We start from the raw sequence: 115,343 nt of genomic DNA, 5'->3' as shown, positions 1-115,343 counted from the left end.
TTACCATCAATACCGGCAAACCAGGTATCTACCTGATTGTTGGTGGTGCCGGTTTTTCCGGCCAGGTGCAATTTAGGAAACTTAGCGCCCAGCGCGCGGCCCGTACCGCGCTGCATAACCTGCTGCATGGTAAATAGCGTCATATAAGCCGCCTGTGCCGCAACCGCGCGTTCAGCCTGCGGGTAGCTCTGATAAAGCACGGCGCCATCTTCGGCAATCACTGAGCGCAACGCCGACATCGGCGCACGGTTGCCGCCGCTGGCAATGGTCTGGAACGCCTGCGCGACTTCCACCGGCGTCAGGTTCAACGCGCCAAGCAACATAGCCGGTACCGGTTTCAGTTGCTCTCTCGGCACCCCAAGCTTAACCCAGGTATCGGTAACCGCCGCCAGCCCCAGCGACAGACCAAGGTTTACCGTCGGCACGTTCATCGAGCGGGTCAGGGCGTCCACCAGCATGACCTGGCCGCTGAAGCGACGATCGTCATTTTGCGGCGACCAGGTTTTGCCGCCCGGCTGCGCAATGGAGAGCGGCGCGTCAGCAATCCAGGTGTTCAGGCGATACTTATCCGGCTGGCTCAGGGCCGTCAGGTAGGTTGCGGGCTTGGCCAGCGAACCGATAGAGCGGCGCGCCTGCATGGCGCGGTTGTAGCCTGCAAACTCGGGTTTGGCGCTGCCTACCATAGCGCGTACCTCGCCGCTAAAGCGATCGACTACCACCATCGCGCTTTCAAGATCGCTGAGTTTACGCTGCTTCATCAACGCCGGAATACCCTCGGTGACGGCTTTTTCCGCCGCATCCTGCGCTAACGGGTCAAACGTGGTGAAGATTTTCACGCCGGAGAGATCTTTTACTTTGTCGCCCAGTCTGTCGTGCAACTGCTGGCGCACCATCTGCATAAACGCCGGCTGCGGCGAAATCACGCCGCCGCGCGGCTGCACGCCCAGCGGGCGGGCGCTCAGCATATCATACAGCTCCTGATCGATTATCTTTTGCTGTTGCAGCAAACGCAGCACCAGGTTACGACGCTCCAGCGCCAGCTTCGGGTTACGCCACGGATTATACAAAGAAGCGCCCTTTACCATCCCCACCAACAGCGCCTGCTGATCGAGGCTCAGCTCTTCCACCGGGCGGCCGAAATAGTAGAGGCTGGCGAGCGGAAAGCCGCGAATCTGATCGTCGCCGCTCTGGCCGAGATAAACCTCATTCAGATACAGTTCCAGAATGCGATCTTTGCCGTAGCGCGCGTCCATAATCAGCGCCATATACGCTTCGTTGGCCTTACGCCACAGCGTGCGCTTGTTGGTCAGAAACAGGTTTTTAACCAACTGCTGGGTTAGCGTACTCCCGCCCTGCACCGCGCGTCCGGCGGTCATATTGGCAAGAAACGCGCGGCCGATAGAATAAAGGCTGATGCCGTCATGTTCATAAAAATGGCGGTCTTCGGTAGCGACCAGCGTATCCACCAGCAGATCCGGGAAGCCGGCGCGCGGCACGAACAGGCGCTGTTCGCCGTTAGGCGATGACAACATGGTGATAAGCCGCGGATCGAGGCGGAAGAAACCAAATTCACGGCCGGTATCGAGGTTTTTAATCGACTCCAGACGATCGCTGCTGAACGTCAGGCGCGCGCGAATCTGCCCTTCTTTACTGTCCGGGAAATCAAACGGTCGGCGCAGTATATCGATGCTGTTGCCCTGCACTGTGAACTCGCCCGGGCGCGTTATGCGCGCTACCCGCCGATACTGAGTGGCTTCGAGCAGTTTTACCATCTCGTTTTTGCTGTACGGCATGTCCGGTTCAAGGTTTACCATACGGCCGAAAACCGCCGCCGGCAGTTGCCAGACTTTACCGTCAATACGGCTGCGGATTTTCTGATCGAGATAAACGCCGTAGGCAATAAAGACCACCACCAGCACAATCAGCAGTTTTATTAAAAACCACAGCCAGCTACGCTTTTTACGCGGCGGGCGTCCTTTCTTTACCTTGCGTGGCATATTCCCCTCGTCGTCATAATGGTCATACTCATCGTTATCGTGTTCTTCCCTGAGGCGACGACGGGCCGTCTTCGCTTTTGCAGGACGTTCGGGCCTTCCTTTACGTCCAATCGGTTCGCGGTCATTCCCCGCCATGCTCTTTCTCCACACAAGTTCGTGTCGCAGGGACCTGATTGTCATGTCCTGCGCGTCTTATGAAAGTAGAAACGTCTCAAATGCTCCGCTCGCGCTACTGATATTTTTTAGTGCGTCGGGTAGGCGCAGCAGAAGACGGATCGTCGGGCCATACGTGTTTCGGATAACGCCCTTTCATTTCTTTTTGCACATCGCGGTAAGCGCCGCGCCAGAAGGCCGCAAGATCGCGGGTTATCTGTAACGGACGCCGCGCAGGCGAGAGCAGTTCCAGCACCAATGGCACGCGGCCGCTGGCGATAGCGGGCGTTCGGGCCTCGCCGAACATTTCCTGCATTCGCACCGCCAGCGCAGGCGGGTTTTGCGCATCATAGCGAATGGCAATACGGCTGCCGGTCGGCACAGTGTAATGCTCAGGCAGCTCTCTATCCAGCCGTTGACGCTGCGGCCAGTCAAGCAGGCTATACAGCGCCTGAGTCAGATCGACGCGCTTAAGCGCCTGCAATGAACGCACGCCGCCCAACTGCGGCAGCAGCCAGCGCTCCAGCGAGGCCAGCAGCGCGGCATCATCGACCTCAGGCCACGGATGCTCCGGCAGCCAGCGCGCGGCGCACATTAGCCGCAGGCGAAGCTGCGATACCGATTCACTCCAGTCAAGCACGCCCAGCCCTTTATCGCGGATACCGTTAAGCATAGCCTGGTGTAACTCAGACTCTGTGGGCTGGTTCAGCGGCTGACGCTTTATCGTTAACTGGCCAATACGCCAGCGTCGCCAGGCCCTGAGCGTGCCTTTATCGTCGTCCCACTCTACGCTGTCGCTCTGTACAAGCAAATGCGGATAGTGCGCCATCAGCGCGTCAATATCCAGCGGCAGCGCCTGCAGAATGCGGGCGTCCGGCGAACGGTCCCCCTGCAGCAGCAGCGGTGCGATAAGCCACTCATAACGCGTGAGCGCATCATCGCGCTCAAGCATTGCGCCCATACCGTTCGCCAACTGGTAGCGCCCTTCCTGACCGCGACGGCGGGCGATACGGTCAGCAAAGCCGGCCGCCAGCAATCCGGCGGCTAACGCGGCATCGCACTCACCGCCCTGGTTTTCCAGACGCCGGCTAAGCTGGCGCGCGCGCTGTCGCCAGTGGTTCTGGCCACGCGCCAGCGCATTACGCAGATCGCTGTCGCCAGCGCGCGGCGGTTCTTCAAGGATAGCCGCCAGGCGCGCCGCTGTGGCCTGCTCGTCACGGCTTTGCGCCGAAGTCAGCATCGCCGCCAGCCGCGGATCTATACCCATTTGCGCCATCTGCCGACCACGGGCTGTCAGACGCCCGGCATCGTCCAGCGCGCCGAGCGAGGCAAGCAGGCGGCGCGCGGCAGCCAGGTTCGCCGCTGGCGGCGCGTCCAGCCAACACATTTGCGTGACGTCGCAGCAGCCCCACTGGCACAGCTCCAGCAGCAGCCCCGATAAATCGCTTTGCAGTATTTCCGGCTCAGCCTGGGCCGCCGCGCGCGCCGCCTGCTCAGCCCCGATCAGGTGCAGACAGACGCCCGGCTCAAGCCGCCCGGCGCGGCCCGCGCGCTGGATCATTGAAGCCTGGCTGACGCGCTGAGTCGCCAGCCGCGTCAGGCCGCTGCGCGGCTCAAACTTCGCCACGCGCTCCAGCGCGGCGTCCACCACCAGCCGAATACCTTCAATCGTCAAACTGGTTTCCGCAATATTCGTCGCCAGCACCACTTTGCGCTGACCGCGCGCGGCGGGAAGAATCGCGCGACGCTGCGCCTCCAGCGGCAGCGCGCCGTAAAGCGGACACAGTATAACATCCGCCGCCACCCGCTCGCGCAATAGCGCCTGCACACGCTCAATCTCCCCTACGCCGGGCAGAAACAATAGCAATGACCCCGGCTCCTCGCGCATAAGTTGCGCCGTAGCGATGGCTACCGCCTCATCAAAGCGCTGATGCGCAGGCAGCGCCTGGAAACGGCGCGTTACCGGCCAGGCGCGGCCTTCAGAAACAATCACCGGCGCCTGCGGCAACAGCGCGCTCAGCCGCGTGCTGTCGAGCGTGGCCGACATGATTAGCAGTTGTAAGTCATCACGCAGCCCCTGTTGCACCTCCAGCAGCAGCGCCAGCGCCAAATCCGCCTGGAGGCTGCGCTCGTGGAACTCATCGAGCAACACCAGCGACACGCCGCTAAGCGCCGGGTCGCGCTGGATCATGCGTGTGAGTATGCCTTCGGTCACGACCTCCAGCCGGGTTTGCGGCCCCACGCAACTTTCGGCTCGCATACGATACCCCACGGTTTCACCCGGCTGCTCGCCAAGCTGTTCTGCAAGCCGCTGCGCCACGTTGCGCGCGGCCAGCCGCCGCGGTTCCAGCATAATAATACGGCCTGTGGGCTTGCGCTCGCGCAGCAGCGCCAGCGGCAGCCAGGTCGATTTGCCTGCGCCAGTGGGCGCGTTAAGCAACACCTGCGGCGCGCGCTCCAGCGCCGACAACAGCTCAGGCAGCACGGCCTCAACGGGTAAAGTAGTCACAAAAAACACCCCGGGGTTAACAAATAAACGGCGACATTGTAGCATCGACGCCGTTCACCGCACGCTGCGCCATTGTGGCATTGCCGATTTAAAACGCAGCCCGCCGGAAATACCCCGGCCCGCATGAGAGAGAGCTATGTCCACGACCCGCCGCCTGTTTTTCGCCCTTGAAATACCTGACGAACTTCAGCAACAGATAGTCTACTGGCGCGCGCAATGCTTTCCTGCGCACGCAGGCCGCCCGGTCGCCGCAGCTAATTTGCACATGACGCTGGCGTTTCTCGGCGAAATCGGCGCGCAAAAACAGCAGGCGCTCTGCACGTTAGCCGGGCGTATCCGTCAGCCAGGTTTTACCCTGACGCTAAACGACGCCGGCCACTGGCCGCGCCCGCGCGTTGTATGGCTCGGGCCGCGCCGCACGCCGCGCGGGCTGTTGCAACTTGCCTCAATACTGCGCTCGCAGGCTGCCCGCAGCGGCTGCGCTCAGAATCCTCAGCCGTTTCACCCCCACGTTACGCTCTATCGACAGGCAAGCGATAGCGTATCGTTGCCGCCCCCCGGCTTCGCCTGGCAATGGCCGGTCAATGCATTTGCGCTTTATGCGTCGGTGTTCGAACGCGGCCGTACGCACTATCGCTTACTATCGCGCTGGCCGCTAGGCAATGCCCCTTAATAAAAGGAAAAGTATGGAATTCACCTCCCCGCTTGAGCCCGCTACGCTGATTAAACGCTATAAGCGTTTTCTTGCCGATGTGATCACGCCCGACGGTCGGTTACTCACGCTACACTGCCCGAATACCGGTGCGATGACCGGCTGCGCCACGCCAGGCGACACCGTATGGTATTCCACCTCCCCCAGCGCTACGCGTAAATACCCCCATACCTGGGAGCTCACGCAAACGCAAAATGGCGCAATAATTTGTGTCAATACGTTACGGGCCAACGCCGTTGTAAAAGAAGCAATAAGTGAAGGACGAATTCCGGACTTACGCGGCTATAAGAATATACTTAGCGAAGTTAAATATGGCGCCGAGCGAAGCCGGATAGATTTTAAGCTACAGGCGGATAATCGGGTTGACTGCTATATTGAAGTGAAATCAGTCACGCTGGCTGAACAAAACAATGGCTTTTTTCCTGATGCCGTAACGCTGCGTGGACAAAAGCATTTACGGGAACTCATGAGCGTCGCTCATGATGGAAAACGCGCGGTATTGCTGTTTGCCGTGCTCCATTCCGCTATCGACAGCGTGGCGGCAGCGCAACATATTGATGATAAATACGCCCGTCTGTTATACGAAGCAGCTCAATGCGGCGTAGACATTCTGGCCTGGAAAGCGGAAATGAACCCGGCGGCAATAACGCTTGTTTCCCCTGTTCCTGTCAGTGTATGAAAATACATTAGGCTTACTTACGCGTCCGGACCGCAAACCAATACGCTTTTCTTCACAGGCTTGTCAAGAGGAGGATTTAATACAATTGCCATACGGAAAAGCTTCTGTTATTTATAGCGGCCTGTTTTTTCCCCCTCCAATGGGGATCGATAGTGCGTGTTAAGGAGAAGCAACATGCAAGAAGGGCAAAACCGTAAAACATCGTCCCTGAGTATTCTCGCCATCGCTGGGGTGGAGCCATATCAGGAGAAACCGGGCGAAGAGTATATGAACGAAGCCCAGCTAGCGCATTTCAGGCGTATCCTTGAAGCGTGGCGTAACCAGCTTCGGGATGAAGTTGACCGTACTGTTACCCATATGCAGGATGAAGCTGCTAACTTCCCTGATCCGGTTGACCGCGCCGCCCAGGAAGAGGAATTCAGCCTTGAACTGCGCAACCGTGACCGTGAACGCAAACTGATCAAGAAGATCGAAAAAACGCTTAAGAAAGTGGAAGAAGAAGATTTCGGCTACTGCGAATCCTGCGGCGTCGAAATCGGTATCCGCCGTCTTGAGGCCCGGCCAACTGCCGATTTGTGCATTGACTGCAAAACGCTGGCGGAAATCCGCGAAAAACAGATGGCCGGTTAACTTCACGCGCCACGCATATAAAAAGGCGGGCGCCTGCCCCGCCTTATTTTCTGCCTATGCATCAGCAAAACTATACCGGGCGTTTTGCCCCTTCTCCATCAGGCGAGCTACATTTTGGCTCGCTGATTGCCGCCCTTGGTAGCTGGCTTCAGGCGCGTTCCTGTCGCGGACGGTGGCTGGTGCGCATTGAAGATATCGATCCTCCCCGCGAAGCGCCCGGCGCCGCCGATACCATACTCCATCAGCTTGAACGCTACGGCCTGCGCTGGGACGGCGAGGTACTGTGGCAGTCGCGCCGCCACGACGCCTACCGCGAAGCGCTGGCCTGGCTGCACGCGCGGCAGCTTAGCTATTACTGCGACTGCTCCCGCCGCCGCATTCAGCAACACGGCGGCGTTTATGACGGCCGCTGCCGCGAGCGCCATCTCGGCCCGGCGCATGCCGCCGCGCGTCTGCGCCAGACGGCGCCGGTGTTCGCTTTTCAGGATGGGCTACGCGGCGAGATTCACGCCGACAACGCGCTGGCGTGCGAAGACTTTATTATTCACCGCCGCGATGGTTTATTTGCTTACAACCTTGCCGTGGTGGTTGACGACCACTTTCAGGGCGTGACCGAAATTGTGCGCGGCGCGGATTTAATTGCGCCAACGGTGCGCCAGATTGCGCTTTATCGCACGTTCGGCTGGGAAACGCCAGGATATGTCCATTTGCCGCTGGCGCTCAATGAACAAGGCAACAAGCTGTCCAAGCAAAACCATGCGCCAGCGTTACCCGCAGGCGACCCGCGCCCAACGCTTGTGCAGGCGCTGCGTTTCCTTAACCAGCCGATCAACCCGGGCTGGCGCGATATGTCAGCCGAAGCGCTGTTAAACGAAGCGGCAACGCGCTGGACGCTCGCCGACGTGCCGTTGAATCCGGCATTCTCAAACGCGTCATAACAAGCTATGATGAGCCGCAGTTTTTTTGTCTGAATATTGATTGACACATCCGAGGTGCATTATTTTTACCCGAGTCGCTAATTTTTGCCGCAAAGTGCTGAACCGCGAAGAGAGCGTGGCCACAGAACAAACCACCCAGCCGCATATAACGGTTGTCCCGCGCGATCGGCATACTATTTCCCGCAAAGATATCAGCGAAAACGCCCTCAAAGTACTTTATCGTCTTAACAAGGCGGGCTATGAGGCCTACCTGGTTGGCGGCGGCGTTCGCGATCTGCTGCTGGGCAAAAAACCAAAAGATTTCGACGTTACGACTAACGCCACGCCGGATCAGGTACGCAAGCTGTTTCGTAACTGCCGTCTGGTGGGCCGTCGTTTCCGCCTGGCCCATATTATGTTCGGTCCCGAAATTATCGAAGTCGCCACATTCCGCGGCCACCATGAAGAGCAGGCGGACCGCCAGCTTTCCCAACGCGGCCAGAACGGTATGCTGCTGCGTGATAATATTTTCGGCTCCATTGAAGAAGACGCCCAGCGCCGCGATTTCACTATCAACAGCCTCTATTACAGCGCCGCGGATTTTACCGTGCGCGATTACACCGGCGGCCTGAACGATTTACATAACGGCGTTATTCGCCTGATTGGCGACCCGGAAACCCGCTATCGCGAAGATCCCGTGCGGATGCTGCGCGCGGTACGTTTCGCCGCCAAACTGGGCATGTCCATTTGCCCGGCAACCGGCGAGCCCATTGCGCGCCTGGCGACGCTGATTAATGATGTACCGCCCGCACGCCTGTTTGAAGAGTCCCTGAAGCTGCTTCAGGCCGGTTACGGTTATGAAACCTGGCGCCGGCTTAGTGAGTACAACCTGTTACAACCGCTGTTTCCGGTTATTACCCGCTATCTGACCAGCAACGGCGACAGCAATATGGAGCGCATCATCGCGCAGGTGCTGAAAAACACGGATAACCGCATTCATAACAATATGCGCGTGAATCCGGCGTTTCTGTTTGCCGCGCTGTTCTGGTACCCGCAGCTTGAGATGGCGCAAAAGCTGGCTCAGGAAAGCGGGCTGGCCTACTATGACGCTTTTGCGCTGGCGATGAATGAAATACTGGATGAAGCCTGTCGCTCACTCGCCATTCCCAGGCGCATCACTTCGCTGATTCGCGATATCTGGCAGTTGCAGTTACGCCTGTCCAAACGCCAGGGTAAACGCGCCTGGAAGCTCATGGAGCACCCTAAATTCCGCGCCGCTTATGACCTGCTGGAGCTGCGCGCAGAAGCGGAAAACAACCCGGAGCTACAGCGCCTGGCCCAGTGGTGGGGTGAATTTCAGTCTGCGCCGCCGCCGCGTCAGAAAGAGTTGATTGGGCAACTGGGCGAAGACCCGGCTGGCCGACGCCGTCAACGCCGCCCGCGACGCCGCGCGCCAAAGCGTGAGGGCAGCGCGTGACGCTGTGCTACATCGCTATCGGCAGTAACCTGGCCGCGCCGCTGGCGCAGGCCACGGCCGCCATCCAGGCGCTGGGCAATATTCCTGAAAGCCGCCTGTTGGCGGTTTCTTCGTTTTACCGCACCCCGCCGCTTGGTCCACCGGATCAGCCCGATTACCTTAATGCCGTAGCCGCGCTCGATACGGCGCTTAATGCCCACCAACTGCTGGAGCACACCCAACATATTGAGCAGCGGCAGGGCCGCGAACGTAAAAACGAACGCTGGGGGCCGCGTACGCTGGATCTCGATATACTGCTATTTGGCAACGAAACGCACCGCACCAGCCGCCTTACCGTACCGCATTACGACATGAAAAATCGGATGTTTATGCTCTATCCGCTCGCAGAAATCGCCCCACAGCTTACGTTTCCGGATGGCGACACGCTGCAAAACTGTCTGGCGCGCCTGCACGAAACGCCGCCGCCGCGCTGGTAACCCGCAGCCGGTTTCATAAGTTACGCCGCGGCGTTAACGTAGCGCGCCCGCTCATGAAAATGGAATAATCTCAAAATACTGGCATTCAGCTTTCGAATCTTCCAGAATGCGCTATCCACGGGTGCAGGCGCGTTGCTGAAATACCGCCTGCACATTATCAGACAGGGGATAGTATGAAGCCAACCACCCTTACCCACCTTCGCCAGTTTAAGCAGCAGCAGAAAAAATTCGCCACGCTCACCGCCTACGACTTCAGCTTCGCGAAACTGTTCGCTGACGAAGGCATAGGCGTTATGCTGGTGGGCGATTCGCTGGGCATGACCATGCTGGGCCATGACTCCACGCTGCCGGTCACCGTTGAGGATATCGTCTGGTGTACCCGCGCCGTGCGACGCGGCGCGCCTGCCAGCCTGCTGCTGGCCGACCTGCCGTTTATGGCTTACGCTACGCCGACGCAGGCCTGCGAAAGCGCCGCTGCAGTCATGCGCGCCGGGGCCAATATGGTGAAGCTTGAAGGCGGACGCTGGCTGGCCGATACAATCGATATGCTGACCAAACGCGCCGTTCCTGTATGCGGCCATCTTGGTCTGACGCCGCAGTCGGTCAATATTTTTGGCGGTTATAAAATCCAGGGCCGTGGTGATAACGCGGCGCAAACGCTGCTCGACGACGCGCTGGCGCTGGAAGCCGCAGGCGCCCAACTAATGGTGCTGGAATGCGTGCCCGCAGAGCTGGCAACGCGGGTTAGCGAAGCGCTGAGCATTCCAACAATCGGCATCGGCGCCGGAAACGGCACCGATGGACAGATCCTGGTCATGCACGATGCGCTGGGCATTACCGGCGGTCACGTTCCTAAATTTGCCAAAAACTTTCTTGCCGAAGCCGGAGACATTCGCAGCGCCGTGCGCCAGTATATTGCCGAAGTTGAATCCGGCATCTATCCGGGCAAAGAACACAGTTTTCACTGACAGGAGAAAAGTTGTGCTGATTATTGAAACCTTACCGCTGCTGCGTCAACAGATCCGCCGCTGGCGCCTTGAAGGTAAACGTATCGCGCTTGTGCCCACTATGGGCAATCTGCACGACGGCCATATGAAACTGGTGGAAACCGCAAAGGCGAGCGCCGATATTGTGGTCATCAGCATCTTCGTTAATCCCATGCAGTTTGACAGGCCAGACGATCTGGCGCGCTACCCGCGCACCCTTCAGGAAGACTGTGAAAAACTTAACCGCCGCAACGTGGACGTAGTATTTACCCCCACAGCGCACGAATTTTACCCGCATGGCATGGCGGATCAGACGTTTGTCGAGGTGCCGACGCTTTCAAATATCCTGGAGGGCGTCAGCCGCCCCGGCCATTTTCGCGGCGTCGCAACCGTGGTCAGCAAGCTCTTTAATCTCGTACAGCCAAACGTAGCCTGCTTTGGCGAGAAAGATTTTCAACAACTGGCGCTGATTCGCAAAATGACGGCCGATATGGGCTACGACGTTGATATTATCGGCGTTCCCACCGTGCGCGCCAAAGACGGCCTGGCGCTCAGCTCGCGCAACGGCTACCTGACCGGCGAGCAGCGCAAAATCGCACCGGGACTGTACAGAGTAATGCAGGACATGGCGCAGAAGCTGCGCGACGGCCAGCGTGATACCAGCGAGATTATCGCCATCGCGGAGCAGGCCCTTAACGAGAAAGGCTTTCGCGCCGATGATCTGCAAATCCGCGATGCAGACACCCTACAGGCGCTCAACGCCAGCAGCCAGCGCGCGGTAATTTTGCTGGCGGCCTGGCTCGGCCAGGCCCGCCTTATCGATAATATGCAGGTAGAGTTCGGCGCGTAGACGCCGAATAAAAATACGGCAACACTGCCGACGACGGTTCCTCTGACGCGAGCCTGCGCCCGCTTTATGTCTACTGAAAGTAAGGTTTTGTTATGATTCGTACCATGCTGCAAGGCAAGCTTCACCGGGTAAAAGTGACTCAGGCCGATCTCCACTATGAAGGCTCCTGCGCTATCGATCGCGATTTTCTCGATGCAGCCGGCATTCTGGAATACGAAGCGATTGATATTTACAACGTGACTAACGGCAAGCGCTTCTCCACCTACGCGATTTCCGGCGAGCGCGGCTCGAAGGTCATTTCAGTAAACGGCGCCGCCGCGCACTGCGCCAGCGTCGGCGATATACTGATTATCGCCAGCTATGTCGCCATGCCGGACAACGAAGCCCAAAGCTGGCAGCCGAAAGTCGCCTATTTCGAGGGCGAGAATGAAATGAAGCGCCTCGCCAAAGCCATCCCTGTTCAGTTTGCCTGAGCGCCCGCCCCGCAGCCGCAAGCTGTGGGGGAAGGCCCCCCTTGCCGCTTCACAGCGCCGCCAGTTAACGCCGTCGCGCAAGTTATACGGCGGGCCTGGGCGGCGTTATTGTCCCTGAAGCGGTTTACGCTGCTGGCACCGCAGGCTGGTAACGCAACCTCCGCCGCGCCCGACTATCGTATCGCGAAACGCAGCGAATTACGCAGCGCCAGCATCTATCTGTGCCAGCAGCGCGGCGCTACAGCCGGCAATCGCTTCACAGTGCGGGTGCTTATGGCTAAGCAACGCCGCCGCCCCCACAATAGCGGTGATAAAAATAACGTCGTCTCCGCCGTCGGTATCGTGCAGCGCATCACTCATAACGCGACTGAGCATATCAGGCTATGCCAGTATTTCACGGGCAAGGTAATCATGCCCGACAATCACCCATCCCGGCATCAAGTTACGGCCTCCATTCATTGGGAAAGGAACCCGTTTATGCGTGCCGGAATAAGCCATGCTGACTTACAACAACCCGAACGACTTGCGTCCGTATCGCCTAGGTGCGCAGCCCGCGCCCACGCTGAATTAACGTCCAGCACAGCAGGTAAAACACAGCAATAAACGCGACCAGCACGCCAACCGTTAACGCCAGCGGCACGTCGGATATGCCGAGAAAACCATAGCGAAATCCGCTTATCATATAAACGATTGGGTTTAGCTTCGACAGCCCCTGCCAGAACGGCGGCAGCAGCGTGAGCGAATAAAAGACGCCGCCCAGGTAAGTAAGCGGGGTAAGCACAAAAGTCGGGATTAGACTGATATCGTCAAAGGTTTTGGCGAATACAGCGTTAAGCAGGCCTGCCAGCGAGAACAGCACCGCCGTTAGCAGCAGCGTAAGCGCGACAAAAAGCCATGAGTGAACGTGAAACGGTACAAACAGCAGCGAAATAATGGTCACCAGGACCCCAACGCAGATACCGCGCGTCACGCCGCCGCCGACGTAACCGGCGATAATCACATGCGTGGGCACAGGGGCAACCAGCAACTCTTCGATATTACGTTGAAATTTAGCGCTGAAGAACGACGAAGCGACATTAGCATAGGCGTTAGTAATGACCGCCATCATGATTAAGCCCGGCACGATAAACTGCATATAGCTAAAACCGTGCATTTCTCCGATTCGCGAGCCGATAAGGTTACCGAAAATAATAAAGTACAACGTCATGGTGATGACCGGCGGAACCAGCGTTTGCACCCATATGCGCATAAAGCGATGGATTTCCCGGGTCCAGATACTTTTCAGCGCTACCCAGTAAAGCTGCATCATGCTGATTCTCCTTTTTTTTCATGCACCAGCGTGACAAACAGCTCTTCCAGACGGTTTGCTTTGTTACGCATACTCAATACCTGCACGCCCTGCGCGCTCAACTGGCTAAACAGGCTATTTATCCCCTGTTCACGCAGCACCTCCACCTCCAGCGTCGAGGTATCAAGCAGCCGATACTGATACCCTTCCAGCTTTGGCAACGGACTTTTCGCTGCCAGATCGAGAATAAACGTTTCCGATTTAAGCTTTGACAACAGCGCCTTCATCGAGGTGTTTTCCACCAGCACGCCGTGCTGAATGATGCCGATATTGCGACACAGCATCTCCGCTTCTTCCAGGTAGTGCGTGGTGAGAATGATGGTGGTGCCGCTGTCGTTCAGCGCTTTCAGGAAAGTCCACATCGAGCGGCGTAGCTCAATATCCACGCCCGCGGTGGGTTCGTCGAGGATCAACAGTTTTGGCTCATGCATCAGCGCGCGGGCAATCATCAGGCGACGCTTCATCCCGCCGGACAACATGCGCGCGCGTTCATTGCGCTTTCCCCACAGGTCGAGCTGATTAAGGTATTTTTCGCTGCGCTCAAACGCATCGCGGCGCGGTACGCCGTAGTAGCCAGCCTGATTAACAACGATCTGCTGTACCGTTTCAAACGGGTTAAAGTTGAACTCCTGCGGCACCAACCCAAGTTGACGCTTGGCGTTAACGATATCGTTAACCAGATCGTAGCCAAATACCTTCACCCTACCCGCGCTTTTGTTTACCAGCGAACTGATAATACCAATAGTGGTCGATTTCCCTGCGCCATTAGGCCCCAGCAGGGCATAAAAATCTCCAGCCTCAACCTGCAAATCAATCCCGCGCAGCGCCTGAACGCCGCCGGGGTAGGTTTTGGTTAATTGCTCCAGTTCCAGTGCGTAAGTCATAGATGTTGTAGTGCCTTTAGTGGATTCTCTGTGCCCTGAATATTTCCGGCGTAATAATACACCGCGTTGAACATCTGCGGCGCTAACGCATTTTACCGCCTCAATCCGGGCGCTATTACAGTGAAGAATAGTTAAACTGTGTCCCTTAATTCTCATGATGCGGGTTTAAGGGACACAGCCTGGTAGGTTTAAAAAAAAGTTGAGTTGCCCTATATTACCCCAACGCATTTATTCGGTTACAGGTTGTTAACCACTCATGAAAGACATTGAAACACTCATCAGCAATAATAAAATTTGGTCCAAACTGCTGGTGGAGGAGGATCCCGGCTTCTTTGAACAGCTAGCGCACGCGCAAAAGCCGCGCTTCTTATGGATTGGCTGTTCCGACAGCCGCGTTCCCGCAGAGCGCCTGACGGGCCTCGAACCTGGCGAACTTTTCGTTCACCGCAATGTTGCTAACCTGGTTATCCATACCGATCTTAACTGCCTGTCGGTCGTGCAGTATGCGGTAGATGTGCTGGAAGTGGAGCACATAATTATCTGCGGCCACTACGGCTGCGGCGGGGTACAGGCAGCGGTCGCCAACCCGGAGCTGGGCCTTATCAATAACTGGCTGCTGCACATCCGTGATATTTGGTACAAACACAGCACGCTGCTGGGCGAACTGCCGCAGGAGCAACGTATGGATACGCTGTGCGAACTGAACGTGATGGAGCAGGTCTATAATCTCGGTCATTCAACGATTATGCAATCGGCCTGGAAGCGCAGCCAGAAAGTCAGCGTTCACGGCTGGGTTTACGGCATTCACGACGGCCTGCTGCGCGATTTGAACGTTACCGCCACCAGCCGCGAAACGCTGGAGCAGCAGTATCGCAACGGCATGTCGAACCTCAAACGCATGCACCACAATCACAGATAAGGACAAACGCCGGTACGTGCGGCTCAGCTCAGGACGCCGCAAAAATAAATAAAATCAACAGATTGATTTGAGACTGCTGACAAACCCCATCCTGTCGCAGACAGGATGGATGAAATACAAAAAAATAAGGAAAATCAATGCATTGATTTTCGCCTGCTTACCACAAAGAAGGAAAAAAACCGTTTTTTCCTTCTTTGTCAACAATCTGAAATCAACAGATTGATTTTCGGCTATTCGCCACAAAAAGGGCAAAAACGTTTTTGCCCTTTTTGCCATCAATCCGAAGGGGCCTTCGCTTATTCGTCCAGTAACACCACTTTGCCAATATAGGGTAGATGGCGGTAGCGCTGCGCATAGTCTATCCCGTAACCTACCACGAACTCATCCGGTATGGCGAAACCGACAAACTCGACTTCAACGTTTACTTCACGGCGTTCCGGTTTATCCAGCAGCGTGCAAATAGCCAGCGACTTCGGCTCACGCAGACGCAGAATTTCACGCACGCGGCTAAGCGTATTGCCGGAATCAATGATATCTTCCACAATCAGCACATCCTTACCGCGAATATCCTCATCCAGGTCCTTGAGAATTTTTACATCTCTTGTGCTCGACATACCGCTGCCGTAGCTGGAGGCCGTCATAAAATCAACTTCGTGACTCACCTGCACTTCACGGCACAGATCCGCCATAAACATAAACGATCCGCGTAGCAGCCCAACCAGCACCATTTCACTCCCGCTGTCACGATAGCGTTCGGTGATCTCTTTGCCCAGTTCTGCAATGCGTGCTTTGATGTCCGCTTGCGGGATCATCACTTCAACAGTATGTTTCATAATTTATTCCACTGATTTTAATCAGTTAATTCTGCACTCACGCCACGCGGTTTAGCGGAAATAATACGTTGATTATCACACAAACGCCCCATTGCGCGAAAGCATGAGCGCGGTAGAAAGGCCGCGAGTATACAGCATCAACGCCTGGATTAGAAAAACCGCCGATCCGGCTATTACGCAGCGATGCTTACCGGGCGGAAATATGACTCACCTATTGCAGGTCAAAAAACGTCTACAATAAGCGGCGCGCTGGAAAGCCGCCAGCCAGCCGCAAAGAAGTCATGCCCTGTTTATACGTCCGGTAATTTGAAACAGAGACATCTGGCGCGTACCGGCTACCGCTTACGTTTTCCCGGCCCCTGTTTTCGGGTTCGTTTCGCGGGCATGCGCCGCTAAACGGCTCGACCCGTTGATTCTGTCTGCGGCAATTTATTAAACAGGGCTTATTTTTCGGATAAAGTTAGCCCTCAGGGTTAACGTGCTGAAATTTATTTACCCTCCTGATTTCAGCATAAAATAAAATGAACAGGCAATAACCACCAAACAGGTATGAAATTAATAAATTGATTTAAAAAATAATTTTTTATTTACCTTGCTTGTTGGCGCTCTCGTTAACCGATAATTATTTTGCCGCTTACGTTATTTACCTTTACTTCTTCCATTGCGCCTTTTCCGTGACGCATAACCTTCCCATTAATCACTATAATCAATTGCTAACAAAAACTAACGAGCGAGAGGGATCATGGAAAGTAAAAAACAGCAATCACGCGCAACCCTGTTGCTGTCAGCGCTTTTTGCGCTGTTAACAGGGCTTTATCTGCTGGTGGGCGGCATCTGGCTGGCGGCTGTCGGCGGCTCGTGGTACTACCCCATAGCCGGGGTTGTCATGCTGATGGTCGCCGGGCAACTGTACCGCAAGCGCGCCGCCGCGCTGTGGCTCTATGCCGCGCTCCTGCTGTGTACCATGCTGTGGGGCATTGCGGAGGTCGGCTTTGATTTCTGGGCGCTGGCGCCACGCTGCGATGTGCTGGTGCTCTTCGGCATCTGGCTACTGCTGCCGTTCGTCTGGCGCAGGCTGACGCCTTCCCGCCCCGCCGTTCCTTCTCTGCTGGTTTCGCTGCTGATTAGCGCCGCCATGCTCATATGGGCAGGCTTTAACGATCCGCAGGAAATCAACGGCACGCTGCCTACCGACACAGTGGCCCCGGCTCGTGACGCCGCGCCGCAGGTGGCCGACGGCGACTGGCCCGCCTATGGCCGCACGCAGGAAGGCCAGCGCTACTCGCCGCTCAGGCAAATCAACGCCGACAACGTGCATAAACTAAAAGAGGCCTGGGTGTTTCGCACCGGCGATCTCCGTCTGCCGAGCGATCCGGGAGAAATTACGAACGAAGTGACGCCCATAAAAGTCGGCGACACGCTTTATCTTTGCACCGCGCACCAGCGTCTGTTCGCGCTTGATGCCGCCAGCGGCAAAGAGAAATGGCATTTCGACCCGGCGCTGAAGACCGATCCCTCCTTTCAACACGTGACATGCCGTGGCGTTTCGTATCATGAAGCCAACGCGCAAAACGCCGCGCCTGAAGTGCTGGCCGACTGCCCGCGCCGCATCCTTTTGCCGGTGAACGACGGCAGGCTGTTCGCCCTTAACGCGGATAACGGCAAGCCGTGCGAAACCTTCGCCAACAAAGGCGTGCTTAATCTGCAAACCAACATGCCCGTGACCACGCCGGGTATGTACGAACCCACCTCCCCGCCGGTTGTCACCGGAACGACCATCGTTATTGCGGGCGCCGTGACCGATAACTTTTCCACCCGCGAACCGTCTGGCGTCATCCGGGGTTTTGACGTTAACAGCGGCAAACTTTTGTGGGTTTTCGATCCGGGGGCGAAAGATCCTAATGCGATACCGGCAGATGAACACCATTTCACACCCAACTCGCCTAATTCCTGGGCGCCGGCGGCGTATGACGCAAAGCTGGATCTGGTCTATCTGCCTATGGGCGTCAGTACGCCGGATATCTGGGGCGGTCACCGCACGCCAGAGCAGGAGCGCTACGCCAGTTCCGTGCTTGCGCTGAACGCGACTACCGGCAAGCTTGCCTGGTCCTGGCAGACGGTACATCACGATCTGTGGGATATGGACCTGCCGTCACAGCCGACGCTCGCTGACATTACCGATAAAGACGGCAATACCGTGCCGGTGATTTACGCGCCGGCAAAAACCGGTAATCTGTTTGTGCTGGATCGCCGCAACGGTCAACCCGTTGTTCCCGCGCCGGAGCGCCCGGTTCCGCAGGGCGCGGCCAAAGGCGACTGGCTGTCGCCAACCCAGCCCTTCTCCGCCCTTTCGTTCCGCCCGCAGAAAAAGCTGACGGGCGCAGATATGTGGGGCGCGACAATGTATGACCAGCTCGTATGCCGTATCATTTTTCAGGGTCTTCGCTATGAAGGCACCTTCACGCCGCCGTCGGAACAGGGCACGCTGGTCTTTCCCGGCAATCTCGGCATGTTTGAATGGGGCGGTATTTCCGTCGCGCCAAACCGCCAGATAGCCATTGCCAACCCAATGGCGCTGCCGTTTGTCTCAAAACTGATACCCCGTGGCCCGGGCAACCCAATGCAACCGCCGAAGGATGCGAAAGGCTCCGGCGCCGAAACCGGCATTCAGCCGCAGTACGGCGTGCCGTATGGCGTAAAGCTTAACCCGTTCCTGTCGCCGTTCGGGCTGCCGTGTAAGCAACCGGCGTGGGGGTATATCTCCGGTATCGATCTTAAACGCCACCAGATTGTATGGAAAAAACGCATCGGCACGCCGCGCGACAGCATGCCATTCCCTGTGCCGTTCCCTGTACCGTTTAACATGGGTATGCCAATGCTGGGCGGCCCCATAACTACCGCAGGTAACGTGCTGTTTATTGGCGCAACGGCTGACAACTATATCCGTGCCTATAACATAACCAACGGTGAAAAACTATGGCAGGCGCGTTTGCCCGCCGGAGGCCAGGCGACGCCTATGACCTACGAAGCTAACGGTAAACAGTACGTCGTCATTGCCGCAGGCGGCCACGGTTCATTTGGCACAAAGATGGGCGACTACATTGTCGCTTACGCGCTGCCTGACGAGAAATAACCCGTACTGGAACGCGCTTCGGGCCGACGCTTTTCGGCCCGAAACAGCGCAACCGTTTAAATTTTTCTGGTATTTACCCGCAGCGCAAACATACGCTTTACCCGCCAGGCCCCCCAGGCCGTTGCAGGCTAAGGGCTGCGGGGCCGTGAGAATGGTTAAAGCAGGCATGAGCGCCTTAACCCGCTCGCCACAGAGACGCGCCGTTTTACTGACTCAGCCTTAAGCGACGCTATAGTTAACCCGCCAGCACGCGCTCGCAGCTCCGATGCCGGTCAGTTAAGCCTGTTTATGAATAACGATTCCTGTTAATGCAAAAATCATGACGCATTAAAGCCAGGCGTAAGTCTCCATTCTTTTTATTTACTGCCAGCATCCTCGGTTCGCTTTTAACGCGTACAGGCTTACAGCCTGGGGCGGGCGCTGAACCCGGCAAACCACAGGCGAAGACAAACTAAAGCGGCCCGCAAGGGCGGGCTGAGGCGAACCGAGACGGCCGCGCGGCGTGAAGTATTGATGCCTTTGCGAAGTCGCACGTTTGCAAAGCAGGCCGCTTTGCCCGTTCGCCTGAGGCCCTTTATCATCGGGCTTCAGGCGAACGGAACATTCACTTAGCCTTAAGCGACCAGCGTTACGCTCACGCTCTCCCTCAGCTTACGGTAAACCCAAGCATCATACCGGTATCTTCATGTTCCAGAAGGTGGCAGTGGGCCATATAGGCCTGCTGCGGCGATGCCGTGTGGTCAAAACGCACCAGCACTTCGCTGCGGGCGCCGTCAACAGAGACGGTATCCTTCCAGCCGCTGCGATGCGGCGCAGGCGGTTTTCCGTTTTCCGAGAGTATTCGAAACTGCGTGCCGTGAATATGAAATGGATGCAGCATCATGTCGCCCTCGCCGGAAATAACCCAGCGTTCATACCGCCCGCGCGCTACGTTAAACGCCGGTGTATTCATATCAAATGCTTTGCCATTGATCTTATTGGCATTCATGATATCAAACGCCGTTTTTCCATCGCCTGCGGCTAATGAGCCATGCCCCATTGCGCCGTGATGCATACCGGATGCGCCCTGCGCGCCGTGATGCATTTGCGAATGATCCATTGCAGGCATCGGCCGCTGTCCGTGCCCCATCGCGCCGTGATCCATACCCGCCGTCGCCTGCTTGCCGTATTTCTTTTCCAGCGCCTGCATCCCCAGCATATCCAGCATCGGGTCCATTGTTAGCTCAAGCCGGCGTTCAAAAACGCCGTCGGTCGCGGGAACGACCGGCATCGCCGCCAGCGCGTCAGGCAATGTACCGGTGCTAAAAACATTAACCGGCTGTATGCGCACCACAGGCTGTGGTTTATCAAAGGGTGCGACGTTCATCCCTATTTGCGTTACCGGCAGCGCAATAATATCAAACGGTTTGTTATCGCTAATTTGTACCAGTACCTCGAAACGTTCGCCCATTAGCATCGGCAGTTCGGTAAGCTTCACCGGTTCGCCCAGCAGACCGCCGTCGCTGCCAATCACATATAGCGGCCGGTTATCGCTGGCGGCGAGAGTGAGCGAGCGGGCGTTGCATCCATTGAGCAGCCGCAGACGCAGCCAACCGCGCGGCGCCGTATGCTGCGGATAGCGCGCGCCGTTGCAAAGCAGCGTATCGCCAAACCACCCCACCGCAGCGCTCATCACGTCAAGCCGGTAGTCTATTTCACCGTCCGCGCCGAAACGTTTATCCTGAATGATCAGCGGCACATCATCCACTCCCCACTTCTGCGGCAGCATAAGGGCGCGCAGTTCGTTATCTTCAATCATCACCAGCCCGGCCAGGCCTTTTGCCACCTGCGCGCCGGTTTTACCGTGCTCATGTGGATGAAACCAGCAGGTGGCGGCGCGCTGCTGCGGCGTAAACGATACGCGGCGCTTCGCACCCGGCGCGATAACGCCATGCGGCCCCCCGTCTACCTCGCCGGGAATTTCCAGACCGTGCCAGTGCACGGTCGTCGCTTCCGGCAGGGCGTTGTGGATATCAACCGTGACGTTTTTACCCTGTTGCAGTCTCAACGCTGGCCCCAACAGCGCGCCGTTATATCCCCACGTTGTGACCGGCTTGCCGGCAAACGCTGTTTTCCCGGCCTGCGCGGCCAGGCGAATACGACCTTCGGCATCCGGTTCAATCAGCGTCGGGATTGGCAACACAGGGCGCGCGGCGGCAAATGCGGCGCGGTTAATTAAAGGAAAAGCGCTAAGCGCGCCCAGCGCGGCGGAATATTTAAGAAAATCGCGGCGATGCATGGGTAGTTCCTCAGGCAACAGATGATTAAGCGAGCATAAACCCTGCCCCAACGGTAAGGTCAAGCCCGCCGGTGCGGAATTAATGGTCGTCCCCGGCTTACGAAATATGCTAACGTGCGTTAACTGTTTAATAGTGGTAGTCGTGATGAAGAAGTTTGTCAGGATGTTAGTATTTGGTGGATTACTGGGGTTCTCCTGCGCAAGCCAGGCGCTGAGTGAATCAGAAGCGGAAGATATCGCCGATCTCACCGCGGTATTCGTTTTCCTTAAAAACGACTGCGGCTACCAGAATATGCCTAACTATCAAATCCGCCGTGCGCTGGTATTTTTCGCCCAGCAAAACCAGTGGGATCTGAGCAACTATGACAGTTTTGATATGAAAGCGCTGGGCGAAGACAGTTACCGCGATCTCAGCGGCATTGCCGTACCCATCGCAAAAAAATGTCGGGCGCTCGCTCGCGATTCGCTTAGCCTGTTGGCGATGGTGAAATAACCGGTAACCGCGCACAGGCGGCCGGGGTAATTATTTTGTCGCGCCCCTTTTTAGGGGCATTGAGCAAGGAGTCATTACCATGACTGACGATCGCCAGTGGCAGGAGACGCTGCATGACGGCTTTGGCCAGTATTTCAGCGTCGATAATGTGCTCTATCATGAAAAGACCGCTCATCAGGAGCTGATTATCTTCGAAAACGCGGCGTTCGGCCGCATCATGGCGCTCGACGGCGTGGTGCAAACGACCGAGCGCGATGAGTTTATCTATCACGAAATGTTGACCCATGTCCCGCTGATGGCCCACGGCCAGGCAAAACGCGTGCTCATTATCGGCGGCGGAGACGGCGGCATGCTGCGGGAAGTTGCCCGTCATAGCGGCGTGGAAAGCATCACAATGGTGGAAATCGATGCCAGCGTAGTTTCTTTTTGCCGCCAGTACCTGCCCAACCACAGCGCAGGCGCGTATGAGGACCCACGCTTTAATCTGGTCATTGACGATGGCGTAAACTTCGTCAGCCAAACGACACAGACGTTTGACATTATTATTTCTGACTGCACCGATCCTGTCGGCCCCGGCGAAAGCCTTTTCACCAGCGCTTTTTACGAAGGATGTAAGCGCATACTTAATCCGGGCGGCGTGTTCGTGGCGCAAAATGGCGTATGCTTTCTTCAGCAGGATGAGGCGCTCAGCAGCCACCGCAGGCTTGGCCAGTATTTTACCGACGTCAGCTTCTACCAGGCCGCCATTCCGACCTACTATGGCGGCATAATGACATTCGCCTGGGCGACCGACAACGAAACGCTGCGCTACCTTCGCCCGGCAACCATTCAGGCCCGTTTTCATCACGCGGGATTACGCTGCCGCTACTACAACCCGGCAGTTCACTGCGCAGCCTTCGCGCTGCCGCAATATCTTCAGGATGCGCTGGCGACCTGAAATCCCGCCCAACTTATTCCAAACCCGGGAGGTGAACCAAATTGAAAAAGCTAAAACTGCATGGCTTTAACAACCTGACCAAAAGCCTGAGTTTTTGTATTTACGATATCTGTTACGCCAAAACGGCGGAAGAACGCGATGGCTATATTGCGTACATTGACGAACTTTATAACGCGAACCGTTTAACGGAAATTCTCGCTGAAACCTGCTCAATTATCGGCGCTAATATTCTTAATATCGCGCGCCAGGATTATGAACCGCAGGGCGCCAGCGTCACCATTCTGGTGAGCGAAGAACCGGTCGATCCTAAGCTTATCGACAACACGGAACATCCCGGCCCGCTGCCGGAAACCGTGGTTGCGCATCTCGATAAAAGCCATATCTGCGTACATACCTACCCGGAAAGCCACCCGCAAGGCGGGCTATGCACCTTCCGTGCCGATATTGAAGTCTCCACCTGCGGCGTGATTTCGCCGCTCAAGGCGCTGAACTACCTGATACACCAGCTTGAATCGGATATTGTTACCGTAGACTATCGCGTGCGCGGCTTCACCCGCGACGTAAACGGCATGAAGCACTTTATCGATCACGACATTACATCCATTCAGAATTTTATGTCAGACGATATGAAGGCGCTGTATGACATGGTGGATGTTAATGTCTATCAGGAAAATATATTTCACACCAAAATGCTGCTTAAAGCATTCGACCTCAGGCACTATATGTTCCACACCCGGCCAGAAGAGTTAAGTCCCCGGGAGCGTCGCCACATTACCGATTTGCTGTGGAAGGAAATGCGCGAGATCTATTACGGCCGCAATATTCCGGGGTTATGAGCATCAAAAGCTCGCCTGACGAAAATATTTCTTACCGGGCGCTGACCAGCGACAGTTGAAAGGGTTGCGGCATCAGCGCCTGTTGCGCCGCCCCCGGCAGGCCGTCGTCGGTTATCACCTCATCAAACGCCTGTAACGCCACCACGTTAAACAGCGAACAGGCGCCATATTTGCTGCTGTCGGCCAGCAGCGCTTTACGGCGCGCGGTACCGATAATATCCTGCTTCAGCCCGGATTTTTCCTCCGTCGGCGTCGTTACCCCCGCTTCAAGGCTCCATGAGTTGCAACTCATAAACGCAATATCCGGCCAGACGCTGCGCAGCATCCGCCGCCCGTGCTCGCCAATACAGGACTGGCTGCTGTCGTCGATGCGCCCACCGACGATAGTCACCTCTATTTGCTTAAATGCCGACAGAAACAAAGCGATATGCAGATCGACCGTGATAACGCGCAGCGGCAGGTGGGTAAGGCAGCGCGCCAGTTCCAGCATCGTAGTTCCGGCATCCAGCACGACGGCATTACCGGGCTGGACCAGGCTTGCCGCATGGCGGGCAATCGCCTGTTTTTCCAGACGATTGCGCAGTTGTTTTTCGCTGGTGGTAGGCTGTACCGGCACAAAGCGCCTGAGCGCCACCCCGCCGTGGCTGCGGCTGATAACGCCCTGCTCATCAAGCTTAATCAGATCTCTGCGGATGGTGGCAGGCGAGGCGTCAACGGCCTCGACCAGTTGCTCAACGGTTGCCAGAGGATAGCTTTTCAGGAAAGCGATTATCTGGTCGAGACGGTATTGACCTTTCATTTCACCCGGTTAAGCCAGTTGCATTGCCAGTTTAATGGAAGTGGACATGCTCTCAGGTTTTGCTTTCCCCGTCCAGGCAATATCAAACGCCGTACCGTGATCGGCAGACGTACGAATAAACGGCAGCCCGGCGGTAATATTCACGCCATCATAGAAGCCCAGCAGCTTGAGCGGAATGTGCCCCTGATCGTGGTACATCGCCACTACCATATCGTAATGGCCTTCATGGGCCTGGAGGAATACAGTATCCGGCGGGCACGGGCCAGTTATCTGTATGCCGCGCTCGCGACAGGCCTCAACGGCTGGAGTAACAAAACGCGCCTCTTCATCGCCAAACAAGCCATTCTCGCCGGCATGGGGATTCACCCCCGCTACGGCAATACGCGGTTTGGCAAATCCAACACGTTTAAGGAAGGAATCCGCCAGCGTAATAACCGTTTCAATACGCGGCTGGTTAAGCGTATCAAGAAACTTACGCAGCGCAATATGGGTGGATACGTGTATCACCTTCAGCTTATCGGTAAACAACACCATCGCATAATCGCGGCTGTGGGTAAGCGTCGCCAGTAGCTCGGTATGACCGGGGTAGAGATGCCCGGCCAGATGCAGCGCCTCTTTATTCAGCGGCGCGGTGGCGATAGCCTGGACATCGCCCGCCATTGCCAGCGCCGTAGCCCGCTTCACGCAGCGGTAGGCCAGATCCCCGGCCTGCGCCTGCACTTCTCCCGGCGCCAGTTCGTCGGGTTCAGCCAGCGGCTCATCAATAATGTGAAGCGTGCCGGGCGCAAAGCGGGCGTCTGAAACTTGCTCAATCGCCACAAGCTCTACGGGGGGCGTAATTCCTTTTTCCTGCAAACGTTGCAACGTGCGCAAACACCCCACCACGACAACCGGCGCGCCCGCCAGCGCCTGCTCATTGAGCGCTTTGATGATAATTTCCGGACCAATCCCGGCCGGATCGCCCATCGTTACAGCTACAGTTTTAGTGCCCACTGTACATCTCCTCAATAAAATACAGCGCGTCGCAAAGCGTGCTGTCAGTACCAAATCCACCGGCTTTGGTGATGACCGGTAAATCGTCGATTTCGCTATTGACGAAAGTGCCGCAGGGTATACACGGCGCAACCTCGCTTCGGATACGGTAGCCTTCCGCGCCAAGCGCGTTAGCGACTGAAATAGCGATATCGCCGCCGGTGAGGAACAGTCCGCCGGTACGGGCGCGATCGAGTATAGCGAGCGTTATTTCGCCAATGCGCCGGCTCAGGGTTTCCCCCAGCGCCTGCCGGGTTAATCCATTGCTCGCAGCCAGCGCATCCACGCGCTCGCGATCGTCCGCGCTGCTGCTGGTGCGAAGCACGCAATGGCGCTGCCTTCCCAGCGCATCGCAGGCCTGCTGCACCACGAGATCGACCGCGGCTTCTCCCGTATTCGAGAGCAGCGCTTCTACATTAATATCCACTACATCCGCGCGCCCCTGGCGCTGCGCCTGCGTAACCTGACGACGCGTCATCTCGCTCATAGAGCCAGCGACGACCAGCACCGGCAGCGCCTGACGCGCGCTCATATAGCTTTCCGCCGGCAGCGCGTTGGCCAGCCCCGCCGCGCCAACCAGCAGCGGGCGTTTTTGCAGGCCGCAGGCCGCCTGCGCAATAAGCGTCAGGTCGTTATCGCTTTCAGCGTCCAGCACCACAATACCGCCGCCTTTGCTCTCCAGCGCCTCAAGGTGCGCGGGCAGCTCGCCGCCGCGCACCTGATCGAGAGTAATTTCGTATACCGGGAGCGTCGTTTGCAGGCCTATTATTGTACTGATACGCGAAGAGGTTATGGGGGTACGCGGATCGCTGGCAAACTCCGTTTCCAGCAACGGTTGTTGGTATACCAGGCATTCGCCGTTGCGCGTAGTGCGCCCCGCAGACGGTATCGCTCCTGCAACCAGCGCAAGCGTTGCGCCGCTTGACGCCATTGCAGCAGCCACTTCCGCGCCAGGATTGCCACGGAAGGTGGAATCAATTTTTTTATAGATCAGCACATTGCTCTGCGCTGAATCGCACCACGGCGCCAGCGCCCGGGACACTGCGGCGCCGGCCTGTTCTGCGCTCATCGCACGGCTTTCGGTATTAATAACCAACACGTCGGCGCGCCGGGACGGCTTCTGCTGCGCCGTAAGCATGACTTCCGTTCTTGCGCCGCGCTTTGCCAACTGTACGCCGGTGTCGTTCGCGCCGGTAAAATCGTCGGCGACAACAATCATTTTCATTATGCTTACTCCCCGGCTACGGCCTGTGTCTGCTGATTACGTTTTGCGACCCATGAGGTCAATACAGGCGTGAGTATCGCCGTTACAATGACCGATGTGGCAACCAGCGGCGTAGCTGCCGCGACAACCTGCCCCAGCGTCGGATCGGCCTGAGCAATAGCCATCGGCGTTGCCACGGCGTTGCCTGCAGTGCTGGACGCCGCCGCGCCTGCAATGCCTGTGCCCCCCAGCAGGCGATCGACTTTAATGTTAAAGAAACCGCCAAACAGCGTGGTCAGAACGCCCAGTAAAATGCCTGCCAGGCCGCCTTTGATAAGCATGCCCAGGTCGATACTGGCGCCAAGCGCGAAAGCGAAAAACGGAATCAGCAGCGGGCCGCCTTTGGATAAGAAGTCGCGCATCTGCGGGTCAAGATTCCCCAGCAGCATACCGATGAGCATAGGAATGATCACAACGACAATAGACATAACCGGGATATTGGCCATCCCGGCGGCCCCCAGCGCGATCATCGTCAGGATCGGCCCATCGCTCAGCGACATCAGCGGCGTAGCGCCCACTTCGTTGTCCCGGCCAAACTCCCCGGCCAGCGCGGCATACAGGCCGCCGTTGGTATTACTCATCGCGGCAATAATGGCCACCGACGACAGCCCCCAGATACCCTCGGCGCCGAAGAGTTTCTCAACGGCATAGCCCAGCGCCACCGCCACGACAAATTTAGTAAAGGTGATACCGCCGCCAATCAGCAGCGACTTTGGCGCCGCCTTGATGTGAATACCGGCCCCCATGCAAAGCAGGAAAGCGCCAATCAGCGCTGGCGCGCCGTTTTTAAACAGTGCTGTAGTAAACCCCCCAACCTGCAGGGCCTGCGGCGCAAACGTATTGACCAGCGCCCCAAGCACCAGCGGAACAACCATCATCCCGCCGGGGATTTTTTCAATTGCGGCTTTTATATTCATTTTTCCCTCGCCCAATGATTTATTTCAATCAAAATGATTGTAATAAATCACAAACAGAAAAAATAACGCCGGGATCGCAAAAAATACACGTTAATAGTGCGTGGAAATAATCATAAAGAGTGAAAAAAAATCAAAAAAGCAGAGCGCGCGGCCTTTAACGCCGCTGCGATAAGAAACTAGTGGTTCTGGATAAAGCGGCGGTAGGCGCGCAGAACCTGAAGGAAATCTTCCGTACCGCACAGGCATAAACTTTCTTCATCGTAATAGCGCATGCCTTCTTCTATTTCGTCTGCGGTAAATTCAAGCTGATTGGCGCGCACCATCACCTCCTCACCATCGAGCCAGAGGGTATATTCATGCCCGGCGCGCTGCCAGGTGCGCTCAGTGCCTTTCACCGATTGGGCGGCCTGCTCCACCACATCGAGTAACGCGAGGTTATCTTTGACTTCCTCGTTAAACCAGTGGCCAAGAGCCTCATGGCCCATCGACATTCGGACCTTTACGCGCCCGGTGACATCGCTTAAAAATTCGTATTCCATATAAACCTCTCTTTTCTCTCCATCATAGCTGAGGAAGCATTTGAGGATACAGGGAAACCATCAAAATATTCTCCCGGTTAAATGGACTATTACAGACGCGTCCCGGCCTTAATTTTTTGCTTTCAGGATGACTACAACAATTATGTCTTTCTTTTTTTAAGGAAATACTTATTCTGTCAGGCATGAAATAAGGAAATCCTAATCCAATTCAGACAAACCATTATACATTCTCAGTCCGTTTCAGCCGTGTTGACAAAGGGTGTCATAGATTATTTTCAAGGATGTAGCTTAATGAAACTGAGCAAAAAACCCCTGGCCGCCATTATTTTTCTGCTGCTCGCGCAGATGCCCGCCCGGGGAGGCGTTATGCGTTACGACATTGCCATTCAGGATTACAGAGACTTTGCTGAAAACAGAGGGAAATACGCGCCTGGCGCAGAAAATATTCCCGTCTACCGTCGCACTGATGGTGGGCTTGAAGGTTACCTGAACGCACCCATGCCCGATTTAGGGATGGTCGCAAGCCTGGGCTATGCCACTATCGTGGCTCCCTCACACGTTATTGGCGTGCGTCACAACGGCGGTTATAAAAACATCGCGTTTGGCAACAACGCTAAATTTGCCCCCACTTATAAACTCATCAATCGCAATAACGCCCCAACGGGGGACTTTCACGCGCCCCGGCTTAATAAAGTCATGGTGGACGCAGCGGCAATTCCTGTTGTGACCCGTGCCGAACTAAAACAGGGCGGAACAGCCCGCTATACGGCTTTTGCGCGGGCGGGCGGCGGCACCCAACAGCAGGAAGCCGCTACGGGCAATACTGCCGTCCCTGTGGCCAGCGCCTATAAATGGAAATCCGGCGGTATGATACTGAGCAGCGCCGTGTCGCTGGATACCATGATTCGCTGGAAAAACTATGGCGCAGGTTCGCCTCACGCTTCCCCCCTGTCATTGTCAGGTCTGGGTGGCGACAGCGGTAGCCCTGTGCTTGCATGGGACAGCGTGGATAAAGAATGGAAAGTGGCTGGCGTTCTTTTTGCTACCGCAGGCGGCAGCGCAAACAATCGTCAGACCATCGCTCACTATGTCGACAGCGAATTTCTTCAGCAAGTGCTGGCCAACGCCCGTGATGAAAACGTAACAGACAGCGCGACCGCCGGCGATATCCACTGGCAGGACGATGCGATTAAGCAGGGTGCGAAAAACTGGAGCTGGCACGGGCTTACGGGAAGCCAGGCTACCTTAGCCCCCTCGCAGGCGACGCTCGATCAACTCGACGCCACAAAAGATCTTCGCTTCAACGGTGAAGGGGGCAATATTGTACTTGAGCAGGCTGTCAATATGGGCGCCGGAAAACTCCAGTTCTCCAGCGATTATACTGTTCGCTCCACCACGCAGGCGAATGCCACCTGGGCAGGCGGCGGCGTTGAAGTGGATAAAAACAAAACTGTTTTATGGCAGGTTAACGGCCTCAAAGGCGATGCGCTGCATAAAATTGGCGCAGGTACGCTGTATGTCAATGCAAGCGGGGTGAATGACGGCGCGCTTAACGCAGGCGATGGCACCGTAGTCCTGGCTCAACAGGCCGGCGACGGGAACAAGAAGCAGGCCTTCTCCCAGGTTACGCTAATCAGCGGGCGCCCCACGGTTGTGCTCAAAGACAGCGAGCAGATAGCGCCTGACAATATCCGCTTCGGCTATCGCGGCGGTACGCTGGACGTGAACGGCAACTCGCTCACGTTTAAGGATATTCAGCATAACGATAGCGGGGCGCGTATCGTCAATCGAAATAGCGAAGCGGCGGCAAAAATCACACTCGCGGGGAGTGATAAAACATTCCTCGGCACATTTGGCGACAAAAACACGGCCCGGAACCTGTCGCTGACGTATGCCCCACAGGCAACGAACGGCAACTGGACGCTGCGCGGCGGAGCATCGCTGAACACGCTGGCTATTGAGCAGGGCGAATTTATCGTGGGGGGCGAGCAGGTAAAACACGCCGGTATGGCTTACTTCAGCGATGACTGGCTGGAGAAAACCTACGACATCGCCACGGTGGACGTTGCCGGGAGCGCAACGCTGACGCTCAAAGAACACGCCGCCCTGACCGGCAATACCCGAATCGGTAAAGCCGCAACGCTCACGCTCTGGGATCGCACAGCGCTGGCTGGCGAAGTCGCGCTACAGGACAGCGACAGCCGGCTTATCGCTGATATCCAGGAGCACAACAGCACAATGGGCGAGACAGCATCGCATATAACGGCCAATATCTATGGCGACGGCAAAGTTGAAAAAACCGGTTCAGGCCTGTTGACGCTTTCGGGCAACGTTGATAACGCCCAGGGCATCGACGTTGCCGCCGGTTCCCTGCGGATGGATGGCAGGATGAGTTCAGCCATGACGCTGGGTAAAGAAACCGTGCTTTCAGGCAATGGGCGCATTGCCAGCGTAACGTTAGCAGACAGCGCAACGATTGCCCCCGGCGCCCGGGCATCCGATTCCAGCGGCGCATCGACGTTGCGCATCGGCACGCTTAATGCGGTTAACTCCGCCACCGTCGCATTAAATTCAGGCTTTACTCAGGCTACGACCGACCGGCTGCTGATTGACGGCGATCTGAACAGCGCCGAAGACAATCCCATCACGCTGCTTATCAACGCAACCGGCGTCTGGCAGGACAGCGACGCCAATCAGAATAGTACCGCCGATAACATGGAGGGGCTTTCTCTCATTCAGGTAGGCGGGAAAGCCAGCGCAAACAGCATAAAATTGGCAAACGGCTATGTCGCCCGCGGCGCATGGGCCTACGGTCTGTATGCTTTCGCGCCGGGACACGCCTCAGCAAAGGCGCGTGACGTGCAGGGAGAGGGCGATCAATACTGGGATTACCGGTTGCAGAATATCATGCTGAACGCAGAGGGCATCAGTACGCCTGTCGCCCCAACGCCTGAACCCGCGCCTGAGCCGACACCGTCTCCTGCGCCCGCGCCGGAGCACAAACCCGAACCAACGCCTGCGCCCGCGCCGGAGCACAAACCCGAACCAACGCCTGCGCCCACGCCGGAGCACAAGCCCGAACCGTCGCCTGCGCCCGCGCCGGAGCACAAGCCCGAACCGTCGCCTGCGCCCGCGCCGGAGCACAAACCCGAACCAACGCCTGCGCCAAAGCCAGAACCCGCGCCGATTCGCAAAGCGGTGATCCCACAGGTGCCGGCCTATATCTCATTGCCCGCGATGATGCTTAATGTCGACCAGAGCATTGCCTCCCTGCTGACAGATAGCGCCCGCGACAGTCGTTCACACTTCTTTATGAGCGGCTATGGCGGCGGTGACAGTTATCATGCCAGCGGCAGTTTCACTAATTACGGGTACGATTTTAAAACCCGCTATCAGGGCTGGGTAATGGGAGGACGCTGGCAAACGGATGATGAGAGCGCCAATCGTTACGCACTCAGCCTTGGCGTACATAAAGGCAGCCTCTCGCTAAAACCTGACGCCGCAGATGGTGCAAGCAACGGCTCATTTAAAACGCGAGGTCTCATCGGCATACTGAGCTGGCAGCATGATAACGGCCTGATGGCGGATATCACTCTCGGCTATACTCGCTTCAAAGGTGATGTGGCAACGGATCTGAGAGGCCATGTCGCCAGCCCGCAGGCTGCCGTCTGGCGCGCTGGCGCTGAAACAGGTAAGTCCTGGCGCTGGGCCAACCACCGGTTTACGCCTCTGGCGGGCATCGAATTCCAGCATCTGGAAATCGATCGCTTTACAGACAAAGATAAGGCGAGCGTACGTTACGCGATATCTCACTCCCCTACCTTTAGCGTCGGCATACGTCACGAATGGCAATCGGCGCCTGAACGTATTGCCGGTATTACCCTCAATAACGCGCTTCGCTTACGGGCGGTAACCGGCAATGCACCTGAGACTATCGTCGGCAGCGGCGCGCAACGGGCTACCTTCCAGTCAGGAAAAGGCGGCAACCAGCTAACAGTAAAAAGCGGACTGGATTTTGCCGCGACCGAAAATGTCTCTTTCAACACGCATGTAAAATACCAGCAGCGCCTGGAGCATGAGGGCATCAGCGACTGGAGCGTTTTTGGCGGCATCAACATTCGCTACTGACGCCGCGCGCTATAAAAAAATGGCCTGCCGGCCATTGCAGGTTGTTGACAAAGAAGGAAAAAACGGGGTTTTCCTTCTTTGTAGTAAGCAGGAGAAAATCAATGCATTGATTTTCCTTATTTTTATTGACCTTCATCCATCCTGTCTGCGACAGAATGGGGGTTTGTCAGCAGCCGCAAATAAATGGCCTGCGGGCCATTTCAGATTAAAGAGGACAAACGCGCAGGTTTGTCCTCTTTGTCGTTATCAGCCAACAATCAATGCCTTGATTATACTGACGTATTATTCTGGCGTTACAGGCCAAAACCCTTCAACCCGGCGTTTGTCAGCAGTTTCAGAAGGCCTGCCGGCCTTCTTTGCGCTTTCCGGCAGGTTTACACAACGGTCTGGAAAATTACGCCATCCGCTTTCTCCGTATATTGAGAGAGCTGGTCGAAATTCAGATAGCGGTAGGTATCGCCCGCCGTCTTATCCACCTGCGCCATAAACGTCAGGTATTCATCCGGCGTCGGCAATTTTCCCAGCAGCGCCGCTACCGCCGCCAGCTCTGCGGATGCCAGATAAACATTCGCGCCATTGCCAAGACGGTTCGGGAAGTTACGGGTTGAGGTGGAGACCACTGTCGCGCCGTCCGCCACGCGCGCCTGGTTGCCCATGCACAGCGAACAACCCGGAATTTCAATACGCGCGCCGCTCTTGCCAAAGACGCTGTAGTAACCCTCTTCGGTAAGCTGCGCGGCATCCATCCGGGTCGGCGGCGCTACCCACAGGCGGGTCGGCAACTGGCCTTTATGGCTATCGAGCAACTTGCCTGCCGCGCGGAAGTGGCCGATGTTGGTCATACAGGAGCCAATAAATACTTCATCAATCCTGTCCCCCTGCACGGTGGAAAGCAGACGCGCGTCGTCCGGATCGTTCGGCGCGCACAGGATAGGTTCTTTCACTTCATTAAGGTCGATGTCGATAACGGCCGCGTACTGCGCATCGGCGTCAGCTTCCAGCAACTGCGGATCGGCCAGCCATTTTTCCATGCCCTGGATGCGGCGCTCCAGCGTGCGGCGTTCGCCGTAGCCTTCAGCAATCATCCACTTCAGCAAAATAATGTTGGAGTTGAGGTATTCGATAATCGGCGCTTTATCCAGCTTAATGGTACAGCCCGCAGCCGATCGCTCGGCAGAGGCATCCGCCAGTTCAAACGCCTGCTCCACTTTTAAATCCGGCAACCCTTCTATTTCAAGTATGCGGCCAGAAAAGACGTTTTTCTTGCCCTTCTTCTCAACGGTCAGCAGGCCCTGCCGAATGGCATAGTAGGGAATGGCGTGTACCAGATCGCGCAGGGTGATGCCCGGCTGCATTTTTCCCTTAAAGCGCACCAGCACCGATTCCGGCATATCCAGCGGCATTACGCCGGTCGCGGCGGCGAACGCCACCAGACCGGACCCCGCCGGGAAAGATATCCCAATAGGGAAACGGGTATGAGAATCGCCGCCGGTGCCGACGGTATCCGGCAACAGCATGCGGTTTAACCAGGAGTGGATGATCCCATCGCCCGGGCGCAGCGATACGCCGCCGCGATTCATGATAAAGTCCGGCAGGCTGTGGTGCGTTTGCACATCAACCGGTTTCGGGTAAGCGGCGGTATGGCAGAACGACTGCATGACCAGATCGGCGGAGAACCCCAGGCACGCCAGATCCTTGAGCTCATCGCGGGTCATCGGCCCGGTGGTATCCTGCGAACCGACAGACGCCATTTTTGGCTCGCAGTATGCGCCCGGGCGAATGCCGTCAACGCCGCAGGCGCGGCCCACCATTTTTTGCGCCAGCGAGAAGCCACGGCTGCTTTGCGCCACGTCCTTTGCTTTGCGAAATACATCGCTGGGCGCAAGGTTCAGCGCCTCGCGCGCCTTCGCCGTCAGCCCACGGCCAATGATGAGCGGAATACGCCCGCCGGCGCGTACTTCATCCGCCAGCACATCGGTTTTCAGCGTAAAGCTCGCCAGCAGCTCGCCCGTTTCATGTTTGCGCACTTCGCCTTTATGGGGATAGATATCGATAATATCGCCCATATTCAGGTTGCTCACATCAACCTCAATCGGCAGCGCGCCGGCGTCTTCCATAGTATTAAAGAAGATTGGCGCAATTTTGCCGCCCAGCACTACGCCGCCGCCGCGCTTGTTGGGGACATACGCAATATCATCGCCCATAAACCACAGCACGGAGTTGGTGGCGGATTTACGCGAGGAGCCTGTGCCGACAACGTCCCCCACATAGGCCAGCGGGAAGCCTTTTTTCTTTAAGGTTTCTATTTGCTTAATCGGGCCGACCACGCCCGGCTTATCGGGCTGAATGCCTTCACGCTCGTTTTTCAGCATCGCCAGGGCGTGCAGGGGAATATCCGGGCGTGACCACGCATCGGGCGCCGGTGAGAGATCGTCGGTATTGGTTTCGCCGGTGACCTTAAAGACGGTCACGGTCAGTTTATCGGCCAGCGGCGGGCGGGAAAGGAACCATTCTGCGTCCGCCCAGGACTGAAGAATCTGCCTGGCCCAGGAGTTGCCCGCATTGGCCTTTTCCTGCACATCGTAGAAGCTGTCGAACATCAGTAGCGTATGGGACAGCGCTTTTGCAGCGACAGGGGCCAGCTTATCGTTATCCAGCGCGTCAATCAGCGGATGTATGTTATACCCGCCCTGCATAGTGCCCAGCAGTTCGACCGCCTTTTCAGGGGAAATTAGCGGAGAGACGGCCTCGCCTTTAGCCAGCGCGGCCAGGAACCCGGCTTTGACATAGGCGGCTTCATCAACGCCCGGCGGAACACGGTTAGTAATAAGATCTAATAAAAATGCGTCTTCACCCTCAGGCGGCGTCTTTAGCAGCTCAACCAGCGCGGCCATCTGGGTTGCATCTAAAGGTTTTGCAACAATCCCTTCTGCGGCACGTTCAGCTACGTGCTTACGGTATTCTTCTAGCACGACGGTTCTCCTCGCTCTCATTGTCAAAACGGCGCCAGGCGATGCTCCTCTTCACGCTTGAGTGAAACAGCAGGTCTGTAGGGTAATAAGGCCCGGTACCGCAGCGGGCAGCATATCAGGAATTTAGGGGGGTGTTAATCTGTTTACAAAAAAGCAACATTAAATCACAGGCTGAATCGTTAAAGTTGGAAGAGATAATTTACGCTGGGATTTCAAAAACAAAACACTGTCGCAAAAGGAGCGCGTCGCTGGCGGTTTCAGGCTGCGGGCAAGCATATAATAATAAACGACGCATAAGGTCGTTGACGCATTCCAGGCAGCACAATCCCAGCCCGAACACTCAGAAAAATAAAACAGTCAAGCCCGCGCGTTGATTTTCATCTGTTAACTATAAAGCGGGAAAATCACAGACTTGCCCGCTGTAGTATCACGATGACATGCCGCTGTTTAAGAATACCATATCCTGTTGAGTTCCCTGGCGATGAACTCACGCCGGGCGATATCCCTTTCCTGCCGACGCTGCTTAACAAGGGGGATTATCTGCGCGATAAACTCATGGGTCGGCGCGGGCAGGCTGCTTTCATCAACGGCAATCTCCTGCCCGGTTTCACGGTGAAAAACCTTTACGCCATATGTCGGAACATGGGCGAAAACGGCCTTATCCTGAAGAGCTTCGCTGATGCCCGGCATGGTTTGCCCGTCAAAGCGCAGTTGAACGGCTTTATTCCATTTATCCCCGAAGTAAATCATGCGGGATAAAAAGTAGCTGCCGAAAGGCTCCCTGACGCCGCTTTCCGAATGCATAAACCAGGCTCTGGAATCATGAACATAGTTATCGTACAGGTTTATCAGCCCGGCGATTTTATCGTTCTGCTCTCTCTTTAGCAGACAAGGCTCAATATACTGGCGAAACCGGTACTCGCCCGCCGATTTAAAGCGCAGATATTCATAGGATTCAACCTGATGGGTATAAATGTAGGCGCTACGGGAGAGTTGAGGATCCAGTTTCTGTAATACCGTCGCCAATCCACTAACGTACCAGGAAAAGCCGCTTTCTACGTTCGCTGCAATGGTACAGGTCGCCGGGTCGATAGCCCCCCGTTTTTTTAGATTCATAACAGGCTTAAACAGGGGTTCAGGGCGAAGCTTACGCGCATAATCCGCCGCAAACTCTGTTGCGGCTTCCCAGAGCTGGCAGCGAGCGTTATTGGCATCGAACAAGGGCTCTCCCGTGAGGTTGCTGCCGGGAAACCAGTCCGGATCGTGATTAATTAAGCGTTCTGCCACTTCTTTTTTCCGCAACGCCTCTAACGCCCCCGTCTTACACTTCTGAAGCGCCCACTCGCGGGCCAGCGCGCGCTGCGCCTGCTGGCTAAAGCCTGCTTCATAGGGCTGCGCGGTTATCTCCGGGTTCTGGGAGGCATGCTGGAAAAAGGGCTGCGAGGTGATATTCATCGCCGATGTCCTGGGCGACGCAAAGCGCGCAATGCGCCAGCCGGTCAGCCAGATCATTTCCGCTTCCACCATCTCTTCCAGGCAGGCCGATTCAAAGCGAAACGGCACATAGATTGCGTCGTCCGCCAGCGGATCTTCCTGCTGATTATCGAGTCTGAGCATGGAACGCCAGTTGTTAAAGGTGGCGACCATTTGGGGGGAGAGTATAAATTCATCGGCAACATCACCATCCATCTCTCTGAATGCGTAAATGCTTCTTAGCTCCCGATGTAACAACGCAAATACCTGGGGGGCTAATGTCAACGGCGCCCCGGCGTCAATCGCCGCCGCGTACATATCATGCAGGGTAATTTGCGATAACAACTCTCCCGCGCCGCCGCGGCTTTTGCCCTGGTCACCAGGCGGGTAGCCGCCGCCAACGTCGGAGTGCATACCGGGGTAGACCACCTCCCGGGTGTGGGGCAAATAGCCGCCTGCGGCGGTGCGGATGGAATCCAGCGAAAACGCCTGGCGCTGCTCGTGGGCCGCCACAAAGTGGCAACAGCGCTTGATTAACCCGGCCTGCGGCAGCGGCTGCGTCTGCCCCGCCCAGCCGTTGTGGCCGGTAAACCCCGGCACTACGTTGGCCACCCCTACCGCCGGCACGGTATCAAACAGCCCTAAAAACTCTACCGAAACCTTTACCCCCAGCAGCGTTCCTGCCGGGAAGCCGAGCAGCCCCGCCGCCAGCGCCTCATCCAGCCAACTGGTAAAAGCGCGGGCTTCCGCCGCGCCGCGGGAAAAGCCGTACACAAACAGCTTTATCGCCACAGTCTTGCATTGCGCCCGCACAAACTTTTCGCGCACCGGCGTTAACAGTTGCTCCATAGTGCGAATGCGCAGCCGCTTCAGGTCGTTCAGTTCATTACGCGAAGCGAAATACGCCTGGTTTACTTCTTCACGGTTATAAGCGCCGCTGTAGCGGGTTTCGGCAAGCCGGCGCAGCTCTTCTGAACGACGCGTGCTTTCCTGGCCATTCATCTCCTGAATCGCCAATTTCATCCTGCCGTTACCCAGAAAACCTTTTGTAACGGTGTGGTTCAGGGCATTGCACAGTTGCACCAGCCCCCAGTTGATCCGGTCTTCTCCCCCCACCGCAAACTGCAGGCCGGTTGAGTAATAGTCATAGGTGCCAATCTGCGGGAAGGGCGTGCCGACGCCGGGAATATAGAACGCGTAGAAGCCATACTCATTTGCCCTGCGGTTTTCAGGAGCGCAGGCGTGGTACAGCTTTGCCACGTTGGAGGGGTGCGGCGGGGTGCTGGCGGTATCTTTTGGCTCATTATTGTTGGTGCCGTCAAAAAACAGGCTGATATGCAGGCTCTTGCAGCAGGGGTTGCCCTTCTCCCGGCGGGCCTGCTGGCGATATTGCGTTTCTTCCCGTTCTATTTTTTTTATATTGGCGATAACCTGCTTATGGGTTAAAGGCAATCGCCCCCGTTCCGGAAACGCTGGCGGCACCCAGCACGGTTCGCCGGTGGTGGTAAACTGGTTATTACCAAAACGTTCTTTTAGCGAATCTATTATTGAGGGCATTGGGCAGGCTCCGGCAAATCGAAAGGCTCCTTAATCGGGTGGTCGGGGTGCTCCACACCGTGACAGGTGGCGGTCACCTTCACCTGCCGGCAGGGTAGAAAATGCACCTGCAGGCCGCAGGATTCCTCATATTCAGGGATAGTAGCGACCGCTTTATATTGACGGTAGTTAGCCTTATATTTTTTCATATAAGCGTCATACTTCGGGTCATTAAATTCGGGTAAGTCCCTGGGAAACGGATTTGGGTTAACCTCCCATTCAACCGCCACCTTCATATGGGGCTGCCATTTTTCCGGCAGCGACACGCAGCAGGTAAATCCCCCGGTGCGCCCCCGGTAGCCGTTTACCGAAAACCAGTTAATTTTGGTGCCTGCCATATGGTTATAGCCCAGCAGATTGGCCGCCACGTAGCTAACCGGCTCGCCGCCAGGCTTATCGGTTTTTTCAACCGGCCCACAGCCTGATAATAAAAAAGCTAACAGCAGTGTTGTTTTCCACCTTCCCTGCATATTGCGCATCCTCTGTTTTAGCGGTTATGGCCCTGATTATCGGCCACGGTGATAAAATATACTCGTTATTAAGTCGTTTTTAAGGGGTTTTCAGTTAAGCAGCGGGCAGGCTCTGGCAAATCAAAAGGCTCCTTAATCGGGTGGTCGGGGTGCTCCACACCGTGGCAGGTGGCGGTCACCTTCACCTGCCGGCAGGGTAAAAAATGCACCTGCAGGCCGCAGGATTCCTTATATTCAGGGATAGTGGCGACCGCTTTATATTGACGGAAGTTAGCCTTATATTTTTTCATATAAGCGTCATACTTCGGGTCACTGTATCTGGGGATATCCTTAGGAAACGGATTTGGGTTAACCTCCCATTCAACCGCCACCTTCATATGGGGCTGCCATTTTTCCGGCAGCGACACGCAGCAGGTAAATCCCCCGGTACGCCCCCGGTAGCCGTTTACCGAAAACCAGTTGATATTAGTGCCTGCCATAGGGTTATAGCCCAGCAGATTGGCCGCCACGTAGCTAACCGGCTCGCCGCCAGGCTTATCGGTTATTTCAACCGGCCCACAGCCTGATAATAAAAAAGCTAACAGCAGTATTGTTTTCCACCTTCCCTGCATATTGCACGCTCCCTGCGCCAATTTTATATCATGCTCAGTAACTACCGCGAATATACCCTACGCAATTTAACTTTATGCGTTTAACTGAATTTTGTGAGAATATAACCGTCTGGAAATGAACGTTTGAGCGTAATGCCGACAAGGTAAATAAAACAACAGGTAAACGAAGCACGCATTCAGGGATGGTGAAATGGTATTTATATTATTACCCGCAGCTTTTATTTTCTTTATATTACTTATATTAATTATCATAATGCTTTTTAAATTAGAGACCGAAGGGTTGCCGGGATTCATCACGTTAATCATTATGGCCATTATTGCCGGGCTGATATACTTTTTTGTTTTATCGCCTTTTTTAGGCGCCCTTTGAGCAGAAGCCTGGTTTACGGTGCGCGTCTGCAAGCGCCCGCATGCGCAACGCACTCAAACTAAACGTTGTTAATCCCATAAAAAACGGCCCCGCAGGGCCGCTTATGACGTAAAGCGAAGATTACTTTTTCTTTGCTTTCGGGTTTGGCAGATCGGTAATGCTGCCCTCATACACTTCGGCTGCCAGGCCGACTGACTCGTGCAGCGTCGGGTGCGCATGGATGGTCAGCGCAATATCTTCCGCATCACAGCCCATTTCAATCGCCAGGCCGATTTCACCCAGCAGCTCGCCGCCGTTGGTGCCGACAATCGCGCCACCGATCACGCGGTGGGTTTCTTTGTCAAAAATCAGCTTGGTCATGCCGTCTGCGCAGTCAGAAGCGATAGCCCGGCCGGAGGCCGCCCAGGGGAAAGTAGACGTCTCAAAACTGATACCCTTCTCTTTCGCTTCTTTTTCAGTCATGCCCACCCACGCCACTTCCGGCTCGGTGTAGGCGATGGACGGAATAACTTTCGGGTCGAAGTAGTGCTTCATGCCGGCAATAACTTCAGCCGCGACGTGGCCTTCATGCACGCCTTTATGCGCCAGCATCGGCTGGCCGACGATATCGCCGATAGCGAAAATATGCGGCACGTTAGTACGCATCTGCTTGTCAACGTGGATAAAGCCGCGTTCGTCCACTTCCACGCCCGCTTTGCCCGCATCCAGGTTTTTGCCGTTCGGCACACGGCCAATCGCTACCAGCACTGCGTCATAACGCTGTGGTTCAGCCGGCGCTTTCTTGCCTTCCATAGAGACGTAAATACCGTCTTCTTTGGCTTCAACGGCTGTGACTTTGGTTTCCAGCATCAGGTTGAACTTCTTGCTGATACGCTTAGTAAAGACTTTTACCACGTCTTTGTCAGCCGCCGGGATCACCTGGTCGAACATTTCAACCACGTCAATTTCCGAACCCAGCGCGTGATACACCGTTCCCATTTCCAGGCCGATAATCCCACCGCCCATAACCAGCAGGCGTTTCGGTACGGATTTCAGCTCCAGCGCATCGGTAGAATCCCAAACGCGCGGGTCTTCATGCGGGATAAACGGCAGTTGAATCGGGCGGGAACCGGCGGCGATGATCGCGTTGTCAAAGTTGACGACGGTTTTGCCATTTTCACCGTCCACCTCCAGCGTATTCGCACCGGTGAATTTACCCAGGCCGTTGACCACTTTGACCTTACGGCCTTTTGCCATGCCCGCCAGACCGCCGGTTAGCTGGGTGATGACTTTCTCTTTCCAGGTACGAATTTTGTCGATATCGGTTTTCGGCTCGCCGAAAACAATACCGTGATCGGCCAGCGCCTTAGCTTCTTCGATAACTTTAGCAACATGCAGCAGAGCTTTAGAAGGGATACAGCCCACGTTCAGACAAACGCCGCCGAGGGTGCTGTAGCGTTCTACCAGTACGGTTTCCAGACCTAAGTCAGCGCAACGGAAGGCGGCGGAATATCCCGCCGGGCCTGCCCCAAGTACCACGACCTGAGTTTTGATTTCAGTACTCATCATGACCTCTTAATTGGTTTCCGGCGGGTCTGACGTTATTTTCCAGGCAACCAGGAAGAAGAACCGGGCCGCAGGGATTGTTTTTATTAACGCCCTGTTCCACCGGGACGTGTCTTGCCGCAACAGTTTACAAAATTGTTAAAATCTTTAAAACAATAAGCGACAATCGATTTATCCGTAATCACGGCAGTCTGTGATAAAACCACAGCTTACCAGAAAAAAGCCGGCCGAAAGGCCGGCTTTTTTATTACATCACCAGACGGCGGATGTCTGACAGCATGTTATTGATGATAGTGATAAAACGCGCACCATCAGCACCGTCAATCACGCGGTGGTCGAAGGACAGTGAAATCGGCAACATCAGACGCGGAACGAACTCTTTACCATTCCACACAGGCTCCATCGCCGATTTAGACACGCCAAGGATAGCCACTTCCGGCGCGTTCACGATCGGCGCAAAATGAGTGGTGCCCAGGCCGCCGATACTGGAGATAGTAAAGCAGCCGCCCTGCATTTCGCCAGCGGTCAGCTTACCATCACGCGCTTTTTTAGAGATAGCGATCAGCTCACGGGAGAGTTCGGTCACGCTCTTCTTGTTCACATCTTTAAAGACCGGAACCACCAGCCCGTTCGGGGTATCCACCGCCACGCCGATGTTAATGTATTTCTTTAACGTCAGCTTCTGGCCATCTTCAGACAGCGAACTGTTAAAGCGCGGCATCTGCTCAAGGGCCGCAGCAACGGCTTTCATAATGAAGACAACCGGGGTGTATTTCACATCCAGCTTACGCTTCTCAGCTTCGGCGTTCTGCTGCTTACGGAACGCTTCCAGATCGGTGATATCCGTTTTGTCGAAATGGGTAACATGCGGGATCATCACCCAGTTACGGCTCAGGTTAGCGCCAGAAATTTTCTGGATACGGCCAAGTTCCACTTCTTCAATTTCACCAAACTTGCTGAAGTCCACTTTCGGCCACGGCAGCATACCCGGCAGGCCGCCGCCGGCCGCGCCTGCTGGGGCGGACTCGGCGCGTTTCACCGCGTCTTTCACATAGGCCTGAACGTCTTCACGCAGAATACGGCCTTTACGACCGGTGCCTTTAACCTTCGCCAGGTTAACGCCAAATTCGCGCGCCAGGCGACGAATCACCGGCGTGGCGTGCACATATGCGTCATTTTCAGTAAATTCAGATTTGCTTTGCGCTTTCTCAGCAGGCGCAGCCGGGGCTTGCGCTTTCGGCGCAGGCGCCACAGTCTCCTGTTTAGCCGGCGCCGCGGCAGGCGCCGCGCCTTCCACATCGAAGACCATAATCAGCGAGCCGGTTTTCACTTTGTCGCCAGTGCTGATTTTGATCTCTTTCACCGTGCCGGCGAACGGCGCCGGGACTTCCATAGAGGCCTTGTCGCCTTCAACCGTAATCAGCGACTGTTCAGCGGCAACTTTATCGCCCACTTTCACCATCACTTCGGTCACTTCGACTTCATCGCCGCCGATATCCGGCACGTTAACATCTTTCGCGCCGGAGGCCGCCGGCGCAGGCGCAGGCGCGGCCGCTTCTGCTTTAGCCTGCGGCGCGCCAGAAGCTGCCTCTTCCACGTCAAAGACCATAATCAGCGAGCCGGTAGAGACTTTATCGCCGGTTTTCACTTTGATCTCTTTTACGGTGCCGGCAAACGGCGCCGGCACTTCCATAGAGGCTTTATCGCCTTCTACGGTGATAAGCGACTGCTCGGCGTCAACTTTATCGCCAACCTTCACCATCACTTCAGTGACTTCGACTTCATCGCCGCCGATATCCGGCACGTTGACATCTTTTGCCGCCGCTGCCGCAGGCGCCGCTGCCGGGGCCGCTTCTTTCTTCTCTTCTGCCTTAGCAGGCGCGGCATCAGCCGCACCGTCAGCGGAATCGAAAATCATGATAAGCTTGCCCGTCTCGGTTTTGTCGCCAACGGAAACTTTGATTTCCTTCACGATACCCGCCTGCGGCGACGGCACTTCCATAGACGCCTTGTCACCTTCCACAGTGATAAGCGACTGTTCCGCTTCTACTTTATCGCCCACTTTAACCAGAATCTCGGTGATTTCGACTTCATCAGACCCGATATCCGGCACGTTGATTTCGATAGCCATTGTTCTTATCCCTCTTACGCCAGACGCGGGTTAACTTTTTCTGCATCGATATTGAATTTAGCGATTGCGTCCGCCACCACGTTCTTATCGATTTCACCACGTTTCGCCAGTTCGCCCAGAGCGGCGACCACGACATAGGAAGCATCCACTTCAAAGTGGTGACGCAGGTTTTCACGGCTGTCAGAGCGGCCAAAGCCGTCGGTGCCCAGCACGCGATAGTCATCTGCCGGAACATAGGTACGAACCTGTTCGGCGAACAGCTTCATATAGTCCGTGGAGGCGACCGCCGGCGCATCGTTCATCACCTGAGCGATATACGGTACGCGCGGGGTTTCCAGCGGGTGCAGCATGTTCCAGCGCTCGCAGTCCTGGCCATCGCGAGCCAGTTCGGTAAAGGACGTAACGCTATAGACATCTGAACCTACGCCATAATCTTTCGCCAGAATCTGAGCCGCTTCACGCACGTGACGCAGAATGGAGCCAGAGCCCAGTAGCTGAACTTTACCTTTGCTACCCTCAAGCGTTTCGAGCCTGTAGATACCTTTACGGATACCTTCTTCAGCCCCTTGCGGCATCGCCGGCATGTGATAGTTTTCATTCAGCGTAGTGATGTAGTAGTAAACGTTCTCCTGCTTCTCACCATACATACGCTCCAGGCCGTCGTGCATGATCACGGCAACTTCGTACGCGTAAGCCGGATCGTAGGAGATACAGTTCGGGATAGTCAGCGACTGGATATGGCTGTGACCGTCTTCGTGCTGCAGGCCTTCGCCATTGAGCGTCGTGCGCCCGGAGGTGCCGCCAATCAGGAAGCCGCGCGCCTGCTGGTCGCCCGCCTGCCAGCACAGATCGCCGATACGCTGGAACCCGAACATAGAGTAGTAAATATAAAACGGAATCATCGGCAGGTTGTTGGTGCTGTAAGAGGTCGCCGCAGCAAGCCACGATGCGCCTGCGCCCAACTCGTTGATTCCTTCCTGCAGAATCTGGCCTTTCTCGTCTTCTTTGTAGTAAGCCACCTGCTCACGGTCCTGCGGGGTATACTGCTGGCCGTTCGGGCTGTAAATACCAATCTGGCGGAACAAACCTTCCATACCGAAGGTACGCGCTTCATCGGCGATGATCGGAACCAGTCGGTCTTTGATTGATTTGTTCTTGAGCATTACGTTCAGAGCGCGCACGAAAGCGATAGTGGTGGAGATCTCTTTGCTCTGCTCTTCCAGTAGCTGACCGAAATCCTGCAGCGCGGGCAACTCCAGCGTCTCGGTGAATTGAGTCTGGCGAGACGGCAGGTAGCCCTTCAGCGCCTGGCGGCGTTCATGCAGGTATTTGTATTCATCAGAACCTTCCGGGAAGGTAATGTACGGCAGTTTTTCCAGTTCGGCATCGGCAACCGGCACGCTGAAGCGGTCACGCACATAGCGCACGCCGTCCATGTTCATCTTCTTCACCTGATGCGCGATGTTCTTGCCTTCTGCGGAGTCGCCCATGCCGTAACCTTTAATGGTATGGGCCAGGATAACGGTAGCTTTGCCTTTGGTTTCCTGCGCTTTTTTCAGCGCGGCGTAAACTTTCTTCGGATCGTGGCCGCCGCGGTTTAGCGCCCAAATCTGCTCGTCCGTCCAGTCCGCCACCAGGGCCGCGGTTTCCGGGTATTTGCCGAAGAAGTGCTCGCGCACGTAAGCGCCGTCTTTGGATTTGAAGGTCTGGTAGTCGCCGTCAACGGTTTCGTTCATCAGTTGAATCAGTTTGCCGCTGGTGTCTTTGCGCAGCAGCTCATCCCAACGGCCGCCCCACATCACCTTGATAACGTTCCAGCCAGCGCCGGCGAAGATACCTTCCAGTTCGTTGACTATCTTGCCGTTACCGGTTACCGGTCCATCAAGCCGCTGCAGGTTACAGTTGATAATAAAGCACAGGTTATCCAGCTTCTCGCGGGTGGCGATGGTGATAGCGCCTTTGGATTCCGGCTCATCCATTTCGCCGTCGCCGAGGAAGGCGTAAACGGTTTGTTCAGAGGTATCTTTTAGTCCACGGTGCTCCAGATACTTCAGGAACTTCGCCTGGTAGATAGCGCCGATCGGGCCAAGCCCCATAGAAACGGTCGGGAACTGCCAGAACTCCGGCAACAGTTTTGGATGCGGATAAGAAGGCAGCCCTTTACCGTGAACTTCCTGACGGAAGTTATTCATTTGTTCTTCAGTCAAACGCCCTTCCAGGAACGCACGCGCGTAAATGCCTGGAGAGATATGGCCCTGGAAATACACCAGATCGCCGCCGTCTTTGTCGTTGCGCGCGCGGAAGAAGTGGTTAAAGCACACTTCGTAAATGGTGGCGGAAGACTGGAAGGACGCCATATGGCCGCCCAGCTCCAGATCTTTTTTGGATGCCCGCAGCACGGTCATGATGGCGTTCCAGCGAATAGCGGAACGAATGCGGCGCTCCAGGTCCAGGTTCCCTGGATATTCAGGCTCGTCTTCAACGGGAATCGTGTTCACGTAGTTGCTTACACCCGTGCCGGCCGCGACTTTAACGCCGCCTTTACGGGCTTCGCTCAGTACCTGATCAATCAGAAACTGCGCGCGTTCAACACCTTCTTCACGGATGACCGATTCGATCGCCTGTAGCCAGTCGCGAGTTTCGATCGGATCCACGTCATTCTGGACACGTTCTGACATGGGGGATTCCTTATCTGTCTAATATGTTGATTGTAGTCTGGAACCTGCCCCATTGCGCTCTGTACAAAAGCGCAATAAGACAGGTTCTAAGTTTAGTTGCCGCGCACTGATACGGGCGCTTTGAGGTTAATACCGGCAACGCTAAATTTAATCCTTGCGTTGCTGAAGGCGGCGCAGCGAGCGTTCACGGCGGGACTGCTCACGGCTGCGCTCCAGCAGTATTTCTTCAATAAACGCCAGGTGGCGGTGCGAAGCTTCACGCGCCCGCTCCGGTTCCCTGGCCACAATCGCCTCGAAAATTCGGGCGCGGTGACCGCTCACGAGAGGCAGCATTTCCCGCCTCGCGTAGAGCAATTCAAAATTCTGACGAACGTTCTGCGCCAGCATGGGCTCCATGCAGCGCAATAAATGTAGCAGAACCACATTATGCGCAGCTTCTGTTACAGCAATTTGGTACTTCAGCACCGCTTCGGACTCCGCATCAAGGTCGCCGGCCTGTTGCGCCTTTTCGATATCGCGCTGGCAATCGCGCAGCCGCGCCATGTCTTCATCGGTCCCGCGCAGCGCGGCGTAGTAGGCCGCGATGCCTTCCAGCGCGTGGCGCGTTTCCAGTAAATCGAACTGAGATTCGGGATGATCGTTCAACAACGCCGCCAGCGGGTCGCTAAAGCTCTTCCACAGGCTGTTCTGCACAAACGTTCCGCCGCCCTGGCGGCGTAGCAGCAAGCCTTTAGCTTCAAGTCGTTGAATAGCTTCGCGCAGCGAGGGGCGCGAGACATCAAACTGCCTGGCCAGTTCGCGCTCAGGTGGGAGTTTTTCGCCGGGGCGTAGCGTCCCCTCAAGAATCAGGAACTCCAACTGCTGCTCAATCACATCGGATAGTTTTGGTTGGCGGATTTTGCTGTAGGCCATGATTCTCTGTCTTCTGCCATTAGCATGGAGTTAATTGGTATGACCAATTTCACGTTCGTGCCGTTAAAGTAACAAAGTATTCACCAACTGTCTATCGCGGTTTGATTCAAATCATGAAACATGCCATTTTTTAACAAATTTACACTTGTTTACTATCAATAAGTTAACGTTTTAATATGACTACGTTTACGAAAACCGTTAAAATTCCTTATCAATAATTATAAAAAAATGATAACTGAAGCGTTTCAATTCCGGAATCACTTCTTTAGGTCTTACCAATTTACGACACCATAAGCATGCCAGCCCGTCCCCCGCGTAAATATAATGCTGGCTTTTTGAGCAACCAACCCAACCATTACAGAAAGCAGGTGCATTCGGCGGCGCTTACCACTATTCTTTGCCAGGCGGTAGTAAGCGCCGAAAAATAACGCCGCTGTCCCCGTAAAGAAAATAATACACAACACGGCATAACAAACTGACACTGCGCCCGAACCAGGGGGGCATTTTCCACATAACGAGGTTTTCACAATGGAAGGTCAAGAGCAGAGCGATTTGCTAAAGCGCGGCCTTAAAAACCGCCATATCCAGCTTATTGCGCTGGGTGGCGCGATTGGCACCGGACTATTTTTAGGCATTGCCGACACCATCAAAATGGCAGGACCATCGGTCATTCTGGGATACGGAATCGGGGGCTTTATCGCCTTCCTCATCATGCGCCAGCTTGGAGAAATGGTCGTTGAAGAACCGGTCGCCGGTTCATTCAGCCATTTCGCCTATAAATACTGGGGCAACTTTGCCGGATTTGCCTCCGGCTGGAACTACTGGGTGCTCTATGTGCTTGTCGCTATGGCGGAACTTACCGCCGTGGGCAAATATATTCAGTACTGGTGGCCGGATATACCAACCTGGATAACGGCGCTGAGCTTCTTCGTGCTTATCAACCTGATCAATCTTTCAAACGTAAAAATCTACGGTGAGATGGAGTTTTGGTTCGCCATTATCAAAGTGGTAGCCATCATTGGCATGATCGTGTTCGGCGGCTATCTGCTGCTGAGCGGTAAAGGCGGCCCGGACGCAACAGTAACCAACCTCTGGCAACAGGGAGGCTTCTTTCCTTACGGCGTGAGCGGATTGGTCATGGCGATGGCGGTCATTATGTTCTCCTTCGGCGGCCTTGAACTGGTTGGGATTACCGCAGCCGAAGCCGATAATCCGCAAAAAACGATCCCAAAGGCGACAAACCAGGTCATCTGGCGCGTGCTGATTTTCTATATCGGCTCGCTGACCGTACTTCTGTCCCTCTACCCGTGGGGCAAAGTGGTTGAAGGCGCCAGCCCGTTTGTAATGATTTTCCACGATCTGGACAGCAACCTGATTGCCAACGTGCTCAACGTCGTCGTGCTAACGGCCGCGCTGTCGGTATACAACAGTTGTGTTTACTGCAACAGCCGCATGCTGTTTGGCCTGGCGCAGCAGGGTAATGGCCCGAAATCGTTGCTGAAGGTAGACCGCCGCGGCGTCCCGTACGTGGCGCTGGCTGTTTCGGCCGCCGCCACCGCCCTGTGCGTGCTGATTAATTACCTGATGCCGGGTAAAGCCTTCGGCTTTTTAATGACGCTGGTCGTCGCAGCGCTTGTCATTAACTGGGCCATGATTAGCTACTCGCACCTCAGGTTCCGCCGCAAAAAAGCGCAGCAGGGCGTGGAAACTCGCTTTAAGGCGCTGTGGTACCCGTTCGGCAACTGGCTATGCCTGGCTTTTCTGGCCGGTATCCTGATCATCATGAGCATCCATCAGGGGATGCGTGAATCCGTTATTATGATTCCGCTCTGGCTGGTTGTGCTGGGCATCGGTTACTTCATTAAACAACGCGCGCGGAAAGCCTGATGCGGCCGGACAACGCCCGGCAACGGGCGTTGTGAGACGGCTGACAACCCCCATCCTGTCGCAGACAGGTTGGATGAAATTCAATAAAAAATAAAGAAAATCAACGCATTGATTTTCGCCTGCTTACCACAACGAAGGAAATCCCCCATTTCTTCCTTCTTTGTCAACAATCTGGAAAAACCCCGTTTTTTCTTCTTTGTCAACAATCTGACTGCGCCCGACAACGGGCGCAGTCTTAACGCGCGCCTTCGCCTCTCCTGCGCATGCGGCAAAAAACTGCGGCAGCCGGAAAACTATCGCGCACGCTCGCGGGAGAAAGCAGGCGACAAAACAGACCGTGGCAGACGCTAAGCGGCTTAACCTGTAAATAAAGCGCCAGTAATTAAGCCGCGCCGCCGCCTTCGCAACGCCGGTACGCCTGGTTCCCCCTTTGCTTAAACTAAACGCGCAAAAGTGACGAACCGGGGTTATACCAGCGCGCCGTAAATCGTCAGCAGCGCCACGACCACTACAATGGCAAACGTTGTTTTCTTCGCCATCGAGACAGCGGCTTTCGGCGTCTTTATCTTATCAACGTGCTCATCGCGCGCCAGAGAATACTGCGCCAGTTGCGTCAGCACCTGATACTGCGAGGTATGAATATCACCCAGCGAGGCCAACCACGCGGGAAGCGCCTTTTCACCATGCCCAAGCAGCGCATAAGCCACGCCCGCCAGACGCGCCGGCACCCAGTCCAGCACGTGTAGGATGGCATCAATACCCGACTGAAGGCGCTGATGCGGCGTATATCGACGCGCCAGCCAGCTCTGCCAGGCGCGCAGGAAAGCGTAACCGCCCAGCGTAACCGGCCCCCACATCCCGCCAACGATAAGCCAGAACAAAGGGGCCAGATAGAACCGAAAATTAATCCACAGCAGGGCGTTTTGCAGCTCGCGCAAAAACGCCGCCTCGCTGCTGCCGGGCGGTATGCCGTGAATCAGCGTCAGCTCGTTGGCCATCGCCTCCCGCGCATGGCTGTCGTCATGACTGGCAGCCAGCAGATACTGATGATAATGCAGGCGCGCCTGCCCTGCGCCAATACACAGCACGCCGAGTAAAACCCAAAATACCAGCAGCGGCACATTGAAGAAAAACCCGTGCAGCGCTCTGATGCAAAGAAATACCGCCAGCATGGCAACAGCCGTCATCAAAAGTGTGCGCATCATCGAAAAATGGCGGGTACGACAAAACAGCGCTTCAAGCCGGTTGTCCAGTTGCCAGCGCTCGCCGAGTTTAAACAGACGCTCCCAGAGCAGCACCAACAGCAGCGTAAACAGCGTCATGACGTCTCCTTATCCATAAAAGGGGCGCAGGCGGCGCGAAAGCGCGCCCAGTCAAAGGCCGGCCCGGGATCGGTCTTGCGCTGCGGCGCAATATGACAGTGCCCGGTCATATGGTGAGCGATAGCGGGATACGTCGCGATAAGCGCCTGCGTTACTGCAACCAGTTGGGCATACTGCGCATCGGTATAGGGCAGCGTATCAGTGCCTTCAAGCTCGATGCCAATCGAAAAGTCGTTGCACTTTTCACGCCCCTGATAGCAGGAAACGCCTGCGTGCCAGGCGCGTTTATCAAACGGAACATACTGCACTATCTCCCCATCCCGGCGTATCAAACAGTGTGCAGATACGCGCAACTGCGCAATGTCGGAAAAATACGGGTGTGCGTCAGGGCTCAGCGTGCCAAGAAACAGATAGTCAATCCACGGCCCGCCAAATACGCCGGGCGGCAGACTAATATTGTGTACGACCAGCAGCGAAGGCGTTTCCCCTTCAGGCCGCTCATCAAAATGGGGTGAAGGCTGTCTGCGCGCGCCTTCCAGCCACCCCGCTTGCAACTGCATGCAACCTCTCCTTACTATGGAACCTGGCGTCGCTTCAGAGTAGCATGTTTCACTCTCAACCCAACTATTTCGGAGTTTTATATATGCCAGCCCGCCGTTATAGCCCCGACCGCCGACGGGAAGCGCTTCTGGAACGCATCAGCATCGATATCCCCGACGCCGTAGCACGGGCGCTGAGCGAAGATCTGGGCGGGGAGGTTAACCCGCGCAATGATATTACCGCACAACTTTTGTCGGCCGAAAGCCAGTCTCATGCCACTATTATTACCCGCGAAAACGGCGTTTTCTGCGGCCAGCGCTGGGTTGAAGAAGTCTTTATACAATTAGACAACGATGTCAAAATTACCTGGCATGTTAAAGACGGGGAGACCATTAGCGCGGATCAAACCCTGTTTGAACTACGCGGCTCGTCACGTATTCTGCTAACCGGCGAACGTACCGCGCTTAATTTTGTGCAAACGCTTTCCGGCGTCGCCAGTGAGGTTCGCGCCTGCGTCAACCTGCTTGCCGGCACGCACACACAGTTGCTTGATACCCGCAAAACCATACCGGGGCTGCGCTCGGCGCTCAAATACGCTGTGCTTTGCGGCGGCGGCGCCAACCATCGCCTGGGGCTTTGCGACGCATTCTTGATTAAAGAAAACCATATCATTGCCTCAGGCTCTGTGCGCAAGGCCGTGGAGAAAGCATTCTGGCTGCATCCCGACGTCCCGGTCGAGGTGGAAGTGGAGTCGCTAAAAGAGCTGGATGAGGCGCTAAGCTCCGGCGCAGATATCATTATGCTCGACAACTTTACCCTTGACGATATGCGCGAAGCGGTTAAACGCGCGCACGGCAAAGCGCGGCTTGAGGTTTCTGGTAACGTCACTCGTGAAACCCTTAAATGTTATGCGCAAACTGGCGTTGACTATATCTCTGTAGGGGCGCTAACCAAGCATATCCGCGCGCTCGATCTCTCCATGCGTTTCGTCACACCGTAACCCCCCGCTGCGCGCCTTTACAACTGTACAGGCGCGCTCTGTAATTTGCGATCGCGCTTCCCGCCGTCTTCCTTATTCCTGCAACGCAAATAATTTCTGCTGAACGCAGCCTGCGAATGCGTTTTTTCATCATCGCGGCACAGCCTGTTCTGGCGCACAGTAGCCTCACCACAACAAGGAGAATAATCATGGACAGGCAGCACGGATTTACTTTGATAGAACTGATGATCGTTATCGCTATCGTCGCCATTCTCAGTGCGATTGGGATCCCGGCGTGGCAAAACTACCTTCGCAAAGCCGCCCTGACGGATATGTTGCAAACATTTCTTCCTTACCGCACCGCCGTTGAACTATGCGCGCTTGAACATGGCGGAACAAGCGGCTGCTCTGCAGGAACAAACGGCATACCAGCCCCCAAAACCAGCCGCTATGTTTCCGCGCTGACCGTTTCTGCGGGCGTTATTAGCCTTACCGGCCAGGAAAGTTTGAGCGGGCTTGGCGTCACGCTTACGCCGCAATGGAGCGATGCTGAAGGCATCCGCGGATGGAAACGTGTGTGCGAGGTTCAGGATAACGGCGCGCTGAAACAGGCCTGTGACGATATCTTCCGGTTTGATGCGGAGTGACGTTATGGAAACAGAACAGATTAAAAAAATCTGCCAGCAGCACCATGCGGCGCTTCTGAGCGTAAACGGCGAGACAATACGGGTCGCCGTTGCGAACGCGCCCTCAACTGAATTTGCCCAGGCGCTGGCGTTCGCCAGCAGCAAACGCGCGGATATTGAATGCTGGAGCCCGGAGCGGCTGGAAAAATATCTACAGGACAGCCAGCAAAACCCCCTATTTAATGGCGATCGGCACTCTGTTGTTGAGCTAATAAACCAGGCGCTGGAGCGCGCCGTGGCGCGGCGCGCATCCGATATCCACATTGAACCCGGCGAAAACGGCGCCCGGGTCCGTTTACGCGTTGACGGCGTTTTACAACCGCTGAGCGAATTTTCCAGCGATATTTGCGCTCCGGTTATCGCTCGCCTGAAAATACTTGGCAACCTGGACATTGCCGAACGTCGTTTACCTCAGGATGGCCAGTTTGACACAGAAATTCAGGGTGAAAAGCTCTCACTACGGCTATCAACCCTGCCCTGCCGCGGCGGCGAAAAAGCGGTGCTGCGGCTGTTACGCCAGGAATCGCGTCCACTCACGCCGCAGGCGCTTGGCATGGCGCCTGCCGCGCTTGCCGCCTTTCTGGATGCGCTGGCTAAACCACAGGGGCTAATACTTGTTACCGGCCCGACCGGCAGCGGTAAAACGCTTACGTTATACAGCGCGCTCAGCACGTTAAACCACCCCGGCGTGAATATTGCCTGCGTGGAAGATCCTGTGGAGATACCGCTTGAGGGACTCACGCAAACGCAGATCCACCCTAAAGCGGGTCTCACCTTCCAGAAGGTGCTGCGTGCGCTACTGCGTCAGGACCCCGATATCATTATGATTGGTGAAATACGGGATGGGGAAACAGCAGAAATCGCCCTGAAAGCCGCCCAGACCGGCCATCTTGTCCTCTCAACGCTGCACACTCAGTCGACGGCGCAAACGCTGACGCGGCTTGAGCAAATGGGTACGGCGCGCTGGCAGATCGCTTCGGCGCTGGCGCTTATCATCGCTCAACGCCTGGTGCGCCGCCTGTGCCCGCACTGCCGCAAGCCGGCATCGGCACAAATATTACCTGATACGCTATCGCCAGAACCGGTCGCGCACTGGCTGCCGGTGGGCTGCGAACGCTGCTATAGCGGTTATTACGGCAGAGTAGCGTTGTTTGAGTTAATGCCCATAGACAGCAGCCTGCAAAACGCGATTATTGCGGGTGAATCCGTTCCCGCACTGGAGCAGATTTGTCGTGAGCGCGGAATGATAACGCTGTTTGAAGACGGCGTTCGCGCTGTACAACAAGGATTAACCACTTTCGATGAATTGTGGCGCGTGTTGGGTATACCCGATGAAAAATAATAATCCCCGTCTCTGGCGCTGGCGTGCGCTGGAACCCGGCGGCGCGCTAAGCCAGGGCTATGCGTTAGCCATAAACAGGGCCGACGCGCTGGCCGGCCTGCTCGCCCGCCAGCTTGCGCCCATCGCGCTACGACAGGCGTTTTTTTCGCCGCGACGTAGCTGGCGTCTGCGTAACAAAATTGATTTCCTGCGCCAGTTGGCCGCGCTGCTTCACGCAGGCGTTGCGCTCGATAACGGGTGTCGGCTGCTCGCCAGACAGCACCCCGTTCCCGCATGGCAGGCATTGCTTGAACAAACGGCAGATCGGCTTGCGCAGGGGCAAACGCTCTCCAGCATCCTCGGCCAGTGGCCGGCTATCTTCCCGCCGCTGTTTATCGCTTTACTGCACACCGGCGAGATGACCGGCAAGCTGGACACATGCTGTCAACAGTTGGCCACTCAGCAAGAGCAACACTATCGGCTGAAGAAAAAAGTCCATAAAGCATTACGTTACCCGTTTTTCACACTGCTTATTGCGTTGCTGGTAAGCGGCGGGATGCTGGGATTTGTTTTGCCCGAATTCGCCAGTATTTACCAAAGTTTTAATGCTCCGCTGCCAGGGCTGACCCAAAACCTGATTACGCTGTCAGAGTGGTTAAGGCACAACGTTCTCTGGTGCTTTACGCTATTTATAATTCCTGTTGCTGGCTGGATAACCGTGCGGCGAAAACCCCGCTGGCAGAACGCGCAACAGCGGCTGCTGCTAAAAATACCGCTGTTGTCAGACATGTTGCGTGGACAACGGTTGTGCCAGATACACACCACGCTGGCGCTAACGCAGCAGGCAGGCATTGCGCTGCTTCAGGGTATTGAAGCGGCTGAAATGGCATTAACTCACCCGTGGTGGCAACAAAAATTGCGTGCTATGCGCGAGCGCATTCGTAACGGCGACACGTTTTCACACGCGTTAAGTCAGGCAGAGATTTTCACACCACTTTGTATACAACTGGCGCGCACCGGTGAAGAGAGCGGTAGCCTGGATATTATGCTGAGCAAGCTGGCTGACTGGCATACCGGGCGAACGCAAGAACGCGCAGACGGCCTTGCCGCCGCGCTGGAACCTGTCATGATGCTCGTTATGGGGGGAGTTACGGGCACACTTGTCATAGCAATGTATCTACCTATTTTTCAGCTTGGCGAAGCAATGAGTATGGGCTGATGATTTAGGGAAAACGCGCAACCGGCCACGAAGTGTTTTCCCCCGCCTGCGCGTAAATCGGAGGGTTAAGTTAAAACACAGACTACAGTTACTGGCTATGCGGATAAAAAACAAAGTGAAAGATACGGTAACAGGCAGATTGTGTCAGGGAATAAAAGCGGCGCGCCTGCCGCGCGCCGCTCTGGAAAGGTATAATCATAGCCTGCGTCAGAGGCCGTTAAATACCCGATTTTCCTGCTCCTGAACGCGGATAAACGTCGTGCGTTTGGTCAACTCTTTCAGGCGTGATGCGCCAACATAGGTACAGGCTGAACGCAAACCGCCAAGAATATCGCGGGCGGTGTTCTCCACCGGTCCACGCAGCGGCAGGCGAACCGTTTTGCCTTCAGCCGCACGGTAGTCCGCAACGCCGCCAACGTGGCGATTCATTGCTGATTCGGAACTCATTCCATAAAACAGCATGAATTTTTCACCGTTTTCTTCCACAACCTTACCACCGCTTTCATCATGACCGGCCAGCATACCGCCAAGCATCACAAAGTCTGCGCCGCCGCCAAAGGCCTTAGCCACATCACCAGGCATAGTGCAGCCGCCATCGCTGACAATCTGGCCGCCGAGGCCATGCGCTGCATCAGCGCATTCAATAACGGCGGAAAGCTGCGGATAACCCACGCCGGTTTTAACGCGCGTGGTGCATACCGAGCCAGGGCCAATGCCAACCTTAACAATATCCGCACCGGAAAGGATCAGCTCTTCACACATCTCCCCCGTCACTACATTACCTGCGCAGATAACCTTATCCGGCCACGCCTCACGTGCTTTGCTGACAAACTGCACGAAATGCTCGGAATAGCCATTGGCAACATCAATACAAATGAATTTCAGCGCAGGCGAAAGCGCGAGAATCGCTTTGGTTTTGGAGAAATCCGCATCGGACGTGCCGGTAGAAACCATGACATGCTGTAAAACATCCTGCGTAACAGACTGAATAAAACCCTGCCAGTCCTCCACGCTATAGTGCTTATGCACCGCTGTCAGAATGCCAAAGCCAGCCAGCGCCTGCGCCATACGGAAAGTCCCCACCGTATCCATATTGGCTGCAATAATCGGTACGCCGGCCCACGAGACGCCAGCATGTTTAAAAACGAACTCGCGCTCAAGCTCAACTTCAGAGCGGCTTTTCAGCGTAGAACGTTTGGGGCGGATAAGAACATCTTTGAAGCCTAACTTTAAATCTTCTTCGATACGCATGTGAGGATTCCTGGATTTAGTGGCGACAATCGCATTAACAATATCGGCGGCATAGGGGCCAACTCCAGTGACGCTATCATACGCACTAATATTGCAGCCGCAAGACTGCGAAAAGCAGCTTTTTTACGCTACAATCCCGAAAATTTACCTCAACAATGCCAGACCGGGCCGCCTGATGCTGCGCAGCAACCACAGAGCGCGCGATAACGGCGCTATGCGCGTAACATTCGGCTGGCAGAATTCAGGATAATAACATTATGGTCTATACGGTCGCTTTAACGGGCGGTATCGGCAGCGGAAAAAGCACCATTGCCGACGCCTTTGCCCGTTCAGGGATCGCCGTTATTGATGCGGATATCATTGCGCGTCAGGTCGTTGAGCCGGGTAAACCGGCGCTGCGCGCCATTGTTGAACATTTTGGCGCTGATATGCTTTTACCTGACGGCAGCCTTAATCGCCGCCGTCTGCGGGAATTGATTTTCATCCAGACAGCCGAAAAAGCGTGGCTTAACGCACTGCTTCACCCACTGATACAGCAGCAAACACAGGAATATATCGCCTCTGCGTCGTCGCCTTACGTTATATGGGTAGTGCCGTTGCTGGTAGAAAACAACCTGAGCGCTAAAGCCGATCGCATACTGGTCGTGGATGTGTCTGTGGCAACCCAACTGGCGCGAACAATAAAGCGCGACGGCGTTTCACTTGAGCAGGCACAAAAAATTATTGCGGCTCAGGCTACCCGAGAGGAACGCCTGGCCGCGGCAGACGATATCATTAATAATGACGGTGAGCCGCAGTCTGCCATTGCGGAAGTCGCCAGCCTGCACCAGCGCTATCTGACGCTGGCCGCGCAGGCCGCAGCACAGGAAAAAAATTAATGCACCCTTACGTTCTTTTTGAGCATCCTCTTAATGAAAAAATGCGTACCTGGCTACGCATGGAATTTTTATTAACGCAGATGGAAGCCCAGCTACCGGTTCGCGACCACGCCAGCGCACTGAACTTTTTCCGCAGCGTCAGCGACTTGCTCGACGTATTCGAGCGCGGAGAAATACGAACTGAAATCCTGAAAGAACTTGAGCGCCAACAGCGTAAACTTAACAGTTGGGCCGATGTACCCGGCGCAGATACGCAGCGCATTCAGCAATTAGCGACACAATTGCGTGAACTGGGCAGCAGGTTGATGTCAGCGCCGCGCCCGGGCCAGATCCTGCGTGAAGACAAGATGATTGCGCTGGTACGCCAACGCCTGAGTATTCCCGGCGGGTGTTGCAGCTTTGATCTGCCTACCCTGCATATCTGGCTTGCCCTCGCGCAGCACCTGCGCGATGAGCAGGTCGCGCAGTGGCGAAATTCGCTTGACCCCATCAGGCAACCGCTGAACATGCTGCTGGATTTGATTCGTAACGCTTCACCGCTGCGCAAGCACACCAGCCTTAACGGTTTTTATCAGGATAACGGCGAAGACGCCGATCTGCTGCGGCTACAGATGTCCGCAGATGACGCGCTTTATCCGCAGATTTCCGGGCATAAAAGCCGCTTCGCTATACGCTTTTTACCGCTGGATAGCGAAAATGGCGCAGTGCCCGAACGCCTCGATTTTGAACTCGCCTGCTGTTAAGGAGGGATAATGTCTGATATCACCACAGTCAACTGCCCTTGCTGCGGTAAAACCGTTATCTGGGATAAAAACAGCCCGTTTCGCCCGTTTTGCAGCAAGCGCTGCCAGCTCATCGATCTCGGTGAATGGGCGGCGGAAGAAAAACGCATCCCCAGTCAGGGCGATTTATCAGACAGCGACGGCTGGAGCGAGTCGGATAATCCGCAATAAAGCAGAACGCGCGCGCCTGCCAGACTGATGAAAAACGCCAGGCCGAATGTTTTCGTCCGGTATGGCAGGAAAATCAACGCATTGATGTCCAGTAAAGCCAGCAAAGAGGGGAAAACTGCGTTTTTCCCGCTTTGTTATTAACGTGGCAGGCACGCTCACATTGCTTCAGCCAGTAACCGTTCAATCACGCTAAGGTTAGCGGGGGGGAAAGCATCCGCCTGTAGCGCGTGCTGCGCAACCCACATTCCCGGTTGTCCTTCTTTTCCCCAGGGCTCGCCCTGCCACTGCTCAACTATAAAAAACCACAGGTTAATGTGACGATCGGAAAATGCATGCGCGCACGCCTCATAGAGCGAATACCCCGTTGCGATAATCCCCGTTTCTTCCTGTAGCTCGCGCACCAGCGCCTGCTCTGGCGTCTCCCCGGCTTCAATCTTTCCACCCGGAAACTCAAGTTTATTGGCCATATGGGCATCAGCAGCGCGACGGGTCAGAAAAATTTCGCCCTGAGTATTGCGAATAATGCCCGCTGCGATATTCAGTTTTTTCATTGTTTCTGTCCCGGAAAAAGGGGCGCTGCGCGCTGAGACGGTTAACAAACGCCGATACGCGCGGCTTCGCCCCCAAAAAATCAGAAAAATACACGACTAAAATCAAGGCCTTGATTTTCACCTGAAAAAAAAGAGGACAAAACCCCGCTTTTATCCTCTTTGATGACAATCTGCGGGCGCAGCGCGCTGCGCCCTGATCTCGCTTTTCTTCTTAGCTTAAGCGGCCGTGACACTGCTTGTATTTTTTACCGGAACCGCAAGGACACGGATCGTTACGCCCCACTTTACGATCGCCGGTACGAGCGGCAAGCTCTTGCGCCGCCAGCGCATCATCTTCCTGATGGCTAAACTGCTGCATCTGCGCCAGGCGCTCCGCCTCTTCGCGACGCTGCTGTTCCATTACTTCAACTTCTTCCGGCATACGCACCTGAACCTTGCTCAGCGTGCTTATCACTTCATATTTCAGGGATTCCAGCATTGCGGCAAACATTGCGAAAGATTCACGCTTATATTCCTGCTTCGGATCTTTTTGCGCATAACCGCGCAGATGTATCCCCTGACGCAGGTAGTCCATCGCCGCCAGATGTTCTTTCCAGAGCGAATCGAGCGTTTGCAGCATCACCCCTTTTTCAAAATGGCGCATGGCTTCAGCGCCCACCATTTCTTCTTTGTTCCGGTATACCTCATTCGCCTGTTCCAGAATACGCTCACGCAGCGTTTCTTCATGCAGTTCAGGTTCCTTGTCCAGCCACTGTGCAATCGGCAACGCCAAATCAAAATCGTTTTCCAGACGCGCCTGTAGGCCCGGGATATCCCACATCTCTTCAAGCGACTGCGGCGGGATATAGCTATCGATGGTCGCTTTGAACACATCTTCACGAATGCTGTTAATGGTTTCGCTCACATCGGCAACGTCCAGCAGTTCGTTACGCTGGGTGTAAATAGCGCGGCGCTGATCGTTCGCCACGTCGTCATACTCCAGCAACTGCTTACGGATATCAAAGTTACGGCTTTCAACTTTACGCTGCGCGTTGGCGATAGCTTTGGTGACCCAGGGATGCTCAATTGCCTCACCCGGTTTCATACCCAACTTACGCATCATATTAGACACACGATCGGAGGCGAAAATACGCATCAGGGCATCTTCCATCGACAGATAGAAGCGTGAAGAGCCCGTATCGCCCTGACGGCCAGAACGGCCGCGTAGCTGGTTATCAATACGGCGCGACTCATGACGCTCAGTGCCGATAATGTGTAAACCCCCGGCTTTCAGCACCGCATCATGACGTTTTTGCCATTGCGCTTTAATCTCTGCAATCTGTTCTTCACCTGGATTTTCAAGCTGCGCAATTTCAGCCTGCCAGCTACCGCCCAATACGATATCGGTACCACGACCGGCCATATTAGTGGCGATCGTTACCGTTGACGGGTAACCTGCCTGAGCAACAATTTCAGCCTCATGGGCATGAAATTTAGCATTCAGCACATTATGCCTGATACCCGCCTGCTCAAGCGCGCCAGACACCAGTTCAGATTTCTCAATAGAAATCGTCCCCACCAACACCGGCTGGCCCCTAGCAGTACGCTCCTTGATGTCTTCAATAATCGCCGCAAATTTTTCAGCCTCGGTCATATAGACAAGGTCGGCAAGATCTTTACGGACCATCGGGCGGTTAGTCGGCACAACGATTGTATCGAGCTTGTAGATAGAGCTAAATTCGAAGGCTTCGGTATCCGCCGTACCGGTCATGCCGGCAAGCTTCTCATAAAGACGAAAGTAGTTCTGAAAGGTAATGGACGCCAGCGTCTGGTTTTCATTCTGGATTTGTACGCCTTCTTTCGCTTCCACTGCCTGGTGCAAACCATCAGACCAACGGCGGCCCTGCATGGTTCGGCCCGTATGTTCGTCTACAATGATGACCTCGCCGTCTTTAACGATATAGTCAACGTCACGAGTAAACAGCGCATGCGCGCGCAACGCAGCGGTCACATGGTGCATCAGCATGATATTGTTCGGCGAATAGAGCGATTCGCCTTCTTCCATAATGCCTTCCTGCACCAATAGCTCTTCAACCAACACCAGACCACGTTCAGTCAGGTTCACCTGGCGGGATTTTTCGTCTACGGAGAAGTGGCCCTCCCCCTGGAAAGTGTCGGAGTCTTCTTTTTCCTGACGCACCAGACGGGGGATAATTTTGTCCACCTGACGGTACAGGTCGGAGCTATCCTCCGCCGGGCCGGAAATGATGAGCGGCGTACGGGCTTCATCAATCAGGATGGAGTCAACTTCATCCACCAGCGCGTAATGCAGCTTACGCTGTACGCGCTCTTCCGGGCTAAATGCCATGTTATCGCGCAAATAATCAAAACCGTATTCGTTGTTGGTGCCATAGGTTATATCCGCGGCATAGGCTTCACGTTTAGCCGGCGCAGGCATACCCGGCAGGTTGATGCCAACCGTCATGCCCAAAAACTCAAACAACGGGCGATTGTTTTCAGCGTCACGCTGCGCAAGATAATCGTTAACGGTAACGACATGCACCCCTTTACCGCTCAGCGCATTCAGGTAGGCGGGCAGCGTTGCGGTCAGGGTTTTACCTTCACCCGTGCGCATTTCCGCAATACAGCGATCGTTAAGCACCATGCCGCCCATCAACTGTACGTCGAAGTGACGCATACCAAAAACGCGCTTACTTGCTTCACGTACAACGGCGAACGCTTCAGGCAGCAGGCTTTCAACCGTATCGCCTTTTGCCAGGCGCGCGCGGAACTCTGCCGTTTTCGCTTTTAGTTCGTCGTCAGACAGCTTTTCCAGCTCTGACTCCATAGCGTTTATTTTTGAAACAATTTTACGCATACGGCGCAGAGTGCGATCGTTGCGGCTGCCGAACACTTTAGTTAACATTTTGATAAGCATAATAAAATCTCAAACGCCTCAGCTTTTTGAGGTCATGAAAAAAGAAATAAAAAGACCAGAAGTATAATTAGCTGAGGTCTGCAGGCCCGGCGCGGATGCCCTGAGTCTGGTTGAGCCAGTGAATGACGCTGTAGCCGTGGCCGCCGGATTCAGGCGCAGCATCAGTCTGCAACGAAGACGTTAGCGGGAGCTTACGCGGCTGCGTTAACAACGCGCTGAGCGTATCCAGCAGCGCAAGGTGCTGTTCCTGAAGCGAAGAAGACGCTTTAGCTGCAGGCAGCGTTTGGGGCGTTAACGCGAAAGAAAGGTGGCGGATAACCGTACGGATAGCATGTTGATGCCAGTAATCCACGCTGAACGAAGCACGCCGGCTATTTTCCTGTTGCAACAGCGCCAGGCTATCGAACCGGACAGCAATACGACGTTCGGCGTTACTGGCCGCGGTTTCTGAAGGGGTGGAATGGCCGGAATTATTGCTAAGCGCAGGCAAACCAAAACTGGCCGCAACCATCCCCAACAGGAGATGTGGCCAGAAATAGCGAATACCGAGTTGTCGCCAGCGAGTAAAAATTCCTGTCACAGCTTCACCAGAAGTCAGAAACACCGTAGTCCATAACGATAAATTCGCCTGATATTACCATCAATCCCGACAGGCGGCATCAGGAATCATCAAACGCAGAAGTTAACTCGCAAAATCAACCGCCAGCGCGCGCAGAGCCGCAGTCAGGAGAAAAGATTTTCGGTATAAAAATAAAAAAAGGCCAGTCAACCCGGACGGAGAGAACGCCAGGCTAACCAGCCATTTTATGCGCGGCGGCGTAATGGATACGCCAGTCACGCCATTACGATAGAAGGCGCTTTGAAAGCAACCGGAAGTTCGGCTTCGTCTTCAAAGGTCGCAAACTCCCAGGCTTCCTGTTTCGCCAGGACAGCCTGAAGCAGTTTATTATTAAGCGCATGACCCGATTTATAAGCGGTAAACGCGCCAATAATATTGTGACCGCACATGAACAAATCGCCGATGGCATCCAGCATTTTATGACGAACGAATTCATCTTCAAAACGCAGGCCATCTTCGTTCAGCACACGATAATCGTCCACCACGATAGCGCAGTCAAAACTACCGCCCAGGCACAGGCCGCGTGACTGCAGGTATTCGATATCGCGCATAAAACCGAAGGTGCGCGCACGGCTGATCTGGCGCATAAAGGCGTCTGCGGAGAAGTTCATGCGATAGCGCTGGCTGCTGGAATCAATCGCCGGATGGTTAAAGTCGATAGTAAAATCGAGCGTAAAACCATTATACGGCCTGAACTCAGCCCACTTGTCGCCGTCCTCTACGCGAACCGCTTCCTTAATGCGCACGAATTTCTTCGCAACGTTCAGTTCATCAACGCCGGCATCCAGCAGCAGATAAACAAACGGCGCAGCGCTGCCGTCCATAATGGGAATTTCTGGCGCATCAACTTCAACGATGATGTTGTCGATCCCCAGCCCTGCGAGGGCGGCATTAAGATGCTCTACGGTAGAAATCCGTACATCATGCTCGTTAACCAGGCAAGTACAGAGCATTGTATCCCGCACTGATTTTGCATCTGCCGGAAAATCGACCGGTGGATTCAAGTCTGTGCGACGATAGATGACCCCGGTATTCGCCGGCGCAGGGCGTAACGTCAGCGTGACCTTTTTGCCGGTATGAAGCCCGACGCCAGTCGCCTGAACGATACGTTTTAATGTCCTTTGTTTGATCATCGTATAATCTCGCCAAATTACTCATCCAACCGACAGTCTATATTACCGCCGGCGGGGCAGTTTAGCACAAAGAGCGAGAAACCCCAACTTCCAGTTTATTCTTAATCCGCCTGCTTACGCAAAAACGCCGGAATATCCAGGTAATCAGGCTCTTTCGCCGTTTGCGCACTGCTATCGTTCACCACTTTCGCCACGGATTTCTGCTCCTGGCTTAATGGCGCCATGCCGTGCGGCTGGAACCTGTCTATACCCTGCGGCTGAACCTGCTGCTTATTTGTCACCAGCGTGATTTCCGGGCGCTTATCCATACCGATACCGGTAGCAACAACGGTCACGCGCAGTTCGTCATTCATTTCCGGATCGAGGGAGGTACCAATAACCACGGTTGCGTTATCAGAGGCAAAGGCGCGAATAGTGTTCCCCACCGTTTCGAATTCATCCAGACGCAGGTCAAAGCCCGCAGTAATGTTGACCAGCACGCCGCGCGCGCCGGAAAGATCGATATCCTCCAACAGCGGGCTGGAAATCGCCATTTCAGCCGCTTCCTCCGCGCGGTCTTCACCCTGCGCCACGCCGGACCCCATCATGGCGTAACCCATTTCCGACATAACCGTGCGCACATCGGCGAAGTCGACATTCATCAACCCCGGGCGGGTTATCAGTTCGGCAATCCCCTGCACTGCGCCCTTGAGCACGTCGTTTGCCGCGCCGAACGCATCGAGCAGCGAAATGCCGCGGCCCAGCACCTTGAGCAGCTTATCGTTAGGGATGGTAATCAGAGAATCCACATGTTTGGATAATTCGCTGATGCCCTGTTCTGCGAAGGCCATGCGCTTTTTGCCTTCGAAGTTAAACGGTTTGGTTACCACAGCAACGGTCAGAATGCCCAGATCTTTGGCCACTTCAGCCACAACAGGCGCCGCGCCGGTACCGGTACCGCCGCCCATACCTGCGGCGATAAATACCATATCGGCCCCTTCAAGCGCCGCGCGCAGCGCTTCACGGTCTTCGTCTGCCGCATTGCGCCCTACTTCCGGGTTTGCGCCGGCGCCCAGACCTTTAGTAATACCGTTGCCAATCTGAATCGTCTGGCCAACCGCTGTCTTACGCAGCGCCTGAGCGTCTGTATTCACCGCAAAGAACTCTACACCTTCAATGCGCTCGCGCACCATGTGCTCTACGGCGTTGCCGCCGCCGCCGCCGACGCCGATGACTTTAATCACCGCGTCGTTGGTCAGTTCCATAGGTTCAAACATAGTTTCTCTCCGTTTTGTGCCTGTTGCATGAGATCGCCAAATTTCAGGATCTCTTAAATAATTAAAATTCTTTTCTCAACCAACTATTAACTCGCTTTACCCACGAGCCGACAGAGGCCCGTTTTTCCACTTCCGCTTCACCGCTGAGGTGGGTTTCTTTCCCGTAGTGCAGCAAACCTACCGCAGTGGAGTAGTACGGCTCCTGGGCATAATCCGTCAGCCCGGTAATATTCAACGGCTGCCCAATACGAACCTGCGTATGGAACACGCGCTGCGCGCAGGCCGCCAGGCCTTCAATCTGCGCTGCGCCGCCGGTAAGAACAATTCCTGCCGCCAGATGGTGCTTCACGCCCTGCTGGCGCAGTTGCTCCTGAAGCTGCAAAATCTCCTCATTCACAAGATTAAGCAGCTCGGTATAGCGCGGCTCTATCACCTCGGCCAGCGTCTGACGCTGCAGACTGCGCGGAGGGCGGCCGCCCACACTTGGCACTTCCACGCTTTCGTCCTTGCCGACCAGCGAGCCCAGCGCGCATCCGTGGCGTACTTTAATGGCTTCAGCGTCGCTTGGCGGCGTACCGAAAGCATAGGCGATATCGCTGGTCACCACGTTACCCGCATAAGGGATAACTTTAGTATGGCGCAACGCGCCGCCGGTATAGACGGCGATATCCATTGTACCACCGCCGATATCAACAACGCAGACGCCCAGCTCGCGCTCATCTTCGGTCAGAACGGAATAACTCGACGCAAGCCCTGCGAAAATGAGTTGGTCAACTTTTAGACCACATCGTTCAACGGCTTTAACAATGTTTTTCGCCATATCGTTATGACATGTGATCAGGTGCACTTTTGCCTGCATACGAACACCGGAAAGCCCTACCGGATTTTTAATACCTTCCTGATAATCGATCGCATATTCCTGCGGTATAACGTGAAGGACGCGATGTTCATCGCGCACGCGGACTGATTTCGCCGTGTGGACGACATTCTCAACGTCCTCCTGCGTCACTTCCTCTTCAGAGATAGGCACCATGCCTATCTCATTCTGGCAGCTAATATGCTTACCCGAGAGCGCCAGATACACTGAAGATATCTGGCAGTCGGCCATCAGCTCAGCCTGATCGATGGCGCGCTGTACGCATTTCACCACCGATTCCAGATCGTTAACGCCGCCTTTGTCCATACCGCGCGACGGGCAACTGCCCACGCCAATAATATTAACGATACCGTCGGGCAGAATTTCCCCTACCAAAGCGGCCACTTTCGCTGTGCCGATCTCCAGTCCTACTACCAGTTTTCTGTCCGTCGATTTGATCATCGTTACTCTGCCTGTACCTGATTCTGTTGCTGATTAAGATCCTCAACGGGGGCTGGAGCCCAACCTACCGCAGCGCCTGAATCATAGCGTAGGTCAACGTAGCGAATAATTTTACCGTCAACCCGCGCCTGCTGTTGCAAAACCGGATAGAGCTCTATAAACCGATTCAGACGTTTCATCGTATCGCCGCGCCCAAGGTTGAGCTTAATATTGTTATTAAGCGTTAACATCCAGGAGCGACGCGCGGTCATTGCCGCCTCTGTAAGCGTGAACCGCCCCTTCGCCAGCGCTTCGCTCATCGTCCGATATCCTTCCAGCACCTCTTTTTCGCTGCCTTCCGGGCCATACAGCATTGGCAAAAGCTGCCTGCGGGTTCGCGCAGCGGGCACGCTGAAAGCATTTCCATCGACATCCACCATGTGCTGGTCATTCCAGCGCGCCAAAGGGACATATTCAACCAGATGAATCTTCAATTCGTCCGGCCACTGTTTTCTGACGCTCGCCTGCTTAATCCAGGGCAGGCGCTCAATCTGCTGCTGTATGACGTTCACATCCTGGGTCATGAATGTACCGGGCGCGCCCAGCGCCAGTATCGACTGGCGGATATCGTCATTACGCGTGTAGTGACGCTCGCCGGTCAGCACCAGCCTCGACAGAGGAAGACGCTGCGCGTCATTCATCCAGTTTATGACCATCAATGCGCCCACCAGCATGGTTACAACCACCGCCAGCAAAAAAATAATCCCCGCCAGGCGCGTACCGTTACTGCGGCGCGAGAAGTTATCGTCCTCGCGGGTACGCACGTTAAGGGCCGCCTGAGACATATCAGCCCGCCAGCGCCAGAATACGTACAACCAGTTGCGAGAAGCTCATTCCCGCCTGGCGTGCCGCCATCGGCACCAGACTGTGGCTGGTCATTCCCGGCGCGGTATTCACTTCAAGCAAGTAAAACTCGCCGTTACTGTCCATCATTACATCCACGCGCCCCCAGCCGCTGCACCCCAGAACCTGCCAGGCTTTGCGCGCCAGCGCCTGTAAGGCCGCTTCCTGCGCTTCGCTCAGGCCAGCCGGACAGAAATACTGTGTGTCGTCGGAGAGATACTTCGCCTCATAATCGTAAAACACGCCTGCCGGCTGAATCCGGACAGAGGGCAAAATCTCATCGCCCAGCACCGCGACGGTAAACTCCGGGCCGCTCAGCCATTTTTCGACCAGGACTTCATCATCATGCTGAAACGCCAGTTCAAGCGCCTCGGCCAGCCTGTCCGCCGTATCGACTTTAGACATCCCGACGCTTGACCCCTCGCGGCTCGGTTTAACGATAACCGGCATCCCCAATGCCGCAATCTCAAGCGCCGCATCTGCGCTAAAGCCATCGCGGCGATTAAGCGCAACGGCATTCGCAACCGGCAACCCCGCGCCCTGCCATAAAAGCTTGGTGCGCAACTTATCCATCGTCACCGCCGACGCCATCACGCCGCTGCCGGTATAAGGCAAATTCTGATATTCCAGAATCGCCTGCAAAGTACCGTCTTCGCCGCCGCGGCCGTGCAGCGCGATGAAAACTTTATCGTACCCCTCATCTTTTAGCGCCGTGACCGGCACCTCGCGCGGATCGACGGCATAAGCGTCTACACCCGCCTCTTTAAGCCCTGCCAGCACCGCGCTGCCGGACTGTAAAGACACCTCGCGCTCAGCGGAAGTACCGCCCAGCAGGACCGCAACTTTATCAGCCATTCCGGTCTTCCCCCTGAGTTTGCGTTTGCAGTTTAGTTTCAGCTAATTTTTTTGCAATTTTACCGACGTTCCCCGCACCCTGAACCAAAATCAAATCATTTCCCGTCAAAACAGGCGCAAGCATTTCAGCAACCGTTTCCGCGTCGGGAACCAGTATCGGATCGACTTTTCCACGCCCGCGAATCGTCCGGCACAGCGAACGGCTGTCGGCGCCTGGGATGGGAGTTTCGCCTGCCGCATACACGTCCAGCATCAGCAGCGCGTCAACCTGAGTCAGCACGTTGGCGAAGTCGTCATAAAGATCGCGCGTGCGCGTATAACGATGCGGCTGGAAGATCATGACCAGATTTTTTTCCGGCCAGCCTGCCCGCGCCGCCTTGATGGTGGCGTCGACTTCGGTCGGATGATGGCCGTAATCATCCACCAGCATCGCGCTCCCGCTTTTGCCGTTAACCGGCTCCAGCGGATACTCGCCAAGGAAATCAAAGCGACGACCGGTCCCCTGGAAACTTTCCAGCGCGCGCAAAATTGCGGCATCATCGATATTTTCTTCCGTCGCCACCGCCACTGCCGCTGCGGCATTCAGCGCATTATGACGGCCGGGCGCGTTCAGCCGAACGCGCAGTTGCGGCTTATCGTGACGCGCCAGCGTAAAGAAGCTCTGCGCCCCCGTCTGGCGGTAATCTTCAATTCGCACGTCCGCATCATCGCTGAAGCCGTAGGTCGTTATCTGACGACCTACACGCGCCAACAGTTCACGGATGACATTATCATCCACGCACATTACCGCACGGCCATAGAACGGCAGGTTGTGCAGGAAATTGATAAACGTCTGCTTGAGGTTTTCGAAGTCGCCCTGGTAGGTATCCATGTGATCGGCTTCAATATTGGTCACAACGGCCACCATCGGCTGAAGGTGCAAAAAAGACGCGTCGCTTTCATCCGCTTCGGCTATCAGATAGCGGCTATGACCGAGGCGTGCGTGCGTGCCGGCGGACTTCACCAGCCCGCCGTTGACGAAGGTGGGATCCAGCCCGGCCTCAGCATAAATGCTGGATACCATCGCAGTCGTCGTGGTTTTACCGTGGGTGCCGGCAATGGCGATGCCATAGCGATAGCGCATCAGCTCAGCCAGCATTTCGGCACGGCGGATAACCGGAATACGCAGCTCATGAGCGGCGACAATCTCCGGGTTATCCTGCGATATTGCGCTGGAGGCCACCACAACGCTGGCATCACGCACATTTTCCGGACGATGATTGAAATAAATAGTGGCGCCGAGCTGCGACAACTGTTGCGTAACCGGGTTCGGCGCCAGATCGGAACCGCTAATCAGATACCCTTCGTTTGCGAGCACCTCAGCGATACCGCCCATTCCGGCTCCGCCTATGCCCACAAAGTGTATATGCCGGACGCGGCGCATCTCGGGCACGATTGAACGCAATTTCGCCAGTTGTTGAGTATTCATCTTTAATCTGCAGCGTATCGCTGCCTTACCCTCTGATAGCTAAGAGCGCAAAAAAGGGCGCTCAGAAAAAAATTATGCTTTCGCCGCTTCGCTAACCGCGTTAGCGACACGCTCGGTCGCATCCAAACATGCCGCCGCGCGCGCGCCGCGCCATCGCCAGCAGTGCGGGGCGATCCCAGTTTTCCAGCGTTTGCGCTACAACATCCGCATTAAACTGCGGCTGCTCAAAAATCTTCGCGGCGCCAGCTTTTTCCAGCGGTAGCGCATTCCAGTACTGCTGGCGATCTTTGTGCTGGAATGGAACAAAAATCGCGGGCAGTCCTGCTGCGGCGATTTCGCTTACCGTCAGCGCGCCCGAGCGGCAAACGACAACATCCGCCCAGCCCCAGGCTGCGGCCATATCATCAATAAATTCGGTAAGCTTATGCTGCGGCTGACCGGCGGCGGCATAGGCATCCTGAACAACCGACAACGCGCCTTTACCCGTCTGATGCCACACGCTAATACGCGCGCCTAATCGCCCGGCCACCTGCGGCATTGTCTGGTTCAAAACGCGCGCGCCCTGAGAGCCGCCAATCACCAGCACCCGTATCGGGCCTTCGCGATTGGCGTAGCGCACCTGCGGTTCAGGCAGCGCCAGCACATCAGCGCGCACCGGATTTCCCACCACTTCCGCGTCCGCAAAGGCGCCAGGAAACGCCTGCATCACTTTGGTGGCGATTTTCGCCAGCCATTTATTGGTTAATCCGGCGATACCGTTTTGTTCATGCAAGACCACCGGAATGCCCAGCGATCGCGCCGCCAGCCCGCCCGGTCCGGATACGTATCCTCCCATGCCCAGCACCACGTCCGGCTGGAAACGCTTCATAATGGCGCGGGCCTGTCGCCAGGCGTTAAATATACGCACCGGCGCCAACAACAGCGCTTTCACGCCTTTGCCGCGCAGGCCGGAAATACGAATAAAATCAATATCAATTCCATGTTCTGGAACCAAATCCGCTTCCATACGGTCGGCAGTGCCCAGCCAACGGACCTGCCACCCCTGCGCCATTAAATGGTGAGCAACGGCCAGGCCGGGAAATACGTGCCCGCCTGTTCCGCCAGCCATCACCATTAATCGCTTCGTCATCTTACGCCCCTCGTAAACGCCTGCGCTTTCGCCAGACGCGTTTCATAATCAATGCGCAGCAGCATCATAATCGCCGTAGACATGATAAGCAGGCTTGAACCGCCGTAGCTGATTAACGGCAGCGTCAGCCCCTTGGTAGGCAGCATGCCTGCGGCGGCGCCAACATTCACCAGCGCCTGGAAGCTAAACCAGATACCGATAGAGCAGGACAAAAAGCCGGCGAAACGCTGATCCATCTCCAGCGCCCGCCGCCCTATCGTCATTGCGCGAAAAGCGACGAAGAATACCATCAAAAGCGCCAGTACCACACCGATATATCCCAGTTCTTCCCCAATAATGGAGAAGATAAAATCAGTATGCGCTTCCGGCAGATATTCCAGCTTTTGCACCGAATTACCCAGCCCCTGGCCCCATAATTCGCCTCGGCCAAACGCCATCAGCGACTGCGTTAACTGATAACCGCTGCCAAACGGATCATTCCACGGGTTCCAGAAAGAGGTAACACGACGCATACGATAGGGTTCAGCGAGGATAAGCAGCACAACTGCCGCAATGCCCATACCAATAATTGCCAAAAACTGCCAAAGCTTAGCCCCGGCCAGAAACAGCATGGCCAGCGTTGTGACAAACAGCACCACGACAGTGCCGAGATCCGGCTGCGCCAGCAGCAGCACAGCCAGCATCAAAATCACGCCCATCGGCTTTAAAAAGCCGCGGATGTTATTACGCACTTCATCCACCTTGCGCACCAGGTAGTTCGCCAGGTAGCAAAACAGCGCAAGCTTAGTAAATTCCGCAGGCTGAATACGTAGCGGCCCCAGCGAGATCCAGCGCGACGCGCCGTTTACTGAGTTGCCAACCACCAGAACGACAACCAGCATGCCAATCGCCGCAATCAACATCGGCGCGCTGTAACGCTGCCAGAAATCCATTGGCAAACGCAGCGTGATAACCGCCAGCGCAAACGCCAGCAAAATGTAAAATCCGTCACGCCTGGCGAACAAAAAAGGATCGTTTGCCAGACGCTGGCCGACCGGCATCGACGCCGAGGTCACCATGATAAAACCGATAGCCGCCAGCCCGAACGTCAACCACAGCAGGGTGCGATCGTAGAGCACCATGCTGTCATCGGCGTCACGCGATTGCGTCGCCCACCCCTTAAGGCGCGTAAACAGCCAGGCCAGGATCGCGCGTCCTGGTATATGCGGCAGTCTCAGGCGTGGGAGGGTTAAGCGCATTAGCCAAGCTCCCTGGCCAGTTGAGCGAATCGCTCGCCACGCTGTTCAAAGTTTTTAAACTGATCGAGACTGGCGCAGGCCGGTGACAGCAGCACCATATCCCCCGCGGATACGCGCTGTGCAATAAGGCGCATAGCCTGCTCCAGCGTCTCTGTTTGTTCTGCGCTATCCGGGCGCAGCGCCGCAAGTTCGGCTCTGTCGCGACCGAAACAGTACAGGCGAACGTTATTGCCCTGTACATATCGGCTCAGCGGAGAAAAATCTGCGGCTTTTCCATCTCCCCCCAGCAACAGATGTAGCGTACCGTCAACCTTAAGCCCGTTCAGCGCAGCGACGGTGCTGCCCACGTTAGTGGCTTTAGAATCATTAATCCAGCGCACGCCGTTTCTGTCCAGCGCTAGCTGAAAGCGATGCGCCAGGCCGTTAAAGGTCGTTAGCGCCTTAAGGCTACTGGCGCGCGGCAGGCCAGCGGCATCCGCCAGCGCCAGCGCCGCCAGCGCATTGGTGTAGTTGTGCTGGCCGGTCAACTTCATTTCTTTAACATTCAGCACCTTTTCCCCTTTCACCCGCAGCCAGGTTTCGCCCTGCTGGTGATTGAGGTGGTAATCGCCAACATCAACGCCAAAACTAATACAGCGCGCATCAGCGCCGCGTACCGGCATCGTCAATGCATCATCGGCGTTGACCACGCAAGCCTGCGCATTTTCATAGATTCTCAGCTTGGCGTCCCGGTACTGTTGAAGGCCGGACGGGTAGCGATCCATATGATCTTCCGTCACGTTCAACACCGTGGCCGCAACCGCTTTCAGGCTGTAGGTCGTCTCCAACTGGAAGCTGGACAGTTCCAGCACATAAAGCTCACATGACGAATCCAACAGCATCAACGCCGGGAGGCCGATATTGCCGCCCACGCCCACGCTTACGCCCGCCGCTTCCGCCATTTCGCCTACCAGTTTCGTCACGGTGCTTTTGCCATTCGACCCTGTGATCGCAACGATCGGCGCATGCGCTTCACGGCAGAACAGTTCAATATCGCCAACAATCTCCACGCCGGCCTCAGCGGCCTCGCTCAGCGCGGGCGTTGCCAGCGCAACACCAGGGCTTGCAACGATCAGATCCGCATCCATTAGCCAGGCATCGTTCAGGCTACCGGTATGGTATTCAACCTCCTGCGGCAGCTTATCAAGCCCCGGCGGCGACAGACGGGTATCCATGACGCGCGGCGTTACGCCGCGCGCCATAAAGAATGCCACACAGGACAACCCCGTCAGGCCCAGCCCGATAATGACAACTTTCTTACCCTGATAATCTGCCATGATTAACGCACCTTCAGCGTCGCCAGGCCAATCAGCACCAGCATCAGCGAAATAATCCAGAAGCGCACGATAACGCGCGGCTCCGGCCACCCTTTGAGTTCATAGTGATGGTGAATCGGCGCCATGCGGAAAATACGCTGGCCGCGTAGCTTAAACGACCCAACCTGGAGAATGACCGACAGCGTTTCCACAACGAACACGCCGCCCATAATCACCAGCAGGAATTCCTGGCGTAGCAATACGGCAATAATCCCGAGCGCGCCGCCAAGCGCCAGGGAGCCGACATCCCCCATAAAAACCTGGGCCGGGTAGGTGTTAAACCACAGAAAACCCAGACCGGCCCCGACAATGGCGGTGCAGACAATGACCAGTTCGCCTGCGTGGCGCAGGTAGGGAATATGCAGATAGCTGGCAAAATTCATATTGCCGGTCGCCCAGGCTACCAGCGCGAAACCCGCGGCCACCAGCACAGTCGGCATAATCGCCAGGCCATCCAGGCCATCCGTCAGGTTTACCGCGTTGCCGGTACCGACAATGACGAAATAAGCCAGCAGAATGTAGAAGATGCCAAGTTGCGGCATAACGTCTTTAAAAAACGGCACGACCAGTTCAGTAGCGGGCGTATCCTTGCCGGTGATGTAGAGCGCAAAGGCGACAATCAGCGCGATAAGCGACATCCAGAAATATTTCCAGCGGGCAATCAAGCCTTTCGTATCTTTGCGCACAACCTTACGGTAATCGTCCACAAACCCTACAATGCCATAGCCTACCAACACAAACAGCACGCACCAGACATAAGGATTGGACGGATAGGCCCACATCAGCACCGACACCACGATAGCGGTAAGGATCATTATTCCGCCCATTGTTGGCGTACCGCGCTTGCTGAAGTGCGATTCGGGACCATCGTTGCGCACAACCTGGCCGAAAGACAGCTCCTGAAGACGGGCTATCAGACGCGGCCCCATCCACAGTGAAATTCCCAGAGCCGTCAGCAGACTCACAATGGCGCGAAACGTCAGATACGAAAAAACGTTAAAGCCGGAGTAATATTTGACCAGGTGTTCGGCCAGCCAGACTAACATGTAACCTTCTCCTTTAGTGCGCAAACAACCTCTTCCATGGCGGCGCTACGTGAACCTTTCACTAAAATTGTCATAATAGCGTGCTCATCAAGCAGCGCTTTCAGGCGCGCGATGAGCGCTTGTTTATCATTGAAATGCTCACCTACGCCGCTTGCGCGACTCAGGTTTTCACTTAACGTTCCCACGCTCAACACACGGTTGATGCCTGCTGCACGCGCCGCCTCGCCGACCTCGCGATGACACGCCCGCGCCTGTGCGCCCAGTTCAGCCATATCGCCCACCACCATGACGCGGTAGCCCGGCATTTGTGAAAGCACCTGCACGGCAGCCGTCATGGAGCCCACGTTCGCGTTATAGCTGTCGTCAAGCAGCAACCGGTTTTCCGCCAGTTGAACAGGGTAAAGGCGCCCCGGCACAGCCTGTAGCCCGGCAAGCCCTTTTTGCACCGCGTCATGAGGCGCGCCTACCGCCATTGCCAGCGCCGCTGCCGCCAGCGCGTTTGCAATATTGTGACGCCCCGGCAGCGGCAGCGTAACCGCGATATCCCCGGAGGGCGTGCGCAAAGTAAAATGTGTACCCTGCGTGGTAATACGAATATCGGTAGCGGTGAAATCGCTGTCGGCGGCGTTTGGCGAGAAACGCCAGGTTTTACGGTTGCCGATAATCGTTTTCCAGTTCAGCCAGTCATTATTGTCGGCATTAATAATCGCGATACCGTCTTCCGGCAGGCCGGTAAAAATTTCGCCTTTCGCCTTCGCAACGCCTGCCAACGAACCGAAACCTTCCAGGTGCGCGGCAGCGAGATTGTTAACCAGCGCGGCTTGCGGGCGCGTCAGGCCCACAGTCCAGGCAATTTCTCCCTGATGGTTAGCGCCAAGCTCAATAACGGCAAATTCATATTCCGGCGTCAGGCGCAGCAGCGTCAACGGAACGCCAATATCATTGTTCAGGTTACCTGCGGTATAGAGCGTATTACCGCACTGACGCAAAATGGCTGCGGTCATTTCCTTTACCGACGTCTTACCGGAAGATCCGGTTAACGCCACCACGCGGGTTGGCACCTGCTGGCGCACCCATGCGGCCAGGCGACCGAACGCCAGGCGCGTGTCGTCAACTAAAACCTGCGGCGCGTCAATGTCCAGCAGCCGGCTTACCAGTAACGCGCCCGCGCCGCCCTGTATGGCCTGCCCGGCAAATTCATGGGCATCAAAACGCTCGCCTTTAAGCGCAACAAACAGACAGCCCGGCGTAAGTTTGCGCGTATCGGTCGCCACGGCCTCAATATCATTCCCGGCGCCGTGCAGCCGGCCCTCAACCACGCGGGCAAGCTGCGTCAGAGAAAGGCGAATCATGCCGTCACCCCCAGCAGGCGCGCAGCGGTGATGCGATCGGAGTAATCAAGGCGGCGGTTGCCAACAATTTGATAATCTTCGTGTCCCTTACCGGCAATCAGCACAACGTCATCTTCTTTCGCCTGCATAATGGCATTGGTCACCGCTTCAGCGCGGCCGGCAACCACATGGGCGCGACCGGCATCAAGCATACCGGCCAGAATATCTTTTACGATAGCGCCCGGCTCTTCGGTGCGCGGGTTATCATCTGTTACAACGATAATATCGGCGCACTCTTCAGCAATGGCGCCCATCAGCGGGCGTTTGCCCTTATCGCGATCCCCGCCGCAGCCAAACACGCACCACAGTTTCCCTTTACAATGCAAACGCGCGGCCTCCAGCGCTTTTTGCAGCGCATCCGGCGTATGGGCATAGTCCACCACTACCGTGGGTTTGCCGGGCGCGCTAAAGACTTCCATACGCCCGCAGACCGGTTGCAGCCGCGCGGCGGTTTGCGTGAGCTGCGCCAGCGGATAATCCAGCGCCAGCAGCGCCGCCAGCGCCAGCAACAGATTACTGACGTTAAACGCCCCCATCAAACGGCTATCGATCTCGCCATCGCCCCAGCTTGAGCTAAAGCGCACGGTTGCGCCGCGATCGTGATAGTCAATGGCGGTCGCTTTCAGCCAGCGTTTATGCGCAACACAAGCGTGAGCATTCTCTACAGACACGGCTACAGCATCCGGCAGTTTCGCCAGCCAGCGACGCCCCACATCGTCATCGGCGTTGATAATGGCCTGACCGCAGTGGTGTTCTGAAAAAAGCCGCCATTTGGCGTCTTCGTAGCGCGCCATATCGCCATGATAGTCAAGGTGATCGCGGCTAAGGTTTGTAAATACGCAGGCTGCGAATTGCAGCGCCGCCACGCGGTGCTGCGCCAGGCCATGCGAAGAGACTTCCATCGCGGCAAACGTCGCGCCTTGCCCTGCCAGGTTAGCGAGCGCTTGCTGAACATCAACAGCAGAACCGGTGGTATTTTCTGTAGGCGCGACGTTGCCCAATAGCCCGTTGCCTACCGTACCCATGACCGCGCTCGTCTCTCCCAGCCGCTGCGCCCACTGTGCTATTAACTGTGTGGCTGTGGTTTTACCGTTGGTTCCGGTTACGCCGACCAGACGCAAACGCTGCGACGGCTGCTGGTAAAAACGGCCCGCCAACGCAGACAAACGCTGCTGCAGTCGCGCCAGATAAATCACCGGCACGCCATGCATTTCACGAATTTCACCATCGTTAGCTTCACCTTCCGCTTGCGCCACCACGGCAGCCACGCCCTGCGCTATCGCCTGCGGGATATACCGACGCCCGTCCGCCTGATGTCCCTTAACAGCGACAAAGAGATCGCCCGACGCCGCCACGCGGCTGTCGAGCGCCATTTCACGCAGAGCCCGCTCCGGCGCAGAGGGCGCCCACGGAGCGAGGAGGTTATGCAAATTACGATCTGCCACCTGTTCTCTCACCTTGATTAATCACAAATTCACTCTTCTCACCCGACGTCAGCGCATCGGGTTGAATGTTCATTGTGCGCAGGACGCCACCCATAATGGCGCCAAAGACCGGCGCGGAAACCGCGCCGCCGTAGTACTTACCCGCCTGCGGATCGTTGATAACCACCACCAGCGCAAAACGCGGGTTACTGGCGGGCGCAACGCCTGCGGTGTAGGCAATGTATTTATTAATGTATTTACCGTCCGGCCCCACTTTTTTCGCCGTGCCGGTTTTAATAGCAATGCGGTAGCCCTTGATGGCGGCTTTTACGCCGCCGCCGCCCGGCAGCGCCACGCTTTCCATCATATGCACTACCGTGCGCACAATTGATTCAGGGAAGACGCGTTCACCGGGCACCGGCGGGTCAACTCTGGTAATAGAGAGCGGCCGGTAAATGCCATAGCTGCCTATCGTTGCGTAGACGCGCGCTAGCTGTAATGGCGTGACCATTAGCCCGTAACCGAAAGAAAAGGTGGCCCTCTCTATGTCAGACCACCGTTGTTTATGAGGATATAAGCCACTGCGTTCACCAACCAACCCTAAATTGGTTGATTTTCCCAATCCAAAACGTTGGTAAGTATCCACTAATGCCGAGGATGGCATCGCTAACGCCAGCTTAGAAACGCCAACGTTACTCGACTTCTGTAGAATCCCGGTCAGGGTTAATTCACTATAACGTGCCACGTCTTTGATTTCATGGCCGTTGATTCGATAAGGCACGGTATTCAGCACGCTATTTTCGCGCACTACGCCACGCTGCAAAGCCGTCATGACGACCATAGGTTTTACCGTCGAACCCGGTTCAAACACGTCGGTAATCGTGCGGTTGCGCATCACCTCTTTCGGCGTACCGGCAAGGTTGTTCGGGTTATATGACGGGCTGTTGGCCATCGCCAGCACCTCACCCGTGTTAACGTCCACCAGCACGGCGCTGCCAGACTCCGCCTTATTGAACGCCACGGCGTTGTTCAATTCACGGTAAACCAGCGCCTGCAGGCGTTCATCAATACTCAGGGCAAGGTTGTGCGCGGCCTGGCTGTCTTTTGAGGAAATATCTTCAATAACGCGTCCATAGCGGTCTTTACGCACGATGCGTTCGCCAGGCTGGCCGGTTAGCCACTTATCAAAGCTCTTTTCAACCCCTTCGATACCCTGGCTGTCAACGTTGGTAAAACCGATGAGGTGAGCGGTCACTTCTCCGGAAGGGTAATAGCGACGAGACTCCTGCCGCAGATGAATACCCGGCAATTTAAGCTTTTTAATGTAATCGCCAATGTCAGGATTTACCTGACGCGCCAGATAAATAAAGCGCCCTTTCGGATTCGCATTCACGCGCGCAGCCAGTTGATCCAGCGGCAGCTTAAGCGTATCAGACAGCGCTTTCCAGCGATTATCAAGGGTGATGCCGCCTGCGTCGTGCAGCTCTTTCGGATCGGCCCACACGGCGTTAACCGGCACCGATACCGCCAGCGGCCGCCCGGCGCGGTCGGTTAACATCCCGCGTGATGTCGTCACTTCCTGTACGCGCAAAGAACGCATATCGCCCTGGCGCACCAGCATATCGGGGTTGATGATTTGCAACCAGGCCGTGCGCCCGAGCAGGAACAACAGCGCCAGCAAAATGCAGCCGCACAGCAACGCAAACCGCCAACTAACAAAGTTGGCCTGTTCCTCCTGTCGCTTGTGTTTGAGCGTTTTCGCCGCTGCTGCTTTCATCGTTCGCTTTGTTCCTTATTGCCGAAACGGTATTACTTCTGCACTACAATATTTTCCTGCGACGGATCGACATGCTGCATCTGCAGTTTATCTGTCGCAACGCGTTCTACCCGGCTGTGGTCAGCCAGCGCGTTTTCTTCAAGAATCAGGTTACGCCATTCAATATCCAGCGCGTCGCGCTCCAGCATGAGCTGCTCGCGCTGCGCGGTCAGCAGGCGGGTATGGTGCGCGGTTGTAACGACAAAAATGGCGGTAATGATAATGGCAACAAAAAGGCAGAGCGGCATTTTCCCGTGTCGCAACAAATCGCTGCCGATAACGCCAGGCAAAGCATGACGTTCGTTACTGCCAATAGTCCCTGTCACTTTGCTCAGGGTTTGCGCCACCCGGCTAATCATGCCGCATCTGTCCTTTCTGCAATACGCAGCACTGAACTACGGGCGCGAGGGTTTTCGCCAACCTCCGCTTCACCCGGCATCATTTTGGTAATAATTTTCAGTTGGCGGCCGCCCAACTGGCTGAGCTGCGCTTCTGTCATCGGCAACCCCGCCGGTACCTGTGGGCCACGGCTGCATTCACGCATAAAGCGCTTCACCAGCCGATCTTCCAGCGAGTGAAAGCTGATAATCGAAAGCCGCCCGCCGGGGGCCAGTACATCCAGCGCGCTTTTTAGCGCAAGCTCTATCTCTTCCAGTTCGCTGTTAACCCAGATGCGTATCGCCTGGAATGTTCGGGTTGCGGGGTGCTTATGTTTATCTTTCACCGGCGTTGCCGCAGCCACAACTTCCGCCAGCTCACGCGTGCGCGTCATTGGCGCTTCACGATTACGCTCAACGATGGCGCGCGCGATACGCTTTGCGAAACGTTCTTCTCCATAAGTCTTCAGTACCCAGGCAATATCGGCCTCTTCCGCCGTTTGCAGCCACTGGGCCGCGGACTGCCCGCGGCCTGGGTCCATACGCATATCCAGCGGGCCGTCACGCATAAACGAGAAACCGCGCTCAGGATCGTCAAGCTGCGGTGATGAGACGCCAAGATCCAACAAAATGCCGTCGATCTTGCCAGTGAGGCCGCGCTCGCCAGCGTATTGCGCAAGCGCTGAAAAAGGACCATGCACGATAGAAAAACGTGGATCGTTTATTTCCTGCGCGGCAGCCACCGCCTGCGGATCGCGATCGATAGCCAATAGCCGCCCGTTCTCTCCCATCCGGGAAAGAATCAGACGCGAATGCCCGCCGCGGCCAAAGGTGCCGTCAATATAGTTACCATCCTGGCGTATATTCAGGCCAATAACAGCCTCATCAAGCAACACCGTAGTGTGTTTAAAATTTTCTATCGTCATTACAATGACAAATCCTGCAGTCGCTCAGAAAGCCCAAAGGCTGAGGACTGCTCAGCGTCGATATCTTCCGTAACCTGTTGATGCCAGGTCGCTTCATCCCACAGTTCAAATTTATTGAACTGCCCAACCAGCATCACTTCTTTTGTCAGCCTGGCATGCTGCCTTAATACCGGCGCCAGCAACAGGCGGCCTGCGCTGTCCATCTGGCATTCGCAGGCATGCCCCAGGAGCAGCCGCTGTACCCGCCGTTCTGCGGGATTCATGCTGGACAGCCGCGCAAGTTTTTGTTCTATCACTTCCCACTCAGGAAGCGGATAAAGCAACAGGCATGGGTGATGGATGTCAATGGTGCAAACCATTTGACCCGATGCATTCTCAACAAGCTTGTCCCGATAACGGGTTGGCACGGCTAACCGTCCCTTGCTGTCGAGATTGACTAACGTCGCCCCACGGAACATGTCCGCTTCATCCTCTCATGCCCCTTTTCTCCACTTTACCCCACAAATTCCCACGCAAAGAAGTTTACGGAGCGGAGGAAAACCTTGTCAAGCCAGCATCCGAATTAAGTCGCGGTAAAAAAGGTTTGTAGCCGATAAAAAAGAGCCAAAAAGAAATCCATCATTTCATTGCGGCAAAATTAACACGCTGAATAGTTATAAGAAAAAGGTAAGCAGATATCAGGTTTATAAATAAAATGGCGAATAAAAGAGGAGTGAAAAACATGCCCACTTTGCGACGCAGGCTGCATTTTAAGGCAATTGCCCGGAGAAGAACAGCGCCGCAAAGCCCCGTGTGGCGGCAAAAGCGAAATGTCCAGAGGAGAATACTGTTTTAAATGTCAACTTTATGTCAGGAGATGTAATAAAATAATTTTTTAGTATGTCAGGATTTTTAAATCCAGATTTTTGAATAAAATTTTCGCGTACTTAGATTTAGCTGAGTATTTTAAATTCATCGTAAAAAGAATAGTCTTAAATATCAGGCGACTTGTGTCGCCCTGATAATTAGGCGCGGCTTAAATTACCGCGCCGCCACAGATTACGTTTGATGCGCGTTAAACCCGGCTTTGGTTTACGCGGTTCATCAAGGCTTGCCAACACCAGCTCCAGCACGCGCTCTGCCACGTCACGGTGGCGCTGGGCAACAGCCAGCACCGGGCACTGGAGAAAATCAAGCAGTTCATGATCGCCAAACGTCGCAATAGCCAGATCCGGCGGTAAGGCTCCCTCACGGCGTAGCGTAACGTCCATTACGCCCTGCAACAGCGCAAACGAGGTTGTAAAAAGCGCCTGCGGCATCGGATTATCTTTCAGCCAGCGCTCAAACAGAGCGCTCGCAGCCTCACGCTCGTAACTGTCTGCATATAAAAATTGAATCTCCCGCGGATCGTCTTTCCAGGCGGCACGAAAACCCTGCTCGCGTAAAAAGCTCACCGACAACTCCGGCAACGCGCCCAGGTACAGCACCCGCTGCGCCGGGAATTTACGCAGCTCTGCGGCCAGCATTTCAGCATCCTCCCGATCGGCGCCGACTACGCTGATAAAATGTTCGCGATCCAGCGCGCGATCCAGCGCGATGACAGGAAACGCGCCGTTGGCCCAGCGCTGATAAAAGGGGTGTTCAGGCGGCAGCGAAGTCGAGACAATAATAGCGTCTACCTGGCGCTGCAACAGATGTTCCACGCAACGCATTTCATTATCCGGCTGATCTTCTGAACACGCGATGAGCAACTGGTAGCCGCGCTGACGCGCCTGACGCTCAAGGTAATTGGCAATACGGGTATAGCTGGTGTTTTCAAGGTCGGGGATAACAAGGCCAATCGAGCGAGTGCGCCCCGCACGCAAACCTGCCGCTACAGCGTTGGGATGATAGTTATGCTCTCGCACGACCGCCATCACCTTTTCAACCGTTTTATCGCTAACACGATACTGCCGGGCTTTGCCATTAATGACATAACTCGCCGTTGTGCGGGAAACGCCGGCCAGACGCGCAATTTCATCCAGTTTCACAGGTGCCTCTTCCAGAATCTGATATACGGTAACCTTAACCATGTAAAAATACAGGTTATAACTTTTAACAATCTAAACGCAGAATAATGGGCAGAGCAACCGCTTTCAAATCTACCGCTCCACGTTTCCAAAAAAAACCGGCATTATTGCCGGGCCTGGGGTGATGGCAGGGGGGGGGACAGGAACGGGATTTTATCTTCCTTATCGCTATCGGATACAAATCAACGCGTTGATTTCACAAATTTATTCCCTTTTCTGACCAAAGCCGCGCGTATCGGCGTTTGCCGACAGCCTCAGCCCGGCGCTATTGCCGGGCCTGTGGGCTGGCGCAAATGCTGCGCTAGCGCATGATTTTATCGCCTCGCGCAAGGCCAACAACGCCAGAGCGCGCCGCTTCAACGATTTTTGCCACATCGCGGATCGCAGTAAGGAAGGCGTCCAGTTTTTCGCTGGTACCGGCAAGCTGAACAGTGTAATGGCTGGGCGTAACGTCGATTATCTGCCCACGGAATATTTCCACGCTACGTTTTACCTCTTCGCGGCCATAGCCGCTGACCTGCACCTTCACCAGCATGATTTCACGCTCAACGTACGCCCCCTGGCCAAGCTCGCTCACCCGTAAAACATCCACCAGTTTGTGCAGTTGCTTTTCTATCTGCTCAATCGTTTTCTCATCGCCCACAGTTTGAATGGTCATACGCGAGAGCGTGGGGTCCTCAGTTGGCGCAACCGTCAGGCTTTCAATATTGTAACCACGCTGGGAGAACAGGCCCACCACGCGCGACAGCGCGCCTGATTCATTTTCCAGTAAGACAGATAATATCCGGCGCATAATCAGGTTCTCTCCGTTTTGCTCAGCCACATTTCATCCATTCCCCCGCCGCGTACCTGCATGGGGTAGACATGTTCCGTACCATCCACGGTTACATCCACAAAAACCAGCCGCCCGGCGCGAACCTGCTCCAGCGCTTCACTGAGCTTGCTTTCCAGCTCCTGCGGTTTAGCGATATTAATGCCTACATGCCCATAGGCCTGCGCCAGGCGTACAAAGTCCGGCAGCGACTCCATGTAAGACTGGGAATGGCGTCCTGAATAGATCATATCCTGCCACTGCTTTACCATGCCGAGATAGCGGTTGTTGAGATTAAGCACCAGCACAGGCAGCCCATACTGCAGCGCGGTAGATAACTCCTGAATATTCATCTGGATACTGCCGTCGCCCGTTACGCACACGACCATCTCGTCCGGCAGCGCCAGCTTGACCCCAAGCGCTGCGGGCAAACCAAAGCCCATAGTGCCAAGCCCGCCCGAGTTAATCCAACGGCGCGGCTTATCAAATGCATAATGCAGCGCCGCGAACATTTGATGCTGACCCACGTCGGAAGTGACATAGGCATCGCCGCCGGTCAGACGATAAAGCGTCTCAATAGCCGCCTGGGGCTTAATCGTTCCACTATTGCGTTCAAATTTAAGACAATTGCGCGCACGCCACTGTTCAATATGCCGCCACCAGTCGCAGATATCATCTGCAGGCTGCGTCTGCGCTTCCAGTTCAAGCAGCTCCAGCATCTGTTGCAGTACCTGACGGGCATCGCCGACGATAGGCACATCGGCGGTAACGGTTTTGGAAATAGAGGCGGGATCGACATCAATATGCAGCACCGTCGCATTCGGGCAATACTTCGCCAGATTATTGGTCGTGCGGTCATCAAAGCGAACGCCGATCGCAAAAATCACATCGGCGTTATGCATTGCCATATTCGCTTCGTAAGTTCCATGCATCCCCAGCATGCCAAGCGCCTGTTTATGCGTACCGGGAAACGCGCCAAGCCCCATAAGCGACGAAACAACCGGCGCATTCAGGCGTTCTGCCAGCGTTTTCAACTCATTGTGGCAACCCGCGCTTATCGCCCCGCCGCCTACGTACATAAGCGGTTTTTTTGCCGCCGCCAGCGTATGCAGCGCGCGTTTAATCTGCCCTTTATGGCCCTGCGTCGTCGGGTTATAAGAGCGCATACTGACGGTTTGCGGCCACAGATAAGGCAATTTATTGGCCGGATTGAGGATATCTTTCGGCAGATCCACCACAACAGGACCGGGGCGGCCGCTTGCAGCCAGCCAGAAAGCCTTTTTCAGTACGGTGGGGATATCTTCTGTTTGTTTGACAAGAAAGCTATGCTTCACCACAGGGCGGGAAATTCCCACCATATCGCACTCCTGGAATGCATCATAGCCAATCAGCGATGTGGCGACCTGGCCGGACAGCACCACCAGCGGGATAGAGTCCATATACGCCGTGGCAATGCCGGTAATGGCGTTGGTCGCGCCCGGGCCGGACGTCACCAGTACGACCCCCACTTCGCCGGTCGCACGCGCAAGCCCATCTGCCATATGTACCGCCGCCTGTTCATGACGAACCAGCACATGATCGATACCGCCAATGGTATGTAGCGCATCGTAAATATCCAGCACCGCGCCCCCCGGGTAGCCAAATATTTGCTTCACGCCCTGATCAATGAGAGATCGCACGACCATCTCGGCTCCTGACAACATCTCCATGCTTTGCCTCCAGGCTCTGTTATTGACTGGCGACAGAGACTCTGTACGCCGTCCGGCTTGGCCCCGCGCCAGCCCGTTTGTCCCCCTAACATAACCGCTGAAAATGAGGCAGGCAATGCGCTGTGTCGGCCTCATACACACCATTTATGGCGGTTGATGGCCCGTCATCCCCCTTTCCGCCAGGTAATAACCCGACATCAAGCAAATTTTATGAATTTTAATTCCATAAAATAAGGAAAAATCAGCACGATATATAAATATTCATGATATTTATTACGACATAGCGAAATACACACTTAGCGACAGCATAATCGTTCACAATAAAAGGCATATAGCAGGTAATTATCCTGCGTTAATGTTAACGGCGGCAGGCGCTGATGAGCATTTCCTGCATCCAGCGGTGCCCCTTATCGCGTCCTGCCGCTGCATGCCAGCATAAATAACTACGTCGATGCGCCAGTTTTAGCGGTAGCGGCAATACGGTAAGATCGAGGCTTAGCGCAAATTCCTCCCCGAGCCAACGCGGCGCAATCGCAACAAGATTAGTCTGTGAAACCACATTTAATACACTGGTCATCGCCATACCTTCATAGGCGGCGACGCTGCGTTTTTCCGGCGTGTCATACCAGGGAGCGCTAAATGAAGCGAAGCGATCCAAAGACACAACGGCATGCTGCTCTTTATAAATATCACGCTCACGATTAAGATTATTCAGCCTTGGATGAGAATTCCCAACAATCAACGCCATTTCATCATAAAACAGCGGAACATAGGTAAACTCTGCGCCCGAAAGCTCATCATAGGAAATAACAAAACCCGCCTCCTGCTGGCGTATCTGCTGTTCAATATTTTGATTGAATGAAGTGGTAAACTGTAAATGTATATTAGGCGCAACATTCTTTACAGAATTATAAATAATCGACATCAGCAAATTAACAAGCGGGCTACAAATACAAAGATGAAATACGCGTTCGCTGGTCTGGGGCTGGAAAGTGGCAGCCGGCAATTCATTCTGTATGAGCTGCAGCGCCTGGCGCGTTGATTCAAACAAGCGCCACGCCCGCGGCGTAGGCTGTATTCCGCGCCCAAAACGGACAAACAGTTCATCTTCAAATATGACCTTCAGGCGGGCAATAGCATTGCTCACGGCTGGTTGAGACATTCCCAGCATCTGCGCTGCGCGCGTGATATTTTGCAGTTGCATCACCGCGTCAAACACAGTTAAAAGGTTAAGATCCACCGCTCGCAAGTGCGATTTTAATCCCCCGGCAACATCCAAAACGTCTGGTTGATTGTCAGACATAGGTTCCCCACTTACCTTAAGCTGCCATTCCTTTTAATATGGTAAAACGTTGCCACACGCATAATTACATAAACAAAAACTGACTGGCGTATTAGGCCTGAGGCCTTGTTATAAAGTATATTGCCGTGCCATATGTTCGTTAGGGCGTTACTTACCGCTTTGCTGTAACGTTGCCGCACAGAAGCGCAATGCGATAAGAGCATAAATTTCTTACGTGTACAATTCATTCAGCTTATAAATATTGTCCTGCGCCACATAATACAAATAAATAGTTATTCTGCTAACAGGAAAATGCAACCTGCTTAAATATTGCCCGCCCCGCCAACACCCGCTTCGCTATTGCTAATAAACGCAGATATGCGTTTATTACGACAATAAAAAATGTGATAAACATCATAAACAGTAAGTCACGCTATTATTCTCCCGTTATACGGTATTTTCATCGAGATTAAATTTCCTTTCGCAGACGCTGCCGGACCGTAAGTTTTTATAAAGAGGTTGACAGGACACGGGGAATTCAAGTACCACTAGTGTTATCGCTGAGTTTGATTCGAGGTTTTCTCATGTTCAATATTGTTCGCCTGGCTGGCCTACTACTACTAAACGCCTTTACTGTGCGCGGTAGTCTGGTGGGCAAAGCCGAACGTTGAGAACGCCTTCCGGAATGATAAAAACCCGCGCCGCTGCGCGGGTTTTTTTATGCTCGATGCAGGGCGCTTAAGCAGAACAAGGACCCAAACCATGAGCCAACAAGTCATTATTTTCGATACGACATTACGTGACGGCGAGCAAGCCTTGCAGGCCAGCCTGAGCGTTAAAGAGAAACTGCAAATTGCAATAGCGCTGGAGCGCATGGGTATTGATGTTATGGAAGTCGGCTTTCCGGTTTCATCGCCAGGTGATTTCGAATCGGTGCAATCCATCGCCCGGCAGATCAAAAACAGCCGCGTGTGCGCGCTCGCGCGCTGTGTGGAAAAAGATATTGACGTCGCCGCCGAAGCGCTGCGCGTTGCCGGGGCATTCCGCATTCATACTTTTATCGCCACCTCGCCCATGCACATCGCCACTAAATTGCGCAGCACGCTGGATGAAGTGATTGAGCGCGCAGCGTATATGATTACGCGCGCGCGCAATTATACTGACGATGTTGAATTTTCCTGTGAAGACGCAGGACGCACGCCGATTGAAGACTTAGCCCGCGTGGTTGAAGCGGCCATTAACGCCGGCGCGACTACCGTCAACATCCCTGATACCGTCGGCTACACGACCCCTGGCGAATACGCCAATATCATCTCCTCGTTGTATCAGCGCGTTCCCAACATTGATAAGGCCATTATCTCCGTTCATACCCATGACGATCTGGGCATGGCTGTGGGCAACGCCATCGCCGCCGTGCAGGCAGGCGCCCGCCAGGTTGAGGGGACGCTCAACGGCATAGGCGAACGTGCCGGCAACTGCGCGCTGGAAGAAGTTATCATGGCGATTAAAGTGCGCAGCAAGATGATGAATCTGCATACGAATATCCACCATAATGAAATCTGGCGCACCAGCCAGACCGTCAGCCACATCTGTAATATGCCCGTTCCGGCCAACAAAGCCGTAATCGGCGCCAATGCCTTCGCTCATTCATCCGGCATCCATCAGGACGGCGTGCTGAAAAACCGCGAAAACTATGAAATCATGACCCCGGAGTCTATCGGTCTGAATCAGGTGCAACTGAACCTGACGTCCCGCTCCGGCCGCGCCGCCGTTAAGCATCGTATGGAAGAGATGGGCTACAAAGACAGTGAATACAATATGGACGACCTGTACGACGCCTTCCTGAAGCTGGCGGATAAAAAAGGCCAGGTGTTTGATTACGACCTGGAAGCGCTGGCCTTTATCAACAAACAGCAGGAGGAGCCTGAATTTTTTCGCCTGGATTACTTTACCGTACAGTCCAGCTCCAGCGAAATGGCTACCGCTTCGGTGAAACTCGCCTGCGGCGACGATATTAAAACCGAAGCCGCGACAGGCAATGGCCCGGTTGACGCGGTATACCAGGCCATTAACCGTATTAGCGATTACAACATTGAACTGGTTGACTACAAGCTGGGGTCGAAGGGCCACGGGAAAAATGCGCTGGGCCAGGTAGACATCGTCGTCAATTACCACGATCGCCGTTTCCACGGCGTGGGTCTGGCAACCGATATTGTCGAATCCTCAGCCAAGGCGCTGGTGCATGTGTTGAACAATATCTGGCGCGCCAACGAAGTTGAAAAAGAATTACAACGCAAACACATCAAAGTACAAAATCAGGAAACCGTGTGAGATGTCCAGAAACTATCATATAGCAGTACTGCCGGGTGACGGCATTGGCCCGGAAGTCATGGCGCAGGCCATGAAGGTGCTGGATGCCGTTCGTCAGCGTTTTACGATGCGTATTACCACCAGCGAATATGACGTAGGCGGCGCCGCCATCGACAAGCACGGTATGCCGCTGCCTGCGGCGACCGTGGAAGGCTGCGAACAGGCCGACGCCATTCTGTTCGGCTCCGTCGGCGGCCCCAGGTGGGAGCATCTGCCCCCAGCCGAACAGCCAGAGCGCGGCGCGCTGCTGCCATTGCGTAAGCACTTCAAATTGTTCAGCAACCTTCGCCCTGCCCGCCTGTATCAGGGGTTGGATGCGTTCTGCCCGCTGCGTGCCGATATTGCGGCCAATGGCTTCGACATTCTGTGCGTGCGCGAGCTGACCGGCGGTATTTACTTCGGGCAACCAAAGGGGCGTGAAGGCAGCGGCATGTACGAAAAAGCGTACGATACCGAGGTCTATCACCGTTTTGAAATTGAGCGCATTGCGCGTATCGCCTTCGAATCCGCGCGTAAACGCGGCAAAAAAGTCACCTCCATCGATAAAGCCAACGTACTGCAATCCTCCCTGCTGTGGCGTGAAATCGTCAGTGAAATCGGTAAAGCATATCCGGACGTTGAGCTGACGCACATGTACATTGATAACGCCACCATGCAACTGATTAAAAATCCGGCCCAGTTTGACGTGCTGCTGTGCTCTAACCTGTTTGGCGATATCCTGTCTGACGAGTGCGCTATGATAACCGGCTCTATGGGCATGCTGCCTTCCGCCAGCCTCAATGAGCAGGGTTTCGGCCTCTATGAGCCGGCTGGCGGCTCCGCGCCGGATATTGCGGGCCAAAACATAGCCAACCCAATCGCGCAAATTCTGTCGCTGTCGCTGCTGTTGCGCTACAGCCTGGACGCCGACGACGCGGCGCAGGCCATTGAGCGCGCAATTAATAAAGCGCTGGAAGAAGGCGTGCGCACCCGCGATCTGGCGCGCGACGGCAATACGACCAGTACCGCAGAAATGGGCGATATTATTGCCCGCTACGTAGCTCAGGGGGTGTAATCATGGCGAAGACATTATATCAAAAATTATTTGACGCCCACGTAGTCTACGAGGCGGAGAATGAAACGCCGCTGTTGTACATCGATCGCCATCTGGTGCATGAAGTTACCTCGCCGCAGGCGTTTGACGGCCTGCGCGCCCACGGGCGCCGGCTGCGCCAGCCAGGCAAGACCTTCGCGACAATGGATCACAACGTCTCCACGCAAACCAAAGATATCAACGCCTGCGGCGAAATGGCGCGCATCCAGATGCAGGAACTGATGAGGAACTGCAAAGAATTCGGCGTTGAACTCTACGATCTCAATCACCCCTGGCAGGGCATCGTACACGTCATGGGGCCGGAGCAGGGCATTACGCTGCCGGGCATGACCATCGTCTGTGGTGACTCCCACACGGCGACCCACGGCGCGTTCGGCGCGCTGGCTTTCGGCATCGGCACCTCTGAAGTTGAGCATGTGTTGGCGACCCAAACCCTGAAGCAGGGACGCGCCAGAACCATGAAAATTGAAGTGACGGGAACAGCGGCGCCAGGGATCACCGCTAAAGACATCGTACTGGCCATTATCGGTAAAACCGGCAGCGCCGGCGGCACGGGCCACGTGGTTGAATTCTGCGGTCCGGCAATTGAAGCGTTGAGCATGGAAGGCCGCATGACGTTATGCAACATGGCTATTGAGATGGGCGCAAAAGCGGGCCTGGTGGCGCCGGACGATACCACGTTTAACTACGTGAAAGGCCGCCGTCACGCCCCGAAGGGCCAGGCGTGGGACGATGCCGTCGCTTACTGGAAAACATTAAAAACCGACGAGGGCGCAACCTTTGATACGGTTGTGCGCTTACGCGCCGAAGATATCGCTCCGCAGGTCACCTGGGGCACTAATCCCGGGCAGGTCATTTCCGTTACCGACCGCGTACCGCATCCGGCATCATTTAGCGACCCGGTTGAGCGCGCTTCGGCAGAAAAAGCGCTGGCTTATATGGGCCTTGAAGCAGGCGTCTCACTGCAGGATGTTGCTATTGATAAAGTATTCATCGGCTCCTGTACCAATTCACGCATTGAAGATCTGCGCGCCGCCGCCGCCATCGCCCGAGGCCGCAAAGTGGCGCCGGGCGTGCTGGCAATGGTTGTACCAGGCTCAGGCCCGGTAAAAGCGCAGGCTGAAGAAGAAGGCCTGGATAAAATTTTTATCGACGCCGGATTTGAATGGCGCTTGCCTGGCTGCTCTATGTGTCTTGCGATGAACAACGATCGCCTCAATCCCGGTGAACGCTGCGCCTCCACCAGCAACCGCAACTTCGAAGGCCGCCAGGGGCGCGGTGGGCGCACCCACCTGGTTAGCCCGGCGATGGCGGCGGCGGCGGCAGTCACCGGCCGTTTTACCGACATCCGCGACATAAAATAAGGAGCGCCTCATGGCAGAAAAATTTATTCAGCACACCGGCCTGGTTGTCCCGCTGGATGCCGCAAACGTCGATACCGACGCCATTATCCCAAAGCAGTTTTTGCAGAAGGTCACGCGCACCGGCTTTGGCGCGCACCTGTTCCATGACTGGCGCTTTCTGGATGATAAAGGCGAACAACCGAATCCGGAATTTGTACTTAACCTCCCGCAATACAAAGGCGCCTCCATCCTGCTGGCGCGGGAAAACTTCGGCTGCGGCTCCTCGCGCGAGCACGCGCCGTGGGCGCTGACGGATTACGGCTTTAAGGTCGTTATCGCGCCGGGCTTCGCGGATATCTTCTACGGCAACAGCTTTAACAACCAACTGCTGCCGGTCACGCTAAGCGAAGCGGAAGTGGACGAACTGTTTAAGCTGGCGCAGACCAGGCCCGGCTTCCGCCTTGTCGTGGATCTGGCGTCGCAAACGGTGCAGGCCGGCGAGAAAAGCTATAGCTTCAGCATTGATGCCTTCCGCCGGCACTGCATGATGAACGGGCTGGACAGCATTGGCCTGACGTTACAGCATGAAGACGCCATTGCGGCCTACGAACAAAATCAACCTTCCTTTATGCATTAAACGCCTTCTCTCCTCTCAGCCTGCAGAGGAGGGGGCTTTAAACCTTCTTCCTGCGCGCCGCCAGCCGCAAATTACCCTGTTCATTACGCCCGTAGCGCCCCGCAGACGACGCCGGGCATTATCAGCAACGGTAAAGCGACTTAGCCAAATGACGGCGCATAACGCGTTAACCAAAACGCACGGCGCGCCGGGCATGACGAAAAAAACCAGCAGTAATTTACTGCTGGCGGGTGAGAAGCACCAATACTCAGTCACATACGATGTCTGTTTCAGCCACGCTAAATGGAGATAGTATTTACGCGCCTTCACTTTCATCAGTCGTTGATTGTTGCATAATACAGGGATAGAAAAATTGATGACTTCAGGCACAGGAATTCCCCATTTATGCCATCTAATCGCCTGCAACAACAGTTTATTCGCCTGTGGCAGTGCTGCAACGGGCAGCCGCAGAGCACCACGCTTCACGAGCTGTCAGAAATGCTTAACTGCTCGCGTCGCCACATGCGCACACTGCTTAACGCTATGCAGGAAAAGGGCTGGCTCAACTGGCAGGCGCAGGCCGGACGCGGCAAGCGCTCGCGGCTGGAGTTTCTCTACACCGGTTTGACGCTGCAACAGGAACGCGCCGAAGATCTGCTGGAACAGGACAGGATCGATCAACTGGTGCAGTTAGTGGGCGACAAAGACGCTGTGCGGCAGATGATCGTTTCGCAACTTGGGCGCAGCTTTCGCCAGGGGCGGCATATTCTACGCGTCCTCTACTATCGTCCGTTACAAAATCTGCTCCCCGGCTCGCCGCTACGCCGCTCTGAAACGCACATCGCGCGCCAGATTTTTAGCGGCCTGACGAGAATAAATGAGGAAAATGGGGAACCAGAAGCCGACGTGGCCCACCACTGGCAGCAGTTGAGCGAACGCCACTGGCGCTTTTTTGTGCGCCCGGGCATTCGTTTTCACCACGGGCGCGAACTGGACATGCTCGACGTTATCGCCACATTGCAACGCATTATTACCCTACCGCTGTATGCCCATATTGAACGTGTAGACTCCCCCACCGACTGGACGCTGGATCTGCACCTCACCCAGCCCGATCGCTGGCTGCCGTGGTTAATGGGCAACGTTACGGCCATGATCCTGCCTCGCGAGTGGCGCACTATTCCCAACTTTGCCAGCAAACCGGTAGGCACAGGCCCTTATGCCGTTGTGCGCAACAGCAGCAGCCAGTTACGCATCCATGCTTTTGACGATTATTTCGGTTACCGCGCGCTTATCGACGAAGTGAATTTCTGGGTTCTGCCGGAAATAGACGACGATATCGGCCCTGGCGTTCAGCTTGAAGGCAGCCGTGAAAGTGAAACGGCGATAGAAAGCCGTCTTGAAGAAGGTTGCTACTACATGCTGTTCGACGCCCGCTCGCCGCGCGGCAGAAACCCGCAGCTTCGCGGCTGGCTAAGTCAAATACTTTCTCCGGTCAATGTGATTTATCGTGCCGGCGCAAGCTACCAGCGTTACTGGTTTCCCGCCAACGGCCTGCTGCCGCGATGGCACCACGCAAACCGGGCGCAAAGCCTGGAAAAGCCCGCCGGCCTGGAAAGCCTGACGCTTGCTTACTACCGCGATCACGTAGAGCACCGGGTGCTTGGCGACATCTTCGCGCAACTGCTGGCGGAACAGGGCGTAAAGCTCACTATTGAGGAGATAGATTACGACGAATGGCACCGTGGCGACGCGGTAAGCGACGTCTGGCTTAACAGCGCCAACTTTACGCTGCCTCTGGCGTTCTCGCTGTTTGCACATCTCTACGAAATCCCGCTGCTGCAACACTGCATCCCCGGCGCCTGGCAAAACGATGCCGAAAGCTGGCGCGCCGGAGAGCTGGCGCTGCCGGAATGGTGCCAGCGCTTATTGGCCGACCAAATGATTGTGCCGCTTATCCACCACTGGCTGATGATCCAGGGTCAGCGCAGTATGCGGGGGCTGCGCATGAATACGCTGGGGTGGTTTGATTTCAAATCGGCATGGTTTGCCCCGCCTGAGCCATAGCGGGGGGAGTCGGCGCGCCTCTCCCCTTCGCTGGCAGACCGCAGCGCATAAACGCGATTATCTTTGGCAGGTTGCTTATCGATTGAACGCCGCCGCAGAAAACGTCTCCGCCACAGAAGAAAAACCGGCCCCTTTGACATAACGGAACCTACACACCTTTCTCCTTACGGTTAAACGCTCTACAATACCTCTGTTCTCAACGGGGTGCCGCATGACGCGCGCTGAGATAATACCCGTCGAACCTGATCCGGATAATACCGGCGAAGGGATTTGAGGTCGTTGCTCAGTCGCCTTTGCCTTCTTTTTTTATATCGCCGTGGAGCGCAATGTGCTGAAAAAACTCCTCCCCCTGCTGGCGCTGATTGCCCTGCCAGCCTTCGCCAGGCCGCAATTAACCGTTTACACCTATGATTCTTTCGCTGCTCAATGGGGTCCCGGCCCGGCGGTAAAAAAAGCCTTTGAAGCCCGGTGCGGCTGCGAGCTGAAATTTGTCGCGCTGGAAGATGGCGTTTCACTGCTTAACCGCCTGCGTATGGAAGGTAAAAACAGCAAAGCCGACGTTGTATTAGGGCTGGACAACAACCTGATTGAGGCCGCCGCTCAGACCGGCCTGTTCGCACCGGCAAATATTAACACCACGGCGCTTACCGTCCCCGGCGGCTGGCGCAACGACACCTTTATCCCTTTTGACTACGGCTGGTTCGCCTTCATCTATGACAAAAATAAACTCAGCAACCCGCCGAAAAGCCTCAAAGAGCTGGTTGAGAGCGACCAGAAATGGCGCGTAATTTATCAGGATCCGCGCACCAGCACGCCGGGGCTTGGCCTGCTGCTGTGGATGCAGAAAGTTTACGGCGATAAAGCGCCGCAGGCGTGGCAACAGTTGGCAAAGAAAACCGTTACCGTCACCAAAGGCTGGAGCGAAGCCTGGGGGCTGTTCATGAAAGGCGAAAGCGACCTGGTTTTAAGTTACACCACCTCTGCGGCCTATACGCTTATTGAAGAGCATAAAGACAATATCGTGGCCGCAGACTTTAGCGAAGGCCATTACCTCCAGGTGGAAGTGGCGGCTCGCCTGAAAAACAGCAAACAGCCCGCGCTGGCGCAGCAGTTTATGCAGTTTATGTTATCGCCCGATTTCCAGAACACCATCGCTACCGGTAACTGGATGTATCCGGCCACCGACGCGGCGCTGCCTGCAGGCTTCGACACGCTGGTAAAACCCGCCGCCACGCTTGTGTTTAGCACAGAACGCGTGGCGCAGCAGCGCGCAGGCTGGATTACGACATGGCTGAACGCCGTCAGCCGCTAATTCCCGGCTGGCTGTTGCCGGGGCTTTTCGCCGCCGCGCTGGTGCTGGGCACCGCCCTGGCGGCCATGCTGGCGCTGTGGGCAAACGCCCCTGCCGCACGCGTTACCGACCTGTGGCGCGACAGCTACCTCTGGCACGTGGTGCGTTTCTCTTTCTGGCAGGCGCTACTTTCTGCGCTACTGTCAGCGCTGCCCGCCGTCTGGCTGGCGCGAGCGCTGTATCGCCGTCGCTTCCCCGGTCGTACGCTGCTGCTGCGCCTGTGCGCCATGACGCTGGTGTTGCCGGTGCTGGTAGCCGTATTCGGCATACTGACAGTTTACGGCCGCCAGGGCTGGCTGGCGCAGCTCTCAGCGCTGGCGGGTATCCCGTGGGGATTCTCCCCTTATGGCCTCCAGGGCATTTTGCTGGCGCATCTGTTTTTCAACCTGCCGATGGCGACCCGCCTGCTGCTCCAGGCGCTGGAAAGCATTCCCGCGCAGCAGCGCCAGCTCGCCGCGCAACTGGGGTTACGCGGCTTCGACTTCTTCCGGCTGGTAGAGTGGCCCTGGCTAAGACGCCAGTTCTTCCCCACCGTCGCACTGATATTTATGCTCTGCTTTGCAAGCTTCGCCACCGTGCTGTCGCTTGGCGGCGGTCCGCGCGCCACCACCATTGAACTTGCCATCTGGCAGGCCCTGAGCTACGACTACGATCCTGCCCGCGCCGCGCTACTGGCAATTATCCAGATAATCTGCTGCCTCGGGCTGGTGCTACTGAGCCAGCGCCTGAGCAAAGCGCTGGCCCCGGTCGCCGCCCTATCCCACGGCTGGCGCGATCCGCAGGACAGCCGCATCAGCCGCCTGTGCGATGCGCTACTTATTACGCTGCTGTTGCTGCTGATAGTGCCGCCGCTGCTGGCGGTTATTGTGGACGGCATCGGCAACGCCCTGCTGGGCCAGTTGCGCAACCCCGCGCTGTGGCAGGCGGCCTGGACCTCGTTACGCATAGCCATTGCCGCCGGGCTGCTGTGCGTTACGCTGACGGTGATGCTTTTGTGGAGTTCACGCGAACTGCGGCTGCGCCAGCGCGCGCTGGCCGGGCAGGCGCTGGAAATGAGCGGTATGCTGATTCTCGCCATGCCGGGGATCGTGCTGGCGACCGGCTTCTTCCTGTTGCTGAACAATAGCGTGGGTCTGCCGCAGTCAGCGGACGGCATCGTTATTTTCACTAACGCGCTGATGGCCATACCGTATGCGCTTAAGGTGCTGGAAAATCCCATGCGCGATCTGGCCGCGCGCTACGCCCCGCTATGCCAGTCGCTGAATATCCGCGGCATTAATCGCCTGCGGCTGGTGGAACTACGCGCCCTACGCCGCCCGCTTGCTCAGGCGCTGGCGTTTGCCTGCGTACTGTCGATTGGCGATTTTGGCGTCGTCGCGCTGTTTGGCAGCGAAAACTTTCGCACCCTGCCGTTTCTGCTTTACCAACAAACCGGCGCTTACCGCAGCGCCGACGGCGCCGCCACCGCGCTGCTGCTTTTGCTGCTGTGCTTTATGCTCTTTACCGTAATGGAGAAACTTCCCGGACGCCATGTTGACGCTGACTGATATCACCTGGCTTTACCAGAACCTGCCTATGCGCTTTAGCCTACAGGCCGCACGCGGCGAGCGGCTGGCCATTCTCGGCCCAAGCGGAGCTGGCAAAAGCACGCTGCTTAGCCTGATTGCAGGCTTCCTTCAGCCCGGCAGCGGCACCCTCCTGCTTAACGGTGCGGATCACACCCATACACCGCCTGCCGCGCGTCCGGTATCGATGCTGTTTCAGGAAAACAATCTTTTCGCCCACCTTAGCGTGCGCCAGAATATCGGGCTGGGGCTAAATCCAGGACTGCGGCTCAACCAGGCCCAGCGCGACGAGATAGAGGCTATCGCCGGGCAAATGGCAATTGACGGGCTGCTGGACAGGCTGCCCGGCGAACTGTCCGGCGGCCAGCGTCAGCGCGCGGCGCTGGCGCGCTGCCTGATTCGTCAGCAGCCGTTGCTTTTGCTCGATGAACCTTTCTCCGCCCTCGATCCGGCGCTACGCCAGGAGATGCTTGCGCTGCTTGATGAGATCTGCTCATTACGGCAGCTAACGCTGTTAATGGTTTCGCACAGCACAGAAGACGCGATAAAAATCGCACCGCGTAGCGTAGTGATAGTGGACGGGCGCATCGCCTGGGACGGTGAAACGCAAACGCTGTTAAGCGGCGAGGCCGACGCGTCATCGCTGCTGGGAATTCGCCCGCGCTAAGCGCCTTTTGAGACTGCTGACAAACCCCATCCTGTCGCAGACTGGATGGATGAAACACAATAAAAAAATAAGGGAAATCAAAACATTGATTTTCGCCTGCTTACCACAAAGAAGGAAAAACCCCGTTTTTTCCTTCTTTGTCAAAAACCTGAAAAGGCGCTTAGCGCCTTTTCCCTAATGCGAAGATACCGCTCAGCGCGCCGCTGAGCGGTATTAGCGTTTGGCTCACGGCTATGCGCCGCCAAACACCTTCCACAAAATGTTTGCATAAACCGGCATGAGTGGGTGACATAAGGTTACGACCAGCGCCGTCACGGCAATTACGCTCGTCAGCGGCGCAAGCCAGCGCAGCCGCGCGTGGGGCAGCCAGTGCGTCAGCCAGTCGCGGTTTTTCCCGCTGCGCCGCCAGCGCCAGCACAGCCAGCCGCCGATCCACAGCAGCAGCGCCGTGGCCACCAACAGCCAGATAAAACCGCGGCTGTTATCGCCGGCGGGAATATCGACAGCGGCGCCGGCCAGAATGCCGGGCAGAAAATAAAACAGCGGCCATAACAGGCAACCAATAATATTCGGTACAATAAATTTACGCGCCGGCAGATCCAGCATACCGGCCACCATCGGCACCAGCGGGCGCGTTGGGCCGATAAACCGCCCAACCAGAATAGTGAACATGCTGTGCCGGTGCAGCGCGTACTCGGTTTTGTCCAGCCATGCTTTCTGCTTTTTCAGAAAAGACCACTTATGCAGCGGTCCTTTAAAACGCCAGCCAAGCCAGAAGGAGATCCAGTCTGCGACCAGACAGCCGAGAGAGCCTACCAGCCAGGCCTGGTACAACCCCACCTGACCACTGCCGATGAGCGCGCCCAGCGCCGCCATAAACACTGTGCCGGGCATCAACAACCCCACCAGCGCCAGCGATTCGAGAAAGGCCACCAGCCATACGGCAATCAGCGCATAGGTGGTGGACTGAGTAATAAAATGTTCAATAAAAGCTTGCATAGGTCCTCCACGACAGGGCCAGTGGGAGGATTCTCATGGCTGGCCCGACGAACGTCAACCTAATCCATGTTTATCTTTGTCTGCGGCGTAAAAAGACTTCAGGTAGCGTATTCACGCCGGCGGCGCGACGGCATTACTCCGGATGCAGGCATTCGCGTATAGAAAATAATCTATCTGGCTGTTATGCTGTATGCATAACCAGCATCAGGAGGCCAGATTGGTCAGAGCCCTACGCCCTTACGGGCCGGATAGCGATCCGGCCAGCATCTATCAGTACCCCGAACATCTGCGCCCGTGGCTAGTGGATTTACCCGCCCGTCCCGGTGTTTATATCTTTCACGGTGAGAGCGAAACGCTGCCGCTTTACATTGGTAAAAGCGTTAATCTGCGCTCACGCGTGATGTCACATCTGCGCACGCCCGCCGAAGCGAAAATGCTGCGCCAGGCGCAGCGTATTGAGTGGATCCCCACCGCCGGCGAACTGGGCGCGCTGCTGCTTGAAGCGCAGCTTATCAAAACCCGACAGCCGCTGTTCAATAAACGCCTGCGCAAAAACCGTCAGCTTTGTTCGCTGCGGGTTAACGACGCGCGGCCGCAGGTCGTGTATGCCCGCGATCTTAATTTCTCCGCAACGCCCGATCTGTTCGGCCTTTACAGCAGCCGCCACGCGGCGCTGGAAACGCTTAAGCGCATCGCCGATGAACACAGCCTGTGCCATGGCCTGCTTGGGCTGGAAAAACTCAGCGCCGGACGCGGCTGCTTCCGCTCGGCCCTTGGCCGTTGCGCCGGCGCCTGCTGCGGCAAAGAAAGCCTACAGGCGCACCACGCGCGGCTGATGGACGCGCTGGAACACGTTCGCATTATCTGCTGGCCGTGGAAAGGGGCCGTCGGGCTGGTGGAGGAAGGGCCGCATGCTACGCAGATACACATCATAGATCACTGGTTTTACCTTGGATCGGTGGATTCACTGGAGCAGGCGGCCGCACTACGCCGCGCGCCGCCGGGCTTCGACCAGGACGGCTATAAAATTCTTTGTCGCCCGGTGATTTCAGGGCATTACCCGGTTATCCCGCTCAGGCCCGGCTAACGCGCCTGTCACTGTATAAATCCTCAGCGTTCACCAGAGAATACCGTTATACTTAACGCTGGCTTTTATAAGGCGGGAACAGGGCGTGACAGAATCACGGCAGGGCTTTTTACTCACCCGACACTGGCGGGATACCCCGCAGGGTACCGAAGTGGAATTCTGGCTGGCAACAGACGCAGGCCCGCTGCGCGTCATATTGCCGGCGCAGGAATCGGTGGCGTTTATTCCCGAAGCGCAGCAGGCGCAGGCCCGCAGGCTGCTGGCCGACGAAGGCGACTGGCGCCTTATGCCGCTTGCGCTGGCTAATTTCGAAGGCCAGCCGGTGTGCGGCCTGTACACCCGCCAGCACCGTTCGCTTATGCGTATTGAGAAAAAACTGCGCGACGGCGGCGTCACGGTATACGAAGCAGATATCCGCCCGCCGGAGCGTTATCTGATGGAGCGTTTTATCAACGCGCCGGTACTGGTACAAGGCGAAGTGCGCGGCAACGCGCTGGTCAACGCGCGAATGAAGCCGGCGCCGACGTACCGCCCGGCGCTGACGTGGGCGTCGCTGGATATTGAAACCAGCCGCCACGGCGAGCTGTATTGCATCGGAATCGAAGGCTGTGGTCAACGCACGGTCTACATGCTGGGGCCGCAAACGCCAACATCGCGCCGCGTGGATTTTCAACTTGAATACGTCGCCCGCCGCCCGCAGCTTCTGGAAAAACTCAATGACTGGTTCGCCCGTCACGATCCCGATGTGCTTATTGGCTGGAACGTGGTGCAGTTCGACCTGCGCGTTTTACAAAAACATGCCGACCGTTACGGCATCCCGCTGCGCCTCGGGCGCGAAGGCGCGAGCGTCGAGTGGCGTGAACACGGCTTCAGGCCTGGCATATTTTTCGCACAGGCCAGCGGAAGGCTAATTATTGACGGCATTGAGGCGCTGAAATCCGCCTTCTGGACATTTCCCTCATTTTCGCTGGAATCGGTAGCACAGGCGCTGCTTAGCGAAGGCAAAGCTATCGACGATCCCTGGCACCGCATGGAAGAAATAGAACGTCGCTTCACTGAAGACAAACCGGCGCTTGCGCGCTACAACCTCAAGGATTGCGAACTGGTCACACGCATTTTCCACAAAACAGGCATTATGCCGTTTTTGCTGGAGCGCGCGACGGTCAACGGCCTGCCCGTGGATCGCCACGGCGGCTCCGTGGCCGCTTTCAGCCACCTTTACTTTCCACGCATGCACCGCAGCGGCTACGTTGCGCCTAATCCAGGCACAGTTGCGCCGCAGCCCAGCCCGGGCGGCTACGTTATGGACTCAACGCCCGGCCTGTATGACTCAGTATTGGTGTTTGACTATAAAAGCCTCTATCCCTCCATTATCCGCACCTTTCTGATTGACCCGGTCGGGCTGGTGGAAGGTATGGCGAAGCCGGATACGGCCCACAGCGTGCCGGGGTTTCTCGACGCCTGGTTCTCGCGTAAAAAGCACTGTCTGCCCGCCATCGTCACCGATATCTGGCAAGCGCGCGAGGCGGCAAAGCGCCATAACAACACGCCGCTGTCGCAGGCGCTGAAGATAATCATGAATGCCTTTTACGGCGTGCTGGGCACCAGCGCCTGCCGCTTTTTCGATCCTCGTCTCGCCTCGTCAATCACCCTACGCGGCCACGCCATTATGCGTCAGACCCGCGAACTCATTGAAGCCGAAGGCTATGAGGTGATTTACGGCGACACCGACTCCATATTCGTCTGGCTAAAAAAGGCGCACGATGAACAGAGCGCCGACGCCATCGGCAAGCGCCTGACAACGCACGTCAACCAGTGGTGGCGCGAACGCCTGCGCGCGCAATGGGATCTCGACAGCGCGCTGGAGCTGGAGTATGAAACTCACTTCTGCCGCTTTCTGATGCCGACTATTCGCGGCGCGGAAACCGGCAGCAAAAAGCGCTACGCGGGTCTGATCCGCAACGGGGGCGACGAACGCATGGTATTTAAAGGCCTGGAGACAGTGCGCACCGACTGGACGCCGCTGGCCCAGCAGTTTCAGCAGGCGCTTTACCAACGTATTTTTCGCAACGAACCGTGGGAAGAGTATGTTCGTGAAACGGTAGCAAGCCTGATGGCGGGCGAGATGGACGATCGGCTGGTCTATCGTAAGCAGCTACGCCGCCCGCTGGCGGAATATCAGCGCAACGTGCCGCCGCACGTGCGCGCAGCCCGCCTTGCTGATGAAGAAAACCAGCGTCTGGGGCGCCCTCTTCGCTACCAAAATCGCGGCGTAATTCGCTATATCTGGACCATCGCCGGGCCAGAGCCGCTCGATTATCTGCGTTCGCCCATTGACTATGAACATTATCTGACGCGCCAGCTCGAACCCATAGCCGAAGGTATTCTGCCTTTCGTCGGCGGAGATTTTGCTACGCTAATAACGGGGCAACTGGGGTTATTTTGACAGGTGACGAACACGCCGCCTTCCAGTACCATATCGCCCTTCCGTTTTACCGAACCCAAAATTACTCGCCCGCGGCGCTATTCGCGCAGGGCGCGCTATACCCCCAAATAACTCGCGCGACACAGGCAGCGCCCGGCCGCAATCTGGCGGACTAAGCTGTGAAATAGCCTGCAAAATCAGAGAATACAGAGTCTAAAGATATGCCATTTACGCCAGGACAGCGCTGGATCAGCGATACGGAAAGTGAACTCGGACTCGGTACCGTGGTAGCGATGGATGCCCGCACGGTAACGCTGCTCTTTCCCGCCATTGGCGAGAACCGCCTTTACGCCAGAAACGACGCCCCCATCACTCGCGTGATGTTCAATCCCGGCGATATCATCACCAGCCATGAAGGCTGGCAAATGAAGGTGGAAGACGTTCAGGAGCAAAACGGCCTGTTGATATATACCGGCGCCCGCGAAGATACGCAGGAAACAGGCGTACAGCTACGCGAAGTGTTGCTCGACAGCAAGCTGGTCTTCAGCAAACCTCAGGATCGTCTGTTCGCCGGCCAGCTTGACCGCATGGATCGGTTTGCCCTGCGCTATCGCGCGCGTAAATACCAAAGCGAGCAGTATCGCCAGCCGTGGAGCGGCCTGCGCGGTATGCGCACCAGCCTCATTCCTCACCAGTTGCACATCGCCCGCGACGTAGGCCGTCGCCACGCGCCGCGCGTGCTGCTGGCCGATGAAGTGGGCCTTGGAAAAACCATTGAAGCCGGGATGATTATCCACCAGCAATTGCTCTGCGGCGCCGCTGAACGCGTACTGATTGTGGTGCCGGAAACTCTGCAACATCAGTGGCTGGTGGAAATGCTGCGTCGCTTCAATTTACGCTTTTCACTGTTTGACGACGAACGCTACGCCGAAGCCCAACACGAATCGGACAACCCGTTCGATACCGAGCAACTGGTCATTTGCTCGCTCGACTTCGTACGCCGCAGCAAGCAGCGCCTGGAGCACCTGAGCGATGCGCAATGGGATCTGCTGGTGGTAGACGAAGCGCATCACCTTGCCTGGAGCGAAGACGCGCCTGGCCGCGAATACCAGGTAATAGAACATATCGCCAGCCAAACGCCGGGCGTATTGCTGCTTACCGCCACGCCGGAGCAACTGGGGATGGAGAGCCACTTTGCGCGCCTGCGTCTGCTCGACCCGAACCGTTTTCACAACTTCAGCCAGTTTGTGCAGGAGCAGAAACACTACCGCCCGGTGGCCGATGCAGTGGCGCTGCTGCTGGCAGGCAAGCATCTGAGCAACGATGAACTCAACACATTAAGCGACCTGATTGGCGAGCAGGATATCGAACCGCTCCTGCAAACGGCCAACAGCGACCGGGAGGGCAGCGAGGACGCACGTCAGGAGCTGGTATCAATGCTGCTGGACCGCCACGGCACCAGCCGCGTGCTGTTTCGCAATACCCGTAATGGCGTAAAAGGCTTCCCACGGCGCGAACTACACACCATCCGCCTGCCGCTGCCTGCCCAGTATCAGACCGCTATCAAGGTATCCGGCATTATGGGCGCGCGCAAAACGGCACAAGAGCGCGCCCGCGATATGCTCTATCCGGAAAAGATTTATCAGGAATTTGAAGGCGATACAGGCACATGGTGGAACTTCGACCCACGCGTGGAATGGCTGATGGGCTGGCTAACCAGCCACCGCTCTCAGAAAGTGTTGGTCATCTGCGCACGCGCCGATACCGCGCTTCAGCTCGAACAGGTGCTGCGCGAGCGTGAAGGCATTCGCGCCGCGGTTTTCCATGAGGGGATGTCGATTATCGAACGCGACCGCGCTGCGGCCTGGTTTGCTGAAGAAGACGCCGGCGCCCAGGTGCTGTTGTGCTCGGAAATTGGATCCGAAGGCCGCAACTTTCAGTTCGCCAGCCATCTTATCATGTTCGATCTGCCGCTAAATCCGGATCTGCTGGAGCAACGCATTGGCCGTCTTGACCGAATCGGCCAGGCGCGCGACATTCAGATTCACGTGCCGTTTCTGGAAAAAACCGCTCAGGCAGTATTGGTGCGCTGGTATCACGAGGCGCTTGACGCCTTCGAGCATACCTGCCCGACAGGCCGCATCCTTTATGACGACGTACAAGAGACGCTGACCGGCTATCTGGCCGCCCCGGAAAACGCTGAAGGCCTTGATGAACTGATTAGCGCCTGTCGCAGCAAGCACGGTGCGCTCAAAGCGCAACTGGAGCAGGGCCGCGATCGTCTGCTGGAGATTAACTCCAACGGCGGTGAAAAAGCACAGCAGTTAGCGGAAGATATCGCAGCCCAGGACAATGATACCGCGCTGGTTAGCTTCGCAATGAACCTGTTTGACATCATCGGCATCAACCAGGACGATCGCGGCGAGCATATGATCGTACTGACGCCGTCGGATCATATGCTGGTGCCGGACTTCCCCGGCCTGCCGGAAGACGGCTGCACCATTACGTTCAACCGCGAGGTGGCGCTGTCGCGCGAAGACGCGCAGTTTGTCACCTGGGAGCACCCGCTTATCCGCAACGGGCTGGATCTGATTCTCACTGGCGATACCGGCAGCAGCGCTATATCGCTGCTCAAAAACAAAGCGCTGCCGGTTGGCACCCTATTGCTTGAGCTGATCTACGTAGTGGAGGCCAAAGCGCCGAAATATTTGCAGCTCAACCGCTTCCTGCCGTCGACCCCGGTGCGCATGCTGCTGGACAAAAACGGCGCCAATCTCGCCGCGCAGGTGGAATTTGAAAGCTTTAACCGCCAGTTAAGCGCAGTAAACCGCCATACCGGCAGCAAACTGGTCAACGCCATCCAGCAGGATGTCCATACGCTTTTGCAACAGGCGGAAAGCCAGGTTCAGGCCGCCGCGCAGGCATTGATACAGGCCGCACGCAACGAAGCCGATGAAAAACTGAGCGCGGAATATACGCGCCTGGAAGCGCTCAAGGCGGTGAACCCAACTATTCGCGACGACGAGCTAAGCGCCATTGAAATCAACCGCCAGCAAGTGCTGGAGGCGCTGGAGCAGGCAAGCTGGCGTCTGGATGCGCTGCGTCCTGTCGTCGTCACGCACCAGTAACCGGAGGCGCTATGCTGGAGCACTACAATCCGCCGCTGGAACCGTGGCTGGTCGTCCTGTATCAGGATGACCATATTATGGTCGTAAACAAGCCAAGCGGCCTGCTGTCGGTGCCTGGCCGGCTTGAGGAACACAAAGATAGCGTAATGGCGCGTATCCAGCGCGATCACCCTCAGGCCGAATCGGTACATCGCCTGGATATGGCCACCAGCGGCGTCATCGCCGTGGCGCTGACCAAAAAGGCGGAACGCGAGTTGAAGCGTCAGTTTCGCGAACGTGAACCGAAAAAGCAGTATCTGGCGCGGATATGGGGGCATCCGGCTAAGGCGCAGGGATTAGTGGATCTGCCGCTAATTTGCGACTGGCCAAACCGTCCAAAGCAAAAAGTGTGTAACGAAACCGGTAAACCGGCCCGGACCGAGTACGACGTGCTGGAATACGCGCAGGATAATACGGCGCGCGTTTTGCTCAGGCCCATTACCGGCCGTTCGCATCAGTTACGCGTACATATGCAGGCGCTGGGGCATCCGATTCTCGGCGATAAGTTTTACGCCACGCCGCAAGCATTGAGCATGGCGCCGCGTTTACTGCTGCATGCCTGGACGCTGACAATTACCCATCCGCAGTTTGGCAACAGCATGACGTTTAAAGCGCCTGTGGATTTTTAAACCGGCCCTACGGCAACGAACGGCCCTCAATTGTTAAAACGGGCGCGAAGGGCGGTGAGAGCCGCCGTCAGGGCCTGCGTATGAACAGGAATAAACCCCATAAACTTCACCCGCTTTTGTTCTTCTGCAACAACCAGAAATGCCCGAATGTTACGCTCTGGAAATTAACGCGTTGATTGACGGCGGATCTACGCCAGGAGGGCAAAGCCGCGTTTCGCCCTCTTTTTCAACAAACTGAAAAGGGGGCAAATCGCCCCCCTTAGAGACTGCTGACAACCCCCATCCTATCGCAGTCAGGATGGATGAATTACAATAAAAAACAAGGAAAATCAACGCATTGATTTTCGCCTGCTTACTACAAAGAAGGAAAAACCCCGTTTTTTCCTTCTTTGTCAACAACCTGAAAGGGGGCAAATCGCCCCCTTATTTCGCAACCTCTGACGTAACGCGCAGCGCTCGCCGTTTTACTTAAAGCCCTTCTGCTCTTTAATCAGCTCCCACGCTTTTTGGATTTCCTGGGTTTTTTGCTTCGCCATTTCAATCATTTCCGGCGGCAGCCCCTTTGCAACCAGCTTATCCGGATGATGTTCGCTCATAAGCTTACGGTAGGCGCGCTTGATGGTAGCCGAATCGTCAGACGGGCTCACGCCCAGCATATTACAGGCGTCTTCAAGCGTGGGGCCGCGCTGGGCGTAACCGCCGCCGCCGCGCCGGTCGTTACCGCCCCGCCAGCCGGAATCGTCAAACGACTGACCGCCCTGCATCATACGTATAAACTGCTCAAGCTGCGTGCGTGAAATGCCGACTTCTTCGCCAATTACGTATAACACATCCCGTTCATTAGGGTGCAGCACGCCGTCAGACAGCGCAGCGCGAACCTGTATTTCCAGAAACATCCGAATCAAATCAAAACGGCCGAAGCAGATGCTGCGAAGTTGACGCATCTTCTCACGCAGCGGGTAGTCGTTTTGCTTACCGGCGCGAAACGCGTGCTGTGCGGCAGTGCGCGCAGCGCCGTGCAGTTGCATCTGGTCCATAAACCGCGTCGCCAGTTGTATATCCGTCTGTGTCACGCGCCCTTTCGCTTTCGTCAGGTGTCCCATCACTTCAAACGTTGTGGCGAAAAAAACCGCCTGGCGCTGTTGCTGCCCGACAAACCACGTCATGCGACGGCTGCGCGCGCGATCGAACATATGGCCGATAATCAGCCCCGCGACGACACCCCAGAAGCCGCCCCCCATGAACAGCGCGACCGCCACGCCAATCACTTTTCCCAAATACTGCATATACTCCCCAAATCGTCATGCCGACTGACAGAATTTGCATTATCATACCCGTCATTCTGAACGCTGCATAACTACCCGGCGCAAAACAGCGGGAGAACTTCCCGGCCTGCGCCTGAAACCGGGCGCGTAAGCAACAAAATCTTGCTCCGGCTGGCTGAATTATTTAGGGCGTAAAGCTGGCGCACAGCTACTGAGTAAGTTAGTCTCTGGACGTTTGCCGACGCGCAGCCACTGATGACGGAACAACGAAAAAAACGTATGAAAAAACGTATTCCCACCTTGCTGGCCACACTGATTGGTTCAGCGATTTATAGCCAACAAGGGATGGCTGCCGATCTTGCTTCGCAGTGTATGCTCGGCGTTCCCAGCTATAATCGTCCGCTGGTCGCTGGCGATACGACCGAGCTTCCCGTAACTATTAATGCCGACAGCGCCAAAGGCGATTACCCGGAACGCGCGACATTTAGCGGCAACGTCGATATTGAACAAGGCAACAGCCGCCTGCAGGCCGACGAAGTGCAGTTGCATCAAAAGCAGGTGGCAGGCCAGGCCGACCCGGTACGCACGGTTGATGCGCTGGGGAACGTGCGTTACGACGACAACCAGGTTATCCTCAAAGGCCCAAAAGCCTGGGCCAACCTTAACAGCAAAGATACCAACGTCTGGAAGGGCGATTACCAAATGGTTGGCCGCCAGGGGCGCGGTAGCGCGGATGTGATGAAGCAGCGCGGCGAAAACCGCTACACCATTCTGGAAAACGGCACCTTTACCTCCTGCCTGCCCGGCACCAATACCTGGAGCGTGGTGGGCAGCGAAGTTATTCACGATCGCGAAGAACAGGTTGCCGAAATCTGGAACGCGCGCTTTAAAATCGGCCCGGTACCGGTATTCTACAGCCCCTATTTACAGCTACCGGTCGGGGATAAGCGCCGCTCCGGCTTCCTTATCCCAAATGCCAGATACAGCTCTAACAACGGGCTGGAGTTCACGATTCCCTATTACTGGAATATCGCGCCTAACTTCGACGCGACGATTACCCCGCACTACTACCAGCAGCGCGGCGGCGTCCAGTGGCAAAACGAATTCCGCTATCTGAGCCATGCGGGCGCAGGACTTATTGAGTTCGATTACCTGCCTTCCGACGATCAATACACCGAAGATCACCCGAAAGAAAATCAGGACCGTCGCTGGCTGTTCTACTGGCGTCACGGCGGCGTGATGGATAAGGTATGGCGCTTTAACGTTAATTACACCAAAGTTAGCGACCCTTCTTATTTTAACGACTTTGATTCGCAATATGGCGACAGCACCGACGGTTACGCCACGCAGAAATTCAGCGTCGGCTACGCCAACCAGAATTTTGACGCCACCATCAGCGCCAAACAGTTCCAGGTATTCGATACCCAGCGTAACCGCAACTCTTATCGCGCCGAACCGCAGTTGGACGTCAATTATTACCTTAACGATCTCGGCCCGTTCGATACCCATCTGTACGCGCAGGCGGTACGTTTCACAAACGTGAACAATAACATGCCGGAAGCAACGCGCCTGCATATGGAGCCGACCATAAACCTGCCGATGTCCAACGGCTGGAGCAGCCTTAATACCGAAGTAAAGCTGATGGCGACGCATTATCAGCAGGATAATCTGGATCGCTACCGTTATTACGTCAGAAAAAACCCAGCAACCAGCGCTGCTGCGGCAAAACTCAAAGACAGCGTAGACCGCGTTATGCCGCAGTTTAAAATGGACGGCAAACTGATATTCGAACGCAATATGAACTGGTGGCAGGACTATACCCAGACGCTGGAGCCACACGTACAATATCTTTATATTCCCTATCGCAATCAGAGCGATATTAACAACTTCGACTCTTCATTCCTGCAATCGGATTACACCGGTCTGTTCCGCGACCGTGCCTACGGCGGCCTTGATCGTATTGCATCGGCCAACCAACTGACGACCGGCGTAACGTCGCGCATTTATGATAACGCGGCCGTTGAACGTTTTAACGTTTCTGTTGGTCAAATCTACTATTTCACCGAGTCCCGTACCGGTGATGACAATATCAACTGGGAAAAAGAGAAAAAGACCAGCGCTATCGCATGGGCAGGCGACACCTACTGGCGCATAAATAATCGCTGGGGTCTGCGCGGCGGCCTACAATATGATACGCGTCTGAACAATGTCTCCACCGCCAGCGGCGTCCTGGAGTACCGTAAAGACGCCGATCGTCTGGTGCAGTTGAACTACCGCTACGCCAGCCCGGAGTATATTCGCGCCACGCTGCCGTCTTTTTCAACCTCCGAGCGTTATAAAGAGGGCATTTCCCAGATGGGGGTCACCGCCAGTTGGCCTGTTGTCGACAGGTGGTCATTAGTAGGCGCGTACTACTACGATACTAACGCCCATCAGCCGGCCGACCAGATGGTGGGCGTGCAGTACAACTCCTGCTGCTACGCAATCCGCGTGGGCTATGAGCGCAAGCTCAACGGCTGGGAAAATAACAAGAGCGCGTTTGATGAGAGAGTGGGTTTTAATATTGAGCTGCGCGGCCTGAGTTCTAACTATGGCCTTGGCACACAGCAAATGCTGCGCTCAAATATTTTGCCCTATCAGAATTCGCTGTAATTTGATGTCAAAAACGAAACCGCATCGCGGATTAATCAGAAATGGAAAGAGTATGAAGAACTGGAGAACGCTGCTTCTCGGTATCGCTCTGGTAGCGAATACCGCCTTCGCTGCCCCACAGGTTGTCGATAAAGTCGCAGCCGTTGTTAACAACGGCGTTGTACTGGAAAGCGATGTAAACGGCCTGATGCAGTCAGTGAAGCTCAACGCCAACCAGGCGCGCCAGCAGCTTCCGGACGACAACACGCTGCGTCACCAGATAATGGAGCGTCTTATCGTCGATCAGGTGATTTTGCAAATGGGCCAGAAAAGCGGCATCGCCATTAGTGACGAGCAGCTTGATCAGGCTATTGCCAGCATTGCCGCGCAGAACAGGATGACGCTGGATCAGATGCGCAGCCGCCTGGCATATGAAGGTATTAACTACGCAAACTACCGTAACCAGATCCGCAAAGAGATGATCATCTCGGAGGTGCGCAATAGCGAGGTGCGCCGCCGCGTCACGATCCTGCCACAGGAGGTGGAACAACTGGCAAAACAGGTATCTAACCAGAACGATGCCGCAACTGAACTTAACCTGAGCCATATTCTGCTGCCGCTGCCGGAAAACCCAACCGCCGATCAGGTTAACGAAGCCGGCCAGCAAGCGACATCCATCGTGGAGCGCGCGCGCGGCGGCGAAGACTTTGGCAAACTGGCCATCACCTATTCCGCCGATCAGTCCGCGCTCAAGGGCGGCCAGATGGGCTGGGGGCGGATCCAGGAACTGCCTGGCGTTTTTGCGCAAGCGCTGGCAACGGCAAAAAAGGGCGACGTTATCGGCCCAATCCGCTCCGGAGTGGGCTTCCACATTCTGAAGGTTAACGATATTCGCGGCGGAGCGCGCAATATTTCGGTCACCGAAGTACACGCTCGCCATATTTTGCTTAAACCTTCACCGATCTTAACCGATCAACAGGCTCGCCTGAAGCTTGAAGAGATAGCAGCCGACATCCGCAGCGGGAAAACCTCCTTTGCCGCCGCGGCGAAAGCCTTCTCTCAGGATCCTGGCTCCGCTAACCAGGGCGGCGATCTGGGCTGGACAATGCCGAATATTTACGATCCGGCCTTCCGCGATGCGCTGATGCGCCTGAATAAAGGGCAAATGAGCACGCCGGTCCACTCCACCTTCGGTTGGCATCTTATCGAACTGCTGGATACCCGCCAGGTGGATAAGACCGATGCGGCGCAAAAAGATCGCGCCTACCGTATGCTGTTCAACCGTAAATTCGCTGAAGAAGCGCAAGCCTGGATGCAGGAGCAACGCGCCAGCGCCTATGTGAAGATACTCGACGGCAATGGCTAACGTCCCTCGCGTGGTGGTGACGCCCGGCGAACCTGCCGGGATTGGCCCCGATTTAGTTATCGCCCTTGCGCAGCGGGACTGGCCTGTTGAGCTGGTGGTTTGCGCCTCGCCTGTATTGCTGGCGGAACGTGCCGCACAGCTTGGGCAACCGCTGCGAATTCTCCCCTGGCAGCCCGATGCCCCCGCCCTTGCACAGCGCGCCGGTACGTTAACCGTATTGCCGGTAGCGCTGCGCGCGCCGGTAACGCTGGGTCAATGCGATCCGCGCAACGGCCAGTATGTGGTTGAAACGCTGGCGCGTGCTTGCGACGGCTGCCTGAGCGGCGAATTTTCGGCCGTCGTCACAGGCCCTGTACACAAAGGCGTAATTAACGATGCCGGTATCCCTTTTACCGGCCATACCGAGTTTTTTGAAGCCCGCGCAGGCAGCGAAAAAGTGGTGATGATGCTGGCGACAGATACGCTACGCGTAGCCCTGGCCACCACTCACCTGCCGCTGCGCGCCGTGGCTGACGCCGTTACGGCGCCGCTGTTGCGCCAAGTTCTGACCATTTTGCACCACGATTTGCAGAGCAAATTCGGCATTGCTCAGCCGCATATTCTGGTTTGCGGCCTCAACCCGCACGCGGGCGAAGGCGGCCATATGGGCACCGAAGAGACAGACACCCTTATCCCGGTGCTTAACGACATGCGCGCCGGCGGCATGACGCTCACCGGCCCGTTACCCGCCGATACGCTGTTCCAGCCTAAATATCTCAACAGCGCAGATGCCGTACTGGCGATGTACCACGACCAGGGGCTGCCCGTGCTAAAATACGAAGGCTTTGGTCGCGCGGTGAATATTACGCTGGGCCTGCCTTTTATTCGTACTTCCGTTGACCACGGCACCGCTCTCGAACTGGCGGGCCGGGGTACAGCCGACGTCGGCAGTTTTACCACGGCGCTTAATCTCGCCATCAGGATGATTTCTAACAGTCAATGAATAATCGAGTCCACCAGGGGCATCTCGCCCGTAAACGTTTCGGGCAAAACTTTTTAAATGACCCGTATATTATCGACAGCATCGTTAGCGCGATTAATCCCCAAAAAGGCGAAGCGCTGGTCGAAATCGGTCCGGGTCTGGCGGCCCTTACCGAACCGGTGGGCGAACGCCTTGATAAACTCACCGTTATTGAACTTGACCGCGATTTGGCGGCACGCCTGAAAACTCATCCGTTTCTTGGCCCTAAATTGACTCTCTATCAACAGGACGCCATGACGGTGGACTTTGGCGAGCTCTCACGCCTGGAAGGCCAGCCGCTGCGCGTGTTTGGCAATCTGCCGTACAATATCTCCACTCCGCTGATGTTCCATCTGTTTAGCTATACTCAGGCAATAAAGGACATGCACTTTATGCTGCAAAAAGAGGTGGTCAATCGCCTGGTGGCCGGGCCTGACAGCAAAGCTTACGGGCGTTTAAGCGTCATGGCGCAGTATTATTGTCAGATAATCCCGGTGCTGGAAGTGCCGCCCGGTTCATTTACGCCCCCGCCGAAGGTTGATTCCGCCGTGGTGCGGCTGGTGCCGCATGCTGCGTTGCCGCACCCGGTAAAAGATCTGCGCATACTAAGCCGCCTTACGACAGAGGCCTTTAACCAGCGCCGTAAAACCATACGCAACAGCCTGGGCAACCTGTTTAATCCGGAAACATTAACGGCATTAGAGTTAGACCCAACCCTGCGCGCAGAAAACGTTTCAGTTGCACAGTACTGCCAGTTAGCTAACTATTTAGCTGAGAACCCGCCATCTAAGGAGAACTGAGTATGCCATATTCGCCCCGTATTTGTGTTCAGGTACAAAGCGTATACATCGAATCCCAGTCTTCTCCTGATGAGGAGCGCTATGTATTTGCCTATACCGTAACTATTCGCAATCTGGGGCATCATATGGTTCAGCTAATGGGGCGTTACTGGCTCATCACAAACGGCAACGGACGCGAAACCGAAGTTCAGGGTGAAGGCGTTGTTGGCGTCCAGCCCCATATCGCCCCAGGCGACGACTACCAGTATACCAGCGGCGCGATTATAGAAACGCCGCTGGGCACAATGCAGGGCTACTACGAGATGATAGACGAGCAAAATCGCTCGTTTCGCATCGCTATTCCAGTCTTTCGACTGGCCGTTCCTACCCTTATTCACTGATAATTCATGTCCACATACCTGATTGGCGATGTTCATGGCTGCTACGATGAACTGATCGCACTGTTAAAACAGGTGGAGTTTACGCCTGGCAAGGATACGCTATGGTTAACCGGCGATCTGGTCGCGCGTGGGCCAGGTTCACTGGATGTTCTGCGCTATGTACGCGGGCTTGACGATGCCGCGCGCATTGTGCTCGGTAACCACGACCTGCATCTGCTGGCCGTTTACGCCGGCATCAGCCGCAATAAACCCAAAGATCGCGTCACCGCGCTTCTGGAAGCGCCCGATGTGGATGAACTCCTTAACTGGCTACGCCGCCAGCCGCTGCTCCAGGTAGATGAAGAAAAAAAACTGGTCATGGCCCATGCAGGCATCACGCCGCAGTGGGATCTGCCTACAGCCGTCAGTTGCGCCCGCGATGTAGAAGCGATGCTTTCAAGCGACAGCTATCCGCTGTTTCTTGACGCGATGTACGGCGATATGCCGAACAACTGGAGCGACGATCTCAAGGGGCTATCGCGCCTGCGCTTTATCACCAATGCGTTAACGCGCATGCGCTACTGCTTCCCGAATGGGCAGCTTGATATGTACTGCAAGGATACGCCAGAAAATGCCCCCGCGCCGCTAAAACCCTGGTTCGCTATCCCCGGCCCCGTGACGCAGGAATACGGTATTGCATTTGGCCACTGGGCATCGCTGGAGGGCAAAGGTACGCCAGAGGGCATTTACGCCCTTGATACCGGCTGTTGCTGGGGCGGCACGCTAACCTGTCTGCGCTGGGAAGACAAAGCGTGGTTTACGCAGATATCGCACCGCCAGCGCGATAACGACGAGGGCGCGGCAGCCGTGGCGTCATAGCGCAGGACAAGCTTTTACGGATACGTTCGCCCTGATGCCGGTCAGTTAAGCATTTGTGTGAATAACGCTTCCTGTTAATGCCAAACGCCATGACGTGTTAACGCCAGTATCGGGTCTCTTTTTTATTTGGTCAGCATCCTGGTTCGCTTTTAACGCGCGCAGGCTTAACGTGTAGGTTTGCCGATCTCCGCTAAAACCGGCGAACCACAGGCGAAGACAGGGTAAGACGGCCCGGGACGGCAAGCTGAGGCGAAACGAGACGGAACATCATGTCGGGCCGGCCGAAAGGCGAGCGCCATAAAGCAAAGATGTCTTTACGCTACCGCAGCCCGCCTTGCCCGTTCACCGTTGATGAAGTTCCCTTTATTATCGTTCTGTTAGCGTACGGAACACCCGCTTAACCTTCTATGGCCAGCATCAGGCCTTCGTCTCTTTTTTATCTGGTTTTTACGCCTGACGACGCTCCAGAATTTCAAAAAAACAGCCGTACGCGTTCTTTTCATCCGCATCATGAAACTCACTGAACAGCGGCTGCCACTCGTCTGGCTCATATTCCGGAAAGTGGGTATCGCCTTCCACTTCGGCATCGATATGCGTCAGATACAAACGCTGCGCCAGCGGCAGGAATTGTTTGTAAACGTAGCCGCCGCCAATGACCATGATCTCTTCCACATCACCACAGGCCGCGATCGCCTCTTCTACCGAACGAACCCAGATCGCGCGCTCATCGTTGCCCGGGTTGCGGCTAATAACAATATTCTTGCGCTCTGGCAGCGGGCGCCCGATAGCTTCCCAGGTCAGCCGCCCCATAATAACCGGTTTGTTAAGAGTATTGCGTTTAAACCAGGCAAGGTCCGCCGGTAAATCCCACGGCATGGCATTTTCCATACCGATAACGCGATCTGCTGCAAGCGCAGCAATCAAACTGATCATATGACAAATCTCAGAGTAAAAAGAACTCTTCCCCACGCACGCGGGGGAAACGATGCAGAGAAGAAAAAGGCCGCTGCGTTTGAGCGGCGAATTAACCCCCGCTCACGCGTAAACCATAAACCAAAGCCCGAAGTACGCTCAGTGACCAGATTATTCCCGCTTACGCGGGAAACGCTTCTCTGATATCAATAATACACGCATTTGGACAGGTTTATCCCGGCCCTGGACGGGTAAGGTCGCTACTCATACGTTTTGTAGTGAGTTTTCTGCATCTGGCGTTGTTTGGCGCCGAGTCCCTGGCCGATATCAAATCCGGGAAGGTCGCTTTGCTGAAAAAAACCATAACCCGCCACAGTATCACCGGTTTATCCTCGCGCGGGGAACACATTGGCCTGAATTCAGGCCACGTAAAGCAACGCGGTTTATCCCCCGCTCACGCGGGGAACACGATTCATCAACATCGATTGCATCTGCTACAGGCGGTTTATCCCCGCTCGCGCGGGGAACACTTCCCGGCACCATTGTAGTGACGGAAGAAGGACGGTTTATCCCCGCTCGCGCGGGGAACACGCACCGTATTCGTTCCCCTGCCACCAGATCGGCGGTTTATCCCCGCTCGCGCGGGGAACACCGCGTCATAGTTGGACGTCAGTACGTCATAGGCGGTTTATCCCCGCTCGCGCGGGGAACACGCCAAGAGGAAAGATAACAATAGGCGATTTATCGGTTTATCCCCGCTCGCGCGGGGAACACCTGCACCCAGCGTCCCGCCTGCCTTCTCGCTGCGGTTTATCCCCGCTCGCGCGGGGAACACGCCTATAACCCGCTGACCGGTGTAAACGAAGCCGGTTTATCCCCGCTCGCGCGGGGAACACTTCATCCGTGAAGGTCTGATACATCGTCAGATCGGTTTATCCCCGCTCGCGCGGGGAACACTGTAGTTACGCGCTTCGATACCATCCCATTAGCGGTTTATCCCCGCTCGCGCGGGGAACACCGTCGTGTTACGGCAGCCGCGTTTTCTGCAGGCGGTTTATCCCCGCTCGCGCGGGGAACACTTTCTTTATTTTCCGAGGATTAATTACCTGCCCGGTTTATCCCCGCTCGCGCGGGGAACACATGGGCCATAATGGGGGTAATCAGGGTCAGTTCGGTTTATCCCCGCTCGCGCGGGGAACACGGGCTGGTGA

The 115,343-nt window shown here is 55.8% G+C and carries 90 protein-coding genes, 1 pseudogene, 1 CRISPR repeat array and 1 riboswitch (1 of these 93 running past the window's edge); of the genes and pseudogenes, 42 read left to right on the top strand and 49 right to left on the bottom strand.

All coding sequences use genetic code 11. The annotated features are described in order from the left end of the window. Nucleotides 1-2,132 carry the 5' portion of a bifunctional glycosyl transferase/transpeptidase gene (mrcB, locus tag JJB97_RS01455; RefSeq protein WP_238712025.1) on the bottom strand. 370 nt of this gene lie to the left of the window's left edge, so 2,132 of the gene's 2,502 nt are visible here — the first part of the coding sequence; the start codon lies at nt 2,130-2,132; its stop codon lies off the left edge, out of view. A gap of 94 nt (nt 2,133-2,226) precedes the next feature. Beyond that, nucleotides 2,227-4,659 (bottom strand): ATP-dependent helicase HrpB, encoded by a 2,433-nt coding sequence (gene hrpB, locus JJB97_RS01450; protein WP_238712024.1) that lies wholly within the window; start codon nt 4,657-4,659, stop codon nt 2,227-2,229. A gap of 136 nt (nt 4,660-4,795) precedes the next feature. On the opposite strand from hrpB, the gene thpR reads away from it, so the two are divergent. From thpR to panD, 9 genes are all read left to right on the top strand, one after another. Beyond that, a complete protein-coding gene (gene thpR / locus JJB97_RS01445; protein ID WP_238712023.1) occupies nt 4,796-5,332 on the top strand; it encodes an RNA 2',3'-cyclic phosphodiesterase in 537 nt (178 codons plus the stop codon). 13 nt (nt 5,333-5,345) lie between these two features. Continuing rightward, nucleotides 5,346-6,050 carry a DNA/RNA nuclease SfsA gene (gene sfsA, locus JJB97_RS01440; protein WP_238712022.1) on the top strand — a complete coding sequence of 235 codons (705 nt, stop codon included), beginning with the start codon at nt 5,346-5,348 and terminating at the stop codon, nt 6,048-6,050. 174 nt (nt 6,051-6,224) lie between these two features. Next, nucleotides 6,225-6,680, top strand: coding sequence for an RNA polymerase-binding protein DksA (dksA, locus tag JJB97_RS01435; protein ID WP_087898623.1), 456 nt, complete (start codon nt 6,225-6,227; stop codon nt 6,678-6,680). Between the two features lie 56 nt (nt 6,681-6,736). After that, entirely contained in the window at nt 6,737-7,618 is an 882-nt protein-coding gene (gene gluQRS / locus JJB97_RS01430; protein WP_238712021.1) for a tRNA glutamyl-Q(34) synthetase GluQRS, read from the top strand. 61 nt (nt 7,619-7,679) lie between these two features. Further along, a complete protein-coding gene (pcnB, locus tag JJB97_RS01425; protein ID WP_238712077.1) occupies nt 7,680-9,074 on the top strand; it encodes a polynucleotide adenylyltransferase PcnB in 1,395 nt (464 codons plus the stop codon). Further along, complete coding sequence (folK, locus tag JJB97_RS01420; RefSeq protein ID WP_238712020.1) at nt 9,071-9,550, top strand: 2-amino-4-hydroxy-6-hydroxymethyldihydropteridine diphosphokinase; 480 nt, start codon at nt 9,071-9,073, stop codon at nt 9,548-9,550. The genes pcnB and folK overlap by 4 nt, the downstream gene beginning before the upstream one ends. A gap of 173 nt (nt 9,551-9,723) precedes the next feature. Further along, nucleotides 9,724-10,518: a 3-methyl-2-oxobutanoate hydroxymethyltransferase gene (panB, locus tag JJB97_RS01415; protein ID WP_238712019.1), complete on the top strand. Its 795-nt coding sequence runs from the start codon at nt 9,724-9,726 to the stop codon at nt 10,516-10,518. 13 nt (nt 10,519-10,531) lie between these two features. Then, on the top strand, nt 10,532-11,386 hold the full coding sequence (gene panC, locus JJB97_RS01410) for a pantoate--beta-alanine ligase (protein WP_238712018.1): 855 nt from the start codon (nt 10,532-10,534) through the stop codon (nt 11,384-11,386). 92 nt (nt 11,387-11,478) lie between these two features. Beyond that, nucleotides 11,479-11,859 carry an aspartate 1-decarboxylase gene (gene panD / locus JJB97_RS01405; protein WP_238712017.1) on the top strand — a complete coding sequence of 127 codons (381 nt, stop codon included), beginning with the start codon at nt 11,479-11,481 and terminating at the stop codon, nt 11,857-11,859. A gap of 198 nt (nt 11,860-12,057) precedes the next feature. On the opposite strand, the gene JJB97_RS18690 is transcribed toward panD, so the two are convergent. The 3 genes from JJB97_RS18690 to JJB97_RS01390 all read right to left on the bottom strand — a co-directional run bounded on the left by JJB97_RS18690 (nt 12,058) and on the right by JJB97_RS01390 (nt 14,091). Then, the gene (locus JJB97_RS18690) at nt 12,058-12,234 is read right to left on the bottom strand and encodes a hypothetical protein (protein WP_399197891.1); all 177 of its coding nucleotides are present in this window, start codon (nt 12,232-12,234) and stop codon (nt 12,058-12,060) included. Nucleotides 12,235-12,397: 163 nt separating this feature from the next. Further along, nucleotides 12,398-13,168, bottom strand: coding sequence for an ABC transporter permease (locus tag JJB97_RS01395; RefSeq protein ID WP_238712016.1), 771 nt, complete (start codon nt 13,166-13,168; stop codon nt 12,398-12,400). Beyond that, the gene (locus tag JJB97_RS01390) at nt 13,165-14,091 is read right to left on the bottom strand and encodes an ABC transporter ATP-binding protein (protein ID WP_238712015.1); all 927 of its coding nucleotides are present in this window, start codon (nt 14,089-14,091) and stop codon (nt 13,165-13,167) included. Before JJB97_RS01390 ends, JJB97_RS01395 begins: the two co-directional genes overlap by 4 nt. A gap of 256 nt (nt 14,092-14,347) precedes the next feature. On the opposite strand from JJB97_RS01390, the gene can reads away from it, so the two are divergent. Beyond that, nucleotides 14,348-15,010: a carbonate dehydratase gene (gene can, locus JJB97_RS01385; RefSeq protein ID WP_238712014.1), complete on the top strand. Its 663-nt coding sequence runs from the start codon at nt 14,348-14,350 to the stop codon at nt 15,008-15,010. A gap of 296 nt (nt 15,011-15,306) precedes the next feature. Here the strand turns inward: can and hpt are convergent, their stop codons facing one another. Continuing rightward, nucleotides 15,307-15,843, bottom strand: coding sequence for a hypoxanthine phosphoribosyltransferase (hpt, locus tag JJB97_RS01380; RefSeq protein ID WP_238712013.1), 537 nt, complete (start codon nt 15,841-15,843; stop codon nt 15,307-15,309). Nucleotides 15,844-16,582: 739 nt separating this feature from the next. Between hpt and JJB97_RS01375 the strand changes: the two genes are divergently transcribed. Then, nucleotides 16,583-18,976, top strand: a complete 2,394-nt coding sequence (locus tag JJB97_RS01375) for a glucose/quinate/shikimate family membrane-bound PQQ-dependent dehydrogenase (RefSeq protein ID WP_317980732.1) — start codon at nt 16,583-16,585, stop codon at nt 18,974-18,976. Nucleotides 18,977-19,622: 646 nt separating this feature from the next. On the opposite strand, the gene cueO is transcribed toward JJB97_RS01375, so the two are convergent. After that, entirely contained in the window at nt 19,623-21,254 is a 1,632-nt protein-coding gene (gene cueO, locus JJB97_RS01370) for a multicopper oxidase CueO (protein WP_238712011.1), read from the bottom strand. A gap of 145 nt (nt 21,255-21,399) precedes the next feature. Between cueO and JJB97_RS01365 the strand changes: the two genes are divergently transcribed. The 3 genes from JJB97_RS01365 (at nt 21,400) to speD (ending at nt 23,520) form a co-directional block, all read left to right on the top strand. Beyond that, nucleotides 21,400-21,747 (top strand): YacC family pilotin-like protein, encoded by a 348-nt coding sequence (locus JJB97_RS01365; RefSeq protein ID WP_238712010.1) that lies wholly within the window; start codon nt 21,400-21,402, stop codon nt 21,745-21,747. Nucleotides 21,748-21,826: 79 nt separating this feature from the next. Further along, the gene (gene speE, locus JJB97_RS01360; RefSeq protein ID WP_238712009.1) at nt 21,827-22,684 is read left to right on the top strand and encodes a polyamine aminopropyltransferase; all 858 of its coding nucleotides are present in this window, start codon (nt 21,827-21,829) and stop codon (nt 22,682-22,684) included. A 41-nt stretch (nt 22,685-22,725) separates the two neighbouring features. Continuing rightward, the gene (gene speD, locus JJB97_RS01355) at nt 22,726-23,520 is read left to right on the top strand and encodes an adenosylmethionine decarboxylase (RefSeq protein WP_238712008.1); all 795 of its coding nucleotides are present in this window, start codon (nt 22,726-22,728) and stop codon (nt 23,518-23,520) included. Between the two features lie 31 nt (nt 23,521-23,551). Here the strand turns inward: speD and JJB97_RS01350 are convergent, their stop codons facing one another. From JJB97_RS01350 to yacL, 5 genes are all read right to left on the bottom strand, one after another. After that, the gene (locus JJB97_RS01350; protein WP_238712007.1) at nt 23,552-24,319 is read right to left on the bottom strand and encodes a DeoR/GlpR family DNA-binding transcription regulator; all 768 of its coding nucleotides are present in this window, start codon (nt 24,317-24,319) and stop codon (nt 23,552-23,554) included. A 9-nt stretch (nt 24,320-24,328) separates the two neighbouring features. Next, nucleotides 24,329-25,312, bottom strand: a complete 984-nt coding sequence (locus JJB97_RS01345; protein ID WP_238712006.1) for a D-threonate 4-phosphate dehydrogenase — start codon at nt 25,310-25,312, stop codon at nt 24,329-24,331. Further along, on the bottom strand, nt 25,302-26,576 hold the full coding sequence (dtnK, locus tag JJB97_RS01340; RefSeq protein ID WP_238712005.1) for a D-threonate kinase: 1,275 nt from the start codon (nt 26,574-26,576) through the stop codon (nt 25,302-25,304). Before dtnK ends, JJB97_RS01345 begins: the two co-directional genes overlap by 11 nt. 5 nt (nt 26,577-26,581) lie before the next feature. Beyond that, nucleotides 26,582-27,532, bottom strand: coding sequence for a 2-keto-3-deoxygluconate permease (locus JJB97_RS01335; RefSeq protein ID WP_238712004.1), 951 nt, complete (start codon nt 27,530-27,532; stop codon nt 26,582-26,584). A 176-nt stretch (nt 27,533-27,708) separates the two neighbouring features. After that, nucleotides 27,709-28,071, bottom strand: a complete 363-nt coding sequence (gene yacL, locus JJB97_RS01330; protein WP_238712003.1) for a protein YacL — start codon at nt 28,069-28,071, stop codon at nt 27,709-27,711. A gap of 291 nt (nt 28,072-28,362) precedes the next feature. Here yacL and JJB97_RS01325 point away from each other — a divergent pair, with 291 nt between their 5' ends. Beyond that, the gene (locus JJB97_RS01325; RefSeq protein WP_238712002.1) at nt 28,363-32,199 is read left to right on the top strand and encodes a S6 family peptidase; all 3,837 of its coding nucleotides are present in this window, start codon (nt 28,363-28,365) and stop codon (nt 32,197-32,199) included. Nucleotides 32,200-32,573: 374 nt separating this feature from the next. Here JJB97_RS01325 and acnB read toward each other — a convergent pair whose 3' ends face one another. The 8 genes from acnB to pdhR form a co-directional block, all read right to left on the bottom strand. Beyond that, nucleotides 32,574-35,171, bottom strand: a complete 2,598-nt coding sequence (acnB, locus tag JJB97_RS01320) for a bifunctional aconitate hydratase 2/2-methylisocitrate dehydratase (RefSeq protein WP_238712001.1) — start codon at nt 35,169-35,171, stop codon at nt 32,574-32,576. Nucleotides 35,172-35,618: 447 nt separating this feature from the next. Continuing rightward, nucleotides 35,619-38,201, bottom strand: coding sequence for a T6SS phospholipase effector Tle1-like catalytic domain-containing protein (locus JJB97_RS01315; protein WP_238712000.1), 2,583 nt, complete (start codon nt 38,199-38,201; stop codon nt 35,619-35,621). Then, a complete protein-coding gene (locus JJB97_RS01310; RefSeq protein WP_238711999.1) occupies nt 38,189-38,710 on the bottom strand; it encodes a DUF3304 domain-containing protein in 522 nt (173 codons plus the stop codon). Before JJB97_RS01310 ends, JJB97_RS01315 begins: the two co-directional genes overlap by 13 nt. Nucleotides 38,711-38,778: 68 nt before the next feature. Continuing rightward, a complete protein-coding gene (locus JJB97_RS01305) occupies nt 38,779-39,321 on the bottom strand; it encodes a DUF3304 domain-containing protein (RefSeq protein ID WP_238711998.1) in 543 nt (180 codons plus the stop codon). Nucleotides 39,322-39,811: 490 nt separating this feature from the next. Further along, the gene (lpdA, locus tag JJB97_RS01300; RefSeq protein ID WP_238712076.1) at nt 39,812-41,236 is read right to left on the bottom strand and encodes a dihydrolipoyl dehydrogenase; all 1,425 of its coding nucleotides are present in this window, start codon (nt 41,234-41,236) and stop codon (nt 39,812-39,814) included. A gap of 247 nt (nt 41,237-41,483) precedes the next feature. After that, nucleotides 41,484-43,367 carry a pyruvate dehydrogenase complex dihydrolipoyllysine-residue acetyltransferase gene (gene aceF / locus JJB97_RS01295; protein ID WP_238711997.1) on the bottom strand — a complete coding sequence of 628 codons (1,884 nt, stop codon included), beginning with the start codon at nt 43,365-43,367 and terminating at the stop codon, nt 41,484-41,486. Between the two features lie 14 nt (nt 43,368-43,381). Then, a complete protein-coding gene (gene aceE, locus JJB97_RS01290) occupies nt 43,382-46,045 on the bottom strand; it encodes a pyruvate dehydrogenase (acetyl-transferring), homodimeric type (RefSeq protein ID WP_238711996.1) in 2,664 nt (887 codons plus the stop codon). A 147-nt stretch (nt 46,046-46,192) separates the two neighbouring features. Next, nucleotides 46,193-46,957 (bottom strand): pyruvate dehydrogenase complex transcriptional repressor PdhR, encoded by a 765-nt coding sequence (gene pdhR / locus JJB97_RS01285; RefSeq protein WP_238711995.1) that lies wholly within the window; start codon nt 46,955-46,957, stop codon nt 46,193-46,195. A 528-nt stretch (nt 46,958-47,485) separates the two neighbouring features. On the opposite strand from pdhR, the gene JJB97_RS01280 reads away from it, so the two are divergent. After that, on the top strand, nt 47,486-48,844 hold the full coding sequence (locus tag JJB97_RS01280) for an amino acid permease (RefSeq protein WP_238711994.1): 1,359 nt from the start codon (nt 47,486-47,488) through the stop codon (nt 48,842-48,844). Between the two features lie 467 nt (nt 48,845-49,311). Here JJB97_RS01280 and ampE read toward each other — a convergent pair whose 3' ends face one another. Beyond that, nucleotides 49,312-50,166, bottom strand: a complete 855-nt coding sequence (gene ampE, locus JJB97_RS01275; protein WP_238711993.1) for a beta-lactamase regulator AmpE — start codon at nt 50,164-50,166, stop codon at nt 49,312-49,314. Beyond that, the gene (gene ampD / locus JJB97_RS01270) at nt 50,163-50,726 is read right to left on the bottom strand and encodes a 1,6-anhydro-N-acetylmuramyl-L-alanine amidase AmpD (RefSeq protein ID WP_238711992.1); all 564 of its coding nucleotides are present in this window, start codon (nt 50,724-50,726) and stop codon (nt 50,163-50,165) included. Before ampD ends, ampE begins: the two co-directional genes overlap by 4 nt. An 83-nt stretch (nt 50,727-50,809) precedes the next feature. On the opposite strand from ampD, the gene nadC reads away from it, so the two are divergent. The 4 genes from nadC to hofC all read left to right on the top strand — a co-directional run bounded on the left by nadC (nt 50,810) and on the right by hofC (nt 54,911). Further along, on the top strand, nt 50,810-51,706 hold the full coding sequence (gene nadC, locus JJB97_RS01265; RefSeq protein ID WP_238711991.1) for a carboxylating nicotinate-nucleotide diphosphorylase: 897 nt from the start codon (nt 50,810-50,812) through the stop codon (nt 51,704-51,706). Between the two features lie 188 nt (nt 51,707-51,894). After that, the gene (gene ppdD / locus JJB97_RS01260) at nt 51,895-52,332 is read left to right on the top strand and encodes a prepilin peptidase-dependent pilin (RefSeq protein ID WP_238711990.1); all 438 of its coding nucleotides are present in this window, start codon (nt 51,895-51,897) and stop codon (nt 52,330-52,332) included. Between the two features lie 4 nt (nt 52,333-52,336). Beyond that, a complete protein-coding gene (gene gspE, locus JJB97_RS01255; RefSeq protein WP_238711989.1) occupies nt 52,337-53,713 on the top strand; it encodes a type II secretion system protein GspE in 1,377 nt (458 codons plus the stop codon). Further along, a complete protein-coding gene (gene hofC / locus JJB97_RS01250; protein WP_238711988.1) occupies nt 53,703-54,911 on the top strand; it encodes a protein transport protein HofC in 1,209 nt (402 codons plus the stop codon). Before gspE ends, hofC begins: the two co-directional genes overlap by 11 nt. A 207-nt stretch (nt 54,912-55,118) precedes the next feature. On the opposite strand, the gene JJB97_RS01245 is transcribed toward hofC, so the two are convergent. Continuing rightward, on the bottom strand, nt 55,119-56,162 hold the full coding sequence (locus tag JJB97_RS01245; RefSeq protein WP_238711987.1) for a GMP reductase: 1,044 nt from the start codon (nt 56,160-56,162) through the stop codon (nt 55,119-55,121). Between the two features lie 257 nt (nt 56,163-56,419). Between JJB97_RS01245 and coaE the strand changes: the two genes are divergently transcribed. The 3 genes from coaE to yacG are packed head-to-tail and all read left to right on the top strand — an operon-like array spanning nt 56,420 to nt 57,993. Further along, entirely contained in the window at nt 56,420-57,040 is a 621-nt protein-coding gene (gene coaE / locus JJB97_RS01240) for a dephospho-CoA kinase (protein WP_238711986.1), read from the top strand. Further along, complete coding sequence (zapD, locus tag JJB97_RS01235; RefSeq protein WP_238711985.1) at nt 57,040-57,783, top strand: cell division protein ZapD; 744 nt, start codon at nt 57,040-57,042, stop codon at nt 57,781-57,783. The genes coaE and zapD overlap by 1 nt, the downstream gene beginning before the upstream one ends. Nucleotides 57,784-57,792: 9 nt before the next feature. Then, a complete protein-coding gene (yacG, locus tag JJB97_RS01230; protein ID WP_238711984.1) occupies nt 57,793-57,993 on the top strand; it encodes a DNA gyrase inhibitor YacG in 201 nt (66 codons plus the stop codon). 155 nt (nt 57,994-58,148) lie between these two features. On the opposite strand, the gene mutT is transcribed toward yacG, so the two are convergent. The 23 genes and pseudogenes from mutT to leuO form a co-directional block, all read right to left on the bottom strand. Further along, nucleotides 58,149-58,544, bottom strand: coding sequence for an 8-oxo-dGTP diphosphatase MutT (gene mutT / locus JJB97_RS01225; protein WP_238711983.1), 396 nt, complete (start codon nt 58,542-58,544; stop codon nt 58,149-58,151). Between the two features lie 211 nt (nt 58,545-58,755). Then, nucleotides 58,756-61,461, bottom strand: a complete 2,706-nt coding sequence (gene secA / locus JJB97_RS01220; protein ID WP_238711982.1) for a preprotein translocase subunit SecA — start codon at nt 61,459-61,461, stop codon at nt 58,756-58,758. A 67-nt stretch (nt 61,462-61,528) separates the two neighbouring features. After that, on the bottom strand, nt 61,529-62,041 hold the full coding sequence (secM, locus tag JJB97_RS01215) for a secA translation cis-regulator SecM (RefSeq protein ID WP_238711981.1): 513 nt from the start codon (nt 62,039-62,041) through the stop codon (nt 61,529-61,531). Nucleotides 62,042-62,295: 254 nt separating this feature from the next. Next, the gene (gene lpxC / locus JJB97_RS01210) at nt 62,296-63,213 is read right to left on the bottom strand and encodes a UDP-3-O-acyl-N-acetylglucosamine deacetylase (protein ID WP_238711980.1); all 918 of its coding nucleotides are present in this window, start codon (nt 63,211-63,213) and stop codon (nt 62,296-62,298) included. A 101-nt stretch (nt 63,214-63,314) separates the two neighbouring features. Beyond that, nucleotides 63,315-64,469, bottom strand: coding sequence for a cell division protein FtsZ (gene ftsZ / locus JJB97_RS01205; RefSeq protein WP_238711979.1), 1,155 nt, complete (start codon nt 64,467-64,469; stop codon nt 63,315-63,317). Nucleotides 64,470-64,530: 61 nt separating this feature from the next. Further along, on the bottom strand, nt 64,531-65,787 hold the full coding sequence (gene ftsA / locus JJB97_RS01200; protein WP_238711978.1) for a cell division protein FtsA: 1,257 nt from the start codon (nt 65,785-65,787) through the stop codon (nt 64,531-64,533). Nucleotides 65,788-65,789: 2 nt separating this feature from the next. Then, on the bottom strand, nt 65,790-66,611 hold the full coding sequence (ftsQ, locus tag JJB97_RS01195; RefSeq protein ID WP_238711977.1) for a cell division protein FtsQ: 822 nt from the start codon (nt 66,609-66,611) through the stop codon (nt 65,790-65,792). A gap of 1 nt (nt 66,612) precedes the next feature. Further along, complete coding sequence (locus JJB97_RS01190) at nt 66,613-67,524, bottom strand: D-alanine--D-alanine ligase (protein WP_238711976.1); 912 nt, start codon at nt 67,522-67,524, stop codon at nt 66,613-66,615. Further along, on the bottom strand, nt 67,517-68,992 hold the full coding sequence (murC, locus tag JJB97_RS01185) for a UDP-N-acetylmuramate--L-alanine ligase (protein WP_238711975.1): 1,476 nt from the start codon (nt 68,990-68,992) through the stop codon (nt 67,517-67,519). The genes JJB97_RS01190 and murC overlap by 8 nt, the downstream gene beginning before the upstream one ends. A 72-nt stretch (nt 68,993-69,064) precedes the next feature. Further along, a pseudogene (murG, locus tag JJB97_RS01180) lies at nt 69,065-70,121 on the bottom strand (undecaprenyldiphospho-muramoylpentapeptide beta-N-acetylglucosaminyltransferase). Then, a complete protein-coding gene (ftsW, locus tag JJB97_RS01175) occupies nt 70,118-71,359 on the bottom strand; it encodes a cell division protein FtsW (RefSeq protein WP_238711974.1) in 1,242 nt (413 codons plus the stop codon). Before ftsW ends, murG begins: the two are co-directional and overlap by 4 nt. Continuing rightward, the gene (murD, locus tag JJB97_RS01170; RefSeq protein WP_238711973.1) at nt 71,359-72,675 is read right to left on the bottom strand and encodes a UDP-N-acetylmuramoyl-L-alanine--D-glutamate ligase; all 1,317 of its coding nucleotides are present in this window, start codon (nt 72,673-72,675) and stop codon (nt 71,359-71,361) included. The genes ftsW and murD overlap by 1 nt, the downstream gene beginning before the upstream one ends. Before the next feature lie 2 nt (nt 72,676-72,677). Then, complete coding sequence (gene mraY / locus JJB97_RS01165) at nt 72,678-73,760, bottom strand: phospho-N-acetylmuramoyl-pentapeptide-transferase (protein ID WP_238711972.1); 1,083 nt, start codon at nt 73,758-73,760, stop codon at nt 72,678-72,680. Then, a complete protein-coding gene (gene murF, locus JJB97_RS01160; RefSeq protein WP_238711971.1) occupies nt 73,754-75,112 on the bottom strand; it encodes a UDP-N-acetylmuramoyl-tripeptide--D-alanyl-D-alanine ligase in 1,359 nt (452 codons plus the stop codon). The genes mraY and murF overlap by 7 nt, the downstream gene beginning before the upstream one ends. Further along, nucleotides 75,109-76,596 carry a UDP-N-acetylmuramoyl-L-alanyl-D-glutamate--2,6-diaminopimelate ligase gene (gene murE, locus JJB97_RS01155; protein ID WP_238711970.1) on the bottom strand — a complete coding sequence of 496 codons (1,488 nt, stop codon included), beginning with the start codon at nt 76,594-76,596 and terminating at the stop codon, nt 75,109-75,111. Before murE ends, murF begins: the two co-directional genes overlap by 4 nt. Beyond that, a complete protein-coding gene (locus JJB97_RS01150; RefSeq protein ID WP_238711969.1) occupies nt 76,583-78,352 on the bottom strand; it encodes a peptidoglycan glycosyltransferase FtsI in 1,770 nt (589 codons plus the stop codon). The genes murE and JJB97_RS01150 overlap by 14 nt, the downstream gene beginning before the upstream one ends. 32 nt (nt 78,353-78,384) lie before the next feature. Beyond that, the gene (gene ftsL / locus JJB97_RS01145) at nt 78,385-78,750 is read right to left on the bottom strand and encodes a cell division protein FtsL (protein ID WP_238711968.1); all 366 of its coding nucleotides are present in this window, start codon (nt 78,748-78,750) and stop codon (nt 78,385-78,387) included. Then, the gene (rsmH, locus tag JJB97_RS01140; RefSeq protein ID WP_238711967.1) at nt 78,747-79,694 is read right to left on the bottom strand and encodes a 16S rRNA (cytosine(1402)-N(4))-methyltransferase RsmH; all 948 of its coding nucleotides are present in this window, start codon (nt 79,692-79,694) and stop codon (nt 78,747-78,749) included. Before rsmH ends, ftsL begins: the two co-directional genes overlap by 4 nt. Further along, complete coding sequence (gene mraZ / locus JJB97_RS01135) at nt 79,694-80,152, bottom strand: division/cell wall cluster transcriptional repressor MraZ (RefSeq protein ID WP_238711966.1); 459 nt, start codon at nt 80,150-80,152, stop codon at nt 79,694-79,696. The genes rsmH and mraZ overlap by 1 nt, the downstream gene beginning before the upstream one ends. Nucleotides 80,153-80,698: 546 nt before the next feature. Beyond that, nucleotides 80,699-81,703 (bottom strand): catabolite repressor/activator, encoded by a 1,005-nt coding sequence (gene cra / locus JJB97_RS01130; protein ID WP_238711965.1) that lies wholly within the window; start codon nt 81,701-81,703, stop codon nt 80,699-80,701. Nucleotides 81,704-82,043: 340 nt separating this feature from the next. After that, entirely contained in the window at nt 82,044-82,535 is a 492-nt protein-coding gene (ilvN, locus tag JJB97_RS01125) for an acetolactate synthase small subunit (protein WP_238712075.1), read from the bottom strand. Between the two features lie 2 nt (nt 82,536-82,537). Further along, nucleotides 82,538-84,262 (bottom strand): acetolactate synthase 3 large subunit, encoded by a 1,725-nt coding sequence (ilvI, locus tag JJB97_RS01120; RefSeq protein ID WP_238711964.1) that lies wholly within the window; start codon nt 84,260-84,262, stop codon nt 82,538-82,540. Between the two features lie 358 nt (nt 84,263-84,620). Beyond that, a complete protein-coding gene (gene leuO / locus JJB97_RS01115) occupies nt 84,621-85,565 on the bottom strand; it encodes a transcriptional regulator LeuO (protein ID WP_238711963.1) in 945 nt (314 codons plus the stop codon). A 563-nt stretch (nt 85,566-86,128) separates the two neighbouring features. Here leuO and leuL point away from each other — a divergent pair. The 9 genes from leuL to thiQ all read left to right on the top strand — a co-directional run bounded on the left by leuL (nt 86,129) and on the right by thiQ (nt 96,613). After that, a complete protein-coding gene (gene leuL / locus JJB97_RS18685) occupies nt 86,129-86,215 on the top strand; it encodes a leu operon leader peptide (protein ID WP_399197906.1) in 87 nt (28 codons plus the stop codon). A 91-nt stretch (nt 86,216-86,306) separates the two neighbouring features. Next, nucleotides 86,307-87,875: a 2-isopropylmalate synthase gene (gene leuA / locus JJB97_RS01110; protein ID WP_238711962.1), complete on the top strand. Its 1,569-nt coding sequence runs from the start codon at nt 86,307-86,309 to the stop codon at nt 87,873-87,875. 1 nt (nt 87,876) lies between these two features. After that, nucleotides 87,877-88,968, top strand: coding sequence for a 3-isopropylmalate dehydrogenase (leuB, locus tag JJB97_RS01105; RefSeq protein ID WP_238711961.1), 1,092 nt, complete (start codon nt 87,877-87,879; stop codon nt 88,966-88,968). 2 nt (nt 88,969-88,970) lie between these two features. After that, nucleotides 88,971-90,371, top strand: coding sequence for a 3-isopropylmalate dehydratase large subunit (gene leuC / locus JJB97_RS01100; RefSeq protein WP_238711960.1), 1,401 nt, complete (start codon nt 88,971-88,973; stop codon nt 90,369-90,371). A 10-nt stretch (nt 90,372-90,381) separates the two neighbouring features. Beyond that, nucleotides 90,382-90,987 carry a 3-isopropylmalate dehydratase small subunit gene (leuD, locus tag JJB97_RS01095; RefSeq protein ID WP_238711959.1) on the top strand — a complete coding sequence of 202 codons (606 nt, stop codon included), beginning with the start codon at nt 90,382-90,384 and terminating at the stop codon, nt 90,985-90,987. 384 nt (nt 90,988-91,371) lie between these two features. Further along, the gene (gene sgrR, locus JJB97_RS01090; protein ID WP_238711958.1) at nt 91,372-93,030 is read left to right on the top strand and encodes an HTH-type transcriptional regulator SgrR; all 1,659 of its coding nucleotides are present in this window, start codon (nt 91,372-91,374) and stop codon (nt 93,028-93,030) included. A 190-nt stretch (nt 93,031-93,220) separates the two neighbouring features. Next, nucleotides 93,221-93,317, top strand: a riboswitch (TPP riboswitch). Between the two features lie 41 nt (nt 93,318-93,358). Next, complete coding sequence (thiB, locus tag JJB97_RS01085) at nt 93,359-94,342, top strand: thiamine ABC transporter substrate binding subunit (protein WP_238711957.1); 984 nt, start codon at nt 93,359-93,361, stop codon at nt 94,340-94,342. Next, nucleotides 94,318-95,928 (top strand): thiamine/thiamine pyrophosphate ABC transporter permease ThiP, encoded by a 1,611-nt coding sequence (gene thiP / locus JJB97_RS01080; RefSeq protein WP_238711956.1) that lies wholly within the window; start codon nt 94,318-94,320, stop codon nt 95,926-95,928. The genes thiB and thiP overlap by 25 nt, the downstream gene beginning before the upstream one ends. After that, nucleotides 95,912-96,613 (top strand): thiamine ABC transporter ATP-binding protein ThiQ, encoded by a 702-nt coding sequence (gene thiQ / locus JJB97_RS01075; protein ID WP_238711955.1) that lies wholly within the window; start codon nt 95,912-95,914, stop codon nt 96,611-96,613. Before thiP ends, thiQ begins: the two co-directional genes overlap by 17 nt. 231 nt (nt 96,614-96,844) lie before the next feature. On the opposite strand, the gene JJB97_RS01070 is transcribed toward thiQ, so the two are convergent. After that, nucleotides 96,845-97,612 carry a DedA family protein gene (locus tag JJB97_RS01070; RefSeq protein ID WP_238711954.1) on the bottom strand — a complete coding sequence of 256 codons (768 nt, stop codon included), beginning with the start codon at nt 97,610-97,612 and terminating at the stop codon, nt 96,845-96,847. Between the two features lie 217 nt (nt 97,613-97,829). On the opposite strand from JJB97_RS01070, the gene cho reads away from it, so the two are divergent. From cho to rluA, 4 genes are all read left to right on the top strand, one after another. Continuing rightward, nucleotides 97,830-98,699: an excinuclease Cho gene (cho, locus tag JJB97_RS01065; protein WP_238711953.1), complete on the top strand. Its 870-nt coding sequence runs from the start codon at nt 97,830-97,832 to the stop codon at nt 98,697-98,699. An 85-nt stretch (nt 98,700-98,784) separates the two neighbouring features. Beyond that, on the top strand, nt 98,785-101,145 hold the full coding sequence (gene polB / locus JJB97_RS01060; RefSeq protein WP_238711952.1) for a DNA polymerase II: 2,361 nt from the start codon (nt 98,785-98,787) through the stop codon (nt 101,143-101,145). Nucleotides 101,146-101,345: 200 nt separating this feature from the next. Then, nucleotides 101,346-104,252 (top strand): RNA polymerase-associated protein RapA, encoded by a 2,907-nt coding sequence (gene rapA / locus JJB97_RS01055; RefSeq protein ID WP_238711951.1) that lies wholly within the window; start codon nt 101,346-101,348, stop codon nt 104,250-104,252. Nucleotides 104,253-104,263: 11 nt separating this feature from the next. Next, nucleotides 104,264-104,920, top strand: coding sequence for a bifunctional tRNA pseudouridine(32) synthase/23S rRNA pseudouridine(746) synthase RluA (rluA, locus tag JJB97_RS01050; protein WP_238711950.1), 657 nt, complete (start codon nt 104,264-104,266; stop codon nt 104,918-104,920). A 464-nt stretch (nt 104,921-105,384) separates the two neighbouring features. On the opposite strand, the gene djlA is transcribed toward rluA, so the two are convergent. Then, a complete protein-coding gene (gene djlA, locus JJB97_RS01045; RefSeq protein ID WP_238711949.1) occupies nt 105,385-106,206 on the bottom strand; it encodes a co-chaperone DjlA in 822 nt (273 codons plus the stop codon). 258 nt (nt 106,207-106,464) lie between these two features. Here djlA and lptD point away from each other — a divergent pair, with 258 nt between their 5' ends. The 6 genes from lptD to apaH are packed head-to-tail and all read left to right on the top strand — an operon-like array spanning nt 106,465 to nt 113,220. Then, a complete protein-coding gene (gene lptD / locus JJB97_RS01040) occupies nt 106,465-108,837 on the top strand; it encodes an LPS assembly protein LptD (RefSeq protein WP_238711948.1) in 2,373 nt (790 codons plus the stop codon). A 52-nt stretch (nt 108,838-108,889) separates the two neighbouring features. Next, nucleotides 108,890-110,182, top strand: coding sequence for a peptidylprolyl isomerase SurA (gene surA, locus JJB97_RS01035; RefSeq protein ID WP_238711947.1), 1,293 nt, complete (start codon nt 108,890-108,892; stop codon nt 110,180-110,182). Continuing rightward, the gene (pdxA, locus tag JJB97_RS01030) at nt 110,175-111,164 is read left to right on the top strand and encodes a 4-hydroxythreonine-4-phosphate dehydrogenase PdxA (protein WP_238711946.1); all 990 of its coding nucleotides are present in this window, start codon (nt 110,175-110,177) and stop codon (nt 111,162-111,164) included. Before surA ends, pdxA begins: the two co-directional genes overlap by 8 nt. Then, nucleotides 111,161-111,982, top strand: a complete 822-nt coding sequence (rsmA, locus tag JJB97_RS01025; RefSeq protein ID WP_238711945.1) for a 16S rRNA (adenine(1518)-N(6)/adenine(1519)-N(6))-dimethyltransferase RsmA — start codon at nt 111,161-111,163, stop codon at nt 111,980-111,982. The genes pdxA and rsmA overlap by 4 nt, the downstream gene beginning before the upstream one ends. 2 nt (nt 111,983-111,984) lie before the next feature. Continuing rightward, on the top strand, nt 111,985-112,362 hold the full coding sequence (gene apaG, locus JJB97_RS01020; protein ID WP_238711944.1) for a Co2+/Mg2+ efflux protein ApaG: 378 nt from the start codon (nt 111,985-111,987) through the stop codon (nt 112,360-112,362). A gap of 6 nt (nt 112,363-112,368) precedes the next feature. Next, complete coding sequence (apaH, locus tag JJB97_RS01015; RefSeq protein WP_238711943.1) at nt 112,369-113,220, top strand: bis(5'-nucleosyl)-tetraphosphatase (symmetrical) ApaH; 852 nt, start codon at nt 112,369-112,371, stop codon at nt 113,218-113,220. 447 nt (nt 113,221-113,667) lie between these two features. On the opposite strand, the gene folA is transcribed toward apaH, so the two are convergent. Further along, nucleotides 113,668-114,153 carry a type 3 dihydrofolate reductase gene (gene folA, locus JJB97_RS01010; protein ID WP_238711942.1) on the bottom strand — a complete coding sequence of 162 codons (486 nt, stop codon included), beginning with the start codon at nt 114,151-114,153 and terminating at the stop codon, nt 113,668-113,670. Between the two features lie 480 nt (nt 114,154-114,633). Further along, nucleotides 114,634-115,333: a CRISPR direct-repeat array (repeat unit 29 nt; unit sequence CGGTTTATCCCCGCTCGCGCGGGGAACAC). Between the last annotated feature and the right edge of the window lie 10 nt (nt 115,334-115,343).

The sequence above is a fragment of the Tenebrionibacter intestinalis genome, from assembly GCF_016632365.1.
Lineage (GTDB): Bacteria > Pseudomonadota > Gammaproteobacteria > Enterobacterales > Enterobacteriaceae > Tenebrionibacter > Tenebrionibacter intestinalis.
The sequence above is the reverse complement of the archived record's forward strand: the minus strand, read 5'-3'. Positions and strand labels throughout refer to the sequence as shown.

Excerpts from the sequence above, each read along its gene's own strand:
- thpR (WP_238712023.1), top strand. The coding sequence starts at position 4,796 with ATGTCCACGACCCGCCGCCTGTTTTTCGCCCTTGAAATACCTGACGAA.
- sfsA (WP_238712022.1), top strand. The coding sequence starts at position 5,346 with ATGGAATTCACCTCCCCGCTTGAGCCCGCTACGCTGATTAAACGCTAT.
- dksA (WP_087898623.1), top strand. The coding sequence starts at position 6,225 with ATGCAAGAAGGGCAAAACCGTAAAACATCGTCCCTGAGTATTCTCGCC.
- gluQRS (WP_238712021.1), top strand. The coding sequence starts at position 6,737 with ATGCATCAGCAAAACTATACCGGGCGTTTTGCCCCTTCTCCATCAGGC.
- panB (WP_238712019.1), top strand. The coding sequence starts at position 9,724 with ATGAAGCCAACCACCCTTACCCACCTTCGCCAGTTTAAGCAGCAGCAG.
- panD (WP_238712017.1), top strand. The coding sequence starts at position 11,479 with ATGATTCGTACCATGCTGCAAGGCAAGCTTCACCGGGTAAAAGTGACT.
- JJB97_RS18690 (WP_399197891.1), bottom strand. The coding sequence starts at position 12,234 with ATGCTCAGTCGCGTTATGAGTGATGCGCTGCACGATACCGACGGCGGA.
- JJB97_RS01395 (WP_238712016.1), bottom strand. The coding sequence starts at position 13,168 with ATGATGCAGCTTTACTGGGTAGCGCTGAAAAGTATCTGGACCCGGGAA.
- JJB97_RS01390 (WP_238712015.1), bottom strand. The coding sequence starts at position 14,091 with ATGACTTACGCACTGGAACTGGAGCAATTAACCAAAACCTACCCCGGC.
- can (WP_238712014.1), top strand. The coding sequence starts at position 14,348 with ATGAAAGACATTGAAACACTCATCAGCAATAATAAAATTTGGTCCAAA.
- hpt (WP_238712013.1), bottom strand. The coding sequence starts at position 15,843 with ATGAAACATACTGTTGAAGTGATGATCCCGCAAGCGGACATCAAAGCA.
- cueO (WP_238712011.1), bottom strand. The coding sequence starts at position 21,254 with ATGCATCGCCGCGATTTTCTTAAATATTCCGCCGCGCTGGGCGCGCTT.
- JJB97_RS01365 (WP_238712010.1), top strand. The coding sequence starts at position 21,400 with ATGAAGAAGTTTGTCAGGATGTTAGTATTTGGTGGATTACTGGGGTTC.
- speE (WP_238712009.1), top strand. The coding sequence starts at position 21,827 with ATGACTGACGATCGCCAGTGGCAGGAGACGCTGCATGACGGCTTTGGC.
- JJB97_RS01350 (WP_238712007.1), bottom strand. The coding sequence starts at position 24,319 with ATGAAAGGTCAATACCGTCTCGACCAGATAATCGCTTTCCTGAAAAGC.
- dtnK (WP_238712005.1), bottom strand. The coding sequence starts at position 26,576 with ATGAAAATGATTGTTGTCGCCGACGATTTTACCGGCGCGAACGACACC.
- JJB97_RS01335 (WP_238712004.1), bottom strand. The coding sequence starts at position 27,532 with ATGAATATAAAAGCCGCAATTGAAAAAATCCCCGGCGGGATGATGGTT.
- yacL (WP_238712003.1), bottom strand. The coding sequence starts at position 28,071 with ATGGAATACGAATTTTTAAGCGATGTCACCGGGCGCGTAAAGGTCCGA.
- JJB97_RS01325 (WP_238712002.1), top strand. The coding sequence starts at position 28,363 with ATGAAACTGAGCAAAAAACCCCTGGCCGCCATTATTTTTCTGCTGCTC.
- JJB97_RS01315 (WP_238712000.1), bottom strand. The coding sequence starts at position 38,201 with ATGCCCTCAATAATAGATTCGCTAAAAGAACGTTTTGGTAATAACCAG.
- JJB97_RS01310 (WP_238711999.1), bottom strand. The coding sequence starts at position 38,710 with ATGCAGGGAAGGTGGAAAACAACACTGCTGTTAGCTTTTTTATTATCA.
- JJB97_RS01305 (WP_238711998.1), bottom strand. The coding sequence starts at position 39,321 with ATGCAGGGAAGGTGGAAAACAATACTGCTGTTAGCTTTTTTATTATCA.
- lpdA (WP_238712076.1), bottom strand. The coding sequence starts at position 41,236 with ATGAGTACTGAAATCAAAACTCAGGTCGTGGTACTTGGGGCAGGCCCG.
- aceF (WP_238711997.1), bottom strand. The coding sequence starts at position 43,367 with ATGGCTATCGAAATCAACGTGCCGGATATCGGGTCTGATGAAGTCGAA.
- aceE (WP_238711996.1), bottom strand. The coding sequence starts at position 46,045 with ATGTCAGAACGTGTCCAGAATGACGTGGATCCGATCGAAACTCGCGAC.
- pdhR (WP_238711995.1), bottom strand. The coding sequence starts at position 46,957 with ATGGCCTACAGCAAAATCCGCCAACCAAAACTATCCGATGTGATTGAG.
- JJB97_RS01280 (WP_238711994.1), top strand. The coding sequence starts at position 47,486 with ATGGAAGGTCAAGAGCAGAGCGATTTGCTAAAGCGCGGCCTTAAAAAC.
- ampE (WP_238711993.1), bottom strand. The coding sequence starts at position 50,166 with ATGACGCTGTTTACGCTGCTGTTGGTGCTGCTCTGGGAGCGTCTGTTT.
- ampD (WP_238711992.1), bottom strand. The coding sequence starts at position 50,726 with ATGCAGTTGCAAGCGGGGTGGCTGGAAGGCGCGCGCAGACAGCCTTCA.
- nadC (WP_238711991.1), top strand. The coding sequence starts at position 50,810 with ATGCCAGCCCGCCGTTATAGCCCCGACCGCCGACGGGAAGCGCTTCTG.
- ppdD (WP_238711990.1), top strand. The coding sequence starts at position 51,895 with ATGGACAGGCAGCACGGATTTACTTTGATAGAACTGATGATCGTTATC.
- gspE (WP_238711989.1), top strand. The coding sequence starts at position 52,337 with ATGGAAACAGAACAGATTAAAAAAATCTGCCAGCAGCACCATGCGGCG.
- hofC (WP_238711988.1), top strand. The coding sequence starts at position 53,703 with ATGAAAAATAATAATCCCCGTCTCTGGCGCTGGCGTGCGCTGGAACCC.
- JJB97_RS01245 (WP_238711987.1), bottom strand. The coding sequence starts at position 56,162 with ATGCGTATCGAAGAAGATTTAAAGTTAGGCTTCAAAGATGTTCTTATC.
- coaE (WP_238711986.1), top strand. The coding sequence starts at position 56,420 with ATGGTCTATACGGTCGCTTTAACGGGCGGTATCGGCAGCGGAAAAAGC.
- zapD (WP_238711985.1), top strand. The coding sequence starts at position 57,040 with ATGCACCCTTACGTTCTTTTTGAGCATCCTCTTAATGAAAAAATGCGT.
- yacG (WP_238711984.1), top strand. The coding sequence starts at position 57,793 with ATGTCTGATATCACCACAGTCAACTGCCCTTGCTGCGGTAAAACCGTT.
- mutT (WP_238711983.1), bottom strand. The coding sequence starts at position 58,544 with ATGAAAAAACTGAATATCGCAGCGGGCATTATTCGCAATACTCAGGGC.
- secA (WP_238711982.1), bottom strand. The coding sequence starts at position 61,461 with ATGCTTATCAAAATGTTAACTAAAGTGTTCGGCAGCCGCAACGATCGC.
- lpxC (WP_238711980.1), bottom strand. The coding sequence starts at position 63,213 with ATGATCAAACAAAGGACATTAAAACGTATCGTTCAGGCGACTGGCGTC.
- ftsZ (WP_238711979.1), bottom strand. The coding sequence starts at position 64,469 with ATGTTTGAACCTATGGAACTGACCAACGACGCGGTGATTAAAGTCATC.
- ftsA (WP_238711978.1), bottom strand. The coding sequence starts at position 65,787 with ATGATCAAATCGACGGACAGAAAACTGGTAGTAGGACTGGAGATCGGC.
- ftsQ (WP_238711977.1), bottom strand. The coding sequence starts at position 66,611 with ATGTCTCAGGCGGCCCTTAACGTGCGTACCCGCGAGGACGATAACTTC.
- JJB97_RS01190 (WP_238711976.1), bottom strand. The coding sequence starts at position 67,524 with ATGGCTGATAAAGTTGCGGTCCTGCTGGGCGGTACTTCCGCTGAGCGC.
- murC (WP_238711975.1), bottom strand. The coding sequence starts at position 68,992 with ATGAATACTCAACAACTGGCGAAATTGCGTTCAATCGTGCCCGAGATG.
- ftsW (WP_238711974.1), bottom strand. The coding sequence starts at position 71,359 with ATGCGCTTAACCCTCCCACGCCTGAGACTGCCGCATATACCAGGACGC.
- murD (WP_238711973.1), bottom strand. The coding sequence starts at position 72,675 with ATGGCAGATTATCAGGGTAAGAAAGTTGTCATTATCGGGCTGGGCCTG.
- mraY (WP_238711972.1), bottom strand. The coding sequence starts at position 73,760 with ATGTTAGTCTGGCTGGCCGAACACCTGGTCAAATATTACTCCGGCTTT.
- murF (WP_238711971.1), bottom strand. The coding sequence starts at position 75,112 with ATGATTCGCCTTTCTCTGACGCAGCTTGCCCGCGTGGTTGAGGGCCGG.
- JJB97_RS01150 (WP_238711969.1), bottom strand. The coding sequence starts at position 78,352 with ATGAAAGCAGCAGCGGCGAAAACGCTCAAACACAAGCGACAGGAGGAA.
- ftsL (WP_238711968.1), bottom strand. The coding sequence starts at position 78,750 with ATGATTAGCCGGGTGGCGCAAACCCTGAGCAAAGTGACAGGGACTATT.
- rsmH (WP_238711967.1), bottom strand. The coding sequence starts at position 79,694 with ATGACGATAGAAAATTTTAAACACACTACGGTGTTGCTTGATGAGGCT.
- mraZ (WP_238711966.1), bottom strand. The coding sequence starts at position 80,152 with ATGTTCCGTGGGGCGACGTTAGTCAATCTCGACAGCAAGGGACGGTTA.
- ilvN (WP_238712075.1), bottom strand. The coding sequence starts at position 82,535 with ATGCGCCGGATATTATCTGTCTTACTGGAAAATGAATCAGGCGCGCTG.
- ilvI (WP_238711964.1), bottom strand. The coding sequence starts at position 84,262 with ATGGAGATGTTGTCAGGAGCCGAGATGGTCGTGCGATCTCTCATTGAT.
- leuO (WP_238711963.1), bottom strand. The coding sequence starts at position 85,565 with ATGTCTGACAATCAACCAGACGTTTTGGATGTTGCCGGGGGATTAAAA.
- leuL (WP_399197906.1), top strand. The coding sequence starts at position 86,129 with ATGTTCAATATTGTTCGCCTGGCTGGCCTACTACTACTAAACGCCTTT.
- leuA (WP_238711962.1), top strand. The coding sequence starts at position 86,307 with ATGAGCCAACAAGTCATTATTTTCGATACGACATTACGTGACGGCGAG.
- leuB (WP_238711961.1), top strand. The coding sequence starts at position 87,877 with ATGTCCAGAAACTATCATATAGCAGTACTGCCGGGTGACGGCATTGGC.
- leuC (WP_238711960.1), top strand. The coding sequence starts at position 88,971 with ATGGCGAAGACATTATATCAAAAATTATTTGACGCCCACGTAGTCTAC.
- leuD (WP_238711959.1), top strand. The coding sequence starts at position 90,382 with ATGGCAGAAAAATTTATTCAGCACACCGGCCTGGTTGTCCCGCTGGAT.
- sgrR (WP_238711958.1), top strand. The coding sequence starts at position 91,372 with ATGCCATCTAATCGCCTGCAACAACAGTTTATTCGCCTGTGGCAGTGC.
- thiP (WP_238711956.1), top strand. The coding sequence starts at position 94,318 with ATGGCTGAACGCCGTCAGCCGCTAATTCCCGGCTGGCTGTTGCCGGGG.
- thiQ (WP_238711955.1), top strand. The coding sequence starts at position 95,912 with ATGTTGACGCTGACTGATATCACCTGGCTTTACCAGAACCTGCCTATG.
- JJB97_RS01070 (WP_238711954.1), bottom strand. The coding sequence starts at position 97,612 with ATGCAAGCTTTTATTGAACATTTTATTACTCAGTCCACCACCTATGCG.
- rapA (WP_238711951.1), top strand. The coding sequence starts at position 101,346 with ATGCCATTTACGCCAGGACAGCGCTGGATCAGCGATACGGAAAGTGAA.
- rluA (WP_238711950.1), top strand. The coding sequence starts at position 104,264 with ATGCTGGAGCACTACAATCCGCCGCTGGAACCGTGGCTGGTCGTCCTG.
- djlA (WP_238711949.1), bottom strand. The coding sequence starts at position 106,206 with ATGCAGTATTTGGGAAAAGTGATTGGCGTGGCGGTCGCGCTGTTCATG.
- lptD (WP_238711948.1), top strand. The coding sequence starts at position 106,465 with ATGAAAAAACGTATTCCCACCTTGCTGGCCACACTGATTGGTTCAGCG.
- surA (WP_238711947.1), top strand. The coding sequence starts at position 108,890 with ATGAAGAACTGGAGAACGCTGCTTCTCGGTATCGCTCTGGTAGCGAAT.
- pdxA (WP_238711946.1), top strand. The coding sequence starts at position 110,175 with ATGGCTAACGTCCCTCGCGTGGTGGTGACGCCCGGCGAACCTGCCGGG.
- rsmA (WP_238711945.1), top strand. The coding sequence starts at position 111,161 with ATGAATAATCGAGTCCACCAGGGGCATCTCGCCCGTAAACGTTTCGGG.
- apaG (WP_238711944.1), top strand. The coding sequence starts at position 111,985 with ATGCCATATTCGCCCCGTATTTGTGTTCAGGTACAAAGCGTATACATC.
- apaH (WP_238711943.1), top strand. The coding sequence starts at position 112,369 with ATGTCCACATACCTGATTGGCGATGTTCATGGCTGCTACGATGAACTG.
- folA (WP_238711942.1), bottom strand. The coding sequence starts at position 114,153 with ATGATCAGTTTGATTGCTGCGCTTGCAGCAGATCGCGTTATCGGTATG.